Below are 82,917 nucleotides of genomic sequence, written 5' to 3'. Positions count from 1 at the left end.
TGTTCTTTGGCCCGCGCCTGCGGCGGGGGGTGTGCGCGGCCCCCTGGTGTCTCGCGTCCGAGCCGTCGAGACTCGCGCCTGCGGCGCATGCGCTTCGACGACTCGGACGCGAGACGGGCCGCGAACGGGCCACTCGTAAAACTCGCTCCGTTACGGTCACCGGGGACGCCCAGTCGCCTGCGGCGCATGCGCTTCGACGGCTCGGACGCGAGACGGGCCGCGAACGGGCCGCTCGTAAGACTCGCTCCGTCGGGGCTGGCAGAGGCTTGAAAAGGGGCGAACGATCAACCCGGCGCCGCCTGCGCCAATGCGGACAGCGCCATGCGACGCAGTATTGGCCGGGCCCGGGTGGCGGTGGCATTGGTGGCGCTGTGCGGCGTGGAGTTCATCAAGCCGAAGCCCGCGTGGGCCTGCACCCGCGCGGTCTCCTCCGGCAGCTCCGGGTGCAACTCCCGCAGCACCGCCACCCAGATCTCGACGTACTGACGTTGGGTGCGCCGCAGTTCGCGCCTGGGCCCAACCGGCACGTTCTCGAGGTCGCGGTCCTGGATCCGGATGAGTTCGGGCTCGCCGAGTGCGAAGTCCAGATGGAAGTCGACCAGCCCGTCCAGCGCCTCCCGCGCCGACCCGGTCCGCGCAACCACCGCCTTCCCACCGGCGAGCAGCCGCTGACTGACCCCGACCAGCAGTTCGACCAGCAGCGCCTCCTTGTTCGGGAAGTGCCGGTAGACCGCCGGACCACTGATCCCGACGGCCGCACCGAGGTCGTCCAGGCGCATGCCGAAGAATCCGCGATCTGCGATGAGCCGGGCACCCGCATCCAGCAGCTGCGCTCTTCGCTGCAGCTTCAGTTGTTCCCTGCGGGTGGGCGCGACGGGGTCGGTGCTGGTCACACGCGCTCCTTTCAGCACACCTGGACATCTCGGTTAATCAACATTAACCTGAATTCCAGTTATCGGCGACTAACTGGATGGCAGGACAGCGTGATGACGGTGACCGAACAGGTCGGGGTCGACAACCGCGCGGCACACGGGGCGCTACTGGAGGATCTGCGCGCCCGGCTGGCCGCCGCGGCGCTCGGCGGGCCCCCGAAGGCGCGCGAGCGGCATGTGGCCCGAGGCAAGCTGCTGCCCCGGCAGCGGGTGGATCAGCTGCTCGATCCGGGCAGCCCGTTCCTCGAGCTCTCGCCGCTCGCCGCGACGGGCATGTACGACGACGAATGTCCCGGCGCCGGGATCATCACCGGCATCGGCCGGATCTCCGGGCGCGAATGCGTGATCGTGGCCAATGACGCCACGGTCAAGGGCGGCACCTACTACCCGATGACGGTCAAGAAGCATCTGCGCGCCCAAGAGGTCGCATTGCAGAACCAGTTGCCCTGTGTGTATCTCGTCGACTCCGGCGGAGCGTTCCTGCCACGCCAGGACGAGGTCTTCCCGGACCGGGAGCATTTCGGGCGCATCTTCTTCAACCAGGCGACCATGAGCGCCAAGGGAATTCCGCAGATCGCGGCGGTGCTCGGTTCGTGCACCGCCGGTGGTGCGTACGTACCCGCGATGAGCGACGAGGCGGTGATCGTGCGTAATCAGGGCACGATCTTCCTCGGCGGCCCGCCGCTGGTGAAGGCCGCGACCGGCGAAGTGGTCACGGCCGAGGAGCTGGGTGGCGGCGAATTGCATTCGCGCACTTCGGGAGTCACCGATCACCTGGCCGAAGACGACCAGGACGCGCTGCGCATCGTGCGCCGCATCGTGGCCACGCTCGGCCCGCGCCCGGCGAGCCCGTGGGAGGTGACGCCGACCGTCGCGACCGCGAAGCCGGAGTCCGAACTGTACGACGTGGTCCCGGTCGATCTGCGCACGCCGTACGACGTCCGTGAGGTCATCCACCGACTCGTCGACGGCGAAAACGGATTCCACGAGTTCAAGGCCGAATACGGCAAGACGCTCGTCACCGGATTCGCGCGCATCCACGGCCATCCGGTCGGTATCATCGCCAACAACGGCGTGCTGTTCAGCGAATCCGCCATGAAGGGCGCCCATTTCATCGAACTGTGCGATAAGCGCAAGATTCCCCTGCTGTTCCTGCAGAACATCACCGGTTTCATGGTCGGGCGCGATTACGAGGCGGGCGGCATCGCCAAGCACGGCGCGAAGATGGTCACCGCGGTGGCGTGTGCGCGGGTGCCGAAACTCACCGTCGTGATCGGCGGATCGTACGGCGCGGGCAACTATTCGATGTGCGGGCGCGCGTATTCGCCACGCTTCCTGTGGATGTGGCCCAATGCGCGGATTTCGGTAATGGGTGGCGAGCAGGCCGCCTCGGTGCTGTCGACGGTGCGCGGGGATCAACTCGACAGCAGCGGGCAGCCGTGGTCGGCCGCGGACGAGGAGGCATTCAAGGCGCCGATTCGGGAACAGTACGAACATCAGGGCAATCCGTACTACTCGACCGCGCGGCTCTGGGACGACGGCGTCATCGACCCCGCCGATACCAGAACCGTGCTCGGACTTGCCCTTTCGGTGTGTGCGCAAGCACCGCTCGAACCCGTTTCCTACGGCGTCTTCCGGATGTGATCGCGATGATGAACAAATCCCATCCCATCGATTTCGACACCGTGCTCGTCGCCAACCGCGGCGAGATCGCGGTGCGGGTCATCCGCACCTTGCGCGCCATGGGAATTCGCTCGGTCGCCGTCTACAGCGACGCGGACGCGCAGGCCAGGCACGTGCGCGAGGCCGATACCGCGGTGCGCCTGGGTCCGGCTCCGGCCCGGGAAAGCTATCTGGATATCAAAAAGGTGGTCGCCGCGGCGGTGCGCACCGGCGCCAAGGCCGTGCATCCGGGTTACGGATTCCTCTCGGAGAATGCGGCTTTCGCATCCGCGCTGGCCGAGGCGGGCATTGTCTTCCTCGGGCCGCCCGCCAAGGCGATCGAGATCATGGGCGACAAGATCGCGGCGAAGAACACCGTCGCCGCCTTCGATGTGCCCGTCGTCCCCGGTATTGCCCGTCCGGGGCTCACCGATGCCGAATTGATCGACGCCGCGACCGATATCGGCTATCCGGTACTGGTGAAGCCCTCCGCCGGTGGCGGCGGTAAAGGTATGCGACTGGTCGAGGAGCCGTCGGCATTGCCCGCCGCGCTGGCCAGTGCCCGGCGTGAGGCGGCCTCGGCATTCGGTGACGACACCCTGTTCCTGGAGCGGTTCGTCACCCGGCCACGCCATATCGAGGTGCAGATCCTGGCAGACCAATTCGGCCACGTGATCCACCTCGGTGAACGCGAATGCAGCCTGCAGCGGCGGCATCAGAAAGTGATCGAGGAAGCCCCGTCCCCGCTGCTCGATGCCGCGACCAGGGCGCGCATCGGCGCGGCCGCGTGCAATACCGCACGCAGCGTCGACTACGTCGGCGCGGGCACGGTCGAATTCATCGTCTCCGCCGATCGGCCGGACGAGTTCTTCTTCATGGAGATGAATACCCGGCTGCAGGTGGAACATCCGGTCACCGAGCTGGTCACCGGGATCGACCTGGTGGAGTGCCAGGTGCGCGTCGCGGCCGGGCAGAAGCTGGCGGTGGAGCAGGACGAGCTGCGCCTCGTCGGGCATGCGATCGAGGCCCGCGTTTATGCCGAGGATCCCGGTCGCGGCTTCCTGCCCACCGGCGGCACGGTGCTCGACCTGTCCGAGCCCGAAGGCGCAGGCGTGCGGGTGGATTCGGGACTGCGCATCGGCACCGTCGTCGGCAGCGATTACGATCCCATGTTGTCGAAGGTCATCGTGCACGCCGCCGACCGCCATACCGCACTCGCGAAACTCGATCGGGCACTGAGCGATACCGTCCTGCTCGGCGTCACCAGCAATATCGAGTTCCTGCGTTTCCTGCTGGCAGACCCGGATGTGGCCGCGGGGAAGCTCGATACCGGACTGCTGGATCGCCGCGTCGGCGACTTCCAGCCCGCAGCGGTCGCGGATGAGGAATTCATCGCTGCCGCTGCCTATCACTGGCTGCGACACTGGCCTGCCGCACCGAGCGATCCGTGGGATATCCCGTCCGGGTGGCGCATCGGCACACCCGCGCCGACCACCATCAGGCTCGCCGGCGGCGACCGCACCGAGCGCGTTTACCTCACCGGCGCACCCGATGCCGCCGAAGTGCACCTCAACACCAGCGAATCAGTCTCGCTCACCGCGGATTTCACCGACGGAAGGCTGGTACTGACACTGGACGGTCTGCGCCGGGAGTTCCGCGTCGCGGAGCACGAAGGACAGCTCTGGGTGGCCGGACCGTCCGGTATCGCCGTGCTGCGTGAAGTCGCTGAGCTGAATGTGCGCGGCGGCGCCGAGCACGTCGGTGACGCCGAAATCCGCAGTCCCATGCCGGGGTCGGTGATCGCGGTACCGGTTGCCAACGGTGCCACTGTCGCCGCGGGGGCCCCGGTCGTCGTGGTCGAGGCCATGAAGATGGAGCACACGCTCACCGCACCGGTCGCGGGCACCGTCGAAGTCCTGGTCGAACCGGGCGCCCAGGTCCGCCTCGACCAGCCGCTGGTGCGCATAGCCGCGGCTCCCACCGAACCCGAAACCGCCGAGCGAGAAGGAACTTCCGCATGAGTGAGCGCAGTGAACGAACAATAAACACAGCCGACATGTCGGGCATGACGGAGCCGAGCGCCGGCGAGGCGCAGTCATGACCGACTTTCTGTCCACCGGCACACTGCCCGAGGACTATCGCGACCTGGCACTGACGGTGCGCGATTTCGCCAAGTCGGTCGTCGCCCCGGTAGCCGCCGAACACGATGCGAACCATACGTTTCCGTACAAGGTCGTCGCCGGCATGGCCGAGATGGGCCTGTTCGGCCTGCCGTTCCCCGAGGAATACGGCGGTATGGGCGGCGACTACTTCGCGCTGTGCCTGGCGCTGGAGGAGCTCGGCAAGGTCGATCAGAGTGTGGCGATCACGCTGGAGGCCGGTGTCTCGCTGGGCGCCATGCCCATCTACCGCTTCGGCAACGATAAGCAGAAGCAGGAATGGCTGCCGCAGTTGACAAGTGGGCGCAACCTCGCGGCCTTCGGCCTCACCGAACCCGGTGCGGGCAGCGACGCGGGCGGCACCAGAACCACCGCGGTCGCCGACAGCGGCGAATGGGTCATCAATGGCAGCAAGCAGTTCATCACGAACTCCGGCACCGATATCACCAAGCTGGTGACGGTGACCGCGGTGACCGGACAGTCGGGCGGCAAGAAGGAGATCTCGACCATCCTCGTGCCCACCGACACCCCCGGATTCGTGGCCGAACCCGCCTACAACAAGGTCGGCTGGAATGCCTCGGATACGCACCCGCTGAGCTTCACCGACGTCCGGGTGCCGGAGGAGAATCTGCTCGGCGAGCGCGGTCGCGGCTACGCCAACTTCCTGCGCATTCTCGACGAGGGCCGCATCGCCATCGCGGCGCTGTCGGTCGGCGCGGCCCAGGGCTGCGTCGACGAGAGCGTGCGCTACGCCAAGGAGCGCGAGGCCTTCGGCCAGGCCATCGGCCGCAACCAGGCCATCGCCTTCAAGATCGCCCGCATGGAGGCGCGCGCCCACGCCGCCCGCACCGCCTACTACGACGCCGCCGCACTCATGCTGGCGGGCAAACCCTTCAAGAAGGAAGCCTCCATCGCGAAGCTGGTGGCCAGCGAGGCGGCCATGGACAACTCCCGCGACGCCACCCAGATCTTCGGCGGCTACGGCTTCATGAACGAATACCCTGTGGCCAGACACTATCGCGACAGCAAGATCCTGGAGATCGGCGAGGGCACAACGGAGGTGCAGTTGATGCTGATCGGACGGGAGCTGGGTCTGTGACGGAGACGAACGCTCCACGCCGGGTGGTGCAGCGCGGCCTGTGGTTCGAGGAGTTCGAGATCGGTGTGGTGTACGAGCACCGGCCGGGCCGGACCATCACCGAGGCCGATAACGTCCTGTTCACCACGCTGACCATGAACACCCAGGCGCTGCACCTGGACGCGGCCTTCAGCGATCAGCTGCCGCCGTTCCACCAGCGTCTGGTCAATTCGATGTTCACCCTCTCCACGCTGATCGGCCTCTCGGTCGCGCAGCTGACCCAGGGCACGATCGTCGCCAACCTGGGATTCTCCGAGGTCGCCTTCCCGAAGCCACTGTTCCACGGCGACACCATGTACGCCGAGACGGTGGTCACCGATAAGCGCGAATCCAAGAGCCGTCCGGGCGAGGGCATCCTCACCTTCGCGCACACCGCTCGCAACCAGCATGGCGATATCGTGGCGACGGCGGTACGAAAGACATTGGTACGCAAGGAGCCCGCATGAGTTGGCAAATGCCAGGACCGGCTTGGCTGTTCTGCCCCGCCGACCGCCCCGAACGCTTCGAAAAGGCCGCCGCGGCAGCCGATGTGGTGATCCTCGATCTCGAGGACGGGGTCGCTGCCGGGGATAAAGCGGCCGCACGCAAGGCGCTCATCGAAACTCCGCTGGATCCCGAGACCACCGTGGTCCGGGTCAATGCCGTCGGCACCGATGAGCACGAACCCGATCTCGCGGCGCTGGCGCAGACCGAATATCGACGGATCATGCTGCCGAAGGCCGAATCCGCCGAACAGCTCGGTTCCCTCACCGACTATGAGGTGATCGCGCTGATCGAATCGCCGCTCGGCGCCATGGCAGTCGGGCGAGCAGTATTGGCGCGCAATGCGATCGGGGTCATGTGGGGTGCGGAGGATCTGGTCGCCGGGCTGGGCGGCAACTCCAGTCGGCATGCCGATGGCAGCTATCGCGATGTGGCACGCCATGTTCGATCGACCACACTGCTCGCGGCCAAGGCGTACGGCAAGTTCGCGCTCGACTCGGTGTATCTGAACATCCGCGATCTCGACGGGCTGCGCGCCGAAGCAGTGGATGCGGTCGCGAGCGGCTTCGACGCCAAGGTGGCGATCCATCCGAGCCAGGTGCCGGTCATCCGGGCGGCCTACGCGCCGTCGAACGACGAAATCGATTGGGCTCGAAGAGTACTCGACGAAGTCCCGAACCATCGGGGCGTCTTCGCGTTCGAGGGCCGCATGGTCGATGCCCCGGTGCTGCGGCATGCCGAACAGATCGTGCGGCGCGCGATCCACCCCTGATTTCCGAAGACTCTCCCCAGGAGGTAATGCGGTGCAACCACAATGGGTGCCGACCGAATCAGATATCGCGGAGGCACGCATCACCGACTTCGCCGGGTTCGTGGCTGCGCGCACCGGGCAATCCGCGCCGGATTACCGGTCGCTGTGGCAGTGGTCGGTCGACGATCTGCCCGGCTTCTGGGGTGCGCTGTGGGATTACTTCGAACTCGGACCGATCGCGGGCGAGGTGCTGGCGAGCGCCGAAATGCCGGGCGCGCAGTGGTTTCCGGGCACCCGGCTGAACTACGTCGATCAGGTCGTGCGGCAGTTCCGCACCGATCGGCCCGCCATTGTCGCGGTGACCGAGGACGCTCCGGTGCGCGAGGTGTCCTGGAGCGAATTGATCGACAGCACAGCGGCATTCGCGCGCACACTGCGTTCGCTCGGCGTGCGGCCGGGTGATCGGGTGGCCGGATACCTGCCGAATATTCCGGAGGCGGTGATCGCCTTCCTTGCCACCGCGAGCATCGGTGCGGTGTGGAGCGCCTGCGGTCAGGACTATTCGCCGAAGGCGGCGCTGGACCGGCTGGGCCAGCTCGAGCCCACCGTGCTGGTCACCGCGGACGGCTACCGATTCGGCGGCAAGACCCATGACAAGCGCGACGATATCGCGGCATTGCGGGCCGGACTCGACACCGTGAAGACGACGGTCGCCGTCTCCCAGCTGGGCCTGCCGGTTCCGGACGCACTGGCCTGGACCGAGGCGGCCGCCAATAGCGAGACCGTCGTCATCGAAACCGAGACGGTCGATTTCGACCATCCGCTGTGGATCGTCTTCTCCTCCGGCACCACCGGACTGCCCAAAGGCATCGTGCACGGGCACGGCGGCGTCGTGCTGGAACACCTCAAAGCCGTTGCGCTGCAAGCGGACATCGGCCCCGAGGATACCTTCTTCTGGTACACCAGCCCGAGCTGGATGATGTGGAACTTCCAGGTCGCCGGACTGCTGGTCGGCGCGACCATCGTCTGCTACGACGGCAGCCCCACCTACCCGACTCCGGATGCACTGTGGCGCATCGCATCTCATGTCGGTGCGACCGTGCTCGGCACCAGTCCGGGCTACGTGCTCGCCTGTATCAAGGCGGGTGCGGTGCCGCGCACCGACCACGATCTCACCGCGCTGCGGCAGGTCGGCATCACCGGTTCGTCACTGCCGCCCGCATCTGCGGTGTGGTTGGGCGAGAATGTCGGTGACCACGTCCAGGTCGCCTCGATCAGCGGCGGCACCGATGTGGTCTCCGCCTTCATCGGCGGCGCACGAACCGTACCGACCTGGCCGGGTGAGCTTTCCGCGCCCTATCTGGGTGTCGCACTGGAGGCCTTCGACGCAGACGGCAAGCCGGTCCGCGACGAGGTCGGCGAACTCGTCATCACCAAGCCGATGCCGTCGATGCCGGTGCGCTTCTGGAATGATCCGGACGGAATCCGTTACCACGACGCGTATTTCGACATGTTCCCCGGCATCTGGCGCCACGGCGACTGGATCACCATCACCGAGCGCAACAGCATCGTGGTGCACGGCCGCTCCGACTCCACCCTCAACCGCCATGGCATCCGCATGGGCAGCGCCGATATCTACCAATCCGTCGAGCGCCTCCCCGAAATCACCGAGGCCCTCGTCATCGGCGCCGAACAACCCGACGGCGGCTACTGGATGCCGCTGTTCGTCACCCTCACCCCCGGCACCGATCTCACCGACGAGCTGAAAACCCGCATCAACACCACCATCCGCACCGAGGTCTCGCCCCGCCACGTCCCCGACGAAATCATCGTGGCCCCTGGCATTCCGCACACCCGCACCGGCAAGAAACTCGAGGTCCCCATCAAGAAGCTCTTCCAGGGCGCCGACCCGACGCGCGTCGTCGAACGCAGCGCTGTGGACAATCCCGAACTACTCGACTGGTACGCCACCATTCGCCCCGATACTCAGAACTGATCCGGCGCGTATCGGACGACGTGGGCCGGTACCGCCTCGTGATGTTCGATGGACCGCGACCATTTCGATGATCAGTTGTCGCAAGGTGGTGCGCGGATCGAACTCGCGGTCGCTCATCCCTACGCATCGAAGATCAGCGCCGGTGATCGGCTATGGGGCCGAGCTCCTTCACCTGGGCAAATCAGACCGACCTAGACAGATGGGGGTGTCGAGGTTGTCGATACCATGGCGGTATGAGTGTCGACAATCGCCGTACGGCGCGCAAGGCGGTCAGCGGCGACTCGGCACCGCGGGAGATTCGGCGCAGGCCGAAGAATCGGCGGGCCCAGATCGCGGCGGCGTCGGCGGCCGCATTCGGCGCGCTGGGCTATCACGGTGTGAGCATGGAGGACATCGCGTCCGGGCTCGGGATCAGCTCGGCGGCGCTGTATCGGCACTATCCGAGCAAGTACGCGCTGTTCCGAGAGGAATTGCTGCGGGTGGGCCGGGCCATGACCGAATCGGTCGAGCTGCCGGAGGGGGCAGAGGGCAGGGGGACGGCAGCCGACGGGGTGGGTGAACTCAGGACACCGGAGCGGCGGCTGCGGCAGGTACTCGATGCACTGATCGGCGTCACGATCGAGAATCGGCCGACTGTCACGCTGGTGCGTTGGGAGGGCCGCTATCTCGAACCGGAGGATCTGACAGTCCTCACCGACCAGCAGCTCGCCGTCGTCGGCGCGATCGGTGTGCAATTGGCCGCATTGCGACCGGAGCTCGCCGAGGACGAGTTGCGGGTGCTGCGCGCCGCCCTGCTCAGCGCGATCACCAGCATCGCCGATCACCATGCCAGCTTGCCCGCGAAATCCCTTGCCCGACTGTTGAGTTCGGCCTGCTGGTCGATAGTGCCTGCCGAGCTGCCAGCGCTTGATGCGGATGCCGAACTGCCGGTGGCAGCCGAGATTCCGGATTCGTTCAAACATGAGCTGTTGCTGCGCAAGGCCGTCGAACTGTTCCACGATCGCGGCTATCCGAATGTCAGCGTCGAGGAAATCGCCACTGCCGCAGGACTTTCCGCCGCGTCGGCGGTGTACCGCTTCTATCGCGGCAAAAGTGATCTGCTCGCTGCCGCGTTCCGACGGGCCGCCGACCGGGTTTCCGGAGCGATCGGCCCGGCGGTGGCGGCGGCGGCCGACGCCGAAGCGGCCCTGACCACACTGATCGAGCAGTACGTCGAGGGTTCGTTCTCCGAGCGCGCGCTGACCTTCGTGTATTACACGGAGTTCCAGCATGTTCCGAGCGATGAGCGCGCCGTGCTGCGGAATATCCAGCGGCTCAGCGTCGAAGAGTGGGCGCGGCTGCTGCGTGATGTGCGACCGGAGCTTTCACCCGCCGAGGCTCGCTTCCTGATCCATGCGGCCTTCGCGTTGGTGGTCGATCTGGGGCGCAACTTCAGTGCCGAACCGATCGCCTCCCCTGCTCGGGTTCAATTGCTCATGCAGCTGGTCCTGTTCGGACGCCCGGCCCGCTCGTAGTCCGCCCCCCCGCTTCAATATGCCGTCCGTCGGTGCGCCTACTATGTTAGTGATTATTCTGTGCATGTTGAGCAGAGGCACTCCACGTAAGAGCATATCTTTGTGATCTTCCATTCAACGCTGTTTCAGCACTGGGAAGAGACGACGAGCAAGCGTCCGGTTGGGCTAACATCGCGGGATGGATGCCGAGGATCGTCGCGCAGCGGAGGACGCGAACGCAGGCCGCACCGCGCCATCGCGTGAGGTGCGCCGCCGCCCGCGCAACCGACGGGCGCAGATCGCCGCCGCCTCCGCGGAGGCCTTCGGCGCATTCGGCTACCACGGCGTGAGCATGGAGGACATCGCCTCGCGCCTCGATATCAGCTCGACCGCCCTATATCGGCACTATCCGAGCAAATACGCCCTGTTCCGCGAGGAGGCGCTGCGACTGGCCGGCCTGAGCACCGAGGCCGTGGGCCTGCCCGAACAACTGCGTGACCGGCCCGCCGCCGAACGCCTCGACCACATCCTCGATGCCCTGATCGCAGCCTCCATCGCGAATCGCCGCAGCGCCGCACTGCTGCGCTGGCAGAACCGCTATCTGGAGGACCCGGATCGCCAGATCCTGATCGAGCACCTGATCACCACCGATTCGGTGGCACGAAAACTGCTGGCCGAGACCCGACCCGAGCTGTCCGACGGGGACCGGGCGGTGGTCTCGGCCGCCGCGATGAGCGTGATCGGCAGCATCTCCGATCACCATGTCGCAGTGCCGGTGCGCACGCTGACGGCACTGCTGCGCTCGGCCTGTCATGCGGTGACCGCGTCCGATCTGCCCGCGCCCGGCGATGACAGCGAATCCCTTGGCGCGAAGGAGGTTCCGCTCACCTTCAAACACGAGCTTTTGTTAGTGCGTGCCATCGAGCTTTTTCATGAGCACGGCTATCCCAATGTGAGCGTGGAGGATATCGCCAATGCCGCGGGCCTGCCCGCCTCGTCAGCGGTGTACCGCTTCTACCGCAGCAAGGGCGACCTGCTCGCGGCCGCGTTTCGCCGTGCGGCGGACCGGGTTTCGGCGGCCATCGGACCCGCAATCGCCGCATCGGACACCCCCGAGCAGGCACTGAGCACCCTGATCGAGCTCTACGTGCAGGGCTCGTTCGCCGAGCGCGAGCTGACCTTCGTGTACTACGCGGAGATCAGCAATGTGCCGCCGGAGGACCGCACCGTACTGCGAAATATCCAGCGGCTCAATGTCGAAGAGTGGGCCAAACTACTCATCGGAGTCCGGCCCGAGCTCTCCGCAGCGGAATCACGGGTGTTGGTGCATGCCGCGCTGGCCTTGGTCGTCGACCTCGGTCAATGGCTCGGCCCCGATAACCCGCTCTGCTCACAACAGCGCATCGCACACCTGATGCGGGTAATCCTCTTCGGCCGCTGATCGCGGTCCTATCTCAGCAGGCCACAGGCGCGGGCTCACCGCGCATCCGGCCCTCGAGCCACTGCAGTACCTCGGGGGCGCCCTGTACCGCCGCGGACAAATGCTCGGGCGCGGACACCTGCATCGTCTGCAACCGGACCCCGGCACCGCACCAGCGGCGGTCGGTATTGCCGATGGAGTCGACCGGAATCAGCGGGTCGGCCGGCGAATGCCATTCGAACATCGGTATTTCCGGCACCCCGGGATAGAGTTCCAGACTGTTCTGCTCCACTACCGACCGCGCGGTACGACTATCGATGAACGAAGTGCTGGTGACGAATTCGCGAGCGCTGCCGTTGGCGCCCATGAAGAGGATTTCGTTGGTGCAACTGTTGGCCATGGCGCCACGGAGCGCGAGGCCACGCGGGTTGAGATAGGCGCCGGTCTGTATCTGGTCCGGGTACTCCCGCTCCAGACCGATCGCCGCTGCCATGGCCAGTCCGAAGGCCGGGTGCGGCTCGAGGCCCAGCCCCTGCGCCATCGTCACCAGGTTCTCCGGGACGCCGCCCATCGCCGCGCCCTGGAGCTGCAGCTCGGGTGCGTACGACGGCTGCAGCACTGCCGCCCATGCGGTGGCCAATCCGCCACCGGAGTACCCGGCCAGCGCTACCTGGCTGTGCTGTACGGCGAGTTCGGGCAGCCGTTTCACCGCCCGGATGCCGTCCAATACGATCTGACCACCCAAACGCGCTGCTCCGAGGGCGAACTGCGGTCCGAGATGATCCGGCAGCGCGATGCTCCAACCCCGCTGCAGCACCGCATTCAACATCGACACTGTCGTCCCCAGATTCAGATCGCCGCTGTACAGCGTGTGCGATACCGCGCAATTCGTGCCGAGCGCATTGATGAAATGCTGATACGACAGCAACGGAGCGTCGGCCTGATGGAACAGTGGGGTAATGACCGTGGTGGTCGCCGCGATCGGCCCACCGTGCGAGTCGGTGGACCGGAACTTGATCAGTGTGGCAGTGGCGCCGGCGAAGAGGGGCACCGGCGGCAATGCCCGCACGTCGAGCACGTCACCGGGGCTGTGCGCGCCCAGATCCGCCGGTGCGGCGTAGAACGGATCCGGATCGGGCAACGGATACATCGGTTCCGCGGTTGCCGGCGGCGCCAGCAACAGCGCGAGTGCCACACCGCCGAATGCGCCGAGGACATGGGACCAACCGCGGCGGCCGCGGCGGAGATAACGAAGATTCAGACGAGTCAAGATCTCAACCTCCACGAGTTGTGCGGGGCATCCATCGACTAGCCAGGCTGAATTCGAAGGTAATCGTTGGCAAACTTACAGCGACATACCGCAGAGGGACCGCAATACGTCGAAAATGGCACTCTTCCGCTCGGTGCAACGGAACAGAACCGGGGTCGACTAGGACCGCGGCGGGGTGGCGAGGGGAGAGTTCACCTTGTTGACCAGCCAGCGGCCGTCCACCTTTTCCAGGCGCATCACCATGGATAGCTGACCGGGGGCGGGTTTGCCCTGGGTGCCCATGCTGGTGATTGTTTGGCCTATGACGACGATTGCCTCGGCGGAGGTGGTGTCGCCGGATTTGATCGCGCACTGGACGTCGTTGACCTTGGAGACCACTTCGCCCTGGGTGAGAACGTCGCGCAGTTCCTTGCTGGTGCTGTCGAACTGCTTCTTCCAGTCACCGGTGGCGCCGTCGAGGACAGCGGCGAAGTATTTGTCGAGATTTTTGGCGTCGTAGTCGGCGAGTACGGGTGCATATTGGCAGGCGGCGAGACGGGCGTCCTCGTGGGCGGTGACTATGGCCCTGTTGTCCTTGTTCTGGAGGTAGAAGAAGACCGTGGAGGCCACTGCGGCGGCGAGCAGTAGTGCGGCGGCGGCGCGGTAGGCGATCGCGGTCCGCTTATCGGCTGTGCGGAGGAATGCAAATCGTTTGGCCGCAGGCATTTTCGAATCCACCTCTGGCGTGGCGTCGGCACTCGACGCCGCATCCGCGTCGATATCCTTGCCTAGCAAGACGGTGACCTCCGGCACGTCGGCCTGCGCGTTGTCGATCTCGTTGTCGGCTGTGTCGATCATTCGCTCGCTCATAGCTTCTCGTTCCTATCTGCCGGGTGCGGGTCTGGAGAGTTCATCGCCGGTGACACCGGGCGGCGGGCCGGAACCGTTGTCCGACACATTCGGACGTGGTGCGTTCGCCGAACCACGAACCTGCAGTGCGGGATTGGTGGTGATGCAGTAGTTGTAGAGCCGCACTCGGGTATCGACCGTCTTGTCGGTCGGCACCACGGGGATCGTGTCGTAGTCACAGGTCGGACGCGGCCACGGATCGACCATGGTGTTGAAGGCGTTGTCGTGCGCCGGAATTCCAATGGCCTCCGAACCCGCGCGCAGCGCAGGGAACAGCGCTTCGATGGCCGGTTGACGCAGCTTGGCGGCCTTGGTGATGGCGACGAAGTTGGTGATCAGATTGGTCATCGGGTCCTGCGTGTCGTGCACGATGCCGCCGAGGGTGGCCAATTGGCCGGGCCCGAGTTCGAGGAATTTGCGCACTTCCTGATCGGCTGCGGTGAGCTGCTGGAACAGCGCGCTCGAGCCGGTGGTCAGCGTGGTCAGATCGGGTTGGGCGTGAGTGGTGGTTTCGGCGATCACCTGCAGGTTCTCGATGAGTCGCTGGGTTTGTGGGAGTAGATCAGTCAGTCCGGACATGGCCCGGCTGATTCCCGCGACCATATTGCGCAACCGATCCGGACCACCGGCCAGTGCCTTGTCGAGTTCATCGATGATCACATTGAGTCGCGCCGGATTCATCCCGCCGATCAGCCCGCTCATATTGGTGAGCACCGACTGCACCGTCACCGGTGTGCTCGTGGCCGACCGATCGACGATCGAGCCGTCGGACAGATACGGTCCGCTGTCGGAGTCGGGGCGGAAGTCGAGGTACTGCTCCCCCGCCGCCGAGAGCCTGCCGACGGCGACGGTGCCACCCACCGGAATCCTCGCGGTGTCATTGATTTCGGCGATGGCGGCGACACCGTCACCGGATACCCGAACGTCGACTACCTTGCCGACCCGGCTGCCGCGGAAGGTGACGTCGTTGTTCGGTGCGAGTCCGCCGGAACTCTTCAGCTCGACCCGGACCCGGTAGGTGCTCGGCGGCGGATTGATCCGCAGCACGGCCGCACCGAGATATGACATGCCGAGAATCAGCACGACGATCAGACCGATATTGGCCACCGCGATCCGATGCCGAACCAGCCAGTGCCACAGCGGAATATTCATCGCCCACCGCCCTGCAACCGCCCGATGACCTTCTGGATCACCTCGGCCAGACTGCCGATGAATGCGGGTACATCGCCGAATTCCGGCCAGCGGCTGCCCTTCGGATCGGTGAGCGCACCGATATCGAGATAAGAAACCGTGGCGGCGACCGCAAGCACCGGCCCGTCATAGCTGGCCATGACATTGGGATAGATCGCGTGCAGCCCGTCCAGCGTCCCCGCCAGATTGTCGCCCATCTGGGTGAAGCCGGACATCAGCCGCTGGATGCTGTCGAACAGGCTCAGGAACTCCGGGCCGGTGGTGTCGGTGAAATCACCGAGCGCGGACATGGTGACCGAGACCTTGGCGACGAGTTCGGCAATACTCCTGTTGTTTTCGGCGACCAGTCCGATCAACGGTGGGAAAGTATCCGCAGCCGCACCCAATTCCGCCTTGCGCCTGGCCAATTCGCCGGTGAGCACATTCAGTCCGGAGAGCATGCTGTCGACGTCGGCGGTGCGTGCGTTGAGTGCCGCGAGCACATCGGTCATTTCGGTGATCAGATGTGCCAACTGTGGCGCCCGCCCGGCGAACATCGAATTCATCTCGGTGGTTATTCGAGCCACCTGATTGAGCCCACCACCGTTGAGCAGCATGGAGATCGACATCATCAACTGTTCGACCGACGCGCCGGTGCCGGTGTGGTCGGGCGCGATGGTGGCGCCGGGACGCAGCATTTCGGTGCTGTCCTGTTCGGCGGGCAGGGACATGGCGACGAACATGTCACCGAGCGGAGTGGCCTGGCGCAGTTCGGCCGTGGTGCCGCGGGGCAGCTGAATATCCTGCCGAATCTGCATTTCCACATCGGCGAGGAAATTCGTGGTGCTGATCTTGGAGACCATGCCGATTTCGGTTCCGCCGATCTTCACATGTGCATTCGCGGGCAGATTGAGTGCGTCCTTGAAAACGGCGTGCAACTCATAGCCCGGCCCGCCGATGCCCGGCTTGGGCAGCGGCACATTGTCGACCGTTACCGCACACCCCGCCGCGGCGACAACCACCATCGCCGCGACGAAAGTCGAACGCGCCGCCCTCATTTGGCCATCCCGAGCAGTGCGGCGGTCAACCCGAAGTCGGGGCCGAAGTCCTGGATCTTCCCGGTGCGGCAGCCGTCGAGGCGCAGTTGGATGCGCTCACAGAACAGCGAAAGCGCCTCACCGTCGAGCACCGCTTTGTCCAGCAGACCGTGCAGGCGCAGTGCCCGGTTCTCACGGCTCACGGCATTCGAGAAGTTCTCGAAGAAAAGCGGTGTCACATCGGTGATTTCGGTGAGCCCACGGGCATTGGCCCGCATCTGCGCGGTCAATGTCGTGAATCGGGTGAGCGCACCGAGCAGTTGTTCGCGATTCTGGCCGACCACGGTCGAGGTATTGGTGACGAAGTCGTTGAGCTGGGTGATCACCGCCTGCAAACCCGGCGCCTGCTCCCCCATCAGTTGCACGAGTTCGGTGAGCCGACCGCTGAAATCCCTTACCGTCTGGTCGTTCTGGGCGATGATCTCGGTGATCTCATTGAGTTTGACGATGGTGTTGGAGATCTGGTCGCCATTGGCGAGGGTGACCTCGAATGCGGAGGACAGATCGTCCAGCGTTTCGCGCAGCTTGTCACCATTGCCGTTCAGCAGCGGAAACAACACCCGGCTCGCCATCGGGCCGGTTTCGTTGTCGCCCTTCAAGGCCGCGCCGAGTTGATCGAAGGTTTCGAGAATGCGATCGAGTTCGACCGGAGTACGGGTCCGGGCGAGCGGGATGTGCTGGCCGTCGGTCAGCACCGGACCATTGCCTTCGTAGGCCGGGGCGAGTTCCACATGCCGATTGGTGATCAGCTGTGGTGATACCAGCGCAGCCATGGCGTCGCCCGGAATGCGCACGCCCTTATCGATGGACATGGTGACTTCGACGTAACTGCCCTTGGGGGTCACGGTGTCGACCCGGCCGACCGGAACACCGAGCACCGCAACGTCATTGCCCGCATAGAGGCCGGCGACATTCTCGAAATCGGCACTGATCTGCAGATGTTCGCCGAGATACTGATCGGGCAGTGCGGTGAGGCTGTCGGGTAACAGCGAACAACCGGTCGCCACCGTTACGGCGAGGCCGAGCACCGTCGATTTCAGCAAGGTACCCACCTTCATCAATTGCACCCCTGTACGGCTTGGGCGAAGCACAGCCAGTTGTCCGGGAATACCCATGGCGCCCACACATCGCCGTACGGGCCGTTGCCGAGGGCATTGTTGAACTGCCGCAGTGCGACCGGCATGATCTCGTAGAGCGAATCGAGGTTGTCCCGGTTCTTTTCCAGGCCCTCGGACATGGTGTTCAGATTCTGGATGAGCGGACCGAGCTGATTCTGGTTCTCCAGGCCCATGTCCTGCAGCAGGCGCGACAGGCTCGCGACATTGTCGAGCAATTGTTTCAGCAGGTTCTGCCGCAGTGCGACGGCATTGCCGATGGCCTCGCCGCGGGTCAGCAGCAGCAGCACGCTATTGCGGTTGTCGGAGGCCAGCTCGGCCACCTGATCCATGCTCTTCAGCAGTGTGTCCACCTCGTCGCGGCGATCATTGATCACCTTGGCCAGCGCGCCGATGCTGTTCAGCGCCTCGACGGTGAGCTGCGGAGAGTCGCCCATCTGCCGGCTGAGCACATCCAGTGACTGCCGCAGTTTCGCCGGATCCAGGCGTTCGATGCGCTCGAAGGACGATTTGTAGTTCGGATCCCGGATGACCTTGCCGAGGTTGTAGGGCACCGAGGTCTGCTTCAGCGGAATCCGGTTGTCCGGCAGTCCTTTTCCATTACCGGGCACCAACTCGACGTGCAGCTTGCCGAGGATGGTCGTCATCTTGATGGCGGCCGAGGCGTCCGGACCGAGTCGAAGATCTTTGCGCACCTTCAGATCCACGACGACCTTCGCGCCGTCGAGTCGCACGGCACTCACCGAGCCGACCTCGATGCCGGAGACATCCACCGATGCTCCCGACCGCAGCCCCGCGGCCTGCGCGAATTCGGCATGAATCGTCTTGTCGCCGAGATGCGCCTGCGATAACGCACTCGAGCCGACGAGCAGCACGACGACCGAACCCGCCGCGAGCAGTCCCAGCCACAACAAGCGATTTCGCACCCGACCCACTGATGCCGTCATCGACAGACCTCCGAATGAGAATTGCCGCCCACCTGCGAGAACAACCCGGGTGGCAGCAGCACGCCCCACAGCGAGACGTCCAGCGAGCAGATGTAGGCGTTGGCATATGCGCCGTAGCCGGTGAACCGGGCGAGACCATTGAGGACGGTCGGCAGCTCGACCGCCGCCTGATCCAGGGACGCGCCATTGAGGATCAGCAGGGCGACACCGCTGGTCGCATCGTTCTGTGCCCGAGCCAGATTGGGCTTCACCTGACCGATCAGTGTCGCCAGTGAATCCGTGGACTTTGCGACCGTATCAACCGACGACTTCAGCGATTCACCCTGTGCGTAAAGCGATTCCACCAGCGAACGCGCCTGCGTGATCAGGGTTTCCAATTCGCCGCTGCGATTGGCCAGGCCCGCGATCACACTGCTGAGATTGCCGATGACATCGCCGAGAATCTTGTCGCGCTGACCGAAGGTGCCCGCGAGTTCGGCAGCCTGGGTGATCAACGCACTGAGCGAGACATTGTTGCCCTGCAGTGCCTGGATCAAGGTCTCCGACAGCGAATTGACCTGATCAGGTTGCAGCACACTGAACAGCGGTTCGAAACCCGACAGCAGCGATGACACATCGAATGACGGTTCGGTGTGTTCGACGGGAATCGCGGATCCGGCGGTCAGCACCGCGCCCTCGTCCTTGCCCGGAACCAGCGCGATATAGCGTTGGCCGATCAGATTCTGGTACCGCACTAGGGCTTTCGTCGTCGTGGTCAGCCGCTGATCATCTTGGATACGGAAGTCCACGCGCGCCTTGTAGTCGCCGTCGAAATCGATGGCGTCGACCCGCCCGACCCGCACACCCGCCATCCGGATGTCATCGCCGACGCGCAGTCCGAGCACATCGGTGAAAGTGGCCGAGTACGAGTCGGTATCGCCGGTTACCGAACGCTGCAGCGTCGACCAGATCGTGTACGTCAACAGCACGGCGACCACGGCGAACAGACTGAATCCGGCCAGGGCTTTCCCTGATTTCATGTATTCACCGCCCTTCATCCGGTGCGGTGTCGTACACAGTCACCGAACCACCGGCCAGTACCGGAGCCAAGAGCAGGTACTGCGCGGTGGTCGGCCGACCGCCGACGATCGCGGCGGCGGCATCGAGTCCGCGTAGATTCGAATTCGGCTGGACGGGTTGATCCGTCGCAGCGGCAGGCGCGGTGATACCCGGAATCATGGGCAGCCCCGGAATACTCGGCAGTCCGGGGATACTCGGCAGTCCGGGGATACTCGGTAGCCCCTGTGCCGGAGCAATGGGCGCCGGTCCCGCGGCGGCCAACCGCTGCGGCATCAGCTGCGGCGGAAACTCCTGCGGCGGTGCGACATCCGGCACCGTACTACCGCCGCAGCGCGGACCGGCCATGGTGCCGTAGTGCGGACAGTCCTTGGCCGTGTACTGCTGGAACGGCGTGAAGCTGACATCCATCTTCCACACCATCTGCCGGCTCGGTCCGAATCCGAAGGTGGTGCGCACTCGGCGCAGCGCGGCATTGAAGTTGGCGGCGGTATCCGGGATGGCCTGCGGGTCCCTGGCCAGACCACCGAACAGGCCGTCGAGTCCGACGACCAAATCCTTCCCGGCGTCCGGATTCCGCGCGAACAGCGAGTTGACCGAGTCGACCGCGCCGCTGGCATTGGTCAGCAGTGCGACGAGGTTGTCGCGCCGCTCGGTGAGCGTGCGTGCGGTGGTCACCGAATCCGACAGCACGCCGACCAACTCCGGCGCCGAAACGCTCAGCGCCGTCACGGCCCGGCCGAGGTTGCCGAGCAGATCGCCGATGCCGGGAGTCGCGTGCACCTGGGTGAGCCAGGTATCGAGACGCTCGATAGTGGAACCCGGCACCCGCGCGGCGGGATCGAGCGCGTCGGCGAGGGTTGCGAGCACCCGGCCCAGCTTCTCCGGCTGGATATGGTCGAGCACATCGCGCAGCACACTGAGCGTGGTCTGCAACTGCACGGTGCCTTCGCTGGTGTCCTCGGGAATCCGGGCCCCCGCCCGCAGGGTTTCGGTGGCGTGCCCGTTGTCGACGAGTTCGATGGCGGTCACGCCGAAGATATTGTTGGGGATCACCCGGGCCATGACATTCGCCGGAATAAAGCCCGCCACAGCCGGTTTCAGATCCAGAGCGGCATCTTGACGTTCACCCTTGGCGACGACATCGACACCGGCCACGGTACCGACGACCATGCCGCGGAACTTCACATCGGCATGGGCCGGCAGCCCGTCACCGGTACTGGTGAGCACCGCGACAACCGAGACCTTGTCCTGGAAATAGCCGGTATAGCGCAGGCCGAGCAGGTACAGCAGCAATGCGGCCGCCGTGGTCATGGCTATACCGGCGAGCGTGAGTTGACGTGCGGTGGGTCCGCGCCCACTTGGATCGAGCAGCATCGCCACCTACCCCGAAATCCGGAATCCGGGGTCGATGCCCCAGATCGCGAGGGTCAGAAACAGATTCACGAACACCATGACGACGATCACCATCTTGATCGCGCGGCCGGCCGCATGGCCGACGCCTTCTGGACCACCGGTGGCGATATAGCCGTAGTAGCACTGGATGAAGGTCGAAATGAGTACGAACACCACGACTTTGACGACCGAGAACAAGACGTCGATACCGTTGAGGAACTGGAAGAAGTAGTGGTCGTAGGTGCCGGCGGAGGTGCCGCCGAGGAACAGCACGGACAGCTTGGTCATCAGATACGCAACGGCGAGACCGACGCTGTAGAGCGGGACGATGGTCAGTGTCGCGGCAATCATCCGCGTGGTCACCAGATATGGAAGTGGCCGGATGGCAATGGATTCCAGCGCATCGATCTCCTCGGAGATCCGCATCGCACCCAGCTGCGCGGTGAATCGGCAGCCCGCCTGGATGGCGAAGGCCAAAGTCGCGAGGATCGGGCCGATTTCGCGCGTCGTCGCGAAACCGGAGATCGCGCCGGTCAGCGGATTCATGGTGAGCAGATTCAGCGCGGTGTAGGACTCCATGCCGACGGTGATCCCGCCGAATCCACACAGGATGATGACCACACCGACCGTGCCGCCGCCGACAATGAGCGAACCATTGCCCCAGCCCACATCGGCGGTCAGCCGCAGCACTTCCTTGCGATAGTGCCTGAGCACGAACGGAATTGCCGCCACCGCTCGGCAGAAGGTGATCCCCTGGTGACCGAGCCGCCGGTTGGCCTGGACCGGCACGATGGCGACCGCGCCGACCGCGCGAAACGGCTTCAGCGCGGGCGGGGTATATCGGGTGCCCATCTCAGATCACCTTCGCCGGGAACAGCGTGTTGTAGATCTGGGTGATGATGATGTTCGTCGCGAACAGCATCAGCGCCGAATTGACCACCGCCGCGTTCACCGAGTTGGCGACCCCACCTGGACCGCCCTTGGTGTGCAGTCCGATATCGCAGGCGATGATTGCGGTCAGCGCACCGAAGATGGCCGCCTTGACCAGTGCGATCACCAGATCGTTCGCCACCGCGAAGGAAGCGAAAGTGCTGATGAACGAGCCTGCCGTGCCGCCCTGGGCGTACACGTTGAACATATAGCCGGTGGCGAAGCCGACGAACACCACGAATCCGCACAGCAGGATGCTGACCAGGATCGCGGCCAGCAGTCGCGGCGCGACCAGTCGGCGCACCGGATCGACGCCCATCACCATCATCGCGTCGATCTCCTCGCGAATGGTGCGGGAGCCGAGATCGGCGCAGATGGCCGAACCGACCGCGCCCGCGATCATCAGCGAAGTGACCAGCGGCGCACCCTGCCGAATGATGCCGAGACCGCTGACCGCTCCGATAAAGGTCGTCGCACCGACCTGATTCACCAGCGCACCGACCTGGATCGACACGACAACGGCCACCGGGATCGCGACGAATACGGTCGGTGCGGCGGAGACGCTCGCCATGAACGCGCACTGCTTGATGAACTCGTGGAATGGGAAGCGGCGCACGAACATCGCGCGCAGCATCTCGATGAAGGCATCGCGCATGAGCCGAACCTGGCGACCCAAGGTCTCCAGCGACCGCTGCGGATGCCGTTGCCACAGACCCTTCAGATCCTCGACGGCCCGCTCCAGATCTGTTGGCTCAGTCGGCCTTTCGGTGAGTCGAGTGCTCATGCCGACTCGCTGAGTTGATGCTGCAGCAGGACGAGAAGATAGCCGACCACGGCGATACCGGCGACGGCGGTGCTGAGCACGGCGAGCCAGAGCCCGAACCGCAGCACCGGATTGACTTTCATACGCCCCACGAGGATCTTGACGCCGATCACCAAGATGTCGATGAGCGAAACCAAGATCATCATCAGGTCATGCACACATTCGAGAAGGTGAGCACCGGCCAGCACACGACCGAGCCGAGGAAGGATATGACCACGTCGATGCCGTGCATGCGGTGCAGATGGCTGGTGTGGGTCAGCGTCCAGATGAGGCCGACGAGCCCGTATGGAATGGCGAGAATGATGATGGTGCCGAGGAATTCGGAGACCTTCATCTCGTAGCTGAATATTCGATCCAGCTTCTTGAGCATGCGCCTGTGTCCTTTCCCCCGCCGCCTGAGCAGCACAGCCGGACACACGCCGGGGCGCGGTATCGCTGCGGCGCGAGTGCGGCCGATCACGCTGCGATCGGTCGGGTATGGGTGCGTATGTTACGCATGATTCCTTCGGTTACGGAAGAACTTCAGAACACTTAGTTCAGCGAATCTCGATATAGAACCCAGTACAGCCAGCTAGAGTCTGCGCTCAAGGAAGAGAATCTTTAGTAACATAACTGATCGCTGACCTACCTCGGGCCGGTTCGACACAGGAGCGTTCGATGACGAGTAACGCGGACTTCTGCGGCAATCCAGCACACCACGGCGACAGCGACGGACCGATGGCCGATCCACACTGCCGCATCCACGAGTAGAAGAACCCGATCCGAGCGCTACCCCGAGTAGGCGTGCCACATCTGGTCGGCTATTGCTTCGATGTCAGAATGCTTCGGCACCCAACGCAATTGGTCAACCGCCTTGGCCGGATCAGCGACCAGCGAACTCGGCTCCGGCGCCGCCGGGCGATGGATGAGCGCCACGCGTCGTCCCGACACCTTTTCCACAGCGGCAACCACCTGGCGGACGCTCGTGCCCCGGCCGCTGCCGATGACGTACCTCTCGGTCACGCCCGGCGGTGGCAGGTGTTCGAGCCCGGCCACGAACGCGTTCGCGGCATCGGCCACGTGCACATAATCACGGACCGTCGTCCCGTCGCCGTTGACCTCCAACGACTCATTCCGCGCCGCAGCGGTGAGCACCCTCGGAATGAGCCGAGCGGGATCCGGATCGCGGCCGCCCGCCACATTCAACAGCCGAAGAACGACAGCGGCGGCATCGTGGGCTTCGACGGCCGTTTCAGCCGCCAGCTTGCTGCTCGCGTAGGGGTGCGGCGGGTTATCGGGCAGATCCTCGGCAATCGGCCGACCGCCCACGTCGCCGTAGATCGCACCGGTCGAGGCGAATACGAACCGGGGCACCTCGGCGGTCGCCATGGCATCGAGCAGGGCGATGGTCCCGACGGTGTTGACCCCGAAGTACCGGAGGGGGTCGGTCATCGACTCCCGCACCCGGGTAAGCCCGGCCAGATGACACACCGCATCTACGCCGTCGACCGCACGTCGAAGCGCGACGGGGTCGAATAGGTCGGCATCGCGAATATCGGTGGCATGCAAGATGTCTGGTCGCTCCGCATGCGCCATGGCGACAGCATCGTGCCCGGCCGCCAGCAAGGCCGAAACGACAGCTGTGCCGAGGTAACCCGCCGCTCCCGTGACAAGTACGCGCATGGCGCGAGCCTATGGAAGGCCCTGGTCGGCTACCGGATCGGGTAGCGACGGTCGATGATGTCGAACATGTTGGGTTGGCCTGCTCGGTAGAGTTCGCGGTCGACGAGTTTGAGCGGTTCCCAGAGGGGCATGGTGAAGCGCGGGGTGACGGTGGCGAGTCCGGCCGGCGAGCCGGAGGCGTGCAGGATGGCATTGGCGGCGAGGCGGCCGCCTTCGTTCGCGCCCTCCATACAGGCGACATTCATGCCGGTCTTGATCCAGTCGCCTGCGAGGAAGAGGTTATCGATCGCGGTAGCGGCGTCGGGGCGGTCGGACCAGGAGCCCGGGTTCTGGATGAAAATGGCATCGTCGTAGGCGATTTCGGGTGTACCGGCGTCGGTGAGGGCCGGGTCGATCATCCAGGAGTGCAGCATTTCGTCGGCGAGCTGGATTTCGCCGTCGTCATTGACGTGCGCCTTGATCTGCGCCCAAGTTTCGCGGGCGATCTCCTCGGGGGTGCACTGCTTGGCGGTCTTGCGGTTGAAGGTGCCCGGCTCCTCCCATTCGGAAATGATGGCGGACAACACATCCTGGGCACTGCCGTCGCCGTAGGTGGTCACTGGACGTCGCCAGAACTGGGCCTCGCTGATCGAGGTCAAGCCCCAGGGCGCATCGTTGTAGCCGACGTGCCCGTTGGCCAGATCGACACGTTTACGCAGGAAGAACTGGATGCCGACCATCCAGGCGGCCTGCAGGTTCCGGATCCGCTCGAGATTCGGATCGGCCGCCGCCATATCGTCGGTGAGTACGTCGGGGAACTTGTCGAGCGGGATTGCGGAGAGGTAATAGTCGGCCTCCACCCGACGACGCGCGCCGCCCTGGTCGGTCACGGTGGCCGAGGTGAGATGCGCGCCATCGCTGTCGAAACCCGAAAGGCGCTGGCCGAGTTCGAAAGTCACGCCGATCGAGCGCAGATAGTCGATCCACGGATTGATCCACGCCTCGCTGGTCGGGCCGTTGAGCACGCGGTCGTTGCCCTTGCCGTCGCTGTCGTTGTTCAGGTTCAACACCGACCACACGTACTCCTCACCGACCAGTCCGATCGAATGTGCGCTGCAGTTACGGGATTTGGTGGCGACGAGCTCGCGGATGAAGCCGTCGCCGAGGAAACGGTTGTATTCCGGGGACGAGTTGTCCAGGCGCGCGAAATCGGTCCAGGTCATCCGCTCCCACTGCCCCAACTTGCGCTCGGTGCTGCTCGAGACGTAGACGGCCAAGCGTTCCGCGGCGAAGACCGCTTCGTGCAGCGGCAGCCGGAACAGCGATTCGAAGACCGATGCGACCGAGTCGATGAATCCCTTGGGAGTCATCGGGAATTGCGAGAACGGCAGCGGGAACGGCAGGGGGACGGTGAGATTGCGCCGGTCCATGCCCGCGATCATGGCCGCATTGAGTCGGACGAGGTTGTCCCACACACCGTTCGCATTGCCGGGGAAGGGGATTCGACGCAGCGTATCGGGTAGATTGTGATAAAAGCCGAAGAAGCTGCGGAATCCGTGTTCGCCGGGTAGGTCGTCGGCATAGATGCTGCGGGTCTTGCCACCGAAAGCACCGAGCTTCTCGTACACCGTGACCGCGAAACCGCGTTCGGCAAGTTCGTGCGCGGCGGTCAGACCCGCCGGACCCGCGCCGAAGACCGCCACGGACCGGCCCGGCTGGGCGCTGGCCCGACCGCCGGTGGGCGCCAATGTCATGGCGGCGGCGACACCGCCGGCCACGGCGGCGTTCCTCATGAATGTTCGTCGCGACTGCTTGGTCCGCATGCTGAATCTCCCGACCATCCGGCCTGCCACGTCCATGTGAGCCGCGCACAGGCGCCTGCGATGTCGCAAGATGTTACTGACTATTCTTTCGCCAGGAGGCGGTTTCAGTGATGTATCGCTGAACGAAATCATGGATGATCATTCCAAGGTCACCCACTCACAGCCGTCGCCGCGCCGCGACGATGTTTCTAACGATTCTCCTGCGGACAGAGAGCGTGCGAGAGTATGGTCGACAGATCGGGCCTGGCTTTCGGCGACTTGGTGTAGGCGCAGGTCACCGCCCGACCCTCCGGTGTCGCGCCGGAGACCGTGAGGAATCCGTATATGCCGCCGGTGTGCCCGACATACTCTGCGCCACAGGGCAGGTGAGTGGAGCCGATGCCGAGTCCGTAGTTCATATCCGCCTGCCCCATCGGCACACCGGTCCGCATCTCCCGCAGTTCGGCGGCCGGGACGACCTGTCCGGCCAGCAGTGCTTGATAGAAGCGATTCAGATCGTCGCCGGTGGAGACCATTCCGCCCGCACCCTGCGCCTGCAACTCCCCGGTCGATCATTCACCGCCTACCGACTCCCGTCGCGCACACTGCTTCCCGGAGCCCAACCCGGCACGATCATGTTCGACGCGAACCCGGACTTGGCCGACGCCCGCGAGCCACTTCCCCGGCACGAGGACCTGTGGGACATCCTGCGCGATGACTACTGGGCCGCCCTCCTCAGCGCAGCCGATCACCCAGACCCGTTGGAGCCGTGACTCATATGACTCGACTTCCGCGAAACGAAATCTGCCCGTCTGTCAGTGCGCTGCTCGTTGCCTTCCACCAAGACACGTGGTTCGAGCTCGAACTCGCCCCGTCGGACAGCCGCCCGCTGTGTGAACTCGCGGACGGTCGCTGTGTGAGGTCGGGGAAGACGGATGGCTCGAGGCTCCGGACAGCCGCTACGATTCAATGCTTGCGTTGGAGCACACTCCAGCTTCTAGAGTTCGGGGCATGACCAACACACAGGCCTCTACCAGCAATGATCGTTTCGAGCGCGGACTGGAGCTGCTTCGGCAGGTCGGCGGGCAGGAGCGGCCCGCGGTGCTGGACAGTCTCGCGGATATCGCACCGGACCTGGGGCGGCTGACCGTCGAATTCGGGTATGGCGACATTCTCTCGCGGCCGGGGTTGACGTTGCGGCAGCGGCAGCTGGCGACGGTGTCGGCGCTGGCTGCGATGGGAAATGCCGCGCCGCAGTTGCGATTCCACATCGACGGGGCGCTGAATGTGGGATGCACGCGGGAGGAAATCGTAGAGACGCTGATCCATGTCAGCGTGTATGCGGGGTTCCCTGCCGCGCTGAACGGACTGGGCGCGGCGCGCGAAGTGTTCGACGCCCGTACCGATCTCCCCGCACCGGCCGAACCGGCACCCGCACCGACGGGTGACCGGTTCGAGCGCGGAAGCGCCAAGCTCGCCGAGATCGACGGGCACGCAGGCGAACAGGTCATCGCCTCGCTGCGCGATATCGCCCCGGATCTAGGGCGCTACATCATCGAGTACAGCTTCGGCGATATCTACTCGCGTACCGGACTGGATCTGAAGACCCGTGAGATGGTCACCGTCGCCATGTGCACCGCGCTCGGCACGGTGGCGCCGCAACTGGGCGTGCACATCCACGGCCTGCTGAATGTCGGCGGCACTCAGAGCGAGGTCGTCGAAATCATCACGCAGATGGCGGGTTACGCCGGATTTCCGGCCGCACTCAACGGAATCACAGTGGCACGAGCGGTTTTCGCGGAGCGCTCGGGCGACTGACGCGCCTCGGCTGGCAGGTAGCGCCCGTCGATACGCCTCGGCAATAACGTTTGCCCCCATGGCCTTTCGACCCATCCCGGTGCGGCGCTGTCTGCGGATGAGCGCCGCACCGGAACCCCCATCAGGGCCGCGGGCTATCTCTCAGCAGTGCGTCGGAAGCAGTGCGCGGAGGCGGCCAGATATTGGCGGCAGCGGGCGCCGTGTCCAGCATGAACGGAGAGGATGAAACGAGCCCGGTCATCACTGAGACCCACCGGCTCTTGATTGCAATCGCGGCTCTGTACCAGCCACAATTCCCGGATATCCGAATGCAAAACGTCCATTGTTCACCTCCGCCGAAGAGATAAGTGCACCCGGCACCGGCAGCGCCACCGGAACCCGCCGTCGACGCTGTGGATCGGAACAGCGTCGGGACCGTGCGTCGGGTTCCGGAGAGCCGGCACCCCCGAAAGGGTTTGGGGTACAACCCGGTGCCGGGTACCACTTCAGCGTGCACGTTGCGATTCGGTGGATAACAGAGCCGAATGCGATAAATGCGAGTAATTTCCGATTGAATCAGCCTGGTACGAGGGAGCGGGACCTATGGTTGAGGTCGACTGGACCGGCGAAGACGTACTCGCTCTTCGCGTGGCGATGAAGCGAAGTCGCTATGAGTTCGCACGCCTGGTGGGCGTCACCCCGCGCACCGTGATCTTGTGGGAGAACGGCCGGACAACCCGGATGCATGCCGCAAGCAGGCGTTTGCTCGATCGAGTGCTCTCGGAGGCCGATACGGTCGTCGTCGCGCGATTCGAGCGCGCGATCGCGGGACCGACGGCGGTCCGCGATGCCGAAGACACGAGCGCGGCGCTCGATCGGATACAGCTCGGTAGGGACATCGGGCTCGACAAGGAAGTCGAGGATGACGACGTGAGAAGGCGATTGCTGTTGGCCTGCATCGGTGCGGGCCTGGCCGGTCAGGCGGCCGACATGGTCGCGAGCGAACCGGAGAAGATGCTCGCCACCCTGGACGCGGGCTCGATGAGCGAACGGCGGCTCGGCCTGCTCGAGCAATCCGTCGAGGCCCTGGGCGCCCGCGTCGTGCAGGTGCCGCCGCACGAGTTGCTGCAGGCCACGCTCGACCAATTCCGCGCGGTCCGCGGCTGTCTCGCGGAGCGGCAGGCGACCCATCATCAAATCCGACTCGTCCGTACAGCCGGGCGCCTGGCGAATGTAGTCGGCGAAATTCTGTTCAACGAGGGACATTTCGGCCAGGCCCGATTGTGGTACACCACCGCAATTCACGCCGCACAGGACATCGGCGATCGCTATTCCGAGGACATCGCACTGGCTGGATTGTCGTATTTACCAACCTATAGCGATAACCCGAAGGAAGTTTTGAACCTGCTCAGCCCTCGCCTCGAAGAAAATCCGGGCAACGGTCCGGCGGCGGCCTGGTTGTGGGGAATGGCAGCCCGCGCGCACGCCAGCCTCGGTAATTCCGACGGCTTCGCCCGCTGCATCGCGAGGTCCGAGCAGGCGCTGGAAAATATTCCTGCGGAACAACTCTCGATCGGCATCTTTTCCTTCCGCCCGGAGAAGCTCGCCTTCTATCAGGCCATCGGCTACTCCCGATTGGGCCGCACCGAGCAGACCGCCCTGGCATCCGAGCGAGCTATCGGGCTCTACGACCCGAGCGAAACGATGGAACCCGCACTGGTGCGGTTCGAACACGCCACCGCGTTGCTGGCCTCGGGCGAGGTGGACGAGGCCTGCGCGGTGGCGACCCGCGCGATCACCAATGGCCACACCTACGTCGGCCTCACCGTCACCAAGCGCGCGAAACAATTCGATACCGCGCTGTCGGGTTTCCAGGGTCGCGCGGTCGCCGATTGGCGCGAGCAGGCTCGGATGATCGTCGATACTCCACGCACCCGGGCTTGAGGGGGTAGGGCGCACCAGCCGGCAGGGGGGATGTACGAGCCGGCGCGCCCTACCTATTCAGTTGGCCTCGGGCTGCATCGCGGTAATGAGTGAATTGGGACGCATATCCAGCCAATGGGATTCGACGTACTTCAGGCAGGAGCGACGCGCGGCTGCGCCGTAGGCGATGGTCCAGCCGCCGGGGACGGCGGCGAAGATCGGCCACAGGGAGTGCTGGCCCTCGGCGTTGGTCAGGACGTAGAACTGGGCGTCATCGTCATCGAACGGGTTGGTCATCTGGCCGGCCTTCCTGGTGGGAGAGTTCAGGCCCGGTCGGCGTGCGCCAAGACATTGGTCAGGACGTGGCCGATGCGGGCAAGGGCGGATGCGGAGGTCATGCGCCAGTGCGTGGCCTGGACGGCGTGGTTGTGCACGGTGCCGTCGACGGCGTCGGACCAGCCGGCCGCGCCAGTGGCCCCGGTGGGGTCGTCGAGTGCGGCGGTGAAGTAGACGAGATTGCCCTTATAGGGCCGTGGGCGGTAACGGGTGATGAGCTCCAGTGAGTGCGTGCCCGCGTCGAGGAGTCGGCCGAGCCGGTCGATTCCGAAGGATGCGAACGGCTCCGGAAGTTCGGCGATGCGCCGGGCGAGCCGGGTGCGATCTAGTTCGGCATCGGTATCGTCGGCCTGTGCCCCGAGTAGTCCGCCGAGCAGATCGGCCATGGGTACCGACGCCGTCTCGTCCACCGTGATGTGCAGCGGGCTGTCCATCATTGCCAGCAATGCGACATGTTGGCCTTGGTCCTGTAATTGGTTCGCGACGGCGTGCGCGAGTACACCGCCGAGCGACCAGCCGAGCAGGTGGTAAGGGCCCTCGGGCTGTACGGCACGGATTTCACGGACGTAGTGACCGGCCCAGTCCTCGATGGAATCCGGTAGCGGGGCTGCCGAATTCAGCACCGGCGACTGGATGCCGTAGATGCCGCGCTCCGCATCGATATATGCGGCCAGACCCGCGAACGACCAGGCGACGCCGCCGACCGGGTGGATGCAGAACAGCGGTTCGCGAGAACCTTCGGGGCGCAACGGCAGTAGGACATCGAAGGGCGCGTGCGCGTCGACGCGGCCGCGGCCGGAGCGGTGCAGTTCCAGTTGTGTGATCAGGTCCGCGGGTGTCGGCGCTGCGAACAGCCATACCACCGGGATCTGTTCGGCGAGTGCGGTACTCAGCTGGGTGGCCAGTCGGGTGGCCAATAGTGAATTACCACCGCGTTCGAAGAAGTTGTCCTCCATGCCGATTCGCTCGACCTCCAGCGCCCCAGCGAAGACGGTGCAGACCAGCAGCTCCAACTCCGTCTCCGGAGCCCGGAATTCTCTGGTGCGCAACTCGGGCTCGGGCAGTGCGCTCCGGTCGACTTTGCCATTGGCGTTGAGCGGCAGGGCATTCAGTTGGATCAGCACGGTCGGAACCATGTAGCTCGGCAGGGTTTCGGTCAGTGCGGATCGCAGCGCATTCGGATCGAGCGGCTCGGTGGCGGTGAAATACCCGACCAGCAGGTCGCCACGATGGGCGATGACGACGGTCTCGGCGACCCCCGGACGTGAGCGCAGCGCGTGCTCGATTTCGGCGAGTTCGATGCGATAGCCGCGGACCTTCACCTGGAAGTCGCGGCGCTCCACATATTCGAGGTTGCCGTCCGTACCCCAGCGGACCATATCGCCGGTTCGATACAACCGGGTGCCCGGTGCGCCGAATGGGTTGGCCACGAACCGTTCCGCACTCAGGTCGGGCCTGCCGTAATAGCCGCGGGCCAGCTGCGCGCCGCCCAGGTACAGCTCACCGGTTACACCCGTCGGCACCGGATGCAGCCGGTCGTCGAGTACGTAGACCTGGTTTCCGGATTCCGGTGTGCCGATGGGGACGACCGTCTGGCGGATACCGCTGCCGGCGCGGAAGCGGGTAACCGAGACCGCTGCCTCGGTGGGGCCGTACAGGTTATCGATCCTGGCGGCGGTGAGTGCGCCGATCCGATCGATTGTCGCGGCGGGCAGTGCCTCGCCGATGACGAGCAGTCGTCGCAGCGATCTCGGCAGTCGCTGGTCGCCGCTGACCTCGGCCAGCATGGCCAGCAGCGATGGCACCAGCGTCACCGTGGTGACCGAGGCGCGTCGGATCAGATCCAGCACGCTCACCGGATCACGTTGTGCGCCTGGTGATGCCAGTACAACTCGGGCACCGGTGCGCAGTGCCCACCAGTACTCCCAGACCGAGAGATCGAAGGCGGCCGAGGTCATCAGCAGCGTGGCGTCGTTGGCTTCGAGGGCGTATTCCGTTTGCAGCCAGGACAATTGGTGTGCGACCGCAGCATGCGGGACGACGACGCCCTTCGGGGTTCCGGTCGATCCCGAGGTGAAGATGACATAGGCGGGGTGTACGGGAGTCAGCGTGGACCGCCGCTCCTCAGCACGAATCGGACTGCTGTCGAGGACACCGGCGGCAACCGAGATATCCAGCACCACATAGTGATCCGCCACCGACTCGGGCAGCATCGGCCGCTCGTCCGAGGTCAGCACCAGTGCCGGGTTGGCGGCGGCGAGTACGCTCGCGGTCCGGTCGAGCGGGTGGGCCGGATCGAGCGGGACATACGCGCCGCCCGCGGTCACCACCGCGTACATTGCGACCAGCAGGTCGACACTGCGCGGAATGGCCAGGGCCACCAGCGATTCCGGGCCGATGCCACGACCGATGAGCGCGCGGGCGAGTCGGTTCACCCGCGATGCGAACTGACCGTAGGTGACCGTTACTGCGTCATCGACAATCGCCACCGCATCAGGCGTCTCGGCGACCTGCGCCTCGAAGGCCGCGATGAGGGTGGTGGGAGTGAATTCGTGTTCGGTCCGATTCCAGGACACCAGTATCCGGTCGCGTTCGGCGGTGTCCAGTAGCGCCAGATCTCCGACCGGCAGCTGCGGTTCGGCGCAGACGGCGGCCAGCAGGCGTTGCAGTCGTCCGGCGAAACCGGCGACCGTGGCTTCGTCGAACAGTACGGCGGCATAGGTGATCGATGCGGCCATGCCTGCCGCATTTCCATCCGGGCCGTAGCGGTCGGTGACGACCAGGTGCAGGTCGAATTGCGATATCTCGGAGTCGAAATCGACTGTGGTAGCGGTCGATCCGTCCAGTGCGAATTCTGCCGCGGCCTGGTTGTGGAAGGAGAAGCCGACCTGGAACAGCGGATGCCGTGCGGTCGAGCGCTCCGGATTCAGCACCTCCACCAGCCGCTCGAATGGTACGTCGGCGTTGGAGAAGGCGGCGACATCCGCGGTGCGCACCCGATCCAGGAGTTCGGTGAAGCCGGTAGCCGCGTCCACCTCGGTGCGGAGCACGAGTGTATTGACGAACATGCCGACCACATCGTCGAGTTCGGCCGCACCACGGCCCGCGACGGGAGTACCGACGGCGATATCGGCGCTGCCGGACAGGCGGGCCAGCAGTACCGCGAAGGCGGCGTGCAGGACCATGAACAGTGTCGCCCCGGTGTTCCGGCCCAAATCCGCCAATCGCGCCTGCATGTCGGCGTCGATGGTGAAATCGACATGCCGACCGCGGGTGGAGACGATGGCGGGTCGGGGGCGGTCGGAGGGGAGGGTGAGTTGTGCGGGCAGTCCGGTGAGGGTTTCGGTCCAGAACCCGAGTTGCTGGGAGATCAGCGAATCCGGATCGGCCTCGCTGCCGAGCAGGTCCCGTTGCCAGCGGCTGAAATCCGCGTATTGCACCGGCAGCGGGGTCCACTCCGGCGGAATGCCGTGCTTACGTGCGGCATAGGCGGTCATCACGTCACGTGCCAGCGGTACCAATGACGAGCCGTCCGCGGCGATGTGGTGTACGACCACGACCAGCACGTGCTCACCGAGAGCTGTCGAGCCTGTCTCTGGACGGAACAGCCTGGCGCGCAATGGAACCGAGTCGGTGACATCGAATCCGCCACCGACGAAATTCGCGACCGCGGATGTCAGATCGTCGACGAGCACCGGAATCGGGGCCAGCACCGGCGCTCCCGCGTCGGCCATCGGCAGAACAACCTGTACCGGGCCGCTTTCGTGCTGCGGGTATACGGTGCGCAGCACTTCATGGCGTTCGACCACGTCAGTGATGGCCGCATTGAGTGCGGTGACATCGAGATCGCCGGTGAGTCGCACTGCCAGTGGGATGTTGTAGGCGGTGGACTGGCGGTCGAGACGGTTGAGGAACCACATGCGCTGCTGTGCCAGCGAAAGCGGGACCGGATCGGTGCCGGTGCGCCGGGTCAGCGCCGGACGTGCACGCGGCGCAGTGGTGTCGAGAGCGGCGGCCAAGGCCGATACGGTCGCGTTCTCGAAGACAAGTCGCACGCCGACCGAGGTGCCCGATCGAGCGCCCAGTCGTGCGGCCAATTGTGTTGCGGTCAGGGAGTTCCCGCCGACCGCGAAGAAGTCGTCGTCGAGCCCGACAGCTGCCAGGCCGAGCACCTCGGCGAAGACCTCCGCCACGATCCGCTCGGCGGCCGTCTCCGGTGCGCGGAAGGTCGCGGTACGGAACTCGGGTGCGGGCAGTGCCTTGCGGTCCAGCTTGCCGACCGGGGTCAGCGGGATCTCGTCGAGAACCATGATGGCGGCGGGCACCATATAGGCGGCCAGGGAACGCGCGGCGAACGCGTTGAGCTCGGCAGTGTCGATCGCTCGGTCAGCTACCACATACGCGACCAGCGAAACCGAACCTGCGGCGTCGGTGTGCCCGATCGTCACCGCGAATTCGACGCTCTCGTGGGCCGAGAGCACCGCGTCGATCTCACCGAGTTCGATGCGCAGACCGCGCACCTTCACCTGATGGTCGGCACGTCCGACGTACTGGACAGCGCCGGATGCGGTCCAGCGCACCAGATCACCGGTCCGGTACAGCCGCCCGCCCGCCGGGCCGTAGGGATCGGCGACAAAACGATCCGCCGTAAGTCCCGGACGCACGTGATATCCGCGAGCCAGACCCGGCCCGCGCAAGTACAGTTCGCCGGTCACCCCATCCGGGACGGGTTGCAATCGCGTATCGAGCACCACCGCGGACATGCCGTGAATGGTGGTGCCGAGATCGAATTCGCCGGGCCGCAGCGGTGCGCTGATATTGGTGATGATCGTGGTCTCGGTCGGACCGTAGGTGTTGTGGAACGCACGCCCGGTTCCCCAGCGTCGCACCACATCGGGGCCGTACGACTCACCGCCGACGGTCAGGTGGGTGAGTTCGGGGAGTTCGTCGGGGTCCAGCGTTTGCAGCACGGCCGGGGTGATGAAGGCGTGGGTCACCCGTTGCTCCCGGATGAGCGCGGTCAATTCCGCACCGCCGTAGACACCGGCCGGAGCGATCACCAGTGCGGCGCCTGCGGGCAGGGCCAGCAAGAGTTCGAGCATGGAGGCGTCGAAACTGGGCGATGCCACGTGCAGGACGTGGGATGTCGCGGTGACCTGGTAGCGATCCCGCTGTGCGCGCGCCACTCCCGCAAGGCCGCCGTGGGTGGCGATTACGCCCTTCGGGGTGCCGGTCGAACCCGAGGTGTAGATCATCCACGCGGGATTGGCCACGCGCACCGGACGGATCAGCTCATCGGGAGCAAGGGGTGCCGCGCTCGAATGCCGCATGCGGGCGGCCGTGGCCGGTGCGTCGAGCACCAGCCATTCGGCGGCACCGGGCAGTGCCGGGCGGCATGCGGTGAGCGTAAGGCCCACGGCGGCACCGGAATCCGACAGCATGTATGCGATGCGATCTGCCGGATACGTCGGGTCGACCGGGACGAAGGCCGCACCGGTCTTGGCCACCGCCCAGACCGCGAGCACGGATTGCGCGGAACGCGGGATGGCCACGGCGACGAAGTCCTCGGCACCGATGCCGTGCCCGATCAGCATTCTGGCCAGGCGGGACGAGTGCTCGTCCAGTCCGCGGTAGGTCAGCTCACCGTCGTCCGAAAGCAGCGCGAGCGCATCGGGATCCATTGCCACGGCGTCGGCCATCAGCTCGGCGAGAGTATGCGGCGGCACCAGTTCATCGCCGCGCCTGCCGAGGAGTTCGCTACGTTCGGCCGGAGTGAGCACATCGATGGCGCCGATCGGCGCGGATGGATTCGCGGTGAGTGCGCCGATTACACGGCCGAACCGGCGAAGCAGTCCGGTGGCGGTTGTTTCATCGAAAAGATCGGTCGCGTAGTCGAGTTCGACCGCCAGGTGACCGTTGCTGTCGAGTTCTGCCGCAACGGTGAACTGGAGATCGAAGCGCGCCACCGGTGCATCGAATTCGACAGCCGCCAGCTCCAGGCCCGGCAGCGTGAATTCCTCCGTGCCGGTATTCAGATAGCTCAGCGCCACGGTGAACAACGGATGCTTGGACTGTGACCGCTCGCTGCCGAGTTCATCGACGACGCGCTCGAACGGCACGGTCGCATGGGCGAACGCGGCCAGATCGTTTGTTCTGGTCTCGTCGAGCAGATCGGTGAACGAACGGGCCGGGTCCGGATATGTGCGCAGCACCAGGGTGTTCACGAACATGCCGACCAGGTCGTCCAGCGCCGCCGCGCCGCGGCCCGCGACCGGGGTGCCGATGGTGATATCGCCTGAGCCCGACAGCCGGGCCAGCAATACGGCAAGTGCGGCGTGCACCACCATGAACGGTGTCGCGTTGTGCCGCGCGGCAAGTTCATTGATGCGGGCGCCGACACCACCGCCGATGCGGGCGCGCACCGTGCCGCCACGCTTGGAAGCGACAGCCGGGCGTGGCCGATCGGTGGGCAGTGCCAGTTCTTCCGGCAGGTCCCGCAGCGCTTCGGTCCAGTAGGTGAGTTGTTCGGCGGCAACCGAATCCAGCTCGGCCGTCTGCCAGAGTGCGTAATCGGCGTACTGTGCGGAGAGCTCCGGCCAGACCGGGGTCGCGCCGACCACTCGGGACAGATAGGCCGACAACAGGTCTCGCAGCAGCGGACCCATCGAATAGCCGTCCGCCGCGATGTGGTGCAGCACGGCGACGAGCACATGGCTGGTCGCGTGCTCCCGCAGCAGTATCGCGCGCACCGGCACCTCGGTGGTGATATCGAAGCCGGTGCCCAGGAAATCGGCGATTCGCTCGTCCACCGAGCCGGGGGTCTCGACCACGAGGGATACCGGGGCCGGTTCGGCGGGCAGGATCACCTGGTGGCCGATGCCGTTCGCATCGGCCGGATATACCGTGCGCAGCGCCTCGTGACGGGCGATCACATCCGTGAACGCGGCACTCAGCGCCGCCTCGTCCAACTCGCCTGCGATGCGCACCGCGACCGGGATATTGTGGGCGGCCGAGTCCGGGTCGAGCCGGTTGAGGAACCACATGCCGCGCTGTACCGGCGCGAGCGGAATGCGCTCGGGGCGTGGCCCGGCGATCAGTGGTACGACCCGGTCATGTGCGTGCGCGGCCAGGCGCGCCGCGAAGGCGTGCACGGTGGGCGCCTCGAACAGCAACCGCACGGGCACCCGACCGAGCCGCTCGCCGAGCCTTGCCAGGACTCGGGTGGCGATGAGTGAGTTGCCACCGAGGTCGAAGAAGTTATCGTCGGCACCGATCCGCGACCGCGCGAGTACCGCCTCGAATGCCTCGGCCACCAACCGTTCGGCCGGGGTGACCGGGGCACGGTAGGCGACGCTGTCGAATACCGGCGCCGGCAATGCCTTTCGATCCAATTTGCCGGAGGCGTTGAGCGGGAAGGCAGCCAGTACGACAATCGCCGATGGGACCATGTAGGACGGCAAGGCATCCACCGCGGCCGCCAGAACTGCCGCGCGCACATCTTGTGCATCACTCACCACATAGCCGACGAGTCGGTCGCCGACCACACCGGCCGCGGCCTGCGAAACACCGGGCACCGCCGCGAGTACCGCCTCGATCTCCCCGAGCTCGATGCGCTGGCCACGGAACTTCACTTGGAAGTCGGCGCGGCCCAGGTACACGAGTTCAGGGGTGCCGCCACTGGTGTCCCAGCGGACCAAGTCGCCGGTGCGGTACATGCGTTCGCCCGCAGGTCCGAACGGGTTCGCTACGAAGCGGTCCGCCGTCAGATCGGGCCTGCCGTGATAGCCGCGGGCAAGTTGGGTGCCTGCGAGATACAACTCCCCCGCGACCCCTGGCAACGTCGGTCGTAGCCGGGAATCCAGCACGTACACGCGACTGTTCCATTCCGGATTGCCGATCGGCATGACGGTGCGTTCGATTTCACCGGTGACGTCGCGGTAGGTGATGCTCACCGCGGCCTCGGTCGGGCCGTACAGGTTGTGCAGGCGCGCGGAACTCACCGCGCCGAAGGCACGGACGGTCTCGGCGGGCAGTGCTTCACCGATGACGAATGCCGTGCGCAATGTGTCGAGGTCGGCGGCGGTTCCGACATGTCTCGCGAACTCGCTCAACATCGATGGCACGAAATCGGTGACGGTCACGCCGTATTCGGCGATCGCTTCGGCGAGGTAGCCGGGATCGCGGTGACCGTCCGGGGTGGCAAGCACCAGCGTTGCGCCGATGCGAAGCGGCAGGAAGTAACCCCAGAGTGAGACATCGAAGGTGGTCGCCGTCTTTTGCAGGTACACGTCTTCGGCGATCAGCTGGTATTCGGACTGCATCCACGTCATCTGGTTGACGATCGCGGCGTGGGAGACGCTGACGCCCTTGGGTTTACCGGTCGAACCGGAGGTGAAGATCACATAGGCCGGGTTCTGCGGGTGAATCGGCGCGGTTCGCTCGTTCACCGCGATCGGGTCGTCGGCATAGTCGACCAGCGCGACGGTATCGACACACACTGTCGCCCCGGCATATCCGAAGTCCTGACGATCACTTTCGGTGGTGAGCAGTGCAATAGGTGCGGCGGTGTCGATGATGTGGGCGATGCGCTGGGCAGGATGGTCGGGGTCGATCGGTACATAGGCGCCGCCCGCCTTGAGCACCGCGTACATGGCGACCACGAGATCGATCGAACGCCGAATCGCCAATGCCACCAATGACTCCGGCCCGACACCGGTCGCGATCAGATGTCGAGCCAGCTGGTTGGTCGTGCGGTCCAGTTCGCCGTAGGTCATGGTGGTTCCGTCGAAGACCAAGGCGATCTCGTCCGGTGTCGCGGCGGCCTGCTGCTCGAATTCGTCGAGCAGCATTTCCGCGACGAATGCGGTGTGCGCGGAATCGTTCCATGCGGTCACCACCCGTTCCAGCTCACCGGTCTCGAACAGATCGATATCGCCGACCACCTGTTCCGGGTCGCCGATGACCGCGCCGAGCAGCCGGGTCAAGCGTGCGCCGAAGATCGCGATGGTCGACTCGTCGAAGAGGTCGGTGGCGTAGGTGAAGCGCAGCGCGTCGTCGGCGACGGTCACTTGCAAATCGAATCGTGTTGTCTCGTAATCGATCTCATATTCGTCGACGGTCACACCGGCCAGCTCCACCGATACGGGAGTGAGATTCTGGAAGAACAGCGCGACCTGGAACAGCGGATGCCGTGCCTCGGAGCGCGGCGGATCCAACACCTCGACCAGCCGCTCGAACGGCACATCGGCATTGGCGAAGGCATCCAGGTCAGCGTCGCGGACCCGACGCAATACGGCGGCGAAGGAGTCCGAGCCCGCCACCTCGGTGCGCAGCACCAGTGTGTTGACGAACATGCCGACGAGGTCATCGAGGGCGGCGGCGCCGCGGCCCGCGATCGGTGCGCCGATGGCGATGTCATCCATGCCGGACAGTCGCGCGAGCAAGCTGGCCAGCGCGGCATGGACGACCATGAACGGGCTGACGTCGTATCGGGCGGCGATGACGGTTATGCCGTCGCGGATGTCGGCATCGAGCCCGATGGTGGTGCTCGCGGCGACGTGACCGGCAATGGCGGGACGCGGCCGATCCGAGGGCAGATCGAGCTGAGCGGGTAACCCGCCGAGTACGCGGCTCCAGTAGCGCAGTTGCTGTGCGGCCACCGATTCCGGATCGTCCTCGGCTCCGAGGATCTCGCGTTGCCAGAGGGCGTAATCCGCATACTGCACACGCAGTCCTGTCCACGCCGGTGCGGTACCGGTGGCCCGTGCCGCGTATGCGGTGGCGATATCGCGCGCCAGCGGAGCCATCGAGAAGCCGTCCGCCGCAATGTGATGCACCACGAGGGCGAGTAGGTGCTCGCGTTCCGACAGGGTGGCCAGGCCGATGCGCAGCGGTATTTCGGTAGTGACGTCGAAAGGTGTGGCAACCAGTTCCACCAGTGCCGACGAATCCAGCTCGAGGATTTCGGGCGTCGCGTCCAGAATCCGTTGGTAGCCGGTGCCATCGACATCCGGATATACGGTGCGCAGGGTTTCATGCCGGGCGACGACATCGGCCAGCGCGGCGGCGAGCGCATCGGAGTCGAGATCTCCGGTGAGCCGGATCGCGACCGGAATATTGTTCACTGTCTCGCCGGGATCGAAGCGGTTGAGGAACCACATCCGCTGCTGTGCGGGGGAAAGCGGAATCAAGTCGGGGCGTTGGCGCGCGGTGAGCTCCGGACGACCGCCGGTGCCGGTGAGCAGTGCGGCGCGAGTGGCTATTCCGGCAACGGTCGGTGCCTCGAACACCATCCGCACGGGGACTTCGGCATCCAGCGCGGCACCGAGCCGGGCCGCCAGCTGAGTGGCGATCAGTGAATTGCCGCCGAGTGTGAAGAAGTTGTCGTCGGCGCCGATTCGCTCGATGCCGAGCAGTTCGCCCATGATCTCGGCAACGGCCAGTTCGGTCTCGGTCGAGGGAGCTCGGTAGGTGGCAGTCTCGTATACGGGAGCCGGCAGCGCGGCGCGATCGAGCTTGCCGGAGGTATTGAGCGGGAGAGCATCGAGCACGACGAAGGCAGACGGCACCATATAGGCGGGCAGTGCGGCGTCCAGTTCGGTGCGCACGTCGTCGGTATCGACCGCGGGGTCGGCCACCAGGTAGGCGACCAACTGATCGCCTAGTCGCTCGTCGCTACGCACCACGACGACGGCCTGCTCGATGACATCCAGTGCGGTGAGCGCGGATTCGATATCGCCGAGTTCGATGCGCAACCCGCGCAGCTTCACCTGGAAGTCGGTGCGGCCCAGGTACTCCAGCTCGCCGTTCGCAGTCCACCGGGCCAGGTCACCGGTGCGATACATCCGCTCACCCACGCCGAGGGGATTCGCGACGAAACGTTCAGCGGTCAACTGCGGCCGACGTATATAGCCGAGCGCCAATTGCTCACCCGCGAGGTACAGCTCACCGGGCACACCCACCGGCACCAGCCGCATCCGAGCATCCAGCACCAGCAATCGGGTATTGAACACCGGCTTGCCGATCGGCACCGACTCCGCATCGGCATCGGTCACCTCGTGGAAGGTGACATCGACCGCGGCCTCGGTCGGCCCGTACAGATTGTGCACGCGGGCACCGATCAGCTCACGGGCTTGCTGTGCGGTCGATGCGGGCAGCGCCTCACCTGAGGCGAATAGCGCTCTCAGCGTCAGACATTCGCGCACACCGGGTTCCGCCAGGAATACCGCGAGCATCGAAGGCACGAAATGCGCGACGGAGATTCCTTCATTGCCGATCAACCGCGCCAGATAGGCCGGATCCCGGTGACCGTCCGGCCGCGCGAGCACCAACCGCGCTCCGATCTGCAACGGCCAGAAGAACTCCCAGACCGAGACATCGAAAGTCGCTGGGGTCTTCTGTAATACCGCGTCATCGACGTGGAGCCCATACTCGGACTGCATCCACACCAAGCGGTTGACAATCGCGGCATGCGACACCGCGACGCCCTTGGGACGGCCGGTCGAACCAGAGGTGAAGATGACATACGCGGGGTGGTCTGGCAACAGCACGCCGAGACGATCCTTTGCGGTCAGCGGCGCGGGTGAATATCTCGTCAGCTCCAGACGATCGATCCGAACCTGGCGTGCCGTCACAGCTTCCAGATCACTACCAGTGGTCAGCACCCACACCGGGCGCGCTGTCTCGAGCACATATGCGATCCGGTCGGCCGGATGGTCGGGATCGAGCGGCAGATACGCGCCACCGGCGACAGTGACCGCATACATGCCGATCACCAAGTCGAGCGAGCGCCGTATGCCGAGCGCGACAACCGAATCCGGGCCTACGCCATGCCCGACCAGCCATCGCGCCAGCCGATGGACCCGGCCCGCGAACTCGGCGTAGGACACACTGCGCCCCTCGAACGTTACCGCGGTCGCCTCGGGTGTCCGCAGTACCTGTTCCTCGAACAGCGAAACCAGAGTCTGTGACCGGTTTATCGCGAACGAAGTGTCGTTCCAAAGATTGAGCAGAGACAGCTCGTTACGGTCCAGCAGCTCGATATCGCCGACGCGTACGGCGGAATCGGCCACCACAGCCTCGAGTAAGCGCATGAAGCGGGCCGCGAACGATTCGACCGTCGCCCGGTCGAACAGATCCGTCGCGTAGCGCATGACGGCACGCAGCGCGGTACCGTCGCCCTCCGCGAGTTCGAGCGCGAGGTCGAACTGGGCGACCTGATTGTCGATGGGATACGCGGCGACCTCGAGCCCGGGTAGGCGCAACACCGTATCGTCACGATGCTCGAAGGTGAGCAATGTCTGCACGATCGGCGAATGCGCCTGCGAACGCATCGGATTCAGCTCGTCGACCAGTCGCTCGAACGGCAGATCGGCATGTGCGAATGCTCGGACATCGGTGGCACGCACCCGGGCGAGCAGTTCGGCGAAGGTTGCCCCGGCCACGACCTCGGTGCGCAACACCAGCGTGTTGACGAACATGCCGACCAGATCATCCAGCGCCGCCTCGGCGCGGCCCGCGACCGGGGTGCCGATGGCGATATCGTCCACGCGGGCCAGTCGGGCCAGCAATGCCGCATAAGCGGCGTGCACCACCATGAACGACGACACCCCGTGTTTGCGCGCCAGATCCGCGATCGCCGCCGTCAGTTCCGAGGTAATGGCGAACTCGACCGCTGCACCGCGACCGGATGCCACGGCGGGGCGCGGCCGATCGGCCGGCAATTCCAGCACCGGAGCGAGTCCATCGAGTTCGGTGCGCCAATGCGCGATCTGGCGCGCCAGTACGGAGTCCGGATCGTCCGCCGAGCCGAGCACGTCGTGCTGCCACAGTGTGAAGTCCGCGTACTGGACCGGCAGCGGCTGCCACTGCGGTGCCACACCTTCGGTGCGAGCGCTGTATGCCACCATCAGATCCCGCGCCAGCGGGGCCGTTGAAACACCGTCGGCGGCGATGTGGTGCACCACCACGACGAGCACATGATCGTCGGACGCGACCCGGAACAGCTTGGCGCGCACGGGTATCCGGGTGCGCAGCTCGAACCCGATCCCGGCGACGCCGACAACCGCCGCGGTTAGGTCGGATTCGGCGATATCGACCCGCTGCAGCTCCAAGGTCGATTCAGTCACCAGCTGCGCGGGACCGATGCTGTCGGCGGGAAACACGGTACGCAGGGACTCGTGCCGGGCGACAACATCGCCCAGTGCGGTACGCAGTGCTGTTTCGTCCAACGCACCGGTCAGGCGGATGGTGATCGGGATGTTGTAGACGGCGGATTCGGGATCGATCCGATTCAGCAGCCACATCCGAGTTTGGACCAGCGACAACGGAATACGCTCCGGACGATGCCGTGCCACGAGCGCGGGCCGCGCGACATCGGCGCGCGTCACCCGCAGAGCCAATTCGGCCACGGTCGGTGCTTCGAAGATCTCGCGCACGGTCAGCGCGCTACCGAACGCCGCGTTCGCTCGAGCCACGAGGCGCATGGCCAATAGTGAATTGCCACCGCGCGCGAAGAAATCGTCATCCGCGCCGATCCGCACGGCACCGATCAGGTCGGCTATCAGCGCGGCGAGTACCGATTCGGTGCCTTCCCGCGGTGCGCGGAATTCCGTTGCGGTACCGGCGACTTCGACCGCAGGCAGCGCCGCGCGGTCGAGTTTGCCGACGGTGGTGAGCGGCATCTCGTCGAGCACAACCAGGTGCGCGGGCACCATGTATGCGGGCAGATGCGCACGCACCTGCGCGAGTACCGCATCCGAGGACAGTTCCGTCCCACTGATGTAGCCGACCAGGCAGTCGTAGCCAGAGGTGTCGCGCGTCGATACCACCGCGGCATTCGTCACGCCCGCCACCCCGGCCAGCGCCGACTCTATTTCCCCGAGTTCGATCCGCTGACCGCGCAACTTGATCTGGAAATCATTGCGGCCCAAGTAGATCAGATCGCCGCCGCGGTTCCAGCGCACCAGATCGCCGGTGCGGTACATCAACCGCCCGGGCACACCGAACGGATCGGCCACGAAGCGCTCGGCGGTCAGCCCGGCGCGTCCGTGGTAGCCGCGGGCCAGTTGGTCGCCGGCGAGATACAGCTCGCCCGTGACACCGACCGGGACCGGGCGCAACCGTGCGTCCAGCACGTAGGCGCGGGTGTTCCAGCACGGACGCCCGATGGCGACATCATGGCCGGAATCGTCGTCGGTGAATTCGCGATAGATCGCCGAGATCGCCGCCTCGGTCGGGCCGTACGCGTTGTGCACCGCGCCGCCGACATGTTCGCGAATCGCCGCGAGCAGGTCCGGGGTGAGCGCCTCACCGCCGCAGTGCAGATGTCGAAAGGAGCGCAGCGCATCGCCCATGCCCTCACTGATGAGCGCCGCGAGTACCGATGGCACATACTCGGCGATGGTGATGCCGTGTTCGCGTAACAGTCCGGCGAAATACGCCAGGTCGAGATGGCCGCTCGGACGGGCGATCACCAGCGGTGCACCGACCGCGATCGGCAGGAAACACTCCCACACCGAGACATCGAAGGTGAGCGGGGCACGCTGCAGAATGCGGTCGGCGGCGGTGACGTCGTAGCGGAATTCGAGCCAGCGCAGCTGGTTCATGATGGCGCGGTGGGTGACCGCGACGCCCTTCGGTCGGCCGGTCGATCCGGACGTGAACAGCACGTACGCCGTATTGTCGCGGCGCAGTGGCGCTCTGACGCTCGGCGCGGCGTCCGAACTGCTGAGGTCGGTGATATCGACGACGCGGATGTCACCGAGGTCGGGCAGCTCCGCGCCGCCGACGGCCAACACCAGAGCCGGTGCGGCACTGTCGATCACCTGCGCGATCCGTTCGGCCGGATGGGCCGGATCCAATGGCAGGTAGGCACCGCCCGCACGCACGATCGCGAATATGGCCACGAGCATGTCGACAGATCGCAGCGCGGCGAGTCCGACGATCGTCTCCGGACCCACACCTGCCGAAATGAGCCAGTGCGCAAGGCGATTCACCTGGGCTTCGAGTTCCGCGTAGGTCACCGAGGTGTCCTCGAAGATCACCGCGACGGCATCGGGTGTCGCGGCCACGCGGGCCGTCAGCAGATCGTCGAGGGTTTCGGAAGGCAGTGCCCGCGCGGTGGCATTGCGATCCGAAAGCAGCAGTCCGCGTTCGGCCACCGACATCAGCTCGACATTGCCGACGAGGGTTCGCGCGTCACGCACCATGGCGCGTACCACCCGCTCGAAACCCGCCAGGAACCCGTCGACGGTTGCCTTGTCGAAGAGGTCCAGCGCGTAATGCAGATGCACATCAATGCCGTCGGGTGCGTCGTCGGCGTCGTAACGGTCGGTCAGCGTCCAGTCCAGATCCAGCTGGATCGGTGCGGGTCCGATATCGAGCGCGGCAATATTCAAACGGTGCAGCCGGAAGTCCGGCTTGGACTGGTTCTGCAATGTCATCGCCACCTGATAAAGCGGCGCATGTGCCTGCGAGCGAACGGGATTCACCACATCGACGAGCTGTTCGAAGGGCACGACGGCGTGATCGAAGGCCGCCAGATCCGCTGTGCGGACGGTCGCCAAGAGCTCACCGAGCGTTGCGTCGGCGCGCACCTCGGTACGCAGCACCAACGTATTGACGAACATGCCGACGAGCTCGTCCAGGGCTTGGTCACCGCGTCCGGCGACCGGCGTACCGATGACGATGTCGTCGGCAGCGCTCAGGCGGCTCAGTAGTACCGCGAGCGCGGCGTGCAGCACCATGAACGGGGTGACCCGATGGGCGGCCGCCACATCCTGGATGCCCTGGTGCAATACCCGATCGAGACGGCCGGTGATGGCACCGCCGCGGTTCGAGGCGACCACAGGGCGCGGCCGGTCCGTGGGCAGCGTCGATACCTCGGGAACGCCCGCGAGTCGACCGGTCCAGTACCGCAGCTGATGGGCCAGCAGCGAACCCTTGTCATCGGCCCGGCCCAGAGCATCGCGCTGCCAGATCGCGAAGTCCGCGTACTGCAGGGCGAGCGGACTCCACGACGGTGCGACATCCGCACAGCGAGCCACATAGGCGGTGGCCAGATCCCTGGTCAGCGGCGCGAAAGACCAGCCGTCGGCGGCGATGTGGTGCACGACGAACAGCAGTACGTACACCTGTTGGCGGGACCTGCCGTCACCGTCGTCGATTCGGAGTAGCCGGACGCGCAATGGAACTTCGGTAGTGACATCGAATCCGGTCTGGGCCGCGGTGGCGACGAGTTCGGGTAACTCGGATGTCGACACCGCACGAGCGAGGAGTTCCACCAACTTGGTCCCGGCGGGCAGCACCACCTGCGTTGCGGCGCCATCGTGTTCGGGATAGATGGTGCGCAGTGTCTCGTGCTTGGCGATGACATCGGCAATCGCACGTTCCAGTGCGGGCACATTCAGCACACCGGTCAGCCGCAGCGCGAACGGGATGTTGTATCCGCCACTCGCGGAGTCGAATCGGTTCAGGAACCACATGCGCTGCTGGGCGATCGACAGCGGAATCGGCTCATTTCGATTCTGAACCGTCAACGGCGGCACGGCCGGCGGCGCGGCCTCCTGCTCGACCGTGATCCGACGCGCCAGCTCGCGCACTGTCGAGGCGTCGAAGATGGTGCGAACGGGTACATCCGCGCCGGTCGCCTTGGTCAGCCGGGCCGCGAGTTGCGTGGCGATGAGCGAATTGCCGCCGAGGGCGAAGAAATCGTCATCCGCACCGACCAGGTCGACGCCGAGCAGCGCGGTGAATGTCCCGGCGACAAGGGTTTCCGCGAGATCGCCGGGCGCACGGAACTCGGCAGCGACGAAAGCCGGTGCGGGCAATGCTTTTCGATCCAACTTCCCGGAGGTTGTGATCGGGAATTCGTCCAAGACGACAAAGGCGGACGGGACCATGTAGGCGGGCAGACACCGCGCGACTTCGGCTCGAACGCTGTCGGTATCGAGTTCACCGTCCGCCACCAGGTAGGCGACCAGTTGGTCGCCGTGGTCGCCGCGAACCACGACGACTGCCTGTGCGATTGCGGCAACCGACAGCAATGCCGACTCGATCTCACCGAGTTCGATCCGCAGGCCGCGGACCTTCACCTGGAAGTCGGTGCGACCGAGGAATTCCAGCACACCCCGCTGATCGGCCGCCCACCAGACGACCAGATCGCCGGTGCGATACATCCGCGCACCGGCCGGACCGAACGGATCGGCCACGAACCGCTCGCCGGTCAGATCGGCCCGACCGAGATAGCCACGCGCCAACTGCGCACCGGCCAGATACAGCTCACCCGGCACACCGACAGGCACCCGACGCAACCGCGCATCGAGCACATACGCACGGGTATTCCAGATCGGCCCGCCCATCGGCAGCTGACCGCTATCGGCAGCGGTCACCTCGTATGCGCTGACCTCGACCGCCGTCTCGGTGGGCCCGTACATGTTGTGCACCCGCGCGCCGGTAACCGCGCGTGCCCGCTGCGCAATGGTGGCTGGCAGCGCCTCGCCCGAGCAGAGCACGTGCCGCAGTGTGGGCACATCGATATCGTCCGCGACGAAGACAGCGAGCATGGACGGTACGAAATGCGCGACCGTAATCGACTCGCGCCGAATCAGATCCGCCAGATACACCGGATCCTGATGACCATCAGGACGAGCCAAAACCAGCCGGGCGCCGACCTGCAGCGGCCAGAAGAACTCCGGCACCGAAACATCGAAGGTCACCGGCGTCTTCTGCAGCAGCGCATCGGTGCCATCGAGCGCGACATGCGCCGATTGCATCCACAGCAGGCGGTTCACGATGCCACGGTGGGTCATCGCAACACCCTTGGGCCGACCCGTGGAGCCCGAGGTGAAGATGACGTAGGCAGTATTGGCGGCCCGCAGCGGCGCACGCCGATCCACATCGGTCACCGGCGCGGCCGAATACTTGGAAAGATCGAGTCGATCGATACGGACCTGCGTGGCAGCGATCTCCAGATCCATGCCCGAGGTCAGCACGCAGAGCGGCGCGGCGGTATCGAGGATGTGGCCGGTGCGTTCGGCCGGATGGTCCGGATCCAGCGGTACATAGCCGCCGCCCGCCACGGTGATGGCATACATGCCGACCACCAGATCGATCGAGCGCCGCATGCCGAGTGCGACAAGCGAATCCGGACCAACGCCCTGCTCGATGAGCCAGCGCGCCAGCCGGTTCACCCGTCCGGCCAACTCGGCATAGGACAGGGTTGTCCCTTTGAAGGTGAGCGCAGGTGCCCCTGGAGTGCGCAGCACCTGCTCGGCAAATAATGAAGCGAGCGTCTGGGTTTCGTCGACAACGTGCGTCGTGTCGTTCCAGCGGTCCAATATCAACCGCTCGTCGGCAGCCAACAGCTCGATCTCACCGATCCGGGTCTGCGGCGCATCCGCCACAGCCGCGAGCACCCGCCGAAAGCGACTGACGAACGCAGCGACGGTCGCCGCATCGAACAGGTCGGTGGCATAGCGCAGACTGCCGCTGAGCCCGTGATCACCGGTGCGTTCGTTCACCACCAGGTGCAGGTCGAATTTCGCTGTGGTCTCCGGTGATTCGAGCGGCTGCACGGTGAGCCACGGCACCTCGAGCGCCCGACTACCCGCGACGATGCGCGGTGCCGTGCCGAAGCTGAACAGCACCTGGAACAGCGGGTGCGCGCCGGTTCTCCGGTCCACGGCCATGGCATCGACCAGCCGCTCGAACGGCAGATCGGCATTGGCGAAGGCGGCAAGGTCGGAATCACGCACGCCCGCAAGGAGTTCGGTGAAGGGCACTGCCGCATCGACCTGAGTCCGCAGTACCAAGGTATTCACGAACATGCCGATGAGCGCGTCGAGTTGGCGCTCCCCGCGACCGCTCACGGGCGAGCCGATCACCACGTCATCGGTGCCGCTCAATCTGGCAATCGTCGCGGCGAAGGCCGCGTGCACCACCATGAACAGCGTCGCACCGCTGCGATGTGCAAGTACGCGTAGCGCGGCGGCCAACTCGGGATCTATCTCGAAATTTACTGCGGCACCGCGATTCGAGGGCAGCGCGGGGCGGGGCCGGTCGGTCGGCAGCGCGATTTGGGTCGGCATGCCGTCGAGAGCGGCGCGCCAGAATCGCAACTGCTGGTATGCCGGATCGCCCGGTCGGTCCTCGGAACCGAGCAGTTCGCGGTGCCAGAGGCTGTAATCCGCGTACTGCACCGGCAGCTCGCGCCAATCCGGCTTCCGAGTGGGCCCACCCGTCGCCCGACCACCACCCCTCACGGAATCGCTGCGCGATGCAGTACCTAATCTGGCCAGGTAGGCGTGCACCAGATCGGTAATCAGCGGTGTCATCGACAGTGCGTCGGCCGCGATATGGTGAACGACGAAGACCAGCACATACTCGTCACCGGAAATACCGCGCCGATCATCCACCCGGTCAACGCTCAATAACGCTACGCGCGAAGGCAGTTCGGTGCTCACGTCGAATCCGGCCGTCGTGATCGCGGTAATGGCCGCCGTCAGATCGGCACGTTCGACCGGTACCGGATTGAGGGTCAGGCCGATGTCGGCCGGTGCCAGAATCGACTGGTACGGACCGGAATCGCTGTCCGGGTAGATGGTGCGCAGCGATTCGTGCCTGGACAGCACATCGAGCACCGCACGCTCCAGCGCGGTGACATCGAGCCTGCCGGTGAGCCGGAGCACGACCGGGAGGTTGTACACGCTTGCGGCGCCGTCCTGGGTTTCGATCCGGTTGAGAAACCACAGCCGCTGCTGGGCGGGCGAGAGCGGGATGCGGGCCGGACGCTCGCGGCGCACCAGCGGACGCGCGGACGCACCCGCCCTGCTGAGCTCGTCGACAGCGGCCGCGAATCCCTCGACCGTCGGGGCGTCGAAAAGGGCGCGCACCGGAATGCGCGCGCCGATGGCCTCCCCCGCTCGCGCGGTGACCTGGGTGGCATCCAGCGAACTGCCGCCGAGCGCGAAGAAATCGTCATCGAGGCCGACTCGTTCCGCCCGCAGTACCTCGGCGAATACCGCGGCGACCAGACGCTGTGCCGCTTTGGTCGGCGCGCGGAAGCTCTGTTGCCGCAGCACCGGCACCGGCAGCGCCTTGCGGTCCAGCTTGCCGCTGCTGTTGAGCGGGAATTCGGACAGCTCGACCAGTGCGGTCGGCACCATATATCCAGGCAGACGCCGGGCCAGCCCGGCCTTGACAGCCTCGAGATCCAAAACGCTGCCCGGCGTGCGAGTCACGTACCCCGCGAGATAGTCGCCATCGATCAGCCGTACCGCGGCCTGACTCACCTCGGGCACCGCGAGCAGTGCCGTCTCGATCTCGGCGAGCTCGATGCGCTGACCGCGGAACTTCACCTGGAAGTCCATCCGGCCGAGGTAGACGAGTTCCCCATCGGCGCTCCAGCGCACCAGATCCCCGGTGCGATACATTCGCGCACCCGCTCGGCCGAAAGGGTTGGCCACGAAGCGATCCGCGGTCAGATCCACCCGGCCGTGATAGCCGCGGGCCAGCTGGTCACCGGCCAAATACAATTCGCCGGGTACCCCGATCGGTACCGGATGCAGTCGTGCATCCAGCACGTACACCTGGGAATTCCACTCCGGCTCGCCGATCGCCACCAGTTCGTCGTCGACCGTGACCTCGCGATAGGTAATGGATACGGCCGCTTCGGTGGGGCCGTACAGATTGTGCAGCGCGGCATCGCTCACCGCGTGGAAGGCCGCGACGGTCTCCGGCGGCAAGGCCTCGCCGATGACGAATACATCGCGTAGCGAATCGAGTTCGTTCGCTTGGGCATGGGCGGCGAAAACCACGAGCATCGATGGCACGAAGTCGGTCAGTGTGACGCCGTGGCGGGCAATGGTTTCCGCGAGATAGCGCGGATCGCGGTGGCCATCGGGCGTGGCGAGGAGCAGGGTCGCGCCCGCGCGCAGCGGCAGGAAGTATCCCCACAGCGAAACGTCGAAGGTGGTCGCGGTCTTCTGCAGATAGACATCGCCGACGCGCGGCCGATATTCGGCGTGCATCCAGGCGAGTTGGTTGGCAATGGCGCGGTGCTCGACCGATACGCCCTTCGGTCGGCCCGTCGAGCCGGAGGTGAAGATTACGTAGGCGGGGTGCTCGGGCCGCAGCATCGCGCGGCGCTCGCGGTCGGGGATATTCGCCGCCGAGTACTCCGAAAGGTTCAGTTCGTCGATATGGTGCAGGTGCACGCTCGGCGGCACGATCGCGGGGACGGCGAAGCCGGTACCGCGCGTGGTGAGTACCGAATGCGGCCGGGCGATATCGAGAATGTGCCAGATGCGTTCGGCCGGATGCCCGGGATCCACCGGCACATAGGCGCCGCCGGCGCGCAGCACCGCATACATCGCGACGACCAGCTCGATCGAGCGCGGCATCGCGAGCACCACCAGCGATTCCGGGCCGACGCCGGTGCTGATCAGCATGCGCGCGAGGCGATTGGCCCGCTCGGAGACTTCGGTGTAGGTGAGTTCGGCGGTATCGGATACCAGGGCAACGGCATTCGGCGTGCGACGAACCTGGCTGTCGAACCCTTCGTGCAGAAATTGATCGGCGACCTTGTGCCCGCTGGCATTCCAGCTCGCGGTGACGTAATCGAGTTCACCCGCGTCGAGAAGTTCGATATCGCCGACCGTGACGTCCGGATCGGCGGCCGCCGCGCGCAGCAGCCGGAGAAATTTGATACCGAACTCGCGCACCGTCGCGGCATCGAACAGGTCGGTGGCATAGGTGAATTCGGCGCGGTATCCCGCCTCGATATCGGAAAGGGTCAGCTGCAGATCGAATTTGGCGAAGCCGGGATCGAAATCGACCAGCTCCGCGTTCAGGCCGGGCATAGTCAATGCGATCGGGCCGATGTTCTGCATGAACAGCGCGACCTGGAACAGCGGATGCCTGCCCCGGGAACGCGCCGGGTTCACCACCTCGACCAGACGCTCGAAGGGAATATCGCTGTGCGCGAAGGCATTCAGATCGCGCTCGCGCGCATGGGCGACAAGGTCGGCGAAGCTCAGCTCGCCCCGTGCCTCGGTACGCAGCACGAGGGTATTGACGAACATGCCGACCAGGTCGTCCAGGGCGCGATCGCCGCGTCCCGCGACCGGTGTGCCGATGGCGATATCGGCGGTACCGGACAGCCGCGCGAGCAGGACGGCGAGCGCCGCATGGACCACCATGAAGGGCGTGGCTCGACTGCGGGCGGCAATCCGGTCGATCGCATGGCGTAGCTGCGCGTCAATGGCGAACTCATGGGTCGCCCCGCGGTAGGACGCGACGGCGGGGCGGGGCCGATCGGTGGGCAGATCCAGCTGTGCGGGCAGGTCGGCCAATTCGGCGGCCCAGAATTCGAGCTGGCGTGCGGCCACCGATTCCGGGTCGTGCTCGCTGCCGAGCACCTGCTGCTGCCACAACGCGTAGTCCGCGTACTGCACAGGCAGCGGCGCCCAGTCCGGTCGGCGTCCGGCGCGACGGGCCGCATAGGCGGTGACGAGATCGCGCATCAACGGTCCCATCGAGACACCGTCGGCGGCGATGTGATGCACCACCAGGACCAAAGTGTGGTCCTCGGGTCCGCTGCGCAGCAGCCGTACCCGGACCGGAATCTCCTCGGTGACATCGAATCCCTGTACCGCGCAGGCCAATACCGCGGCGGCGAGTTCGGCATCGGGAATATCGCTCGGCGAAAGGTCGAACGCGGCGTGCACCGGCCGCACCGCCTGAGCCGGACCATCGGCGGTCTGCGGATAGACGGTGCGCAGGATCTCGTGCCTGGCAACGAGGTCGGTGATCGCCGCGGACAGGGCGGTGACCTCGAGTGCGCCGCGTAGCCGCAGAGCGACCGGAATATTGTCCACCGCTGCGGTATCGAAGACGTAGGCGGATTCGGTGTGCGTCCCGAACCGGTTGAGAAACCACATGCGCCGCTGCGCCGGGGACAGTGGAATGTGCTGTGGCCGTGCGGCTGCGGTGAGCGCCGGTCGTGCGGGTCCGGTGCGTGCCAGCCCGGCCAGCGCCGCTACCGTCGGGCGGTCGAAAAAATCGCGGACATCGACGGTGATGCCGAGCGCGGCCCCGATTCGGGCAATGGCGCGGGTAGCGATGAGCGAGTTGCCACCCAGCGCGAAGAAGTCGTCGTCCGCGCCGACCCGTTCCGTCTCCAACAGCAGGCCGAAGATCTCGGCGACGGCTACCTCTGCCTCGGTCGATGGTTCCCGGTATGCCGCCGTTCCGAATACCGGTTCCGGCAGTGCGCGCCGATCGAGCTTGCCATTGGCATTGACCGGCATTTCGTCGAGGACAACCACCAGCGACGGCACCATGTAGTCCGGTAGGTCCCGGCGCGTCGATTCGAGCACCGCGGCCGGATCGATGGTGACGCCACCGTCGGCCACCACGTAACCGACCAGATGATCACCGCCCGCATGCCGATGCAGCAGTACCGCGGCCTGCGTGACCTGCTCATTGCGCAGCAGCGCCGCCTCGACCTCGCCGAGTTCGATGCGCAGCCCGCGCAGTTTGACCTGGAAGTCGATGCGGCCCAGATATTCCAGTTCGTCCGGGCCGCCGCCGCCATCGGTGCGCCAGCGGACCAGGTCGCCGGTGCGATACATCCGGTCACCAGGGGCACCTTCCGGATTGGCCACGAACCGGTCGGCCGTCAGTCCCGGACGGGCCACATAGCCGCGGGCCAGCTGCACGCCGGCGAGATAGAGCTCACCGACGACCCCACTGGCCACCGGCCGCAGATTGTCGTCCAACACCAGCAATTCGGTGTCATCGGCGGGCGCACCGATGGGCACGGTCGTGCTGTCGGCGGCGGTGACCTCGTGCGCGGTGACATCGACGGCGGCCTCGGTGGGGCCGTACAGGTTGTGCAGTGTCGCGCCGCTGAAATCGCGGAAGGCGGCCGCGGTGGCGGCCGGTAGCGCCTCGCCGGAGGCGAATACCAGGCGCAAGGTCCGTGCCGCGCTTTCGATCTGCGGTTCGGCCACGAATACCGCGAGCATGGAAGGCACGAAATGCGCGACGGTGACGCCGCGTTCGGCGATCGTGCGCGCCAGATATGCCGGATCGCGATGACCATCCGGCGCCGCGATCACCAGTCGCGCACCGATCTGCAACGGCCAGAAGAATTCCCATACCGAGACGTCGAAGGTGAACGGCGTCTTCTGCAGCACCACATCGTCGCCGCGCAGTCGATACAGCCGCTGTCGCCACCGCAGATTGGCCAGAATCGAACGGTGCGATACCGCAACACCTTTCGGACGTCCGGTCGATCCGGAGGTGAAGATGACGTAGGCGGTATTGTCCGCCGACGGACGCGGGCGGTCATCGATCGACGCCCCTACCTGGACGGTGTCGAATTCGTCGATCCGCAGTACCGGGATACCCGATCCGAGCTCGGGCTGGTCGTGGGTCGTGGTGAGTACCAGGACCGGTGCGGCGACCTCGAGCACGTAGCCGATGCGCTCGGCCGGATGCTCCGGATCGATCGGCACATACGCACCACCCGCCTTCAGGATCGCGTACATGCCGACCAGCAGGTCGACCGAGCGTCGAACGGCGAGTCCCACCAGGCTGTCCGGGCCGACACCCAGGTCGATCAACCGCAGCGCGAGGGCGTTCACCCGGTCATCGAACTCCGCGTATGTCAGCGTCGCGTAGCGACTCGATGAGGGGTTGTGGTCGGGCGACGGGTGGGCCAAGGTCGCACCCGCGTATTCCAGGGCTACCGCGTCCGGTGTCCGGCGCACCTGTGCCTCGAATTCACTGACCAGGGTCTCGATCGGCGCGAATATCGACGGCAGCACGTGCGCCGCCGCCGTCAGGGCGTCATCGAGCAGTTGCTCCAGGACGGTGCCGAGTGCGCCGTCCCCGGACTCCAGCAGGGCGGGCAGTTGGCTGGAGACCACGACCGATACCAGTGCGTCGGCACCGAGACCGCCACCCATCGCCTCGTCCAGCACCATGATTTCGGTGGCCAGCACACCGTAGGTGATGGTGGTGCCGTCGTGGCGCAGGGCGACCCGCTCCGGATCCAATTCGGCGACCTTATCGATCAGGATGGGGAGATCGTCGAGGCCGTACGCGCGGCGCAGTGCCGAATGATCGTATGCGGCCATACGATTGCCGAGTTTGCTGGATGCGACCGATTCTGCCTGGGACATCAGTTGATTCCTTCCGAATCGACTTCCGGATCCGAGTTGGAGAGCACGGCCCGCGCCTCGGTGTGCATGGACCGCAGGACTGCGGCGAGACCACTGCCGCCGAGCGCGGCCAGGAGGCCGGGCACCAGCCCGGCCAAGGCGACATTGATGAGCGCTTCCGGTTTCGCGGTGGTCCCCATGGCCTTGGCAACCGTCGCGAGCTTGGCGGCAAGCTCGCCGAAGGTCACCGCGCGCTTGTCATGCGTGAAAGCAACGGCACGGTGATTGATTTCGGCGGCAGTTTTGATCAGTACGGGCAGGTCGGCCGGAACCGCAGGGCTTTGCGACTGTTCGGTGGCATCGCGAAGGTCGATGGCGCGGATCGCGATAGCCGGGTCTTCCACGATTACCTCGAATATGTGGAGTAATCGCTCGGCGAACAGCCGTATCGTTGCGGCATCGAAAATGTCGGTCGCGTAACCGAATCGCATACCCAATCCGGCCCGATCACCGGCCGCATCGAACAGCTCGATGCCGGTGAGCTGCAGGTCGTATTTGGCCTCCGCCAGCGCGAGATCGAGCACCTCGACCTCGAGCCCGGGCAATGCGACGCGGTTGGACGCCATGTTCTGGAAGGTGAACATCACCTGGAACAGCGGCGTATAGGCGCTGGACCTGGTCCGGCCGACGGCATCGACCACCCGCTCGAACGGCACGTCGGCATGTGACAGCGCCGCGATATCGCGATCTCGGCCCTGGCGAAGCAGATCCGCGAAGCCAGTGCGTGCGTCGACCTCCGTCCGCAGTACGACGGTATTCACGAACATGCCGATCAGATCGTCGAGTTCACGCTCGCCACGCCCCGCGACCGGTGCGCCGATGGCAATATCCGTGGTGCCGGACAGTTTCGCGAGCAGGACCGCGAACGCACTGTGGATCAGGGTGAACAGCGTTGTGCCGTGCGCACGGGCAATCGTGTCCAATCGCGCGGTGAATACCGTGTCGATTTCGAAACCGACTGTGGCACCGCGCATATTCCGGCGCGCCGGGCGCGGTCTATCGGTCGGCAAGGGAAGTACCTCGGGCAAGCCCGCCAATTCCGTTGTCCAATAGCCGAGTTGCCGGGACAGCAGGCTGTTCGGATCGCGATCGGAGCCGAGCACCGCACGTTGCCAGACGCTGTAGTCGACGTACTGGATCGGCAGTGGCTCCCAGTCGGGCGCATTGCCCGCGATCCGGCTGAGGTAAGCACGCATGAGATCCCGCGTCATCGGGGCGACGGAATAGCCGTCGGCGCTGATGTGGTGCAGCACCACGACGAGCACATGCTCATCGACGTCGGTGCGGAACAATGCCGCGCGGACCGGTGGTGCCGAGGTGATATCGAAACCGGCGGCGACGAATTCAGTGATGCGCGCGTCGATATCACCCTGTGCCAACAGGATCGGTTCCAGATCGACCTCGGCAACGTCCAGTACTTGCTGCACCGGCTCGGGCTCGGCATCCGGATATCGGGTGCGCAGGGTTTCGTGGCGTTCGATCACGTCCAGGATTGCCGCGCCGAGGGCAGCGATATCCAATACGCCGGTCAACCGCAGTGCGGCGGGGATGTTGTAGGCCGAGGAGTCCGGGGCCAACCGGTTGACCACCCACATCCGCTGCTGTGCCGGCGAAAGCGGGGCAGGCGCGCTGCCGGAGCGCCGAGTGAGCGCGGGCTTGGCATCGGCGTCCCCGAGTTCGGCCAGTCGCGCGGCGAGCAGCCCGACGGTCGGTGCGTCGAATACCGCGGCCACCGGGACCCGCACTCCGAGTGCCGCGCCCAACTGTGCCGCCAGCCGGGTAGCCGCCAGCGAATTGCCCCCGACTGCGAAGAAGTGGGTATCCAGCCCGACCATTTCCTCGGCCGCGATCACCTCGACGAAGGTGGCCGCGACCAAGCGCTCCAGCTCACTGGTCGGTGCGCGGAAAGCAGCCGTTGCGAATACCGGCTCGGGCAGTGCGGCCCGATCGACCTTGCCATTGGCATTGAGCGGCAACGACTCCAGCACAACGATCGCGGCGGGCACCATATAGGTGGGCAGCTCTGTCGCCACCGCCGCACGCAACGCACCGGCCAATTCGGCAGCAGCGGTCGAGTCCGGCACCGCAACATAGGCGATGAGCCGAGTTCCAGCGTGCGCCACCGCAACGGCGGCGCGCACCTCGGGCAGCCGCAGCAGCGCGGCCTCCACCTCGCCGAGCTCGATCCGGAAGCCGCCGATCTTGACCTGGAAGTCGGCGCGCTCCAGATATTCCAGCGTGCCCTCGGAACGCCAGCGGACGATATCGCCGGTCCGGTACATCGTCGCGCCGACGGCGCTCGCGAAGGGATCCGCGACGAAACGGTCCGCCGTCAGCGCGGGCCTGCGTTGATAGCCGCGCGCCAATTGCGCCCCGGCCAAATACAACTCGCCGGTCACACCCACCGGGACCGGCTGCAACCGCGAATCGAGGACGTAGACCCGGCTGTTCCAGGCGGGCGCGCCGATCGGCACGATATGGGTCGGGTCCGCATCGACTTCGAAGGCGGTGATCGACACGGCTGCCTCGGTCGGGCCGTACAGGTTGAACAGTCGCGCGCCGGAATATTCGGCTCGACGACGGAATTCGATCGCGGTGGCGGGCGGCAGCGCCTCACCGATGGCGAGCACCTGCCGCAGCGAATTCGGCAGCGGCGCATCCGATACCGCGAGCAGCATGCCGACCAGCGACGGTACGGCGTGCAGCACCGTCACCGCATGCCGTTCGATCAGGGCAAGCAGCCGATCCGGATCGCGTTCGGTGCCGGGCTCGGTCACCACCAGGCGACCACCCGTCGTCAGGACCGACCAGAACTCCCACACCGACAGGTCGAACGTCGCCGGAGTCTTGAGCAGCGCACTCCCGTGTGGCCCGAGTGCGAATCGGTCACGCAGCCAGGCCAATTGGTTGACGATCGCCGCGTGCGAAAGGGTGACGCCCTTGGGCAGTCCGGTCGACCCGGATGTGAAGATGACATATGCCGGGTGCTCGGGCCGCAAGGGGCGCACCCGTTCGTCATCCGTAATCGGAGTCGCCGCGTAGTCAGCCAACTCGAGTCGATCCACTTCCATTGCGGGAAGGGATGTTTCGATGGGCAAACCATCGCGTGATGTGGTGAGCACACACGCGGGCGCGGCCGTCTCGATGACGTACGCGATGCGGTCGACCGGATGATCCGGATCGATGGGCACATACGCACCACCGGCTCGCACCACCGCGTACACGGCGACAACCAAATCGACCGAGCGTCGCATGGCGAGCACGACGGTCGCCTCCGGACCGACCCCGTCGGCAATCAACTTGCGCGCCAACCTGTTGACCGCAGCGTCGAATTCGGCATAGGTGAGCAATGAATCGGATCTCGCATCGATCAACGCGACACACTCGGGCGTCAGCGCCACCTGAGCATCGACAAGATCCGCCAATGTCGCCGAGGCCACCGGATGCGCGGTCCTGTTCCACTCCTCGAGCAACCGCGCACGCTCTGCCGCACCGAGCAGATCCAACTCACCGACAGCCGTGTCCGATTGGACAACAACCGATTCGAACACTCGCAGCAGCTGCGCACTGAACCGCTGCGCACTAGCGGGCTCGAACAAGTCCGTCGCGAATCCGAGCGCGAGATCGATGCCCTCGGCCGCGCCGTCCGCACCGTAGTGATCGATGGCGAACAAGTGCAGATCGAATTGCGCGACCCCACTGTCGAATTCGAGTTCTCGAACTTCGAGCCCAGGCAGCCGTAATTCACCGCGCTCGTGATTCTGGAACGAAAGCCCGACCTGGAACAGCGGATGCCGCGCTGTCGATCGCTCCGGATTCAGCACCTCCACCAAACGCTCGAACGGCACATCCGCATGCGAGAACGCGGCGATATCGACTGCTCTGGCCCGCTCCAGCAGCGCATCGAAGCTTTCACCGCCATCGACCCGAGTACGCAGCACCAGCGTGTTCACGAACATGCCGATGACATCGTCGAGTTCCGCATCGCCCCGGCCGGCGATCGGCGTACCGACCGCGATATCCGAACTGCCCGACAGCCGAGCGAGAAGTGCGGAGAATGCCGCGTGTACCACCATGAACAGCGTTGCGCCACTGCGTCGTCCGAGCGCGACGAGCGCGCTGTGCAACCGCGCGTCGATCGCGAACTCCACTTTCGCGCCGCGCAAACTCTGCCGCGCGGGCCGCGGGTGATCGGTCGGCAGCGCCAGTTGATCCGGCAGTCCGTCCAGCGTCCTGGTCCAGAACGCGATCTGCTGTGCCGAAAGCGATTCGGGCTCATCCTCGCGGCCGAGCAGTTGCCGCTGCCACAGTGCGTAATCCGCGTACTGCATGGCGGGCGGTGTCCAGCCGGGCGCACTTTCGTCCAGGCGTGCGCTGTAGGCCAGCATCAGATCACGGACGAATGGCGCGAGCGAGGATCCGTCCGCGGCAATGTGATGCAGCACCGCCGCCAATACGAACTCCGCACGCCCCACTATCCGGAACAGCCGCATCCGCACCGGGATATCGGCGGTCACATCGAACGTGGTGGCCGCCAGCTCCCGAATCCGTTCCGGCAGTTCGGCTTCAGAGATATCTATCGGATACAGCGATGGGATCGCCTGCACGACCGGCACGATCACCTGGGTCGCCGCACCGTCGACTTCCGGATACCGCGTCCGCAGCGATTCATGTCGGCCGATCAGATCCGCGACCGCGCCCCGTAGCGCCGCGATATCCAACGCGCCGGTGAGCCGCAGCGCCAACGGAATGTTGTAGGCAATGGAGTGCTGGTCGAATTGGTTGAGGAACCACATGCGCTGCTGTGCCGGGGAGAGCGGAATCCGGTCCGGACGGGCGCCGGCCACCAGCGCCGGCCTGGTCGCAGCCATATCGGTCGCGCTCACCGCCGCGGCGAGGTCGGCGACCCGCGGTGATTCGAACAATGCGCGGACTCCGACGGTGCGCCCTAGCGCGGCCCCGATGCGAGCGGCGGCTTTCGCGGCCAGTAGGGAGGAACCGCCGAGGGCGAAGAAGTCGTCATCCGCGCCGATCAGACCGTCCATTCCGAGCACATCCGCGAAAGCCCCGGCGACGATCTCCTCTTCGACAGTCCCGGGCTTACGATAGGTCGTCGCCTCGAACTCGGGCGCGGGCAACGCCGCTCGATCCAGCTTTCCGTTGACGGTCAATGGAATTCGATCCACCGCCACGATCGCGGCGGGCACCATGTGCTCAGGCAACCTGCGCGCGAGCTGTTGTCGCAGCTGCGCCCGATCGACCGCGTCGAAGCCGACCACATACGCGACAATGCGCGGCTCATCCACCAGATCGCTGCGCACGACCACCGCCACCTCGCGCACCGCTGCACTCGCATCCAGCAGCGCCGCCTCGATCTCCCCCAACTCGATGCGGAACCCACGCAGGTTCACCTGCTGGTCGGCCCGGCTCAGATACTCCAACTCGCCGTCGGCCGTCCACCGTGCGAGGTCACCGGACCGATAGGCCAGCGCACCATTCCCCGCGTACGGATCGGCCACGAACCGGCTCGCGGTGAGCGCGGGCCGTCCGAGATAGCCACGCGCCAACTGACCACCGGAGACGTAGATCTCGCCGGGCACCCCGACCGGCACCGGCCGCAGCCGCGCATCGAGCACCCGCACGACCAATCCGGGTATGGCCCCACCGATCACACTCGCCGAGCCGGTACCCGCCTCGATCGGCCGGAAGGACACATGCACGGTGGTCTCGGTGATGCCGTACATATTCACCAGTCGCGGCGACCGCGGATGCCGAGCGAACCAGCCGACCAGCCGCTGCGGTTCCAATGCCTCGCCGCCGAAGATCACATAGCGCAAGGCGAGTTCGGCAGGCTCCGCGGCAATCAGTTGATAGAAGGCCGACGGCGTCTGGTTCAGCACCGTCACCCGTTCCGCGGCAAGCAGTTCCAGGAACTGCTGCGGTGATCGCGAGGTGTAGTAGTCGACCACCACGAGCGTGCCGCCGTGCAGCAGCGCACCCCAGAGCTCCCATACCGAGAAGTCGAAGGCGTAGGAATGGAACAGGGTCCAGACATCCGAGGGCCCGAACTCGAAGTGGCACCGAGTGTTATCGAGCAGACGCAACACATTGCGGTGCGGGATGACCACGCCCTTCGGGTTCCCGGTAGATCCGGAGGTGTAGACGACGTAAGCCGTATGCGCCGGATTCAGCGGCCTGCGTCGCTCCGCCCGGGAGATGGCGGTCGAACACTGATTCGCGGCAGCGATATCGATCACCGGCCCACCGAACCAACCGGGTGCCAAATCGGTTCCGGCGCTGGTTATCGCGCAGATCGGCCGGGCGTCATCGAGTACGTATTCGATCCGATCCGCCGGATAATTCGGATCGATCGGTAGATAACCGCCGCCCGCCTTGATCACCGCGACCAACGCGACGACCAGTTCTAACGACCGCGGCAGCGCCACCGCCACCAGCGCTTCCGGTCCGACCCCGGCCGCGATCAACCGCCGGGCCAGCCGGTTCGACCAGGCGTCGAGTTCGGCATAGGTCAGCGATCGCGTCCCTGCCCGGACGGCGACCGCTGTCGGATCGATCGCGGCGACCAGCGCGAACCGGTCGGCCAGCGTGGCGGTTTCGGTGACATAGGCCCTTGTCGGAGTGGACCATTCGTACAGTGCGCGATGCTGTTCCTCGGCACTGAGCAATTGAATATCCCCGACCACGACCGTGGCATCGGCGGCGATGGCGGCCAACACCTGGGTGAAACGGCGACCGAGCACCGCGATCGTCTCCGCGTCGAAAAGATCTGTCGCATAGGTGATCTCGATCTCCATGCCATCGGCACGGCCATCGGCGTCATCGGATTCGATCACCGTGAACTGCAAATCGAATTTCGCTGCCGCCGCGTCGAATTCGACCGGACGCACCACGAGATCGGCGAGTTCGAGCGGCGGCAACGTGAAGTTCTGGAAAGTCAGCACCACCTGGAACAGCGGATTCCGATTCTGTACCCGTGTCGGCGCGATGACCTCGACGAGCCGCTCGAACGGCACGTCCGCATGCGACAGCGCCTCGATATCCCGTGCGCGCACGGTATCCAGCACCGTCTCGAACCGCGCCCTGGTGTCGATCTGGGTGCGCAATACCAGGGTGTTGACGAACATCCCGACGAGCCCGTCCAACGCGGCATCACCGCGACCCGCGACCGGCGTGCCGATCGCGATATCGTCACTCACCGACAAGCGGGACAACAAGACGGCCAGCGCCGCATGCATCGTGCTGAACAGCGTCGTTTCCCGCTTGCGGGCCAGTTCGCGCAGTTCACTGTGTAGATCGGAGTCGATGCGGAGCCGGTGGGTGTGACCGCGATACGACGAGACGGCCGGTCGCGGCCGGTCGGTGGGAAGCTCGAGTTGTTCGGGCAGACCCGCCAGCGCGCGCCGCCAGAAGGCGAGCTGCCGGTGCGCCTGCGACTCCGGATCCGCATCGTCACCCAGTGTTTCGGCCTGCCAGAGCGTGTAGTCGGCATACTGCACGGGCAATGCCGCCCATGCGGGCACGATGCCATCTCGACGCGCGGTATAGGCGGTCATGAGATCGCGCGCGAGCGGTCCGAGCGAGAATCCGTCGGCCGAAATATGGTGCAGCACAATTGCCAGCACGTGTTCGCGACCATCGGTGAACAGTCGGGCCCGCAGTGGCACCTCGGTGGTCAGATCGAAAGTCATCGCCGTGAATGCGGAAAGGTGTCGCTCGAGTTCCGCTCCGGTGATCAGCTCCGGTTGCAATGGCGGAACAGCCGCAGCGATGATCACCTGCTCCGCACCATCGGTTCCGCCGGGATAGATCGTCCGCAGGGTCTCGTGCCGAGCGACCACATCCGCCAGCGCGGCGGATAGTGCAGCCACATCCAGATCACCGGTGAGCCGCAGCGCCACCGGGATGTTGTCCACGGCATCGCCCGGACCGGCGCAATCGTCGGCAAGGAACCGGTTGAGGAACCACATGCGCTGCTGAGCCGGTGAGAGCGGAATCCGCGCCGGGCGCGGGCGCGCGCTCAACGCGATATAGCCGCGTGCCTCATGCGCCTGCGTCGCGGCCGCCAATGCCGCAACCGTAGGCGCCTCGAACAGCATCCGCACCGGCAGCCGCATATCCAGCGCTGCCCCCAACCTGGCCACGACCTGGCTGGCGTTGAGTGAGTTTCCACCGAGTGCGAAGAAATCATCGTCGAGACCGACCAGCTCGACATTCAGCACCTCGGCAAAGGTCCGCGCCACGATTTCCTGGGTCACCGTGACGGGAGCCCGGAAAACCGCAGCCTCGAACACGGGTGCCGGCAGGGCCTTCCGATCCAGCTTGCCGGAAGCATTGAGCGGAAATTCATCGAGCACGACGAACGCAGACGGCACCATATACGCGGGCAGTTGCCTGCTGAGAGCGGATTTCATGGCATCGGTATCGACCTCGGTCTCCGCGACGACATAAGCGACCAGTTGCTGCCCGTCCCCCAGCACCACCACCGCCTGCGCGATCGAATCCAAGCCGGTGATCGCGGTTTCGATTTCACCGAGCTCGATCCGCAGACCACGCAGCTTGACCTGGAAATCGGTGCGCCCCGAATACTCGAGCGCCCCATCCGCACGCCAGGTCACGAGGTCCCCGGTCCGATACATCCGCGCACCATGGCCGAACGGATTCGCGACAAACCGATCACTGGTCAGATCCGGCCGCCCGATATACCCGCGCGCCAATTGCGCACCGGCCAAATACAACTCGCCCGCAACCCCCACCGGCACCGGACGCAACCGCGCATCGAGCACATAGACCTGGGTGTTGAATACCGGCCCACCGATCGGCACGGTATCCACATCGGCATCGGTGATCTCATGGCTGGTGACATCCACCGCCGCCTCGGTCGGGCCGTACAGGTTGTGCACTGCCGCATCGGTCAGCTCACGCAGCCGATGCGCAGGCTTCGGCGCCAATGCTTCTCCCGACGCGAATACCGTCCGCAGCGAATCACATTCAGCCGCTGCCGGTTCCGCGACGAACACCACCAACATCGACGGCACGAAATGCGCGACACTGACTCCTTCGCGGCGAATGACCCGCGCCAAGTACGCCGGATCACGATGCCCATCCGGCCGCGCCACCACCAAACGCGCCCCGACCTGCAATGGCCAGAAGAACTCCCACACCGACACATCGAAGGTGGCGGGCGTCTTCTGCAGCACGACATCATCGCTGGTCAGCGAGTAAGTGTCCTGCATCCACACCAGACGATTGACGATCGCCGCATGCGAAACCGCGACTCCCTTCGGCCGCCCCGTCGAGCCGGAAGTGAAGATCACGTACGCGGCATTGCCCGGCACCAAGGAGCCGAGCCGATCGTCATCGGTGACCGGGGCGTCCGAATAGTCGGAGGTGTCGAACAAATCCACATCGAGCACCGCCCACGCGCACGAGCGCTCATCGGTGTCGAGATCCAGCCCATCTTCCGAGCGGGTCAGCACGCACACCGGACGCGCCAGCCGTAGCGCCTGGGTGATCCGCTCGGCCGGGTGCTCCGGATCCACCGGGACATACGCACCGCCCGCCGTGAGTACGGCGTAGATGGCCACGACCAGATCCACCGATCGCCGCATGCCGATGGCCACCGTGGTATCCGGACGAACCCCGATCGACACCAACAGCCGCGCGAGCCTGTTCACCCGCCCCGCGAATTCCGCATATGTCAGCGTCGCGTAGCCACTCGATGAGGGGTGGTGATCGGGTGACGGGTGGGCCGGCGACTCGCCCTCGAAGGTGACCGCAATGGCATCCGGAGTCCGCGCTGCCTGCGCCTCGAACAGCGATACCAGCGTCGTTTCGGCATCCACCGGATGCGCAGTCGCATTCCAGGTGTCGAGGATCATCGCCCGCTCGTCATCGGCGAGCAGATCGATATCACCGATCCGCACGTGTGGATCGGCGACCGCATCGAGCACGCGCTGCAGCCGAGTCGCGAACGAAGCGACTGTCCGCGCGTCGAACAGGTCGGTGGCATACTCGAAAATCGCTGCGATACCGGCGGCGCCGACAGACTCGGTCAGCGTCAATTGCAGATCGAATTTCGCTGTCCGCGTGTCGATATCGAGCATCGAGGCCGCGAGCCCGGCCAACTCCAGACTGGTCTGCGCGGTGTTCTGGAAGTCGAGCATGACCTGGAACAGCGGATGCCGGGTCGCGGAACGCTCCGGATTCAATACCTCGACCAGCCGCTCGAACGGCACATCGGCATGTCCGAGGGCGCGCAGATCACCATCGCGGGCCGCCGCGATCAATTCGGCAAAAGTCAGTTCGGGCCGCACATCGGCCCGCAGCACCAGGGTGTTGACGAACATCCCGACGAGCCCATCCAACTCGGCGGCGCCACGACCGGCGACGGGGGTCCCGATCGCAATATCACGCTGCCCGGCGAGTTTCGCCAGCAGCGTGGCGAACGCCGCGTGCAGCACCATGAACAGGGACGCGTTCGCGCGCTCCGCCACATCACCCAGCCGACGATGGGTCGCGGCATCGATGGTGAAGGCATAGCGCGCACCACGACCCGACGCGACCGCCGGACGCGGCCGATCCCCCGGCAGTGCCAGCGCATCCGGCAGATCGGCCAATTCGGTCGACCAATACCGGATCTGCCGGGCGATCAGCGATTCCGGATCGTCCTCGGCACCCAATGTTTCCCGCTGCCACAGCGTGTAGTCGGCATACTGCACCGGCAGCGACACCCAGTTCGGCTCCGCGCCCACGCAACGTGCGGCGTAAGCGACCATCAAATCCCGAGTAAGGGGCGCGATGGACCAACCGTCCGCACTGATGTGATGGATGGAAACAACCAGTACGTGCTCGGTCCCAGTGCGCAGCAGTGTGAGTCGAACCGGTGCTTCCCGATCCACCGCGAAAGGCATTGCCGCCAGCGCTCGAACCCGATCAGCCAACACCGTAGCGTCGACCGGCTCCGGCACCAGCGGCACCGCTTCGACCGGCAACACTTCCTGCTGCGGCACACCGTCGACCGCTGGATATCTGGTGCGCAGCACCTCATGCCTGCCGATGACATCGGTGACCGCATCCGTCAGTGCGCCGAGATCGAGCGCGCCGACCAGTCGCACCGCGGCCGTCAGGTTATTCGCGACCGAGGCGGCATCGAACTGATTGAGGAACCACATCCGCTGCTGTGCATAGGAGAGCGGCACGACATCGGGCCGGGCCTGCGCGACCAACGCCCGTCGCGCAGGCCCCGAACCGGGCAGATGCGCGGCCAACGCCGCCACGGTCGAATGCTCGAACAACAGCCGGACCGGAATATCGACATCGATGGCCGCGCCGATGCGCGCGGCAATCTGCGTGGCCACCAGGGAGTTTCCGCCGAGTGCGAAGAAGTCGTCGTCCAGCCCGACCCGATCGACACCGAGCACCGCCGCGAACACCTCGGCAACCGCATGCTCGGCAGACGTGACAGGTGCACGAAAGGTCTCGGCGGTCAGCACCGGATCGGGCAATGCCTTGCGATCCAATTTGCCCGAGCTGGTCAGCGGCATTTCCGCCAATCCGACATAGGCCGTCGGCACCATGTACGAAGGCAGCACGGCGCGCAGCCGCTGCCCCAGCACATCGGCCAGCTCCGCCGCTGGCATGTCCGTGACCACATAGGCGACCAGCAGCTCACCCGCCGCGTGCGCGAACACCCGAACAGCGGCGGCCCGCACATCGTCGGCAGCGACCAGCGCCGCCTCGATCTCACCGAGCTCGATCCGCTGCCCACGCAGCTTTACCTGAAAGTCACTGCGCCCCAGGTACTCCAGATCACCGGCCCGATTGCGCCGCACCAGGTCTCCGGTCCGATACATCCGGGCTCCGGCCGGTCCGTACGGATTGGCAACGAACCGCTCGGCGGTCGATTCCGCCCGACCGTGGTATCCGCGCGCCGACTGAACGCCGGAAAGGTAGAGCTCGCCCACGACCAGGTCCGGCACCGGCCGCAACCGCGCGTCGAGCACCAGCACCTGACTCGAACGCACTGGCCGACCGATAGGCACCGCCCCCGCCACCGTCGGATCCACGGGCGCATAGGTGGCGTGCACCGTAAATTCCGTTGGGCCGTACAGATTGTGCAGCTCGGCTCGGCACACGGCAGCGAAGCGGGCCGCGACTTCACCGGTCATCGCCTCGCCCGCCACGAAAACCGTACGCAACGAGGCGATCTCGGCAATACCGGTGGCATCGGCGAATACCGTCAGCATGGACGGCACGAACGAGGTCATCGTCACCTGGTGCGCCGCGATGGTCGCGGCCAGATACGCGCTGTCCCGATGCCCGTCATGCTCGGCGACCACCATGCGCGCACCACGCGTCAACGGCGCGAACAGTTCCCACACCGACACATCGAAGGTCGCCGGAGTCTTGAACAGAACCACATCGTCGGCCCCGATGCCGTATTCGTCGGCAATCCAGTCGATCTGATTGACCACCGAGGCATGCTGTACCGCAACACCTTTCGGCAAACCGGTGGATCCGGAGGTGAAGATGACATACGCGGTATTGGTTGCCCGCAACGGACGCAGCCGATCCGAATCCCGCACCGGCGCATCCGAATAACCGGAGCAGTCCCGTGCATCGACCGCCGGGACCGAGGGGCCGATCGACCACCCGTCACCCGCCCGAGTCAGCACACATACCGGCCGAGCCGAGGCAACGACCTGCGCACGCCGCGCCGCCGGTTGATCCGGGTCCACCGGCACATACCCGCCACCCGCGGTCAGTACGGCATAGGCCGCGACAACGAACTCCACCGACCGCCGCATACCCAGCACAACCAGCGTCTCGGGCCCGACTCCGGCGGCGATCAGCCGCCGAGCGAGCCGATTCACTCGCCGCGAGAACTCCGCATACGTCAGCGCACCATGCCCGTCGACCAGTGCGACAGCATCGGGCGTCCGCCGCACCTGCGTCTCGAACGCGGCGGGCAGCGTCGCGACACGGCTCGACGACTCCGCGATTCCGCACTCGATCGCGCGCTGGCGACCCGCCACATCCAGCAGTGGCAGATCGCCCACCGCCAGCTCGGCATCGACCACGATCGCGCGCAGCAACCGGACCAACCACTGCGCATAGTCCGCGATGGTGGATTCGTCGAATAGATCTGTGGCGTAGTTGAATTCCGCACAGACCCCCGCCGGTGCCGAACCTTCCCTGAGTCCGGCACCGGCGAAGCCTTCGGTGACCGTGAGCTGGAGATCGAATTTGGTCACTCCGGTGTCCAGGGTACTGGTGCAGACCGACAAATCGGGGAGTTCGAAGGCGATGTCCGCAGCATTGTCGAAAGCGAGCAATACCTGGAACAGCGGATGCCGCGCCTGCGAGCGCGGCGGGTTGATGGCATCGACCAGCTGCTCGAATGGCAATTCGGCATGGCCGAAGGCGGCGAGATCGGTCTCGCGCACCCGTGCCAGCAGCGACGAGAAGGGGGCGGCGGCATCGACCACGGTCCGCAGCACCAGGGTGTTGACGAACATGCCGATGAGATCGTCCAGCGCACGTTCACCACGGCCGGCCACCGGCGTGCCGACGACGATGTCATCGCTTCCGGACAGCCGCGACAACAGCACAGCGAGTGCGGCATGCAGCACCATGAAGTTCGAAACACCCTGGTCACGGGCAAGTTTCACGACCTCGGCGTGCACGTCGCCCGGAATTTCGAAACCGAACACCGCACCCCGCCCGGATGCGACGGCAGGCCGGGACCGATCGGCGGGCAGCTCGATCAGATCGGGCGCACCGGCGAGCGTGGACGTCCAGAACTCCAGCTGCCGCGCCGACGCGGCATCGGGATCCTCGGCCGAGCCGAGCAATTCATGCTGCCAAAGGCTGTAATCCGCGTACTGCACCGAAAGCGGCGACCATTCCGGCCCATTGCCCGCGTGCCGAGATCCATACGCGGACATCACATCTCGTGCCAACACCCGCAGCGACACGCCATCCGCGGCAATGTGGTGCAGCACCAGCGCCAGCGCGCAGCTCTCGTCATCGACCAGGAAAATCCGTGCCCGAATCGGTATTTCACGCTCCAGATCGAATCCGAGCGCCGCGAACCGAGCCAGCTCGTCGTCCAGTTCGTCCGCACCGATCGACTCCGGCTCACCCACGACGACAACCTCGTCCGCGGACAACACGACCTGCTTGGCCGCCGCTCCAGCCGACACCACGGGAAAGATCGTGCGCAGCACCTCATGCCGATCGACCAGATCGGCCAAGGCCAGCCGCAGTGCGGAAATATCGACCGCACCGCGCAATCGCACCACGAACGGCATGTTGTAACCGGCGCTGGAAGTCTCGAACCGGTTGAGGAACCAGATCCGCTGCTGCGCCGGAGATAGCGGAACCAGCGGCGGCCGGTGCCGCGCCCGCAGCTGCGCGAGCACCGGCACGCCACTGGATCCACCCGCCCGCTCGATGAGTTCGGCGAGTGCGGCCACCGTGGTAGCGGTGAACAGTTCGCGAACCCCGAGCCGACAGCCCAGTTCGGCGCCCAATCGCGCCGCGACCTGGGTGGCCACCAAACTATTGCCGCCGAGCGCGAAGAAATCGTCGTCGCGCCCGACCCGATCGTGTCCGAGCACCGCACCGAACACCCGCGCGACCGTGGCCTCCACCGGCGTCGCGACCTCGGCGTAGTCGCTCGAGATCCGCTCGGGTGCGGGCAGCGCGGCACGATCCAATTTGCCGGAGGCATTGACCGGCAGCGCATCCATCACCACGAACGCGGCGGGCACCATATACGCGGGCAGCGCATGCAGTGCCGCGGTGCGCAGTTCGGCGGGAGACACCGCGCCGGGCTCGGCTTCGACCGCATAGGCAACCAACTGCTCGCCCACTCCGTCATCGCGCACCACGACCACCGCGCGCACCACCGAATTGACGGCCCCGAGCACGGCTTCGATCTCACCGAGCTCGATCCGCAACCCGCGCAACTTCACCTGAAAATCGGTGCGGCCCAGGTACTCCAGTTCACCGTGGGTGGTCCAGCGCACCAGGTCGCCGGTGCGATACATCCGGGTGGCCGACCCGAACGGATCCGCGACGAACCGATCGGCGGTGAGCCCGGGGCGGCCGACATAACCACGGGCGAGCTGTACCCCCGACAGATACAGCTCGCCCGCAGCCCCGACCGGTACCGGCCGCAGCCGCGAATCGAGCACGTAGAGCCGGGTGTTGAAGACCGGCGCGCCGATCGGCACCGAGAGGGTATCGGTATCGGTCACTTCATGGAAGGTGACGTCCACCGCCGCCTCCGTGGGACCGTACAGATTGTGCAGCCGCGCACCGGTCAGCGCCCGCAGCCGCTGCGCCGGCGCCGCGGGCAGCGCTTCACCGGACGCGAAGACCGTACGCAGCGCGGTACCATTTGCGTACTCTGACTGTGCCAGAAAGACTTCCAGCATCGATGGCACGAAATGTGCTGTTGTCACGCCATATTCGTCGATCGCTGCCCGCAGGTAGGCCGGATCGCGATGGCCGTCGTGCTCGGCGAGCACCAGCCGCGCGCCGATCTGCAACGGCCAGAACAACTCCCACACCGACACATCGAAGGTGGCGGGCGTCTTCTGCAGTACGACATCATCCGCCGACAGCCGATACTGCTGCTGCATCCACACCAGCCGATTCACGATCGCCTCGTGGGTGACGGCCACCCCCTTCGGCAGCCCGGTCGAACCCGAAGTGAAGATCACGTACGCGGGCTGCCCCGGCCGCAGCGTGGCGGTGCGTTCCCGATCCCAGACCGGACCATCCGGATATTCCGCAAGATCCCGCTCATCGAGACGGATCACCGTTACTCCGGAAAACTCCGCGGCTTCAGTTGTCAGTACACATGCCGGTCGCGCGGTGGCCAGAATGTGCGCGGTGCGCTCGGCCGGATGATCCGGATCCAGCGGCACATACGCCGCCCCCGCGGCGAGCACGGCGTACATGGCGATTACCAGCTCCGGTGACCGGCGGATGTTGAGCGCGATCAGCGTCTCCGGCCCGACGCCGAGTCCGATCAAATGCCGTGCCAGCCGATTGCTGCGCGCCGCGAGCTCCCGATAGGTCAGGTCCGGCACACCCGCGAACAGCACCGCAACCGCATCCGGCGTCCGCGCGACCTGCGCCTCGAACAGCGAAACCAGCGTCGGCGCACCGGCGACCGCCGCGGGCACATCGAATCCGGTCGCATTCCAGATCCGGGTGCTGACCTCGAGTTCCAGCTCGGTCGCCACCGCCACCGCCGCCATCGGCGTATCGACCTCGGTCGCCACCAGCCGCTCCAGATACCGCACGAATCGCCTCTGATGGCGCGCAATGTCATCGGCGGCATAGAGATTCGGATTCGCCTCGAAATCGACGTGCACGCTGTCGCGCTCGCCGTAATAGACATTGAGGCTCAGATCCTCCACCGGCCCGGTGGACAACACGTGGTACCGGCCGACCGTTTCGCCCAGTGTCAGCTCGCTACCGAACAGCATGATGTTGGCCAGTGGTCCGAACAGCGCGCGGCGCGCGGGCCGCCCGTCGTGCTCGGCATCGCGGCGGATGTCCTCGTGCCGATACCGCTGGTGCCGCAGCGCAGCCGCCACCTCGACGCGCGCCGCCCGCAGCAGATCCCCCCAGGTACCGTCGACCGCGAGCCGCAGCGGCACGATATTCGACAGCATTCCGGCCGACCGCCGCATGAGCGCGGTGATGCGCGCCGTCACCGGCAGACTCAGCACCGCCTCGTCCTGATCGGTGAGCCGCCCGAGATATCCGGCGAAGGCCGCGAGCAGTACCACCGCGAGCGTCGAATCCTGGTTCACCGCAAGCGTATTCATCCGATCCACGAGCGCGTCCGGCAATATCCGCTCCACCACCAGATTGGTCGCCGCGCGCGGTGCGGTCCGCCCGTTCAGACTGGTCGCGCCGTCGAGCCCCGCGATCCGCTCGGCCCAGTGCGTCCGGTCGGTCTCGAAACGCGAACTGTCCCGGTAGGCGAGCTCACCCTCGACCAATTCGGCCATCGCCCCCGGCTGGACCGCCTGCGGCTCGGTGCCGAGCACCCTGGCGGTATACAACTGCGCCACCCGCTGCGTATTGGTCAGCGCGCCGAACCCGTCGAGCACGATGTGATGCGCCCGCAGGTACCAGAAGCACCGCTGGTCCGCGACCCGCAGCACGGCGCCTGCGAACAGCCGATCGGTCAGCATGTCGACCGGCGCGCTCGCATCCGCCCGCATCCATTCGTGCGCCGCAGCCACCGCATCGGCGTACTCGCGCAGGTCGATCGCCTGGATATCGACCGAATTCCTGTGATCTACGCACTGATTCGGCACACCGCCGGATTCGCCGAGGCGCACCAGCACCGACTCGTATTCTTGCGCCGCAATGACCGAAACCTCTTGCAGGATCGCGGGATCCAGCACGCCGGGCACGTCGACGTATTGGGCCACATTGATCGGCACGTCGGGATCGAGCAACTGCGCGTACCAGACCCCCAGCTGCGCCGGTGCGAGCGGAAACGGCCGGTTGTCCGGAGCGTCCAGTAAGCAGTCACTCGCCAGGCGCGCGGCCCCGTCCGGTCGCGCCCCACCCAACTCCGTACCGTGCACCAGAGCCTCCTTGTTCGGCGTAAAAAAGCACGCCGAACGCATTCGGGCAGCACGAATAAGCCGCTGCGGCAACGCTGTTCAGCGTTGACACATGGCTTCGACGCCACCACAAGGAGATTCGGCGAATGCGCGGGGCATGACGACACCCGCGCGGGATCGAAACAGATTGCGCCCCGCGTGCGCCTAGCTCTCGAGCACTCCTCCAACGTCGCTGCCGCGGTGCGGGCGCCGCGGCGGTGTCAGCTACATCACACGGATGTGATCCGCATTGCGAACACTAGGCGCTTCGTTAATAAAAAGGAACTTTTTGCACTAAAAAAAGTTGGTCGGCCGTCCAGCGTGCTCAGCTGGGCCGACACAGCTGGGCAAAGCTGTGTTCGCGACCACAATTCGATCGCGGATGTGAGCCACAGCACTTTCGGATATGCAGACTATGAGCGAGAACGTTGCATCCGCGTTGCATCGGCGCCGAGCCGCCGATCGAGTACCCGAATTTTGGCCTCGATCTGCGCATACAGCGGTGAATCGCGATCTACGGTCGCCCGGTACACGACCCAGGCCGCGGCATCGTCGCGCCCTTCCGCACATGCGGTCCACCGACGCAGCACCGCGGCATCACCGGAACCGAGCACCGCGGCGCGCAGCCGAACCCGAAGTTCATCGCGGATATCGATAATTCCCGGCGCGGTCGAGCGCGGCAGCACCGGACCCGCGTACAGGCGTAATGCGGTATCGACATCACCGGAATCGAGCGCGGCCCGCAGCGCCTCGATATCGGTTGCGATATGCACCCGCAACCGATATGGGCGCGAACCGAATACGTTCGGGCCGACCACCGCGCGCAATCGCGACATGGCGGCGCGGATGGTGCCGTTATCCAGATCCGTGTCGTCGAGCAGCAGTGCGAGATGATCCGCGCCCAGCCCCTCCGGATGTTCGGCGAGCAGCAGCAGAATCTCGGCGTGCCGCTGCGACAACGGAACTCGATCACCCGCGACGGTCAGCAGCGGCTGTCCGAGCCCGAGCACATCCAGACCCATGCGCGCCGCCGCGATGTCACCGGTCGAACTCACCGCCCCGCGCTGACCAGCACGCATCGCGGTCAGCAGCAGATCCATTTCGGCCGCGGTCGAGGTCGCCTTCACCAAGGCCAGAATCTCCGGCTTCGCCACCCGCACGCCTCCGGCGATCATCAGCACCCCGACCAGCCTGCCGTCGGGATCGTGCACCGGCGCCGCGGCACCGGTGATCTGATGCATGCGGTGCAGAAAGTGTTCGGGCCCATGGATCCACGCGGCCCGTCCGGTGCGCACCACCAGGCCGACGGCATTCGTGCCGATGCGGCGTTCGCTGAGATCATCGCCCGCGCGCAGACCGATTTCGGCGGCGGCATCGATCTGATCGGGATTGCCGTGCACCCACAGCACCCGGCCGAACTGATCGGCGACCGCGACGATCAAACCCGTTCTGGCCGTGTCCTGTACGAGCAATTTGTCGATCAGCGGCATCAATGCGGCAATCGGATGCGCGTCGCGGTAGCGCTGTAGATCCGCACCGCGCAGACCGCGCCCGTCGAGCGGATCCATCGGGTCGACGCCGCCGCGCACACTGCGCAACCAGGATTCGAGCACGACGGGACGCAGCAGACCGGCAAGCTGCGACAGCTGCTCGCCACCCGCGCTAAGATATCCGTGTGCTTGTGCGGCATAGGCTTCCAGTGCGCCGAGCTGAGTGCCGGGTTCGACGCCGTGCCGTGGGGGCCGCCCACCTGCAAGATTGCTGACCATTTGCCTTTCTTTCCGCCCCAAACTGTACCGGCGCACATAACTCGGACAAGGGCCGTTGCCTTCGTTTGTCCGCCAGGTCACACCACATTCAGACCTCGCGCAAATGTGACCTACCCATCTTCCAGACGCCCTAGGTGAGGTATTCGGCGACGCGTTCGGCAATCAGTACCGTCGTCGCCTGCGGACCGCGACCCAGCGGCACCGGGACAACCGAGAGATCCACCACGGATAAACCGGTCGTGCCGTGCACGCGGCACTGCTCATCGACCACCGCGCGCTCATCGTCCGCACCGCCCATTCGGCAGGTGCCCGACAGATGTTGCGAAGTAGCCAGATTCGCGTGCAGCCACGCGTCATCCGGTATCGATTCCGGCGGGCGCACCATCGGTATCGCGTGCAATATCTCGCGCGCCGCGGTTACCGCATCCCGTAATCGAATCCGATCCGCCGACTCCGATAAGTAGCGGTAATCGATGTGCGGCGGCACGGTCGGATCGGCGGAGCGGAGCCGGAGCACGCCTTCGGAATGCGGGCGCATGAGCGCCACACCCAAACGTTGGGTATACGGGGTAAACGTTACGGCGTACGGACGGATTTCGACATCGTCGAGTTCCAGCACATATTCCAGTGGGATGCCCGCGGCAGTCGAGTGCGACGGATCCGAGCGGTAGTCGATGCCGATCTCGGGGTGATCGCTGAACACGGCGCCGACGGGCGCGGGATGCACCACCGGAATATCGAGCGCCCGAAGTTGTTCCGGATCGCCGATACCCGAGCGCAGCAGCAGCGCCGCGGATTCGATCGCACCCGCGCACAACACGATGCGATCCGCGTCTAGTGCACCCGGCTTGCCCTCGTGCACATAGTCCACCCCGATGGCGCGCGTGCCGTGGAAACGGATGCGGGTCACCACTACGGCGCCGGTCACCGTGAGATTTGGTCGCGCCAGCGCGGGTGCGAGATATGCCGATCCGGTGTCGACGCGCCTACCGTCCTCGATATTCCACGGCACCGGCCCGAAACCATTGGCCGGATCCGTGCCGGGCAGTGCGTTCAGGTCAGGTATGAGTGGCAGGCCGAGTGCCGTACATGCCGAGGCGAATTCCCAGCTCAAGGGCGCGGGAACAGCGGTGCGACGCACCGGTATCGGGCCTGTCGCACCGTGTCCGGGCTGGTCGCCGAAGTCGTGGTCGCGCTCGAGTCGGCGATAGGCGGGCAGCACCGCGTCGAAGGACCAGCCGTCGAGTTCCTTACTCCACGCGGCGAAATCCGCGGCCGTCGCCCGCACGAAGTAGCCGCCGTTGACCGCACCCGATCCGCCGATCACCTTGCCGCGCACGATATTCCCGGTGACCGCACCTGCCAACGTGACGGGATATCGCCACACCCACGGTGATTCGTGCCCGATCGGCATTCGAGTCGCATCGAGCAGTACCGCCGGATCGGCCGACACCGGCCCCGCCTCCAGCAGCCGCACCCGATGCTCCGGGTCCGCGCTCAGCCGGGCCGCAAGTACACACCCGGCCGAGCCACCACCGATGATCAGTGTGTCGATCATCTACATCAGCTCATCGGGTGGTACAGCCATTACACGTTCGATTCAGCTCCGGGGCGTACTCGGCTTGAGCGATTCCAGGCTGCGCGCGCGGAATGCGCCGAGCCACAAGCCCGTTCCGTAGGCGATATCGTCCATCCGCTTGTAGGCCACGTAGCGGAACGGATCGAGCCCGCCCGCGTCGCGATGGGTGAACCAGTCGGCCAGACCGTCCGCCACCGCCATGGTGACCGCGATGCGCCGGACTCGCCGGGAAAGAATCATCGCCAACATGGTGACCGGCCAATAGTGCCGGCACATTGCCGAGGCCAGTCGCCAGATACCCGCGAAATAGCCGCGCGCCAGATAGATCGCCGCGATCCGGGTCGGGTTGTCCAGTCCGGTGAAGACTCGGCGTAGTCGAGCCAGCGCGGTCACCAAGGTGATAAGTCCGCCGAGCAGGCCCCACTTCGTCAGCGTGGCGAACAGCATGGTCGCGACCACCGTCCAGAACGGCACCGACAGCGGCGTGACCATGCCCGCATGCCGCTCGCCCAGCGGCGCGGCGCCAGTGCCGTAGAACAGCTTGCGACCGAACCAGGCGCGGAACGAGATTCGATGATCGTGCGCGACGTGCGCCGCAGGCTCATAGCGCAGCCGCCAGCCCGCCTGCTCCAGCCGCCAGCACAGATCGACGTCCTCGGCCACCTGCATCGTCTCGTCGAATCCGTCCTGCGCGAGCAGCGCCCGGCGGCGCACCAGCATGGCCGCGCTCGGCACATACGAGACCAGTCCGCGCGACTGCACGGCCGATTCGCGCCGTCCGAGATCGAGCGAGGATCGGGTGTGCTCATAGCGCGCGAGCGCGTTCGACTCCGGATCCAGCGCGACGATCCGCGGCGCGACCAGCGCGACCTCCGGATCGCTGAAGTGTCCGAGCATCACCTCGAGCCAGCCGCTGCGCGGGACCACATCGGAGTCCAGGAAGGCGACGAAGTCGGTTGTCGCGGCCCGCAACCCGGCATTGCGCGCGGCGGCCGGCCCCTGTCTGCGGTCGTGGCGCAGCACGGTCACCCGGCAGCGGGTGCCGCGGTTGCGCGGGATCTCGACAGGCTGATCCGAACCGTCGTCGACGACGATCACATTGTGTCCGCGCAATGCCGCGAGCAATCGGGCGAGGCCGTCGGCATTGTTGTGCAGTGGCACGATCACGGTCACATCGTCGAGGGACGGCAGCAAACGGGGGCGCGGATTACCGACGCCGGAGTCGAGCAGCCGTCTGGCAACAACGGCGGACTTCGGGCCGGTGACCTCGAGGTACCCGTCGCCGATCATCTCGGCGGCCTCCGGGGCAAGTCGCAGCAACCGGGCGGGTGAACCCCCGATCAGGATGCGTCCCCCGGAGTATGCGCGTACCCGTGGATCGATCCGCACCCCGAATCCGTCGGGTAGGCGATCGTGGCGCATTCCTGGCATGTTAGGCGGTGATTCGCGCATTGGCACCATCAGTCCGGAAAAAAGGACGGAATTCCGCACGAATCCGCCCGTGTGGCGCAAGAACTCCCGCCGAATCGTGTCTTCGGCGGGTCGCAAGCGACTCGCCGAAGACAGCTGGCAACGCGAGGGCAATCATCGATTTGCCACGCGATAGCCATCGTCGATCAACGGGATAGCGCATAACTAGCTACCGGGCCGACATCAGTTCAGCGGACTTTCATCGCAGGCCCGCGCGGGGCGCCGCTCCGGCGAAAGGCGATCGGGTGCCGGCCGAGATACCGACAGTGTCAGCGGAATCGGTCCCGACTTACGCGAGCCGGGTCGGCTCGGCGCAATGCGCCGGGAGTGGTCCACCGACGAACGCGGAATCATCCGCCCGGCATCGGCCAGCGCCGCCTCGCCGTAGCCCTGGACGCATTCCGGATCCGGTCCGTCGGCGGGCAGGCCGGTGAAGAACTTCGCCGCCATGCAGCCACCGCGGCAGGAGTCGTAGTGCGCGCAGCCGGAGCACGCACCGCCGCCGCTCGGCTCGCGCAGTTCCGCGAAGAGGTCCGATTCCTGCCAGACGGTGCGGAAACCGCCGTCCGCCACCACATTTCCGGCGAGGAACTTGTCGTGGATGGCGAAGGGACAGGCATAGACATCGCCGAGCGGATCCACCAGGCAGACCACCCGGCCCGCGCCGCACATATTCAATCCGGGCAGCGCCGAACCGAAGGCGGAGAGATGGAAGAACGAGTCGCCGGTGAGCACGCCCTCGCCGTTGCGCACCAGCCAGTCGTAAAGCACTCGTTGCTGTTCCGGCAGCGGATGCAGTTCGTCCCAAACATCGGCGCCGCGTCCCGAGGGCCGCAGGCGAGTCAAACGCAGTGTGGCGCCGTACTTGTCGGCGATCGCCTTGAACTCGTCGAGCTGGGCGATATTGTGCCGGGTCGCGACCACGGAGAGTTTCGCGTCCGCGAATCCCGCGGCCGCCAGATTCTCCAGCGCCCTGATCGCCATGGCATAGGAACCCGGTCCGCGCACGGCATCGTTGACCTCGGCGTCCGCGCCGTCCAACGAAATCTGTACGTCCACATAGTCACTGGCGGCCAAGCGCGCGGCGACCTCGGGGGTGATCCGAACTCCATTGGTGGAGAACTTCACTCCGACATGGTGCGCGGTCGCGTAGTCGACGATCTCCCAAAAGTCCGGGCGCACAGTCGGTTCCCCGCCGCCTATATTCACATAGAAGATCTGCATGCGCTCGAACTCGTCGATAAGCGCCTTGCACTGCTCGGTGCTCAGCTCGCGCGGATCGCGGCGGCCCGAGGACGACAGGCAATGCACGCAGGACAGGTTGCAGGCGTAAGTCAACTCCCACGTCAGGCAGATCGGTGCGGCCAAACCGTTTTCGAACTTATCGATCAGTCGCCCACCGGTGACGGCAGACGGCTGCCCGGCGAGCGACAGTGGCGCGACCGCGGGGATCGGCGCACTGCCCGGCGCGGCCTGCCTGATAATGTCGGAGTCGGCCAGCTGATCCAATGCCCGGACATACTGTCCGGCTTGGTCATCCGTGACGCCCGCCGCATGCAGGGCCGCGCGTGCCGAGACGTGCGCGGGCAGCGACCGCACGATCTCGAGTATCCGGGGACTCTTCAGAAACGAGAGCTTGCGGGTGCCGAAGTGGTAGAGCAGCGCGCCGAAGGACTCCGGCCGCAGCGCCACCCGCGGATGCAGCTCCCATCGGGTATCGAGATCGAGCATGGTCGCGGCGCCCGTCAGTAGACGCCGCACATACCGTCGATGGAGACCTCTTCGATGAGGGTCTCCTCGACCAGCGGCGCTTCCTCGATCGAACGGGACTCGGCCGCCCCGATCCGTCCGGTGTTGTCGGTATCGGTGTGTCCGATGGATCCGTACTCCGGCATGCCTACCTCCGAGATGTGACCGGGTTCCGCGGCCACTGCTGTAGCCGTCATCACACAATAACGTCACGAGCTGACAAAATGGAACAGGGGATGCGCGGCTCCCGCTCAACGCCCGCGCGGACGCACGCCGACCCACTCACAGCCGCGCGCTCTAGACTGCGGGTGGCAAGCAGCTGAACAGGACGTGACGGGCGATTCGACCCGCAGTGGTAGAGGTGGCATGGGAGTCGGACGAATGCAGACGAGCGGGGGCGGCGGCAATACCCCGCGGTGCGAGCTCAAGGCCCGGAGGCGGAAGCTTGCGTAACCACGTAGGGCCTGGGAGCACCGCAAGTAGGACACTGTCGGAGTCCGAGATCGTCGAGGCCGCGTTGCGGGTGGTACGTGAGGACGGTGTGGAGAAGCTGTCGATGCGACGGCTCTCCCGTGAGCTCGGCGTTTCCCCGATGGCGCCGTACTACTACGTCGCGGATAAACGCGAGCTGCTCGATCTCGTCGCCACCGCGGCGCTGACCGGAGTTCGCAAACCACCGGCCGATTCCGGACCGTGGCAGCAGCGGCTGCGCGATCTGATCGATCAGATCGATGAGAAACTGCGCAAGCATCCCGGACTCGGCGATGTACTGATCGAACAGATGCTGGGCAAACAGCTCGACCTGATCGCCGCGATCATGGAGATCCTGCTCGAGGCCGGTTTCAACGATCGCAATGTGCTCGCCGGGTACGCGACGATCCACACATACTTGTTCGGCCGCCGCCGGGTGAACCCGAGGGAGCCACAGCCGCTGGCGGATGTCGCATTGCCCGAGTCGGTGGCACGAGCCACCAAATACATGCCCGACCTGCGCGGAAAGTACGCCTACGACTTCGGCATGGAGGTACTGATCGCCGGTCTCGAGGCCCAGCTTGTCCGTCAGCCCGATCCCGACGTACGATGAAACTGAAACACGTTCTAGTTTTGGTTCGGTTCGAGAGGACGAGAGCTCAGTCATGACCACCGTCGAGGTTCCACACGGTTCGCGTTCGGTCGTGCTGCGGGTAGCCGCGGTCATCACCGAGACGCCGGACACCTGTTCGCTGGTCTTCGACGTCCCCGACGACCAGCGTGAGCGTTTCAGCTATCAACCGGGCCAGTTCCTCACCCTGCGCATCCCGAGCGATCTGACCGGCTCGGTGGCTCGGTGCTATTCGCTGGCCAGCTCGCCGTACACCGACGACAAGCCCAAGGTGACCGTCAAGCGCACCGTGGGCGGCTACGGGTCGAACTGGGTGTGCGACAACGTCAAAGCGGGCGACGCGATCGAAGCGCTGCCGCCCTCCGGCGTTTTCACGCCGAAGGATCTCGATGACGATCTGCTGCTGTTCGGCGCGGGCAGCGGCATCACGCCGGTGATGTCCATCCTGAAGTCGGCGCTGGCGCGCGGCGGCGGCCGAATCGTATTGATCTACGCCAATCGCGATCACGAGTCGGTGATCTTCGCGGGCGAGCTGCGCGAATTGGCCGAGAAGCATACGCAGCGGCTCACCGTGATCCACTGGCTCGAGCACCTGCAGGGACTGCCGACCGCCGACGGTTTGGCCGCCCTGGTCGAGCCGTACACGAGCTACCACGCGTTCATGTGCGGGCCCAAGCCGTTCATGGACCGGGTGCACGACGCACTCGCCCAGCTCGAAGTGCCGCGCTCACGCACCCACGCCGAAGTGTTCAATTCCCTTGCCGGAGACCCGTTCGCGGATCAGGCGCCGGTCGAGGTGACCGACGAGGAGGCGGCCGATGCGGCCACCGTCGAGGTCGAACTCGACGGCGAGGTGCACGAGCTGAAGTGGCCGCGCAAGCAGACTCTGGTCGACATCATGCTGTCGAAGGGTCTGGATGTGCCGTACTCCTGCCAGGAGGGCGAATGCGGTTCCTGTGCGTGCACGGTACTCGAGGGCAAGGTCGAAATGGACAATGCCGAAATCCTCGATCCGGAGGATATCGAGAACGGCTATATCCTCGGCTGCCAGGCGCATCCGGTCACCGATCACCTGCGCATCCAATTCTGAGCCCCGGTGGGGGTTTACAGTTCGCGATAGTGGACGCGTAAGGCGGGATCGAGGCGTTCGGTCGCGTAACTCAGTGCGGTGCGGCCCATTTGCGCCGCGTGCTTGTCGAGGAAGCCGGTGAGCAGTTGCTCGTCGACGCGCTTGCCGACCTCGCGCAACATCCAGCCGAGCGCCTTCTGGATCAGGTCGCGACGGTCGTCGAGTAACCGTTCACCGAGTTCGAAGGTGGTCGAGGCATCGCCTGCCTTGATGAACGCGAAGGTGGTCAGCAGCGCTACCCGGCGCTCCCAGAGCGAGTCCGCGCCTGCGAGTTCGAAGAGCAGGTCGCGGGGTCGATCGAGTAGCCAAGGGCCGATGATGTTTTCGGCGGACACGTCGACCAGATCCCAGTTGTTCACCCGGCCTCGGCGCACCGCGGCGAGGTAGAACTCGACCATCGCCGCCTGCGCATCGATATCGAGCGTGCGTGGTTTGGCCGCCTCGGCGAATCTGGCATTGAGGATGATCAGCGCGGCCAGGCGGTCCTCGTGCACGGCACTGTTCAGCAGTGTGTCGATCTCGTCGAGCGGAAGTGCCGCAAAGCGTTTCGCGATCGATCGCGTCACGGGCACACGCACACCGAGGAAGACATCGCCCTCGCCGTACTCAGCGGGCCCGGTCTTGAAGAACCGCTGCAGATGGCTGGCATCGGCCGGGTCGGCGACCTCGGCCAGCGCCGCATGCACATCGGCGGCGGTCGGCAGTGCCGCGCTACCCCTGGGCACCCAGAATCCGACCAGACTCGAAAGCCGCCGCGCTGGTGGGCAATTCACCCGGCCGACCGCTGTTGCGCACCCGCACCTCACCGTTGCCGGTGGTCGGGCGGTCGAGTGCCTCCATCCGCCGAATCGTCTGCGCCGCAACGGCTTGCGCGCTGTCGAACAGTCGCACGCCGTCCGGCAGTGCGGCCACAATGGCATCGATGACCAGCGGATAGTGCGTGCAGCCGAGCACCACACCTTCCACATCGTCGGGCGTCTGTTCGGCCGCGCGCGCAATCGAA

Annotated in this window: 39 protein-coding genes (1 of these 39 running past the window's edge); 13 read left to right on the top strand and 26 right to left on the bottom strand. The window is 65.6% G+C overall.

All coding sequences use genetic code 11. The annotated features are described in order from the left end of the window. Positions 1-284 precede the first annotated feature (284 nt). Complete coding sequence (locus ACFYOW_RS35820) at positions 285-893, bottom strand: TetR/AcrR family transcriptional regulator (RefSeq protein WP_387294463.1); 609 nt, start codon at positions 891-893, stop codon at positions 285-287. Positions 894-986: 93 nt separating this feature from the next. On the opposite strand from ACFYOW_RS35820, the gene ACFYOW_RS35815 reads away from it, so the two are divergent. The 8 genes from ACFYOW_RS35815 to ACFYOW_RS35780 all read left to right on the top strand — a co-directional run bounded on the left by ACFYOW_RS35815 (position 987) and on the right by ACFYOW_RS35780 (position 12,055). After that, on the top strand, positions 987-2,576 hold the full coding sequence (locus ACFYOW_RS35815) for a carboxyl transferase domain-containing protein (protein WP_387294462.1): 1,590 nt from the start codon (positions 987-989) through the stop codon (positions 2,574-2,576). A gap of 5 nt (positions 2,577-2,581) precedes the next feature. Then, positions 2,582-4,615: a biotin carboxylase N-terminal domain-containing protein gene (locus tag ACFYOW_RS35810; RefSeq protein WP_387294461.1), complete on the top strand. Its 2,034-nt coding sequence runs from the start codon at positions 2,582-2,584 to the stop codon at positions 4,613-4,615. Positions 4,616-4,691: 76 nt separating this feature from the next. Continuing rightward, positions 4,692-5,852: an acyl-CoA dehydrogenase family protein gene (locus tag ACFYOW_RS35805; protein WP_387294460.1), complete on the top strand. Its 1,161-nt coding sequence runs from the start codon at positions 4,692-4,694 to the stop codon at positions 5,850-5,852. Then, positions 5,849-6,337: a MaoC family dehydratase gene (locus tag ACFYOW_RS35800; RefSeq protein ID WP_387294459.1), complete on the top strand. Its 489-nt coding sequence runs from the start codon at positions 5,849-5,851 to the stop codon at positions 6,335-6,337. Before ACFYOW_RS35805 ends, ACFYOW_RS35800 begins: the two co-directional genes overlap by 4 nt. Next, entirely contained in the window at positions 6,334-7,146 is an 813-nt protein-coding gene (locus tag ACFYOW_RS35795) for an HpcH/HpaI aldolase/citrate lyase family protein (protein WP_387294458.1), read from the top strand. The genes ACFYOW_RS35800 and ACFYOW_RS35795 overlap by 4 nt, the downstream gene beginning before the upstream one ends. Positions 7,147-7,177: 31 nt before the next feature. Beyond that, positions 7,178-9,121, top strand: coding sequence for an acetoacetate--CoA ligase (locus tag ACFYOW_RS35790; protein ID WP_387294457.1), 1,944 nt, complete (start codon positions 7,178-7,180; stop codon positions 9,119-9,121). Between the two features lie 233 nt (positions 9,122-9,354). Continuing rightward, complete coding sequence (locus ACFYOW_RS35785) at positions 9,355-10,635, top strand: TetR/AcrR family transcriptional regulator (RefSeq protein WP_387294456.1); 1,281 nt, start codon at positions 9,355-9,357, stop codon at positions 10,633-10,635. A 178-nt stretch (positions 10,636-10,813) separates the two neighbouring features. Further along, entirely contained in the window at positions 10,814-12,055 is a 1,242-nt protein-coding gene (locus ACFYOW_RS35780; RefSeq protein ID WP_387294455.1) for a TetR/AcrR family transcriptional regulator, read from the top strand. 13 nt (positions 12,056-12,068) lie between these two features. On the opposite strand, the gene ACFYOW_RS35775 is transcribed toward ACFYOW_RS35780, so the two are convergent. The 15 genes from ACFYOW_RS35775 to ACFYOW_RS35705 all read right to left on the bottom strand — a co-directional run bounded on the left by ACFYOW_RS35775 (position 12,069) and on the right by ACFYOW_RS35705 (position 26,728). Then, on the bottom strand, positions 12,069-13,304 hold the full coding sequence (locus tag ACFYOW_RS35775) for a lipase family protein (protein ID WP_387294454.1): 1,236 nt from the start codon (positions 13,302-13,304) through the stop codon (positions 12,069-12,071). Between the two features lie 159 nt (positions 13,305-13,463). After that, complete coding sequence (locus tag ACFYOW_RS35770; protein ID WP_387294453.1) at positions 13,464-14,153, bottom strand: hypothetical protein; 690 nt, start codon at positions 14,151-14,153, stop codon at positions 13,464-13,466. 12 nt (positions 14,154-14,165) lie between these two features. Continuing rightward, on the bottom strand, positions 14,166-15,344 hold the full coding sequence (locus tag ACFYOW_RS35765; protein WP_387294452.1) for an MCE family protein: 1,179 nt from the start codon (positions 15,342-15,344) through the stop codon (positions 14,166-14,168). Continuing rightward, the gene (locus ACFYOW_RS35760; protein ID WP_387294451.1) at positions 15,341-16,420 is read right to left on the bottom strand and encodes an MCE family protein; all 1,080 of its coding nucleotides are present in this window, start codon (positions 16,418-16,420) and stop codon (positions 15,341-15,343) included. The genes ACFYOW_RS35765 and ACFYOW_RS35760 overlap by 4 nt, the downstream gene beginning before the upstream one ends. Continuing rightward, complete coding sequence (locus tag ACFYOW_RS35755) at positions 16,417-17,517, bottom strand: MCE family protein (RefSeq protein WP_387294450.1); 1,101 nt, start codon at positions 17,515-17,517, stop codon at positions 16,417-16,419. The genes ACFYOW_RS35760 and ACFYOW_RS35755 overlap by 4 nt, the downstream gene beginning before the upstream one ends. Further along, positions 17,517-18,521 carry an MCE family protein gene (locus ACFYOW_RS35750; protein WP_387294449.1) on the bottom strand — a complete coding sequence of 335 codons (1,005 nt, stop codon included), beginning with the start codon at positions 18,519-18,521 and terminating at the stop codon, positions 17,517-17,519. The genes ACFYOW_RS35755 and ACFYOW_RS35750 overlap by 1 nt, the downstream gene beginning before the upstream one ends. Next, positions 18,518-19,540, bottom strand: coding sequence for an MCE family protein (locus ACFYOW_RS35745; RefSeq protein WP_387294448.1), 1,023 nt, complete (start codon positions 19,538-19,540; stop codon positions 18,518-18,520). Before ACFYOW_RS35745 ends, ACFYOW_RS35750 begins: the two co-directional genes overlap by 4 nt. 4 nt (positions 19,541-19,544) lie before the next feature. After that, positions 19,545-20,954, bottom strand: coding sequence for an MCE family protein (locus tag ACFYOW_RS35740; protein ID WP_387294447.1), 1,410 nt, complete (start codon positions 20,952-20,954; stop codon positions 19,545-19,547). 6 nt (positions 20,955-20,960) lie between these two features. Continuing rightward, positions 20,961-21,824 (bottom strand): ABC transporter permease, encoded by an 864-nt coding sequence (locus ACFYOW_RS35735; protein WP_063037045.1) that lies wholly within the window; start codon positions 21,822-21,824, stop codon positions 20,961-20,963. A 1-nt stretch (position 21,825) separates the two neighbouring features. After that, on the bottom strand, positions 21,826-22,686 hold the full coding sequence (locus ACFYOW_RS35730) for an MlaE family ABC transporter permease (protein ID WP_387294446.1): 861 nt from the start codon (positions 22,684-22,686) through the stop codon (positions 21,826-21,828). Continuing rightward, positions 22,683-22,871 carry a hypothetical protein gene (locus ACFYOW_RS35725; RefSeq protein WP_387294445.1) on the bottom strand — a complete coding sequence of 63 codons (189 nt, stop codon included), beginning with the start codon at positions 22,869-22,871 and terminating at the stop codon, positions 22,683-22,685. Before ACFYOW_RS35725 ends, ACFYOW_RS35730 begins: the two co-directional genes overlap by 4 nt. Next, positions 22,871-23,095, bottom strand: a complete 225-nt coding sequence (locus ACFYOW_RS35720) for a hypothetical protein (protein ID WP_387294444.1) — start codon at positions 23,093-23,095, stop codon at positions 22,871-22,873. Before ACFYOW_RS35720 ends, ACFYOW_RS35725 begins: the two co-directional genes overlap by 1 nt. Positions 23,096-23,493: 398 nt before the next feature. Beyond that, positions 23,494-24,387: an NAD-dependent epimerase/dehydratase family protein gene (locus tag ACFYOW_RS35715; protein WP_387294443.1), complete on the bottom strand. Its 894-nt coding sequence runs from the start codon at positions 24,385-24,387 to the stop codon at positions 23,494-23,496. A 29-nt stretch (positions 24,388-24,416) separates the two neighbouring features. Further along, positions 24,417-26,159: an FAD-dependent oxidoreductase gene (locus ACFYOW_RS35710; protein ID WP_387294442.1), complete on the bottom strand. Its 1,743-nt coding sequence runs from the start codon at positions 26,157-26,159 to the stop codon at positions 24,417-24,419. A gap of 218 nt (positions 26,160-26,377) precedes the next feature. Then, the gene (locus ACFYOW_RS35705) at positions 26,378-26,728 is read right to left on the bottom strand and encodes a serine hydrolase (protein WP_387294441.1); all 351 of its coding nucleotides are present in this window, start codon (positions 26,726-26,728) and stop codon (positions 26,378-26,380) included. A 75-nt stretch (positions 26,729-26,803) separates the two neighbouring features. Here ACFYOW_RS35705 and ACFYOW_RS35700 point away from each other — a divergent pair, with 75 nt between their 5' ends. The 3 genes from ACFYOW_RS35700 to ACFYOW_RS35690 all read left to right on the top strand — a co-directional run bounded on the left by ACFYOW_RS35700 (position 26,804) and on the right by ACFYOW_RS35690 (position 29,909). Next, complete coding sequence (locus ACFYOW_RS35700) at positions 26,804-26,941, top strand: hypothetical protein (protein WP_387294440.1); 138 nt, start codon at positions 26,804-26,806, stop codon at positions 26,939-26,941. Between the two features lie 238 nt (positions 26,942-27,179). After that, complete coding sequence (locus ACFYOW_RS35695) at positions 27,180-27,986, top strand: carboxymuconolactone decarboxylase family protein (RefSeq protein ID WP_387294439.1); 807 nt, start codon at positions 27,180-27,182, stop codon at positions 27,984-27,986. 582 nt (positions 27,987-28,568) lie between these two features. Next, the gene (locus ACFYOW_RS35690; protein ID WP_387294438.1) at positions 28,569-29,909 is read left to right on the top strand and encodes a helix-turn-helix domain-containing protein; all 1,341 of its coding nucleotides are present in this window, start codon (positions 28,569-28,571) and stop codon (positions 29,907-29,909) included. Between the two features lie 57 nt (positions 29,910-29,966). Here the strand turns inward: ACFYOW_RS35690 and ACFYOW_RS35685 are convergent, their stop codons facing one another. The 8 genes from ACFYOW_RS35685 to mftA form a co-directional block, all read right to left on the bottom strand. Next, positions 29,967-30,185 (bottom strand): MbtH family protein, encoded by a 219-nt coding sequence (locus ACFYOW_RS35685; RefSeq protein ID WP_040695737.1) that lies wholly within the window; start codon positions 30,183-30,185, stop codon positions 29,967-29,969. Positions 30,186-30,211: 26 nt separating this feature from the next. After that, complete coding sequence (locus tag ACFYOW_RS35680) at positions 30,212-55,414, bottom strand: non-ribosomal peptide synthase/polyketide synthase (RefSeq protein ID WP_387294437.1); 25,203 nt, start codon at positions 55,412-55,414, stop codon at positions 30,212-30,214. Next, positions 55,414-73,098, bottom strand: coding sequence for a non-ribosomal peptide synthase/polyketide synthase (locus ACFYOW_RS35675; RefSeq protein WP_387294436.1), 17,685 nt, complete (start codon positions 73,096-73,098; stop codon positions 55,414-55,416). Before ACFYOW_RS35675 ends, ACFYOW_RS35680 begins: the two co-directional genes overlap by 1 nt. A gap of 431 nt (positions 73,099-73,529) precedes the next feature. Next, positions 73,530-74,885, bottom strand: a complete 1,356-nt coding sequence (locus ACFYOW_RS35670) for a GAF domain-containing protein (protein WP_387294435.1) — start codon at positions 74,883-74,885, stop codon at positions 73,530-73,532. A 130-nt stretch (positions 74,886-75,015) separates the two neighbouring features. Then, the gene (mftG, locus tag ACFYOW_RS35665) at positions 75,016-76,443 is read right to left on the bottom strand and encodes a mycofactocin system GMC family oxidoreductase MftG (RefSeq protein WP_387294434.1); all 1,428 of its coding nucleotides are present in this window, start codon (positions 76,441-76,443) and stop codon (positions 75,016-75,018) included. A gap of 42 nt (positions 76,444-76,485) precedes the next feature. Next, complete coding sequence (gene mftF, locus ACFYOW_RS35660; protein ID WP_040695816.1) at positions 76,486-77,886, bottom strand: mycofactocin biosynthesis glycosyltransferase MftF; 1,401 nt, start codon at positions 77,884-77,886, stop codon at positions 76,486-76,488. A gap of 231 nt (positions 77,887-78,117) precedes the next feature. Continuing rightward, the gene (gene mftC / locus ACFYOW_RS35655; RefSeq protein ID WP_387294478.1) at positions 78,118-79,665 is read right to left on the bottom strand and encodes a mycofactocin radical SAM maturase; all 1,548 of its coding nucleotides are present in this window, start codon (positions 79,663-79,665) and stop codon (positions 78,118-78,120) included. A gap of 14 nt (positions 79,666-79,679) precedes the next feature. Further along, complete coding sequence (mftA, locus tag ACFYOW_RS35650) at positions 79,680-79,754, bottom strand: mycofactocin precursor MftA (RefSeq protein ID WP_245720762.1); 75 nt, start codon at positions 79,752-79,754, stop codon at positions 79,680-79,682. A gap of 374 nt (positions 79,755-80,128) precedes the next feature. Between mftA and mftR2 the strand changes: the two genes are divergently transcribed. Beyond that, a complete protein-coding gene (gene mftR2, locus ACFYOW_RS35645; protein WP_387294433.1) occupies positions 80,129-80,767 on the top strand; it encodes a mycofactocin system transcriptional regulator MftR2 in 639 nt (212 codons plus the stop codon). Positions 80,768-80,819: 52 nt separating this feature from the next. Beyond that, positions 80,820-81,875, top strand: coding sequence for a 2Fe-2S iron-sulfur cluster-binding protein (locus tag ACFYOW_RS35640; RefSeq protein ID WP_387294432.1), 1,056 nt, complete (start codon positions 80,820-80,822; stop codon positions 81,873-81,875). A 14-nt stretch (positions 81,876-81,889) separates the two neighbouring features. Here the strand turns inward: ACFYOW_RS35640 and ACFYOW_RS35635 are convergent, their stop codons facing one another. Together ACFYOW_RS35635 and ACFYOW_RS35630 are read right to left on the bottom strand one after the other, a co-directional pair. Continuing rightward, positions 81,890-82,639 (bottom strand): DNA alkylation repair protein, encoded by a 750-nt coding sequence (locus ACFYOW_RS35635; RefSeq protein ID WP_387294431.1) that lies wholly within the window; start codon positions 82,637-82,639, stop codon positions 81,890-81,892. Then, positions 82,626-82,917, bottom strand: the end of a protein-coding gene (locus ACFYOW_RS35630; protein WP_387294430.1) for a glutamate racemase. Its footprint extends 470 nt past the window's final position; the window shows 292 of its 762 coding nt (coding positions 471-762); its start codon lies beyond the right edge, outside the window; the stop codon is at positions 82,626-82,628. The genes ACFYOW_RS35635 and ACFYOW_RS35630 overlap by 14 nt, the downstream gene beginning before the upstream one ends.

Source organism: Nocardia sp. NPDC006982 (assembly GCF_042869435.1).
Taxonomy (GTDB): Bacteria; Actinomycetota; Actinomycetes; order Mycobacteriales; family Mycobacteriaceae; genus Nocardia.
Note: the sequence above shows the minus strand (reverse complement) of the source record. Positions and strands in the feature narration are given on the sequence as shown.

Bases quoted from the DNA above. Each gene is read 5' to 3' on its own strand.
- ACFYOW_RS35815 (WP_387294462.1), top strand. From the start codon at position 987: ATGACGGTGACCGAACAGGTCGGGGTCGACAACCGCGCGGCACACGGG.
- ACFYOW_RS35810 (WP_387294461.1), top strand. From the start codon at position 2,582: ATGATGAACAAATCCCATCCCATCGATTTCGACACCGTGCTCGTCGCC.
- ACFYOW_RS35805 (WP_387294460.1), top strand. From the start codon at position 4,692: ATGACCGACTTTCTGTCCACCGGCACACTGCCCGAGGACTATCGCGAC.
- ACFYOW_RS35795 (WP_387294458.1), top strand. From the start codon at position 6,334: ATGAGTTGGCAAATGCCAGGACCGGCTTGGCTGTTCTGCCCCGCCGAC.
- ACFYOW_RS35785 (WP_387294456.1), top strand. From the start codon at position 9,355: ATGAGTGTCGACAATCGCCGTACGGCGCGCAAGGCGGTCAGCGGCGAC.
- ACFYOW_RS35780 (WP_387294455.1), top strand. From the start codon at position 10,814: ATGGATGCCGAGGATCGTCGCGCAGCGGAGGACGCGAACGCAGGCCGC.
- ACFYOW_RS35770 (WP_387294453.1), bottom strand. From the start codon at position 14,153: ATGAGCGAGCGAATGATCGACACAGCCGACAACGAGATCGACAACGCG.
- ACFYOW_RS35765 (WP_387294452.1), bottom strand. From the start codon at position 15,344: ATGAATATTCCGCTGTGGCACTGGCTGGTTCGGCATCGGATCGCGGTG.
- ACFYOW_RS35760 (WP_387294451.1), bottom strand. From the start codon at position 16,420: ATGAGGGCGGCGCGTTCGACTTTCGTCGCGGCGATGGTGGTTGTCGCC.
- ACFYOW_RS35755 (WP_387294450.1), bottom strand. From the start codon at position 17,517: ATGAAGGTGGGTACCTTGCTGAAATCGACGGTGCTCGGCCTCGCCGTA.
- ACFYOW_RS35750 (WP_387294449.1), bottom strand. From the start codon at position 18,521: ATGACGGCATCAGTGGGTCGGGTGCGAAATCGCTTGTTGTGGCTGGGA.
- ACFYOW_RS35745 (WP_387294448.1), bottom strand. From the start codon at position 19,540: ATGAAATCAGGGAAAGCCCTGGCCGGATTCAGTCTGTTCGCCGTGGTC.
- ACFYOW_RS35740 (WP_387294447.1), bottom strand. From the start codon at position 20,954: ATGCTGCTCGATCCAAGTGGGCGCGGACCCACCGCACGTCAACTCACG.
- ACFYOW_RS35735 (WP_063037045.1), bottom strand. From the start codon at position 21,824: ATGGGCACCCGATATACCCCGCCCGCGCTGAAGCCGTTTCGCGCGGTC.
- ACFYOW_RS35730 (WP_387294446.1), bottom strand. From the start codon at position 22,686: ATGAGCACTCGACTCACCGAAAGGCCGACTGAGCCAACAGATCTGGAG.
- ACFYOW_RS35725 (WP_387294445.1), bottom strand. From the start codon at position 22,871: ATGATGATCTTGGTTTCGCTCATCGACATCTTGGTGATCGGCGTCAAG.
- ACFYOW_RS35720 (WP_387294444.1), bottom strand. From the start codon at position 23,095: ATGCTCAAGAAGCTGGATCGAATATTCAGCTACGAGATGAAGGTCTCC.
- ACFYOW_RS35715 (WP_387294443.1), bottom strand. From the start codon at position 24,387: ATGCGCGTACTTGTCACGGGAGCGGCGGGTTACCTCGGCACAGCTGTC.
- ACFYOW_RS35710 (WP_387294442.1), bottom strand. From the start codon at position 26,159: ATGAGGAACGCCGCCGTGGCCGGCGGTGTCGCCGCCGCCATGACATTG.
- ACFYOW_RS35700 (WP_387294440.1), top strand. From the start codon at position 26,804: ATGTTCGACGCGAACCCGGACTTGGCCGACGCCCGCGAGCCACTTCCC.
- ACFYOW_RS35695 (WP_387294439.1), top strand. From the start codon at position 27,180: ATGACCAACACACAGGCCTCTACCAGCAATGATCGTTTCGAGCGCGGA.
- ACFYOW_RS35690 (WP_387294438.1), top strand. From the start codon at position 28,569: ATGGTTGAGGTCGACTGGACCGGCGAAGACGTACTCGCTCTTCGCGTG.
- ACFYOW_RS35685 (WP_040695737.1), bottom strand. From the start codon at position 30,185: ATGACCAACCCGTTCGATGACGATGACGCCCAGTTCTACGTCCTGACC.
- ACFYOW_RS35680 (WP_387294437.1), bottom strand. From the start codon at position 55,414: ATGTCCCAGGCAGAATCGGTCGCATCCAGCAAACTCGGCAATCGTATG.
- ACFYOW_RS35670 (WP_387294435.1), bottom strand. From the start codon at position 74,885: ATGGTCAGCAATCTTGCAGGTGGGCGGCCCCCACGGCACGGCGTCGAA.
- mftG (WP_387294434.1), bottom strand. From the start codon at position 76,443: ATGATCGACACACTGATCATCGGTGGTGGCTCGGCCGGGTGTGTACTT.
- mftF (WP_040695816.1), bottom strand. From the start codon at position 77,886: ATGCGCCACGATCGCCTACCCGACGGATTCGGGGTGCGGATCGATCCA.
- mftC (WP_387294478.1), bottom strand. From the start codon at position 79,665: ATGCTCGATCTCGATACCCGATGGGAGCTGCATCCGCGGGTGGCGCTG.
- ACFYOW_RS35640 (WP_387294432.1), top strand. From the start codon at position 80,820: ATGACCACCGTCGAGGTTCCACACGGTTCGCGTTCGGTCGTGCTGCGG.